Here is a 112,943-nt window from a genome sequence, read left to right as displayed (position 1 = left end):
TGATCGCCGCGGGACTCGGGATTCAGATCAGGGACTGACCAGCGGCGAGCAGCTCCTTCGTGAACGGATGCCGCGGGGCAGCGAACACATCCGCCGTCCTGCCCTGCTCGACGATGCGCCCGTCCTGCATGACGAGCACCTCGTCGGCCACGGCGCCGACCACTCCGAGATCGTGGGACACGAAGATCATGGTGAGGGCGCGCTCCCGCTGCAGGCGCAGGAGCAGCTGCAGCACGAGCTCCCGCACGGAGGGGTCCAAGGCCGAGACCGGCTCGTCGAGCACGAGAACATCCGGGTCCGCCGCGAGTGCCCTCGCGATCGCCGCGCGCTGGCGCTGCCCGCCCGACAGGGCGAGGGGCCGGCGTCCGGCGAGCGCAGGATCCAGGCCGACCTCGGCGAGGAGCGCGGCCACCCTGGCGGCACGCTGCGCCCGGGGGACGCCGCCCGCCTCCAGCGCCTCGCGCAGCGATCGCCCGACCGTCCACCGCGGATCGAATGCGCCGAGGGGATTCTGGTGCACGAGCTGCACGCGGCGGCGGCCCGACCAGCGCAGCTCCCCGCGATCGGGCCGCTCGACGCCGACGAGCATCCGTGCGAGGGTCGTCTTGCCCGACCCGGATTCCCCGACGATGCCGAGGGTGCGCCCCTCCGGCACGGTGAAGGTCGCGTCGTCGACCGCGGTCATCGAACCGAACGCCTTCGTCACACCGACGGCCTCCAGCACCGGAGCGGCGCTCTCTGCGACCACCGTCCGCGGTTCATGGATCGTGGCGGCGATGAGCTGACGGGTGTACTCGTGCTGCGGGGCGTCGAGCACCTGCGCGACCGGGCCGGACTCCACGACCACACCGCGCCGCATCACGAGAACCCGGTCGGCGATCCGCTGCACCGCCGCGAAGTCGTGACTGATGAAGACGATGCCCGTCCCGGCATCCGCGATCTCCCGGAGCAGCCCAAGGATCCGGGCCTGCACGGTCGCGTCGAGCGCCGTCGTGGGCTCGTCCGCCACGAGCACGGCGGGATCCCCCGCCAGCGCGGACGCGATCAGGGCCCGCTGGCGCAGGCCGCCGGAGAGCTCGTGCGGATGCTGCCTGGACCGCCGCTCCGGCTCCGGCATCCACACCCTCCGCAGGAGGGCCTGCACGCGCGCGGCGATCGCTCGCCGGCCGTGGGCCAGGCCGTGCAGCCGCAGCGGCTCGGCGATCTCCGCTCCGATCCGCTGGAGCGGATCCAGCGACACCAGGGCGTCCTGGGAGACGAGCGCGATGCGGGTGCCACGCAGTTCACGCCACCCCGTCTCGGCGAGGCCGGCGGCGTCCGTCCTGTCGATCACGAGCCGATCGACGTCGACCGTCGCCTCCGCCGGGGTGAGTCCCAGGAGGGCGCGGGCGGTGAGGGACTTGCCCGCGCCCGACTCCCCGACGATCGCGACGCACTCCCCCGGCGCGACCGTCAGTGACACGCCTTCGACGACGCGGGAGTCTCCGAAGGCGATCCGCAGGCCCTCGAGCTCCAGCGCGGTCACGGGCGGAGCCCGTCTGCTCGGGCGCGGAGGATCCGGCCGACGACGGTTGCCGCGACGACGGTGAGGGTGATGGCGAGGCCGGGGAAGACGGATATCCACCAGGCCTGACCGAGCACGTTGCGTCCTCCGGCGAGCATCAGTCCCCACTCCGGGGTGGGCTCGGCAGGCCCCAGACCGAGGAAGCTGAGCCCGGCGGCGGCGAGGATGCTGGAGCCGATGCCGATCGTGGCGAGCACGCTCAGCGAGCCGACCACGCCGGGGACGACGTGCCGGGCGAACGCCGTCAGCGGCGGCACCCCGAGGATGCGCGCCGCCTCGACGTGCTCGGCGACGCGCAGAGTCCGCGTCTGCACACGGGCCAGCCGCACATAGACCGGGACTGCGGCGAGTGTCACCGCGATCGCGACGTTCACCGGGCCTGGGCCGAGCACCGCGATCACGACGAGCGCGACGAGGAACTCCGGGAATGCCATCAGGACGTCGTTGACCCTCATGAGCGCGACGTCGGCGGCACGCGGTGCGACGCCCGCGAGAGCGCCGATGAGCAGGCCGGCGACGAGGGCGATGCCGGTCGCGAGCAGGCCGATCCCGAGCGACCGTGCCGCGCCGAAGACCACGCGCGAATACACGTCCCGGCCACTCTGGTCGGTGCCGAAGAAGTGCTCCGCGCTCGGCGGGAGGAGCGCGGAGCGCACGGCGGTCTGAAGCGGATCGTGCGTCGCGAACAGCGCGGGGAACAGCGCGACGGAGGCGACGAGAAGGAGGACGGCGACCGCGGACCAGAGCAGCGCCTGCTGCGCGCGCCTCATCGCCCCGTCTCCGGTCGCCGGACGCGCCGGCGCGGGTCGAGCCGGGCGCGCTGGCGCGGGTCGATCAGCGGATGCAGCAGCTCCACGACGAGGTTCACGACGACGAACACCACCGCGCTGAGCAGGATGATCCCGGTGATCACGGGCAGATCGCGGTCGCTGATGGCGGTGAGGGTGACCCGCCCCAGGCCCGGGCGGGCGAACACCGTCTCGACGAGCACCGCACCCCCGAGGACGGAGCCGGTGAGGTAAGCGGCGAGGGTCATCGCACCGGCCGCGCCGTGGCGGAGGCCGTGACGCACCGTGAACCAGGTGGCGCTCGCGCCGCGGGCGCGCACGGTCTCGGCGAACGGCATCCGCTCCGCCTGCACGAGCCCGTCGCGCAGCACCTGGCTGAGCAGCGCCGCCACGGGGAGCGCGAGCGTGATCGCCGGGAGCACCACCGTGGCGGGGTTGCGCGCACCGGAGACCGGGAACCAGCCCAGCCCGAAGGCGAACACGCTGAGCAGCACGAGCCCGATCCAGAACACGGGCGACGAGAGCACCACCAGCTCGATGCCGGCGGCGACGGCGCGGGCCGTCCGGCCGCGCACGAGCACCGACACCGCGAGGGCGAGCACGACGGCGATGAGCAGCGCGAGCAACGACAGCTGCAGCGTGGCCCCCAGCTGCCGCCCGATCACCTCGGTGACCGGCATCCGGAGCTGATACGACTCGCCGAGGTCGCCTCGGGCGAGCCGGCCGATGAAGGACGCGTACTGCTCCAGTGGCGGCCGGTCCAGGCCCAGCTCGGCGCGGATGCCGTCCTTGACCTCCTCGCTGACCTGCGCCTGCGGCCCGAGCATCACCGACACCGGGTCGCCCGGGATCACCCGGAACGCGAGGAAGACCAGAGTGGCGGCTCCCCAGAGCACGACGACGACGGATGCTGCGAGGCCGACGATCCGGAGCAGCACCGCCTTCACAACGCTCTCCTAGGGGGTCAGCCGACGCTCACATCGTAGAACAGCGGCCGGCCGTAGAGGTCGTAGTCCAGACCCTGCACGCGCTCGCCCACCGCGGTGATCGCCGACGGGCTGTACAGCGGGACGATCGCCGTGTACTCGGCGTTCCACTGCTGCAGCTGGGTGTAGAGCCCGTTCCGCTCCGCCTGGTCGCTGCTGGCGACCGCCTGCTCGAGCAGTGCATCGATCTCCGGGTCGCTCACCTGCGAGGCGTTCTGGAAGCCGTCGGTGTGCAGGTGGTTGCGCAGCAGGTCGGGGTCGACGCCCGAGAAGCCCCAGTCGGTGAGGTCGAAGGTCTTCGGGCCGTACTGCTCGTTGTAGGCGCCGGGCTCGAGCACCTCGCGCACGACCTCCAGGCCGATCTCCTTGAGGTCGGACTGGATCGCGTTCGCCAGCGCGGCACGGTCGTCCGGGACCGGGGTCCAGGCGATCCAGCGCACGGAGAGCCGCTGGCCGTCCTTCATGCGGATGCCGTCGGCGTCGCGCTCCGTCCATCCGGCCTCGTCGAGCAGGCTGTTCGCCTCGTCCTGGTCGAAGGGCCAGCTGTCCTCGAGGGAGGCGTCGTAGCCGGGGGTGGTCGAGCCGAGGATGCTCCATGCCCGCGGGAACTGGCCGAAGAAGATCTCCTCGACCGCCGCGTCGATGTCGATGCCGCGGGCGAACGCCTGACGGACCTTCTCGTCGGCGAACACGCCGTGCTTCTCGTTCAGGTACAGCGAGTACGGCAGTCCGGGGTACTCGATCGAGTCGACCGTGACGCCCTCGCCGAGGTCTCCGGCGAGGTTCGGCGGCATGTTGCTCGCCAGGTCGGCCTCACCGCTCTCGATGACGCCGGCACGGACCGATGCCTCGGGCTGGATCTCGACCCGCAGGGTCTCGAACTCCGGCGCCTTCGCCTCGCCGGGGCCCCACGCGTAGTCGTCGTTGCGGGTGTACACGATCTCCTGGTCCGGCGTGTACTCGGTGAGCACGAAGGGGCCGGTGCCGACCGTGACGTCCGGGCCGCCGGCCTTGAGCTCATCGGCGGACTCGGCGAGCACCTTCGGCGAGTAGAAGCCGAGCTGCGGCGTGCTCGCCGCCTGCAGGAACGGGGCGTACGGCTGGGTGAAGGTCACCTTGACCGTGAACTCGTCGACGACCTCGGTGCCCTCGTAGAAGTCCACGCCGAGCATGCTCGCCGCCTGCGCCGACTCGGTCGCAGGGTCCACGATGCGGTCGAAGTTCGCCTTGACCGCGGCGGCGTCGAACTTCTCGCCGTCGGTGAAGGTCACGTCGTCGCGGAGGGTGAACGTGTACTCCGTGCTGTCCGCGGAGACCTCCCACTCCGTGGCGAGCCACGGCGAGAACGTGCCGTCGTCCTCCTGGAACACCAGGGAGTCGAGCACGGCGCGCTGCACCATGCCGGAGACGTCGAGCTGGCTCACCTGAGGGTCCATGTGGCCGGCGGAGAGGTTCGCCCCCTCGATCGACCAGACGATCTCGCCGCCGTCCGACTCGGAGGCCGGCGCGGTGCAGGCGCTGAGCACCAGGGCGGATGCGGCGGCGAGCGCCGCGACGGGAAGAAGACGACGCACCGGGCGTGCAGGCATGGCTGATCCTCAGGAAGAACGGAGCGGGATGCCCCCAGTCTACGGCCGGATTGTTGGACCGGGTCGATCTGCCCGCCGACCCGGCATCCGGAGGCGATCGGTACACTGGAGGCACAACCCACACTCAGGCACGCTCACACAGTGCCGCATAAATCGCTCGAGGAGACCTTCATGGCCGCGTCCGCACCGTCCCAGATTCCCGACAAGCCCGCACTCGAAGGCCTCGAAGCGAAGTGGGACTCCGCGTGGGCGGAGCAGGGCACCTACCTGTTCGACCGCCTCCGCGCCGCACAGGCCGGCCGCGAGGGCGTCTATTCGATCGACACTCCCCCGCCGACGGCATCCGGCTCCCTCCACATCGGGCACGTGTTCTCCTATACGCACACCGACGTGAAGGCGCGCTTCGAGCGCATGCGCGGCAAGACGGTGTTCTACCCGATGGGCTGGGACGACAACGGCCTGCCCACCGAGCGCCGCGTGCAGAACTACTACGGCGTGCGCTGCGACCCGTCGCTGCCCTACGACCCCGACTTCACCCCGCCGTTCGAGGGCGGCGACAACAAGTCGTCCCGCGCCGCGGATCAGCTGCCGATCAGCCGCCGCAACTTCATCGAGCTGTGCGAGCGGCTGACGGTCGAGGACGAGAAGCAGTTCGAGGCGCTGTTCCGGCAGCTCGGTCTCAGCGTGGACTGGACGCAGACCTACCGCACCATCTCCGACGACACGATCCGGCAGAGCCAGCTCGCCTTCCTGCGCAACCTGGAGCGGGGCGAGGCCTACCAGGCGCTGGCACCGACGCTGTGGGACATCGACTTCCGCTCGGCGATCGCGCAGGCCGAGCTCGAGGATCGCGAGCAGCCGGCGGCGTTCCACACCATCGACTTCCCGTTCGCCGACGGCACCGGTGCGATCACGATCGAGACGACCCGTCCCGAGCTCCTCCCTGCCTGCGTCGCGATCGTGACGCACCCCGAGGGGCCGCACAAGCACCTCATCGGCACGAAGGTGAAGACGCCCTTCTTCGGTGCCGAGATCGAGATCCACGGCCACCACCTCGCTCAGCCGGACAAGGGCACGGGTGCGGCGATGGTCTGCACCTTCGGCGACGTGACCGACATCATCTGGTGGCGCGAGCTGCGCACGACCGACGGCCGCGACCTGCCGAACATGACGACGATCGGCCTGGACGGCCGTTTCCTCGCCGACGCCCCGTCGATCGTGGCGGATGCCGAGGCCCGCGACTGGTACGCCGCAGAGCTCGCCGGCAAGACCGTCTTCTCCGCCCGCAAGGCGATCGTGGAGAAGCTGCAGGAGAGCGGCGACATGACCGCGGTCGGCAAGCCGTTCAACCACGCCGTGAAGTTCTTCGAGAAGGGCGACCGTCCGCTCGAGATCGTGTCGACGCGTCAGTGGTACATCCGCAACGGCGCCCGCGACGCCGAGCTGCGCGACCAGCTGCTGGAGCACGGCAAGGAGCTCACCTGGCACCCCGACTTCATGCGCGTGCGGTACGAGAACTGGGTGGGCGGGCTCACCGGCGACTGGCTGGTGTCGCGCCAGCGCTTCTTCGGCGTCCCGATCCCGCTCTGGTACGCCCTCGATGAGAACGGCGAGCGCGACTACGACCGGGTGCTCACCCCCGACCTCGCGGCGCTGCCCGTCGATCCGACCACCGACGTGCCGGCCGGCTACACCGAGGAGCAGCGGGGTGTGCCCGGCGGCTTCGACGCCGAGGCTGACATCCTCGACACCTGGGCGACCTCCTCGCTCACGCCGCAGCTGGCCGGAGGCTGGCAGCGCGATGAAGAGCTCTGGGGCCTCACGGCGCCGTTCGACCTGCGCCCGCAGGGTCAGGACATCATCCGCACCTGGCTCTTCTCCACGATGCTCCGTTCGACCCTCGAGGACGGCCGGTCGCCGTGGCGCAACGCCGCCATCAGCGGCTTCATCGTCGACCCCGACCGCAAGAAGATGTCGAAGTCGAAGGGCAACGTGGTCACCCCGGCCGACATCCTCGACACGCACGGCTCGGATGCGGTGCGCTACTGGTCCGCCTCCAGCCGGCTGGGCATGGACGCGGCCTTCGACCCGCAGAACCCGACCCAGGTGAAGATCGGCCGCCGGCTCGCCATCAAGGTGCTCAACGCCGCGAAGTTCGTGCTGTCCTTCCCCGTGCCCGAGGGGGCGCAGGTGACGCACGCCCTCGACGCGTCGATGCTCACGGCCCTGGACGGCGTGATCGCGGAGGCCACGAAGGCGTTCGAGAACTACGACCAGGCCAAGGCGCTCGAGGTGACCGAGGCGTTCTTCTGGACCTTCTGCGACGACTACCTCGAGCTGGTGAAGGAGCGCGCGTACGACCAGAGCGACGTGGGCCAGGCATCCGCGGCGCTCGCGCTGCGCCTCGCCCTGTCCGCCCTTCTGCGGCTGCTCGCGCCGGTGCTCTCCTTCGCGACCGAGGAGGCGTGGTCCTGGTTCGAGGAGGGCTCCGTGCACACGGCTGCGTGGCCGACCGCGCTCGGCATCGAGGGCGACCCCGCGGTGCTCGCCGCCGCGAGCGAGGCGCTGATCGGCATCCGCCGCGCGAAGACCGAGGCGAAGGCCTCTCAGAAGACGCCGGTGTCGCGTGCCGCGATCGCCGCGCCGCCCGCCAGGCTCGACGCGCTGCGGGCCGCCGCCGACGACCTGCGCGCGGTGGGCCGCATCGCCGAACTCGAGTTCACCGAGGCCGAGGAGTTCGCGGTCACCGCGATCGAGCTCGCCCCGGTCGAGGCCGTCTGATGCAGCTCGGCACGCGCTGGGCGACCGGCTCGGAGCCGCCGGCATCCGTGCCGGCGGCGATCCGCCCCGCGATCGCCGAGGTCGAGGCCAAGGGCCTGGCCGGGCATTGGACCCTCACCTGGCTGGAGGGCCGCGCCATCGCCGAGCTCGATGCCGGCTGGGAGGTCCTCCAGACGGCCTCCGGTGAAGTCGTCGCCCGCCCGTTCGAGGACTGAGCGGATCTCCGCCGAGACCCCCTGCAATCGCCGAGACCCCCTGCTGCCGACGTCGGAAGCAGGGGGTCTCGGCGACAGGACGGGGTCTCAGCGCAGCGGCAGCCCCATGTGCGCGAGCGCGAGGTCGAGGGCGCGCGGGTCCTGCTTGCGCGCCTGCTGCTCGCGGAGCATGTCGAGGGCGAGCTCTCGGCGTTCGGCGCGCGCGGCGATGCGGCGATCGACGTGCCGCGACAGGGCGGCGGCGAGACGCTGCAGCGACCTCTCGAACGGCGTGGGGGTGGCGAGTCGAAGCGTTGCGGTGGTCATGATCACTCCTTTGGCATCGTCTGGCGGCTGTTCGCCGTCGGAAGGTCGAAGATCTCGGTGCGCAGAGTCACGCGGCGCGTGCCGGCCTGGTCCGCCTGACCTCGGTACCGCTCGATGGCGGCATCGACGAGGCTGGTGAGCTCGCTCTTGAGCTCCGCCATCTGCTCGGGGGTGAGGTCGAGCATCGTCGTCATGACGAGGCCTGCGTCCTCCCACCCTTCGGGCACCTCGGTCGCCGGGCGATTCAGGTAGTCCATGAGCGTCTGGTGGCGGAGGCGGAAGAACTCGGAGGTGACGATCTGCGCGGCCGCCCGGTTCGCCGGCGACATCTGCTCGTCGGGACCGGGAAGGTTGATGCGTCCCTTCGGGCGCTCCCACCACCGTTCCCTGGCGGTTCCCCTGTCCGCCACCTCGCGGATGAGGTCGTGGGCCGCGAGCGCGCGCAGATGGTAGCTGGTCGAGCCCGACGTCTCGCCGATCAGCGCGGCGAGACTGCTCGCCGTCTGCGGGCCGCGCTCACTGAGGATGTCGTAGATGCGCACGCGCAACGGGTGCGCGAGCGCCTTCAGCGCTCCGGAGTCGAGGGTACGGCCTTCTTCGTTCGTCATGCATGCAAAGATACTCTTGCAAAGATGTCTTTGCAAGCTTTTCTTTGCAATAGTTCTCGGGAGGTCAGGTCACCGCTGCTCGCGCAGTCACGAACGCCGCCACGCAGCGCTCGATCTGCTCCGCGGTGTGCGCGGCGCTGAGCTGCACCCTGATCCGGGCGAGGCCGCGCGGCACCACGGGGAAGCTGAACGCGGTCACGTAGATCCCCTGCGCCTGCATCTCCTTCGCAATACGGGCCGTCAGCGCGGCGTCGCCGAACATCACGGGCACGATCGGGTGCTCCCCCGGGAGCAGGTCGAAGCCCTCGGATGCCATCCGCGCCCGGAACAGGGCGGCGTTGTCGCGCAGGCGGGCACGCAGGTCGGCGGAACCCTCGACGAGGTCGAGCGCCGTCAGCGTGCCCGCGACGATGGCGGGAGCGAGCGTGTTCGAGAACAGGTACGGACGGGACCGCTGGCGCAGGAGCGCCACGATCTCCGAGTGGGAGGCGACGTAGCCGCCGGATGCTCCGCCGAGCGCCTTGCCGAAGGTGCCCGTGTAGATGTCCACGCGGTCCGCGACGCCGCACAGCTCGGGTGTCCCGCGGCCGTTTTCACCGACGAATCCGACGGCGTGCGAGTCGTCGACGAAGACGAGCGCGTCGTAGCGCTCGGCGAGGTCGCAGATGTCGGCGAGCGGCGCGATGTAGCCGTCCATGGAGAACACTCCATCGGTGACGACCACCCGGAAGCGGGCGTCCCATGACGCCTTCAGCTGCTCCTCGAGGTCGGCCATGTCGCGGTTCCGGTAGCGCAGGCGCCGAGCCTTCGACAGACGGATGCCGTCGATGATCGAGGCATGGTTGAGCTCGTCGGAGATGATCGCGTCCTCGGCGCTGAACAGCGTCTCGAAGACCCCTCCGTTCGCGTCGAAGCAGGAGGAGTACAGGATGGCGTCGTCCGTGCCGAGGAAGCCGGAGAGCCGGCGTTCGAGCTCCAGGTGCTGCTCCTGGGTGCCGCAGATGAAGCGCACGCTGGCCAGGCCGTAGCCCCACTCGTCCAGTGCGCGCTTGGCGGCGGCGAGGATGCGGGGGTCGTCGGCGAGGCCGAGGTAGTTGTTCGCGCAGAAGTTCAGCACCTCGGCGCCGTCGGCGGTGATCTCCGCGCTCTGCGGTCCGCGGATGCCGCGCTCGTGCTTGGTGAGCCCCGCCTCCTCGATGCCTGCGAGCTCCGACGCCACGTGCTTCTGGAATGTCCCGTACATGTTGAACTCCGTCCTCCTACAGCTCGGTCCAGTCGAGGATGATCTTGCCGGTGCCGGCGGATGCCGCCGCCGCGAATCCGCGCTCCCACTCCCGCGCGGGCAGGACATCCGCGATGACCCGTCCGATCGAGTCGCGCAGGGCCGCGCTGGTCTGCAGCATCGCCCCCATGGCGTTCCAGGTCTCGAACATCTCGCGGCCGTAGATGCCCTTGATGGTGAGCATGTGGGTGACGAGCTTGCCCCAGTCGATGCTGAAGTCTGCGCTCGGCAGGCCGAGCATCGCGATGCGCCCGCCGTGGTTCATGTTGTCGATCATCGCGGGCAGGGCGGACGCCGCTCCGCTCATCTCGAAGCCGACGTCGAATCCCTCGCGCATGCCGAGCGCCTTCTGCGCGTCGTGGATGTCGCGGACGGAGACGTCCACGACCTCGTCGGCGCCCATCTGCCGTGCCATCTCCAGCCTCGGGGCGCTGACGTCGGTCGCGGTGATGAAGCGCGCGCCCGCGTGACGCGCCACCGCGATGGCCATGAGGCCGATCGGACCGCAACCGGTGACGAGCACGTCCTCGCCGACGAGAGGGAAGGTCAGGGCGGTGTGCACCGCGTTGCCGAGCGGGTCGAAGATCGCGCCGAGCTCCGGGGTCACGTCCGCGTGGTGCACCCAGACGTTCGTCGCCGGCAGGGTGAGGTACTCGGCGAACGCGCCGTCGCGCTGCAGGCCGAGGCCGATGGTCCGGATGCACATCTGCCGGCGCCCGGCACGGCAGTTCCGGCAGGTGCCGCAGACGATGTGCCCCTCGCCGGAGACGCGGTCCCCGACGGCGATGTCTCGGACGAGGGGTCCGACCTCGACGACCTCGCCGTAGAACTCGTGACCGGGGATGAGCGGCGCGTCGATGGCGGAGGCCGCCCAGTCGTCCCAGTGCAGGATGTGCAGGTCGGTGCCGCAGATGCCGGTGCGGAGGACGCGGATGACGACCTCGTCGGGCGCTGCCACGGGATCGGGCCGCTCGACGAGCTCCAGTCCGGCTGCGCGTTCCGCCTTGAACAATGCCTTCATGCTTCGATCACACCGCATCCGACTTTGTAGAACAATGCCGACTCTCTGCATCGTCCATGTAGCTCCAGCTAAAGTGAGGTGATGGAGCTCCACCACCTGCAGATCCTCCGAGAGCTCGGGGCCCTGGGCAGCGTCACCGCGGTCGCCGAGGCGCTGAACGTCACCCCGTCGGCCGTGTCCCAGCACCTTGCCGCGCTGCAGCGCGGCTTCCGCACGCCGCTCACCCGCAAGGACGGCCGACGGCTCGCCCTCACCCCGGCGGGCGAGGTGCTCGCCGCGGCCGGAGCCGAGGCGATCGACGCGATGGCCGCCGCACGGAGCGCCCTGGACGAGTTCGAGGGGACGCGCTCGGGCGTCGTCACGATCAGCGGCTTCCACAGCGTGGGTCAGGCGCTGTTCGGATCGCTGATCCGCGAGCTCGGGGAGGAGCCGGACTCCCCCACTGTCCAGCTCACCGACGAGGACGTCGCGCAGAGCGAGTTCCCCGCGCTCACCGCGCGCTACGATCTCGTGCTCGCGCACCGGATGGAGCACTCGGCGCCGTGGCCCTCGCAGGGCATCCGCAGCCTCACACTGGCCCGCGAGCCGCTCGACGTGGCCGTCTCCGCGTCCCATCCGCTCGCGGGCCGGAGCACCGTGTCCCCCGCAGAGGTCGTCGGTCACCCCTGGGTGACGAGCAGGATCGGCTACTCGCCCGACGACGTCCTTCGCGCCGTGTCCGCGGTATCCGGTCAGGCCGTCGAGATCCGCCATCGGATCAACGACTACGGTGCCGTCTCGGCGGTGGTGGCGGCGGGTGAGGTGCTCGGGATGCTGCCGCGCTACACCTCCCGCAGCGTGGACGACCGCGACATCGTGCGGCTGCCGCTGCGCGGCGTGAGCACGCACCGCATGATCGACGTGCTGGCGCGGCCGGAGAACCTGCGTCGACGTTCGGTCCGCGTCGTCGTCGAGGCCCTGGAGAGGGTGATGGCTAGGCTCAGAGAATGACCTCCGTCTCGAATCCGCTGCTGCAGCCGTCCACGCTCCCGTACGGGCTTCCCGACTACGCGGCGATCAGGCCCGAGCACTACCTGCCCGCGTTCCAGGCGGCGTTCGAGGAGCATCTGCAGGAGATCCGGCGGATCACGACGGTGCGCTCGATGCCCACCTTCGAGAACACGATCGCGGCCCTCGAGCGTGCCGGCGAGCTGCTCGACCGCGTCGCGCACGCCTTCTACACCGTGAGCTCCGCCGACGCCACGCCGGAGATCCAGGCCGTCGACGAGCAGCTCGCTCCGCTCATGGCGGCGCACACCGACGCGATCCGGCTCGACGGCCCCCTCTACTGGCGCGTGCAGCAGGTGCACGCCCAGCTCGACGATCTCGGCCTGGATCCGGAGCAGCGCTACCTCGTGGAGCGACACCACCGCGAGATGACCCACGCCGGCGCGGGTCTCGACGACGAGGCGAAGGCACGCCTGACACTGCTGAACCAGCAGCTGTCGACGCTCAGCAACACGTTCGAGCGCAATCTGCTGGCCGACACGAACGATCTGGCGGTGGTCTTCGACTCCGCCGAGGAGCTCGACGGGCTCAGCACCGGCGAGCTCTCCGCCGCGGCCCGCGCGGCGAAGGAGCGCGGACTCGACGGCCGCTACCTCGTCTCGCTGCCCCTCTTCACGGGGCACCCCTACCTCGCCCGGCTGCGCGACCGGGAGTCCCGCCGCCGGATCATGGCGGCATCCCGCAGCCGCGCCTCGCGAGGCGACGCCAACGACAACCGCCCCGTTCTGGCGGAGATCGTGCGGCTGCGCGCCGAGCGCGCCGCTCTTCTCGGCCACGCCTCCCATGCCGCCTACGTCACGGCAGACGAGACCGCCGGCACACCCGAGGCGGTGGAGCGGATGCTGCGCCGCCTCGCCGCACCCGCCGCGCGCAACGCCGCCGCCGAACGCGCCGCGCTGCAGGCGATCGTCGACGAGACCGAGGATGACCCGTTCCCCGTCGAGGCGCACGACTGGGCGTTCTACACCGAGAAGGTGCGCACAGCCCGCTACGACATCGACACCGGCGCGCTGCGGCCGTGGTTCGAGGCCGAGCGCGTCCTGCGGGACGGCGTGTTCGCCGCGGCGACGAAGCTCTACGGGGTGACCTTCACCGAGCGCCCCGACCTCGTCTCGTATCACCCCGGCGCGCGGACGTTCGAGGTGCAGGATGCCGACGGCACGGCGGTCGGCCTGTACGTGCTCGACCTGTACACGCGCGACACCAAGCGCGGCGGCGCCTGGATGAACCCGATCGTCAGCCAGTCACGCCTGCGCGGCACCCTCCCGGTCGTCGTCAACAACCTCAACGTGCCGCTGCCGGGCGCCGGCGAGCCGACCCTCCTCACCCTCGACGAGGTGACCACCCTCTTCCACGAGTTCGGGCACGCATTGCACGGGCTCTTCGCCCGGGTGACGTACCCGCACTTCGCCGGCACCAACGTGTTCCGCGACTTCGTCGAGTTCCCGAGCCAGGTGAACGAGATGTGGATCCTGTGGCCCGAGGTGCTCGACGACTACGCACGCCACCATGAGACCGGAGAGCCCCTCGATCCCGCGATCGTCGAGCGGCTCCGCGCGACGGAGACGTTCGACCAGGGGCACGCGACCAGCGAGTACCTCGCCGCCGCCTGGCTGGACCAGGCCTGGCACCGGGTCGGCACGGATGCCGAGATCGACGACGTCGCGGCGTTCGAGGCCGCCGCTCTCGCCGACATCGGGCTCGATGATCCTGCAGTGCCGACGCGTTACTCGTCGACGTACTTCGCGCACGTGTTCTCCGGCGGCTACAGCGCCGGGTACTACTCGTACATCTGGAGCGAGGTGCTCGACGCGGACACCGTCGAGTGGTTCCGGGAGAACGGCGGACTCACGCGCGAGAACGGCGACCGGTTCCGGCAGCGGCTTCTCGGGGTCGGCGGCTCCAAGGACCCGCTGGCGGCGTACCGGGACTTCCGCGGCCGCGACGCGGAGATCGCGCCGCTGCTGAAGCGACGCGGACTGGAGACCTGACCGACGCGGCCGCTGAGGCGGCTCACGGATCCAGGCGGTAGAACCGCCAGAGCGGATGCTCGATCGGCAGCACCGTCGAGCTGGCGAAGCCGGCCTGCGCCGCCCAGTCGCCGACGGTGGAGGGGCGCAGGACGGTGCCGTTCGCGGTCCTCTCCCCCTCGGCCATCGTCGCCGGCAGGCAATGCAGCACGCTGAATGCGTAGTTCAGCCGATCGAGGAAGTCGCCGTCCGGTGTGAAGGCATCGGCCACCTTCTCGTCGCCGATGAGCACGGCGCCGACGGGTCGCAGCAGGTCGCGGGCCACGCGGAGCGCTGCCGCCGGCTCGTTCATGTCGTGGAGCGCCTCGAAGACGGTCACGAGGTCGAAGCCGTCGCCGGAGACACCCTCGAAATCCTCCGGGACGGTGGCGTTCGCGCGACGGACCAGCACCCGGTCGGCGAGCCCCTGCGCCTCGACGAGGGCTTCGGCTTCGGCGACGGATGCCGGATCGAGGTCGACCGTGACGACCGTGGACTGCGGGAACGCCCTCGCCAGGGCGATGCTCGACCACCCCGTGCCGGCGCCGAGGTCGAGGATCCGCCCGCCGTCGCGGAGCCGCTCGTAGACGTCGGGGAGCGCGGCGACCCAGTCCTCCAGGTCGTTCACGTAGCCGGGCCGGTTGAGCTGCTCGAGCCCGTGCCTGACCCCGGTGCCGAAGGCGCCGTAGCGGACGCCGGTGCCTGTTCTGGCCGCGTCGACCACGTCGTCGAACGCCGAGGCTGTGCCGGCGAACATCGTCCCCGCCCCGATCGCATAGGCGGGATGATCCGGGTCGAGGAACACCGGCCGGTGCGCAGCGGGAAGCCTGAAGCGACGCTCTTCCGCCGGTGCGGAGGCACCGTCGACCGTGAGGAAGCCGGCCGTCGCCTGCTGCTCCAGCCACTCCCGCGTCATGCGTGCGTCGATCCGCGCATGCGCGGCGAGCTCGCCGGCGGTCGCGTCACCCAGGTGCACGAGCCCCTCGTACAGCCCCAAGCGGCGCCCGAACTCGATGCTCAGCAGTTCGAGTCCCGGCAGGAGCGACTCGATGAGACGCTCCGCGAGGCTCTCGGCGATGGCGGCGTCCTCGCCGCCCGACGGCGTCGTCGTGCTCATAGGACCATTGAACCGCGCCCGGGAGTGGCGCGCACCTCCTTCTCATCGGCGCCCCCCGTGATCGTCGCGTCCTGAGCCGCCCTCTGCCTGCGCTTCGCTCCCGCGACGGGTCAGAGCGCGGGCGCGGTGTAGAGATCGACGCGGCAGCCGCCTTCGCCCGGCTCCAGCTGGACCCGGTCGAAGGACGCGCGGAAGACCGAACCGTCGGCTGCCCGAACCACGACGATGCAGTCCTTGGACTCCGCGACACCGACAGCAACGACGGATTCTCCGGAGTCGGTGGTCGTCGTGTCGACGGAGACCCCGGGCTCAGGGAACTCCGCCTGCACGCGCATCGCCAGCTCGGCCGGATCGACATCCTCCAGGATCGCGCGCACCCGATTCTCCGCGTCGTCCGGGAGTTCAGGACGAGCGGCCGCGACCGGAGGATCGACATCGTCCGGCAACGAGGCGCAGTCGACATCGGTCCGCACGGGGTACTCGTGGATGATGAGCCGGAACCGGTAGCAGCGCTCCGCCGACCCCTCGGTGTTCGACGCACCGAACACGGCGGTCGCGGACTGCGCCTCCACGGTGGCGAGGATGCGGACGTCGATGACGGCCTCTTCCCCCTGCCGCGTCGATCCTGACCAGGCGACCGGGGTCACCACGACGGAGTAGTGTCCGAAACGCTCGGCGGCGAGTGTCTCCGCATCCGCAGTGTCGCGTTGATAGCCGAGGTCCTCCACGATGGCGTCCGCCGTCGCAGACACGTTCCGCGCGGCGATCTCGTCGCCGTCCTTCGTCCGCGCCGCGTCGAAGAAGAGCACCACGAACGCGATCACGCCGACGACCACCACCGCGAGGCCCACGACGAACACCGTCGCGACCCACCGCATGATCTTCTCCATCAGCGGTCCAGCCACTCCATCGCCTTGTACCAGGTGAGCTGATGATAGCTCTGTGCGAGGAGTTCGCCGAGACCGTAGAGCGACAGGACGTGCACGGCGATCGATTCGCCGTCGTCCAGGGACTGCTCCGCCGTGCGCACGCAGCCGCGAGCGAGGAAGTGATGCACGCGGTTGGTGTGGCTGCCGAAGTTCGCCCAGGTCGCTCCGAGCTCGACGATCTCCGCGGCGGTGCAGCCGGTCTCCTCGCGAAGCTCCCTGGCCGCGGCATCCGCCGGCATCTCGCCGGCCTCGACGGCGCCGCCGATCGTGCCGAGCGCGACGGTCCCGGCACCGTGCCGGTACTCCTCGACGACGATCGCGCTGCCGTCCTCGTCGAGGGCGAGCAGAGAGATCCAGTCCCCGTACTCGAGCACGTAATAGGGAGAGATCGGGCGGCCGTCCGCGTCCCGGCAGTCGTCCGCGCGCACGCGGATCCACCGGTCGGCGACGACGGTCTCGCTGCCGACGACGGTCCAGGGCGCGGGCGCGGCGGTCACGCGCTCTTGCGCTTGCGCTCCATCACGATGGTGGGCGGCGCGCCCTCGTCGACGGCGGCGCGGGTGATGATCACCTTCGCGACGTCATCCGTCGACGGGATCTCGAACATGATCGGGCCGAGCACGTCCTCGAGGATGGCACGCAGGCCCCGAGCGCCGGTCTTGCGCTCGACGGCGAGGTCGGCGATCGAGCGGAGCGCCTCCTCCTCGAACTCGAGCTGCACGCCGTCGAGCTCGAACATGCGCTGGTACTGCTTGACCAGGGCGTTGCGCGGGCCGGTGAGGATGTCGATGAGGGCGTCCTGATCGAGCGGCGACACCGAGGTCACCACGGGGAGCCGGCCGATGAACTCGGGGATGAGGCCGAACTTGTGCAGGTCCTCGGGGAGCACCTCGCTGAACAGGTCGAGATCCTTGCCCTTGTCGTGCAGCGGGGCGCCGAAGCCGATGCCGTGCTTGCCGACGCGGGAGGAGACGATGTCCTCGAGACCGGCGAACGCACCGGCGACGATGAAGAGCACGTTCGAGGTGTCGATCTGCAGGAACTCCTGGTGCGGGTGCTTGCGTCCGCCCTGCGGAGGGACGGACGCGACCGTCCCCTCGATGATCTTCAGCAACGCCTGCTGCACGCCCTCGCCGGAGACGTCTCGCGTGATCGACGGGTTCTCCGCCTTGCGGGCGATCTTGTCGACCTCGTCGATGTAGATGATGCCGGTCTCGGCGCGCTTGACGTCGTAGTCGGCGGCCTGGATGAGCTTGAGGAGGATGTTCTCCACGTCCTCGCCGACGTAGCCGGCCTCGGTGAGCGCGGTGGCGTCGGCGACCGCGAACGGCACGTTGAGGCGCTTGGCCAGGGTCTGCGCGAGGTAGGTCTTGCCGCACCCGGTCGGTCCGATGAGCAGGATGTTGCTCTTCGCGATCTCGACGCTCTCGGCCTTCTGCTCGGCCGGCTGCAGGGTGCCGTGCGCGCGGATGCGCTTGTAGTGGTTGTAGACGGCGACGGCGAGGGCCTTCTTGGCGGGCTCCTGCCCGACGACGTACTCCTCGAGGAAGGAGAAGATCTCACGGGGCTTGGGCAGCTCGAAGTCGGCGCTGCCCTCGCCGGAGGACTCCGCCATCCGCTCCTCGATGATCTCGTTGCACAGCTCGACGCACTCGTCGCAGATGTACACACCGGGACCTGCGATGAGCTGCTGCACCTGCTTCTGGCTCTTTCCGCAGAACGAGCACTTGAACAGGTCAGCGCTTTCACCGATGCGGGCCATGCGCGTCCTCCTCAGGATGCCGAGATCGTCCTCCGAGCCTAACCTCTGCAGGGGACACCGGGACGCATTGGCGCGGGCCGTCTCGGAAAGCGCGAGGGCCCGCGGCGCCGATGCGCCGCGGACCCTCGGCGATCCGACTCAGACCATGCTCTTCGTGTGCCAGACCGTCTTCACCTCGGTGAACGCGCCGATCCTCTCCGGCGAGGCGGTGACCTCACCGGGGGCGAGCACCCGCTTGAGGGTCTCCGCGGCGGCGATCTGCATGTCGACCCAGTCGAGGTCGCCCGCGCCTGCGAGGTCGAGGGCGTTGACGTCCTGGTGGGACGCGAGCCACGGCGCGATCTCGGCCGGCGACCCGGTGAGGACGTTCACGACTCCCCCGGGCACGTCGCTGGTGGCCAGCACCTCCGCCAGGCTGATGGCCGAGAGCGGATGCCGCTCGCTGGCGATCACGACGACCGTGTTGCCGGCGACCAGGGCCGGAGCCACGACCGACACGAGACCGAGCAGCGCGGAGTCCTGCGGCGCGACGATCGCGACGACCCCGGTCGGCTCCGGCACGGAGATGTTGAAGTACGGTCCCGCGACCGGGTTGGCGTTGCCCGCGACCTGCGCGTACTTGTCGCACCAGCCCGCGTACCAGACCCAGAGGTCGATCGCCTCGTCGACCTGGGCACCCGCCACGGCGGCGGACACGCCCTCCTGGGCGACGATCTCGTCGATGAACTGCGCACGCCGGCCCTCGAGCACCTCGGCGACGCGGTACAGCACCTGTCCGCGGTTGTACGCGGTGGCGCCGGACCAGCCCTTCACGGCGGCACGGGCGGCGACGACGGCATCCCTGGCGTCCTTGCGCGATGCCTTGGCCGCATTCGCCAGGAACGCGCCCTTGGCCGAGACGACCTCGTAGGTGCGGCCGGACTCGCTGCGCGGGAAGGCTCCGCCGATGGCGAGCTTGTAGGTCTTCGGCACGGTCAGTCGCCTGCTCATGCTGCGGCTCCCTTCAGGTACGCGGTGAGGCCCTGACGTCCGCCCTCGCGGCCGTATCCGGACTCCTTGTAGCCGCCGAACGGGCTCGACGGGTCGAATCGGTTGAAGGTGTTCGCCCAGATCACGCCGGCGCGCAGCCGGTCGGCGACCGCGAGGATGCGCGACCCCTTGTCCGACCAGATGCCAGCGGAGAGTCCGTAGGGAGTGTTGTTCGCCTTCGCGATGGCCTCGGCGGGCGTGCGGAAGGTGAGCACCGACAGCACGGGGCCGAACACCTCGTCGCGGGCGATGCGGTGCGAGGCCTCGACGCCGGTGAAGATGGTCGGCGCGAACCAGAACCCCTTCTCGGGGATGACGCAGTCGGCCGTCCAGCGCTCGGCGCCCTCGGCCTCGCCGATGTCGCTGAGCTCGCGGATGCGGGCCAGCTGCGCGGCGGAGTTGATCGCGCCGATGTCGGTGTTCTTGTCGAGCGGGTCCCCCAGACGCAGCGTGGAGAGGCGGTTCTTCAGCCGCTCGATGACCTCGTCGTGGATCGACTCCTGCACGAGCAGGCGGCTGCCTGCGCAGCACACGTGCCCCTGGTTGAAGAAGATGCCGTTGACGATGCCCTCGACGGCCTGGTCGATCGGCGCGTCGTCGAACACGATGTTCGCGGCCTTGCCGCCGAGCTCCAGAGTGAGCTTCTTCGGGGTGCCGGCGACGGCGCGCGCGATGTCACGGCCCACCCCGGTGGAGCCGGTGAACGCGACCTTGTCGACGTCGGGGTGGCGCACGAGCGCCGCTCCTGTGGCGCCGGCACCGGTGACGATGTTCACCACACCGGCGGGGAGGTCGGCCTGCTGCAGGATCTCGGCGAAGATCAGCGCCGTGAGCGGCGTGGTCTCCGCAGGCTTCAGCACCACGGTGTTGCCTGCGGCCAGGGCCGGGGCGAGCTTCCACGCGAGCATGAGCAGCGGGAAGTTCCACGGGATGACCTGACCGGCGACGCCGAGCGCGCGCGGGTTCGCGCCGAGACCGGCGTAGTCGAGCTTGTCGGCCCATCCCGCGTAGTAGAAGAACCACGAGGCGACGAGCGGAACGTCGACGTCGCGGCTCTCCTTGATCGGCTTGCCGTTGTCGAGGCTCTCGGCGACGGCGAGCTCGCGGGCGCGCTCCTGCACGAGACGGGCGATGCGGAAGAGGTACTTCCCGCGGTCGCGTCCGCTCAGCTTCGACCACGTCTTCTCATAGGCGCGGCGTGCGGCGGCCACGGCGCGGTCGACGTCCTCATCGCTCGCCGCGGAGATCTCCGCGATGCGGCTCTCATCGGACGGCGAGATGGTGGTGAAGCTCTTGCCTGAGCCGTCGACGAACTCGCCGTCGATGAACAGGCCGTAGCTGTCGCGCAGGTTCAGAATCGCCTTCGACTCCGGCGCGGGTGCGTATTCCAGGAAAGACATATCTCGTCCTCAGTCGATCGTGACGTAGTCGGGGCCGGAGTAGTGGCCGGTGGTGAGCTTCTGACGCTGCAGCAGCACGTCGTTCAGCAGGCTGGAGGCGCCGAAGCGGAACAGGTGCGGCTGCAGCCACTCCTCGCCGACGGTCTCGGCGACGGTGACGAGATACTTCACCGCGTCCTTGGACGAGCGGATGCCGCCTGCGGGCTTCACGCCGATGCGCTCGCCGGTGCCGCGGTACCAGTCGCGCACGGTCTCGAGCATGAGCAGCGTGGTCGGAAGGGTCGCTGCCGGCTGCACCTTGCCGGTCGAGGTCTTGATGAAGTCGCCACCGGCGAGGATTCCCAGCCACGAGGCGCGCTTGATGTTGTCGTAGGTGTTCAGCTCGCCGGTCTCGAGGATGACCTTGAGGGAGGCGTAGCTTCCGTCCGGACGACGGCAGGCCTCCTTGACGGCCGCGATCTGGTCGAAGACCAGCCCGTAGCGACCGGAGAGGAAGGCGCCGCGGTCGATGACCATGTCGATCTCGTCGGCACCGGCGGCGACAGCCTCAGCGGTGTCGGCGAGCTTGATCGCCAGCGAGGAGCGCCCGCTCGGGAAGGCGGTGGCGACCGCGGCGACGGAGATGAGCCCGTCGTCGGGGTCGCCGTGCAGCCCGCCGAGCGCCTCGACGGCATCCGCGACCATGTCGCCGTACACGCAGACCGCGGCCACGCGCGGGCACGTGGGGTCGGCGGCATCCGGGTTCTTCGCCTTCGCGACGAGGGAGCGCACCTTGCCCGGGGTGTCGGCGCCCTCGAGAGTGGTGAGGTCGATCAGCTTGATGATCGTGTCGAGCGCCCAGGCCTTCGACGTGGTCTTGATCGACCGGGTGCCGAGGCCGGCCGCGCGCTGCTCGAGGCCGACGGCGTCGACGCCGGGAAGCCCGTGCAGGAAGCGGCGCAGCGTGGCGTCGTCGGGCTCACCGCCCAGGACGTCCACCGCCGTGCGGCGGCTGAGTTCTTTGGTGGTCACTGTTCCTCCAACAGGGCTCGGGCTGTGATCTCATCGGTCACCAGGACGCTGCACAGGCCGCTGGTCACGACTGTACGCGCGATGTCGTGCTTGGCGGCACCCGCGGTGACGAAGATTGCTCGGTCGGCCGCCCGCAGGCGGCTCAGCTCGACGCCGACGGTGCGGGCGTCGAGCTGGGGATCGACGATGTTGCCGTCCGCGTCGATGTAGCGGCCGAGCACATCGCCGACGGCGCCGCGCCGCGCGAGCTCCTCGACGTCGGATGCCGACAGGTAGCCGTTCTCGACATGCGCCGAGGTCGCGTCGCAGGGGCCGGCGGTGAAGAGGAAGGCCTGCGCCTGTGCAGCCTCCTCCAGGACGGCGGCGACCGTGCGATCGGCTTCGATGGCCTGCTTCGTCTCGACCCGTTCGAGGATGGCCGGGCTGGGCAGCAGGGACACCTGCCCGGAGGCTCGCTGGGCGATGGTCACGGCGAGGCCCGCGGCACCGCCGGAGCGTCGGTTGAGGCTCACTCCCCCGTTGAGCTGGACGACGGTGACGCCCGTCGCCCATCCGTCCTCGAGCGCCTCGGCGACGGCGCGGAGGGTGCGACCCCAGCTCACCCCGAGAGTCCGCGGGACGGGTCGCATGGCGGTGAGGTAGTCGGCCGCCCCCTGGGCGACCCGCTCCAGGGTGCCCTCGTCGCCCTCCGGCGCCGGGACGACGATCGCCGCCGCGAGGCCGTGGCGTTCGACGAGCTGACGCTCGAGTCCGAGCCGGCGGGCGCGTGGATGCACGATCTCGATGCGGACGATGCCGCGCTCGCGGGCCTGGGTGAGCAGCCGCCCGACCTTCCAGCGGGAGATCTTCAGGAGAGCGCCGATCTCGTCCTGCGTCTTGTCCTCGTCGTAGTAGAGCTCAGCGACGCGGACCATGACCAGTTCGTCTTCCACGGCAACCTCCTTCTGCATCCAGGGTAGGCCCTTGGGCGCGTACGCGCACCTGGTTGCTCATATGAGCATAGTTGCGGCGGGGCGTGCACATCCGCCGGACACGACGAAGGGCGCCGGTCCGAGGACCGGCGCCCTTCTGTCGGGGGTGCGTGTCAGGCGCGCTTGCGCGTCGTCAGCACCTGGTCGACGATGCCGTACTCGAGCGCCTGCGTCGCCGAGAGGATGTTGTCGCGATCGATGTCGCGGTTCACCTCTTCGACCGACTTCTTGGTGTGCGCCGCCAGGGTCTCCTCGAGCCAGGTGCGCATGCGGAGGATCTCCGCCGCCTGGATCTCGATGTCGGATGCCTGGCCGTGGCCCGCCTCGCCCATCGCGGGCTGGTGGATCAGGACGCGGGCGTTCGGCAGCGCGAGGCGCTTGCCCGGCGCGCCGGCTGCGAGGAGCACGGCGGCCGCGGAGGCCGCCTGACCGAGGACGACGGTCTGGATCTGCGGCGCGACGTACTGCATCGTGTCGTAGATCGCCGTCATCGCCGTGAACGATCCGCCGGGCGAGTTGATGTACATCGTGATGTCGCGCTCGGAGTCCTGGCTCTCCAGGACGAGGAGCTGCGCCATCACGTCATCCGCCGAGGCGTCGTCGACCTGCACGCCGAGGAAGATGACACGGTCCTCGAACAGCTTGTTGTACGGGTCCTGGCGCTTGAAGCCGTACGCCGTGCGCTCCTCGAACTGCGGGAGCACGTAGCGGCTGGACGGGAGGCTGCCGGCGGACTGGAAGGTGGGGGTGTACATGGAAGGTCCTCTCGAATCCGTCACTCGGCCGGTGCCGCGGTGCCGCCGCCGCCGGTCACGTCGCTGGCGTGCTCGCGGATGTGGTCGACGAAGCCGTACTCGAGGGCCTCCTCGGCCGTGAACCAGCGGTCCCGGTCGCCGTCGGCGTTGATCTGCTCGACCGACTTGCCGGTCTGACCGGCCGTGATCTCCGCGAGGCGCTTCTTCATCGAGAGGATGAGCTGCGCCTGGGTCTGGATGTCGCTCGCCGTGCCGCCGAAGCCGCCGTGCGGCTGGTGCAGCAGCACGCGCGCGTTCGGCGTGATGTAGCGCTTGCCCTTGGTGCCGCTGGTGAGGAGCAGCTGTCCCATCGACGCGGCCATGCCGATGCCGACGGTCACGATGTCGTTCGGGACGAACTGCATCGTGTCGTAGATCGCCATGCCCGCGGTGATCGAGCCACCGGGCGAGTTGATGTAGAGGTAGATGTCCTTCTCAGAGTCCTCTGCGGCGAGAAGAAGGATCTTCGCGCAGATCTCGTTGGCGTTCTCGTCTCGCACCTCTGAGCCCAGCCAGATGATGCGGTCCTTCAGCAGCCTGTCGAAGACGCTCGTCGCGACGAGGGGTTCTGCAGCCATGTCAGCTCCTGTTTCCGTGTTTCGGTGATTCGAATCTACCGGCGACAACGCGGGACGCAGGTCGTGTTCGCCGTCGGCATATCAGGTGTCGCGATCGGCGATCTCGTGCGCATAGGCGGTCATCGACCGGTGGTACCGAGGAAGGTGCGGGACGAGCGCGAGCAGGGCGACGGAGAGGCCCCGCGCAGGCTTCCCCGCGCTGGCGAGGATGAGCGCGTGGACGACGGCGACCGCATCCCGGTAGGGACCGTCCGCCGAGAGGTCCTCCTCCGCGCGGATGATCGCGAGAGCCTCGTCGTACTCGCCGAGGTTGCGCAGCGAGCTGGCGAGCTGGATCACGCACTGCGGCCGGTGCTCGTCGTCCAGCCCCAGCGCGAGCGCCCGCCGGTAGAGAGCGACGGCCTCCGCGGGACGTCCGGCGGAATCGCGCGCTCCGGCCCGCTCGAACTCGGCCCGCGCATCGTCGGCACCGCGTTCTGCGGCGAGGGCGTCGATGCGTGCGATGATCTCGTCGCCGACCTCCTGCCCGGACGCATCCGCCCAGACCTCGTCGACCCGTTCGTCCCAGCTCTTCATGTCGTCTCCTCGAGAGATGAGAAAGGGCGGATGCCGCAGCATCCGCCCTTCTCAGGATCGTGTCGGATCACTCAGCCTTGTCGGCGGCCTTCTTGGCCGGGGCCTTCTTGGCCGGGGCCTTCTTGGCGGCCGGCTTCTTGGCGGCGGGCTTCTCCGCGGCCTCGGCGTCGGCCTCGTCCTTCTTCGCCGGAGCCTTCTTGGCGGCCGGCTTCTTGGCCGGAGCCTTCTTGGCCGGCTTGTCCTCGGCAGGAGCCTCGGTCTCGGCCTCGTCATCGGTCACGACGAAGTCGGACAGATCCACGGCCTTGCCGTTGGTGTCGACGACCTTGACCTTGCCGAGCGCGATCGCGAGCGCCTTGTTGCGGGCGACCTCGCCGACGAGAGCGGGAAGCTGGTTCGACGACTGCAGCGCCTCGACGAACTCCTGCGGGGCCATGCCGTACTGCGCGGCGGACTGGATGAGGTACTGCGAGAGCTCCTCCTGCGAGACCTGCACGTCGGCCTGCTCGGCGATCGTGTCGAGCAGGACCTGGGTGCGGAACTGCTTCTCGCTGGCCTCGGTGACCTCGGCGCGGTGCACGTCGTCCTCGAGACGACCCTCGCCCTCGAGGTGGTTGTGCACCTCGTCCTCGATGAGCTGCGGCGGAACCGGGATGTCGATCTGCTCGAGCAGGGTCTCGACGAGCTTGTCGCGCGCAGCGGAGCCCTGCGTGAAGACGCCCTGCTGGGCGACGCGCTCGGCGAGGCTCGCACGGAGCTCGGCGATCGTGTCGAACTCGCTGGCGATCTGCGCGAAGTCGTCGTCGGCCTCGGGGAGCTCGCGCTCCTTGACGGCCTTGACGGTCACGGAGACCTCAGCCTCGGAGCCCGCGTGGTCGCCGCCGACGAGAGCCGAGCGGAACGTGGTGTCCTCGCCGGCGGTGAGCGACTCGATCGCGTCGTCGATGCCCTCGAGCAGCTCGCCGGAGCCGACCTCGTAGGACACGCCCTCGGCGCGGTCGATCTCGGCGCCGTCGATCGTGGCGACGAGGTCCAGCTCGACGAAGTCGCCCTTCGCGGCGGGACGGTCGACGGGAACCAGAGTGCCGAAGCGGGCGCGCAGGCGGTCGAGCTCCTCGTCGAGGGCCGCGTCGTCGGCCTCGACGGCGTCGACGGTCAGCGTGATGCCGTCGTAGGCGGGCAGCTCGATGTCGGGGCGGACGTCCACCTCGATGTCGACGAGCAGGTCGCCGGAGAAGTCCTTCTCGTTCGGCCACTGGGTGATCTCGGCGGACGGGCGCCCGACCACGCGGACCTTGTGCTCGACGGTCGCCTCGCGGAAGAACTGGTCCAGGCCCTCGTTGACGGCGTGCTCGATGACGGCGCCGCGGCCGATGCGCTGATCGATGATCGGCGCGGGCACCTTGCCCTTGCGGAAGCCGGGGATCTGGACGTCCTGAGCGATGTGCTCGTAGGCGTGGGCGATGCTGGGCTTGAGGTCTTCGGGGGTGACCGTGATGCTGAGCTTGACCCGGGTCGGGGTCAGCTTCTCGACGGTGCTGTTCGCCATGCTGGTGTGTCTCCTTGTGGTTTCCGCGCTGAACCGCGGCTGTGAGGCTAGAGGGTGTCGAGTCGGGGCGACAGGAGTTGAACCTGCGACCTCCCGCTCCCAAAGCGGGCGCTCTACCAAACTGAGCTACGCCCCGGGGAATCCGCACGCAGATCCAGCCTCGAAGAGTCTAACGGACCGGAGCACTCCTCACGGTCCGCTATGATCGTTGAGTCGGTGCGGCTTCGTGAAGCGGCTCGCTCCGGGGGTGTAGCTCAATGGTAGAGTCTCAGTCTTCCAAACTGATTGCGCGGGTTCGATTCCCGTCACCCCCTCGGTTCCGAAAGGCCCTCGCATCATTCTGCGGGGGCCTTCGCCGTCCCATCTGGCAGAGTCGAGGTACTCAGATCCCGACTCCGGAGGTGGCGCATCGCATGTCTGCCCGTGCTCGTCCTGCCGCGGTGAGCGTGATCGCTCTCCTCGCGCTCACCGGCTGCAGCGCTCCCGCCGCCCCGCCGGCCGCCACCGGCGAGCCTCGCTGCTTCGACCTGCTCGACGCGTTCGACAGGGCGACGGCCTTCGCCGTCGACTACGAGGAGCATCCGACCCCTTCGCAGATCGAGAAGCTCGAAGGCGTCGTCGCCGAGCTCGACGAGAAGGCGGCCGGGGCGACCGGCGAGCTCGACGCCGCATTGACGCACTACGCGGTCATCGTGGAGCGCATCAGAGACGCGGCGACCGACGACAGCATCCCGCCGGTGACCGACGACGAGTACGACGACGCGGTCTCCGGCATGCTCGAAGCCTGCGGGGCCGAAGGTGACTGAGGTCACTGGTCTCGGCGGCCACGATCTCCCGCTCCGCCTGCACGGCCCTGGCGAGGTCTTCCCCCGACGACGCCGCCGGAGGATCCCCCGCGGCGCGGCGATGGGGATCGTCGCCGCCGCGGCGGTGCTCGCCGCAGCGGGCGCCGCACAGCTGGGTGCCAATCTCACCTACGATCAGAGCGCACGCGACTACGTGGATGCCGCGCAGGCGACCAGCGCCGCTCTCGCGGAGGTGCGCCAGAGGGATGCCGTCCTGGGTGCCGGCGCGGGCTTCGCCGAATCCCTCCTCGCCGGCGACTCCGGGATCCTCGCGGATCGCTCCGCGGCGGAGACGCTCCGCGGCGCGATCGACGACGCGGCAGCCACGTCCTCCTCCGCTGACGATCTGCTCGCCGACGACATCCCGGACGCCGGCGCGAAGCCCGGCTGGTTCTGGGAGCTCTTCTCCGAGGCCGCTCGGCTGAGCGACGCTCGGCTCGATGTGGAGCGGCGCGAGGACGACCTCGACGCGGTCGCCCCCGAGATCGCTCAGGCCGCCGATGAGCTGGACGAGGCAGGCATCACGCTGCTCTCCAGCGCGGCCACGGCGGCGGCCGGATTCGAGGCCGCGCATCTCTCCGCACGGAACGACGACGTGATCGCGCTGCGGGACGCCGCCGCAGCCGTCGCGGACACGGCGACCATCGATCAGGTCGCGGTCGACGCGTTCACGACGCTCGAGGGCGCCGCAGCGCAGGTGATCGCCTCCGAGCAGGCGGAACTGGCGGAGAAGGCCGGCCCGCTGCAGGCGCCGAGGCTGGAGATCGAGGCCTTCGCCCGCTCGCTGGCGCCCGGGGTGCTGCTGGAGTTCGACTGGAACCCGATCGTCAACGGCGCCGGCGCCAACGGCAGCATGGGCGGCCTCACCACCTGGTGGTGGGACGATCCCGACCGCGCCGTGATCGAGCTCTCGAACTCCGTCGCCGAGCAGTGGCCGTCCGACCGCAGCAGGTCCCTCGTCGCCCACGAGGTGGGCCACGCCATCAGCGTGAAGTGCGAGGACCTCTACGACTCGTCGACCCAGGACAGCATCGAGAAATGGGCGACGGCGTGGGCCATCAGCATGGGCTTCACCGACGACGCCAACGGCGTGTGGGCGTACGGGTATCCGCCGCAGTCGTACATCGACGCCGCCTACGGATGCCGCTGAGGCTCGGCTTCCGGAGACGCCGGAGGCCGCCGCGACGGATCGCGGCGGCCTCTTCGGCGTTCTCAGTCCGGGGTCACTGCCCCCGGCGCTCGCGCAGCTGCGTGAGCGCGTCCTCGAGGAGCTGGACGGCTTCCTCGTCGGTGCGGCGCTCCTTCACGTAGGCGAGGTGCGTCTTGTACGGCTCGGTCTTGGCGAGCGCAGGAGGGTTCTCCTTGTCGCGCCCGGCCGGGAGGCCCGACTGCGGGTGGTCGATGATCTCCGGGATCTCCTCGTCGGGAAGACCGGCCGCGAAGTAGCGCACCGTCTCGTTGCCGAGTCCGTCCCAGTACGAGACCGCGATGCGGTCCGCGTGGTAGCCGTGGTCCTGCTCACCCATCGGGCCGGAGCCGACACGGGTGCCGCGGATCGCGTTTCCGCCGGTTGCCATCAGATCACCTCGAACTTCGTGATGAGGCCGAGCGCCACGATCGCCACGAACCACGCCAGCGCGAGCACGACGGTGAAGCGGTTGAGGTTGCGCTCAGCAAGACCGGACGAACCGACAGCCGAGGACATGCCTCCGCCGAACATGTCCGACAGGCCGCCACCGCGACCCTTGTGGAGCAGGATGAGGAGAGTCAGCAGGACGCTGGTGATACCCAGCACGACCTGCAGGACGAACTCGAGAATTTCCACGAGGAAGAGCCTTTCGCTGGGGCACGACTGCCCCCGTAACGGTCAAGTATACGGTGCAGCGGGGCCGCAGCCCCGCTGCACTCACACGCCGACGTGCTTCTCGAAGCGGATGATCGCGGCGAACTCGTCGACCACGAGGCTCGCCCCGCCGACCAGTGCGCCGTCGACATCGGGCTCGCGCATGAAGCTGGCGATGTTCGCCGCCTTGACCGAACCGCCGTACAGGATGCGGGTGCGCGCGGCGGCCTCGTCGCCGAGCTTCGCCGCGATGACGGTGCGAAGAGCGGAGCAGACTTCCTGAGCCTGCTCCGGCGAGGCGACCTGACCGGTGCCGATCGCCCAGACCGGCTCGTAGGCCACCACGATGTCGTCCGAGGCCGAGACCGCGCCGAGTGCTGTCTCGAGCTGCGCGATCGAGACAGCGGTGGGCCCGGACTCCTCGCGCTGCGTCAGCGTCTCACCCACGCAGATGACCGGTACGAGGCCGTGCTTGAGCGCAGCCTTCGTCTTGGCCGCGACGACCTCGTCGGACTCCGCGTGGTACTCGCGGCGCTCGGAGTGGCCGATGATGACGTACTTCGCATCGAGCTTCGCGAGGAACGCACCGGACACCTCGCCCGTGTACGCGCCGGAGTCGTGCATCGAGAGGTCCTGCGCGCCGAGGGCGAACGGGATCTTGTCGGCGTCGATGAGCGTCTGCACGCTGCGGATGTCGGTGAAGGGCGGGAACACCGCGACCTCGACCGAGCCGTCCTCGTGCTTCGCGTCCTTCAGCGTCCAGTGCAGCTTCTGCACGAACGCGACCGCCTGCAGGTGGTCGAGGTTCATCTTCCAGTTGCCCGCGATCAGCGGGGTACGGGACTTCATGCCCATCCGAGCACCTCCAGGCCGGGTAGCTTCTTGCCCTCGAGGAACTCGAGGCTGGCGCCGCCTCCGGTCGAGATGTGACCGAAGCGGTCGTCGGCGAATCCGAGCTGACGCACGGCCGCCGCGGAGTCGCCGCCGCCGACGACGCTGAGGCCGTCGACCTCGGTGAGCGCCTGCGCGACGGCCTTGGTGCCCGCCGCGAAAGCCGGGAACTCGAACACGCCCATCGGGCCGTTCCAGAACACCGTCTTCGACCCGCGGATGACCTCGGCGAACCGGGCGGCCGTCTCGGGGCCGATGTCCAGGCCGATGCCGGAGGCGCCGAAAGCCGTGTCCTCGATCGCGTCGGCTGCGGCCACCTCGTGCGCGGCATCCGCGGCGAAGGAGGCTGCGACGACGACGTCGGTCGGCAGCACGAGCTCGACGCCGCGCTCCGCCGCCTCGGCGATGTAGCCGCGCACGGTCTCGAGCTGGTCCTCCTCGAGGAGGCTGGAAGCGACTGCGTGGCCCTGCGCCTTGAGGAAGGTGAACAGCATGCCGCCGCCGACGAGGATGCGGTCGACGCGCGGGAGCAGGTGCGAGATGACGCCGAGCTTGTCGCTCACCTTGGAGCCGCCGAGCACCACGGCGTAGGGGCGCTCCGGGTTCTCGGTGAGCCGGTCGAGCACGTCGAGCTCCGCCGCGATCAGCAGACCGGCGGCGGAGGGAAGCAGCTGGGCGAGGTCGTAGACGCTCGCCTGCTTGCGATGCACGACGCCGAAGCCGTCGGAGACGAGGACGTCGCCGAGCTCGGCGAGCTCTGCGGCGAACGCTCCGCGCACGGCGTCGTCCTTCGACGTCTCCCCCGGGTTGAACCGGAGGTTCTCGATGACGACGACCCCGCCGTCCTCGAGGGAGGCCACGGCTTCCTTCGCCGACTCGCCGACCGTGTCGCGCGCGAAGGCGACCGGCTTGCCGAGGAGCTCGGACAGCCGCTGGGCGACGGGCGCCAGGCTGTACTGCGGATCGGGCGCCCCATCGGGGCGGCCGAGGTGCGAGCACACGACGACGCGGGCTCCCGCGTTGATGAGTGCGTTGAGGGTCGGCAGCGAGGCTCGGACACGACCATCGTCCGTTATGACCCCGTCCCGCAGGGGGACGTTGAGGTCACAACGGACGATGACGCGCTTGCCCTCGAGGGAACCCAGAGAGTCCAGGGTGCGCAGAGTCATGTGTATGAGCTTAGAGGCGCTCTGCCACGTACTCGGTCAGGTCGACGAGGCGGTTGGAGTAGCCCCACTCGTTGTCGTACCAGCTGGAGACCTTGACCAGGTTGCCGCTGACGTTGGTCAGCGTCGCGTCGAAGATCGAGGAGTGCGGGTTGTGCACGATGTCGCTGGAGACGATCTGGTCCTCGTTGTACTGGAGGTAGCCGGCGAGGCGGCCCTCGGCGGCGGCCTTCCTGTACGCCTCGTTGACCTCGTCGGCCGTGAGGTTCTCACGGTCGGTGATCAGGGTGAGGTCGACGATCGAGCCGGTGGGGACCGGCACGCGGTAGGAGGAGCCGCTGAGCTTGCCGTTGAGCTCCGGGAGGACCTCGCCGATGGCCTTGGCCGCACCGGTCGAGGCCGGGGTGATGTTGATGGCGGCGGCGCGGGCGCGGCGCAGGTCGCCGTGCGGGCCGTCCTGCAGGTTCTGGTCGGCCGTGTAGGCGTGCGCGGTCATCATGAAGCCGCGGTCGATGCCGAAGGCGTCGTTGAAGACCTGCGCGAGCGGCGCGAGGCAGTTGGTCGTGCAGGACGCGTTGGAGATGATGTGGTCGGTCTCCGGGTTGTACGTGTCCTCGTTCACGCCCATGACGAACGTGCCGTCCACGCCCGTGCCCGGTGCCGAGATGAGGACCTTCTTCGCGCCGGCCTCGATGTGCTTCTTGGCGAGCTCCGCCTTGGTGAAGAAGCCGGTCGACTCGATGACGATGTCGACGCCCAGCTCGCCCCAGGGGAGGTTGGCGGGGTCGCGCTCCGCGAACGCCTTGATCGCCTTGCCGTTGACGGTGATGCTCTCGTCGTCGTAGCTGATGTCCGCGTCCAGGACACCGCCGACGGAGTCGTACTTCAGCAGGTGGGCCAGGGTCTTGTTGTCAGTGAGGTCGTTGACCGCGACGATCTCGAGGTCGGCCCCCTGCGCGAGAGCAGCGCGGAAGTAATTTCGTCCAATACGACCGAAGCCGTTGATACCGATCTTGACAGACACGAAAGTCTCCTGGTTCTTAAGGGTGGGAGTGCGTGATTCTTACGGATTTCACGGACAACGGCGTCCTGACGGGCATTTCGCCCATCAGGACGCCCGTTGTTTACGACAGTACCAGCAGTCCGGAGGTCTTCTCACGCGCCGTTACGAAGCGCTGAGCGACGTTCTCCCAGTTCGCGATGTTCCACGCCGCCTTGACGTAGTCCGCCTTGACGTTGAGGTAGTCGAGGTAGAACGCGTGCTCCCACATGTCCAGCTGGAACAGCGGGACCGTGCCCTGCGCGGTGTTCGACTGCTGGTCGAACAGCTGCTGGATGATCAGGCGCTGGCCGATCGAGTCCCAGCTGAGCACGGACCAGCCGGAGCCCTGGATGCCCATGGCGTTCGCGGTGAAGTGCGCCTGGAACTTCTCGAAGGAGCCGAAGAACTCGTCGATGGCGGCGCGCAGCTCGCCCTCGGGCTCTCCGCCGCCGTTCGGAGACAGGTTGGTCCAGAAGATCGAGTGGTTGACGTGACCGCCGAGGTTGAACGCGAGGTCCTTCTCGAGCTTGTTCACGTTCGCCAGGTTGCCGGTCTCGCGCGCCTCGGCCAGCGCCTCGAGAGCCGCGTTCGCGCCCGCGACGTAGGCCGCGTGGTGCTTGTCATGGTGGAGTTCCATGATCTTCCCGCTGATGTGCGGCTCGAGCGCTGCGAAGTCGTACGGGAGGTCAGGGAGCGTATATGTAGCCATGTCGCTTTCTCATCCAATCCGCGCCGCGCCGCGGCGCTTGCCGATCCTCCGCGCCGCCGAAGTGCGACACGGAGCGGACGTTTTTCATCCTACTGACGACAACGCGACCCGCGACGGGAACCTTCCTGTGTGACGCTCCGGAAGAAGAGGAGAGCCGGCCCCGTGCGGGACCGGCTCTCTCCGATGATCAGGTCTGGATCTCAGGCGTCGAGCCCGACGGGCACGGCGGCCTCGGTCCCGGGGATGCCCTCCTGCTGGGCGCGCTTGTCCGCCATGGCGAGCAGACGGCGGATGCGGCCGGCGACGGCGTCCTTCGTCATCGGCGGCTCCGCGTGGTGGCCGAGCTCGTCGAGGCTGGCGTCGCGGTGCGCGAGGCGCAGTTCCCCCGCCACCTTCAGGTGCTCGGGCACGTCCTCGCCGAGGATCTCGAGCGCGCGCTCGACGCGGGCACAGGCGGCGACGGCGGCCTGCGCGGAGCGGCGCAGGTTCGCGTCGTCGAAGTTCACCAGGCGGTTGACGCCGGCGCGCACCTCGCGGCGCTGGCGCATCTCCTCCCACGCGACGGCGGTGCGCTGGGCGCCCATCTCCGCGAGGATCGTGCGGATCGCCTCGCCCTCGCGGACGACGACACGCGGCATCCCCCGGACCTCGCGCGCCTTGGCGGCGACTCCGAGTCGGTGAGCCGCGCCGACGAGGGCCATCGCAGCCTCGGACGACGGGCAGGACACCTCGAGCATGGCGGACCGGCCGGGCTCGCTGAGCGTGCCTGCGGCCAGGAACGCGCCGCGCCAGAGGCCGGAGACCTCGGCGCGGGAACCGGTGGTGAGGCGGTTCGGCAGGCCGCGCACCGGGCGGCGGCGCTGGTCGAGCAGGCCGGTCTGGCGCGCGAGAGTCTCCCCCGCCGCGATGACGCGGACCGCCCAGCGGGCACCGTCGTTCGCCGTGCTCGACTGCACCTGCGCGATCTCGGGCCGGACGCCGTAGATCTCGGCGAGATCCCTGGCCACGCGCTGCGCGAGCACCTCGGCGTCCACTTCCGCCTCGACAGCCACTCGGCCTGCGATCGAGTGCAGGCCTCCGGCGAACCGGAGGATCGCGGTGACCTCCGCGACACGCACCGTCGGGGGTGCATTGCGGATGCTGACCAGTTCAGCCTTGACGTCGGTGGTTAGTGCCACGACACTCCTCTACGCTCACGCGCCGGATCGCGACGCAAACCTCCAGCTTACTCGCCTTGCGGCGGCAGCTATTCCCTGCCCAGGTCGCGATGACGGACGTTCACGGCGACCCCGGGGACGGCGGCCAGCCGGCGGGCCAGCTCCTCCACCATCGCCACGGACCGGTGCTTGCCGCCCGTGCAGCCGATCGCCACGGTGGAGTGGCTCTTGTTCTCGCGCTGATAGCCCTCGAGTACCGGCGTGAGCGCCGCGGCGTACGCGTCGAGGAACTCCGTCGCCCCCTCGCGGGACAGCACGTACTCCCTGACCGGCTCGTCCTGCCCGGTGAGACCACGGAGATCCTCGTTCCAGAACGGGTTCGGCAGGAAGCGCATGTCTGCGACGAGGTCGACGTCCGTCGGCAGGCCGTACTTGAACCCGAAGCTCATCAGCGTGACGCGGTGCCGCGCGGCCCCCTCCTCGGAGAACAGGTCGGACACCTGGGTGGCGAGCTGGTGGATGTTCAGCGCCGACGTGTCGATCACGAGGTCGGCCGCCTCGCGCACCGGCGCGAGCTTCGACCGCTCGACGCGGATGCCGTCGAGCAGGGTGCCGTCGCCCTGGAGTGGATGCGGCCGGCGCACCGACTCGAAACGCCGGACCAGCACGTCGTCGGACGCGTCGAGGAAGAGCACGCGCACAGAGCCGCGCGAGCGCAGAGCCCTGGCCACACCGGGAAAGTCGTCGAAGAGGTTGCGTCCCCGTACGTCCACGACCGCCGCGATCTTCGGAAGCGCGTCACCGCCCATGTCGGTGAGGTCGAGAAGCGGCCGCAGGATCTGCGGCGGGAGGTTGTCCACGACATACCAGCCGAGATCCTCCAGCGCGTTCGCGACCGTCGTGCGCCCTGCGCCCGACATGCCCGTGACGATGAGGAACTCGCCCTTCTCCCCTTCAGCCATCGTTACTCCTTCTCCCCCGCGACACCAGCCTAGCGAGTGGAGAGATGCGCATGGATGCTCTGCGCGAGCACCGGGCCGATGCCCTGAACCTCCTCGATCTGGCCGGGCTCGGCGGCGCGGAGCGCGGTGACCGAGCCGAAGTGCTTCAGCAGGACCTTGATGCGGGCGGCGCCGAGACCGGGCACCTCTGCGAGGACGGTGGTGATGTCGCTGCGGCGGCGCTTGCGCTGGTGCGTGATGGCGAACCGGTGCGCCTCGTCACGGAGCCGCTGCAGCAGATACAGCGCCTCGCTCGTGCGCGGAAGGATCACCGGGAAGTCGTCGCCCGGCAGCCAGATCTCCTCGAGCCGCTTCGCGATGCCGCAGACGGCGATCTCGGTGTGCCCTGCATCCTGCAGCGCCCGCGCAGCGGCCTCCACCTGCGGCTGTCCGCCGTCGACGAGCAGCAGCTGGGGCGGGTACGCGAAGCGGGGCTTCCGCCGAGGCGCGCCCTCGAGCTCGGCATCCGTCTCCTGGGCGTCCTCCGCCTCGGGCCGGTCGAGGTGCGCGAGGCGCCGGCGGAGCACCTGATACATCGAGTCGGTGTCGTCGGTGGTCTCCGGGATGTTGAACGACCGGTACTGGTCCTTGCGCGGCAGCCCGTCCTCGAAGACCACCATCGACGCGACCACGTTGGTTCCGCCCAGGTGCGAGATGTCGAAGCACTCGATCCGCAGCGGAGCCTCCTCCAGTCCCAGCGCCTCCTGCAGGTCGGTCAGCGCCTGGGTGCGGGCGACGTAGTCGCTCGTGCGCCTGGTCTTGTGGCGGATCAGCGCCTGCTGCGCGTTGATCGTGGCGGTGCGCATGAGGTCGGCGCGCTGGCCGCGCTGGGCGACCGCGATCTCGACCTTCCTCCCCCGGCGCTCGCGCAGCCATTCCTCGAGTTCTGCGGCGTCGTCGGGGAGGGTGGGCACCAGGATGCGGCGGGGGACGTCCTGCGCATCGCCGTAGGCGTGCTGCAGCACCTGGTCGACGAGCTCGCCCGTCGTGATGTCGATCTCCTTCTCGATCGTCGTCGCGCGCACGCCGCGCACCCGTCCGCCTCGGATCACGAAGTGCTGCACGGCGGCGGCGAGCTCGTCCTCCGCGATGCCGAACAGGTCGGCGTCCTCGTCGGCCGCCAGCACCAGGGCGCTCTTGCCCAGCACCGCCTCGATCGCGGAGAGCTTGTCGCGATACCTGGCCGCCGCCTCGTAGTCCATGGCGGCAGAGGCGGCGAGCATCCGCTTCGTGAGCTCACGGGTGAAGCGCTCGTCGCCGCCTGCCATGAACGCGACGAAGTCGTCGACCATGGCCCGGTGCTCCTCGATGGTCACCGTCATCGAGCACGGGCCCCCGCACTTGCCGATCTGGCCGGGGAAGCACGGGCGCCCTGTCTGCATCGCGCGCTTGTAGCTCGAATCGCTGCACGTGCGGATCGGGAAAGCCTTGACCATCAGATCGATGGTCTCGTGGACCGCCCACACCTTCGGATAGGGGCCGAAGTAGCGGGCCCCGGGGATCCTCCGGTTGCGGGTGACGATGACGCGCGGCGCCTCGTCGCCCAGGGTCACCGCCATGAACGGGTACGACTTGTCGTCCTTGTAGCGGACGTTGAAGGGCGGATCGAACTCCTTGATCCACATGTACTCCAGCTGGAGGGAGTCGACGTCCGTCGGCACGACCGTCCATTCGACGGATGCCGCCGTCGTCACCATCCGCCGGGTGCGCTCGTGCAGGGTGCGCAGCGGCGCGAAGTAGTTCGAGAGCCGCTGACGGAGGTTCTTCGCCTTGCCGACGTAGAGCACCCGGCCCTCGGCGTCGCGGAACCGGTAGACGCCGGGGTCGGTAGGGATCTCCCCCGTCCGCGGCCGGTACGGCAGCACGTCGGCCATCAGCTGGCCTTCCGCGCGGCGCGCCCCTCACCCAGGATCTCGGCGAGGAACCGACCGGTGTGGCTCTCGTCGACTCGCGCGATCTGCTCCGGGGTTCCGGTGGCGAGGATCTCGCCTCCGCCCGATCCGCCCTCGGGGCCGAGGTCGATGACCCAGTCCGCGGACTTGATCACGTCGAGGTTGTGCTCGATCACGATGACGGTGTTGCCCTTGTCGACGAGGCCGTTCAGCACCTCGAGGAGCTTGCGGACGTCCTCGAAGTGCAGACCGGTGGTCGGCTCGTCGAGCACGTAGATGCTGCGCCCGTTGCTGCGGCGCTGGAGCTCGGTGGCGAGCTTGACGCGCTGCGCCTCACCACCGGAGAGCGTGGTCGCCGACTGGCCGAGGCGGACGTAGCCGAGGCCGACGTCGACCAGCGTCTTCATGTAGCGGTGGATCGCCTGGATCGGCTCGAAGAACTCGGCCGCCTCCGCGATCGGCATCTCGAGCACCTCGGCGATGTTCTTGCCCTTGTAGTGCACGGCCAGGGTGTCGCGGTTGTAGCGCTTGCCGTGGCACACCTCGCAGTCGACGTACACGTCGGGGAGGAAGTTCATCTCGATCTTGATCGTGCCGTCACCGGAGCAGGCGTCGCAGCGTCCGCCCTTGACGTTGAAGCTGAACCGCCCTGGCTGGTAGCCGCGCACCTTGGCCTCTGGGGTCTCGCTGAAGAGGGTGCGGATCCGGTCGAAGACGCCCGTGTACGTCGCCGGGTTGGACCGCGGCGTGCGGCCGATCGGCGCCTGGTCGACGTGCACGACCTTGTCGAGGTTGTCGAGACCGGAGACCCGCGTGTGCTTGCCCGGTACGGTGCGCGCACCGTTCAGCCGGGAGGCGAGCACCTGGAACAGGATGTCGTTCACGAGGGAGGACTTGCCGGAGCCGCTGACGCCCGTGACCGCGGTCAGCACGCCGAGAGGGAAGTCCGCATTGACGTTCTTCAGGTTGTTCTCACGCGCTCCGACGACGCTGAGCATCCGCTTCCGATCGATCTTGCGGCGCTTCTTCGGGGTCGGGATCTCCAGCCGGCCGGACAGATACTGGCCCGTCATGGACGCGTCGTCGCCGAGCAGCGCCGAGTACGGGCCGGAGTGCACCACGGCGCCGCCGTTCACGCCTGCGCCGGGGCCGATGTCGACCACCCAGTCGGCCGCCTCGATGGTCTCCTCGTCGTGCTCCACGACGATGAGCGTGTTGCCCAGGTCGCGCAGCTTGAGGAGCGTCTCGATGAGGCGCCGGTTGTCGCGCTGATGCAGGCCGATCGAGGGCTCGTCGAGCACGTACAGCACTCCGGTGAGCCCCGAGCCGATCTGCGTGGCGAGGCGGATGCGCTGCGCCTCGCCACCGGAGAGCGAACCAGCGGAGCGGCTGAGGTTCAGGTAGGAGAGACCGACCTGGAGCAGGAAGTCGAGCCGGAGCCGGATCTCCCGCAGCACCTGCGCGGCGATCTTCGCCTCGCGGTCGGTGAGCGTCAGCGTCTCCATGAAGTCGCGCGCCTCGGCGAGGCTGAGGTGCGACACCTCGGCGATGGAATGACCGTGCACCTGCACCGCCAGCACCTCGGGCTTGAGGCGGTTGCCGTCGCAGACAGGACAGGGAACCTCGCGGAGGTACTCCCCCCAGCGGGCGCGCTGGGTGTCGGACTCGGCCTGGGCGTACTGCCGTTCGATGTACGGCACGACTCCCTCGAAGCCCGATGCGTAGCGCATCTCGCGCCCGTAGCGGTTCTTCCACTTGACCGTGACCTTGTAGTTGTCGCCACGGAGGATCGCGTCCTGGACGTCGACCCGGAGGTCCTGCCACGGGGTGTCCAGGGAGAAGTTCAGGTCGGCGGCGAGCCCCTCGAGGAGCCGCTCGTAGTACTGGAAGAGCCCCTTGCCCTGGGTGGTCCACGGGATGATGGCGCCCTCGCGGATCGAGAGCTCCTCATCGCCGAGCATGAGGTCGACGTCCACGGACATCTTCGTGCCGAGGCCGGAGCACGCCGGGCAGGCGCCGAACGGCGCGTTGAACGAGAACGTGCGCGGCTCGATCTCGGTGAGCGTGAGCGCGTGCCCGTTCGGGCACGCGAGCTTCTCGGAGAAGGACTGCCACGCGGCGTCGCCCTCCTCGTCGACGAAGTTCACCTGCACCACGCCGCCGGCGAGGCCGAGCGCCGTCTCCACCGAGTCCGTCACCCGGCCCAGGATGTCGTCCGAGGCGACGAGACGGTCGACGACCACCGCGATGTCGTGCTTGTAGCTCTTCTTCAGCGTCGGCGGCTCGGCCAGCTGGATCAGCTCGCCGTCGACGATCGCGCGCGAGTAGCCCTTGGCCCCGAGTTCGCGGAACAGGTCGACGAACTCGCCCTTCTTCTGCGAGACGATCGGCGCGACGATCTGATAGCGGGTGCGCTCGGGGAGCTCCATCAGCTGATCCGCGATCTGCTGCACCGTCTGGCGCTGGATCCTCTCACCGCACTCCGGGCAGTGCGGCACGCCGATGCGCGCCCAGAGCAGTCGCATGTAGTCGTAGATCTCGGTGATCGTCCCGACCGTGGACCGCGGGTTGCGGTTCGTCGACTTCTGGTCGATCGAGACGGCGGGGCTCAGACCCTCGATGAAGTCCACGTCCGGACGGTCGACCTGGCCGAGGAACTGACGCGCGTACGCGCTCAGCGACTCGACGTAGCGGCGCTGCCCCTCCGCGAAGATCGTGTCGAAGGCGAGGCTCGACTTCCCCGACCCGGACAGCCCGGTGAACACGACGAGGGAGTCGCGCGGGATGTCGATGTCGACGTTCTTCAGATTGTGCACGCGGGCACCGCGAACACTGAGTTTTCCTGGGGTTGCAACCGGGACGATAGGCACCGATCAAGTCTACGAGGGGCCACGGACACTGGCTCCGTCACCGCCCTTCCGAGAACCTCACGCGGAGGATTCGCCGCGGTGAGAGCGGTGTTACACCGCCGATATGGAGCAGCGACTGCGCGGAAACAATGCCCGCCTACCTTCAGAGTCACGCAGCTCCATCCCCGTATCGGAGGCACCATGACCGCGATCGATTCCGCACCCGCCCCGGGCACAGCGCCCACCGCCGTCGTCGGCGCCCTCACCGTCAGAGCAGGCCGCTGGATCGACGGCTGGGACGCCGAGGACCACATGCAGTGGGAGTCGGAGGGCCGCCGCATCGCCACGCGCAACCTGCGCTGGTCGATCTTCGCGGAGTTCCTCGGCTTCGTCGTCTGGCAGCTGTGGTCGATCGTGGTGATCTCGCTCCCGGCGGCCGGCTTCACCTTCGACGTCTCGCAGACGTTCTGGCTCATCTCGATGCCGAGCCTCGTCGGCGCGACGCTCCGCTTCCCCTACACCTTCATGGTGGCCCGCTTCGGCGGGCGCAACTGGACGATCGTCTCCGCGGCGCTCCTGCTGCTCCCGGTGATCGGGCTCGCGCTCTGCGTCGGCGACCCGGAGACACCCTTCCCCGTGATGCTCGGCGTCGCCGCCCTCGCCGGAGTGGGCGGCGGGAACTTCGCCTCATCGATGGCGAACATCACCTACTTCTACCCGCAGCGGGAGAAGGGCTGGGCGCTCGGCGTCAATGCCGCCGGCGGGAACCTCGGCGCGGCCGTCGCCCAGTTCGTCGTCCCGATCGTCATCACGATCGGCGCGGCCGGCACCCTCAGCCTTCCCGCGGCGGGCTGGATCTGGGTGCCGCTCATCGTGATCGCGATCGTGGGCGCCGCGCTGCGCATGGACAACCTCTCCAGCGCCAAGGCCGACCTCGCGGCATCCGTCGCGGCCTTCAAGGAGCCGCACCTGTGGATCCTCGCCTTCCTCTACCTCGGCACCTTCGGCTCCTTCATCGGCTTCGCCGGCGTCTTCCCGAAGCTCCTCGCCGACCAGTTCCCGGACTTCTCCGCCCTCCACATCGCCTCGGCGACGATCCCGCTCGCCTTCCTCGGCGCCCTGTGCGGCTCCCTCGCCCGCCCCTACGGCGGCAGGCTCGCCGACCGCTTCGGCGGCGCGACGATCACCGTGGCGGCGTTCAGCGCGATGGCGCTGCTCACCACCGCCGTCATCCTGACCCTCCCGTTCATCGGGTTCTGGGGATTCCTGGGACTCTTCCTCCTGCTCTTCACCGCGAGCGGCATGGGCAACGGCGCGACCTATCGGATGATCCCCACCGTGTTCGCATGGCGGGCCGGCGCCGAGGACGCGCATCGCACGGCCGGCGACATCGGGTCGCAGCGCAAGGCCTCCGCCGCCCTGGGGATCATCTCGGCACTCGGCGCCTACGGCGGCTTCCTCATCCCGCAGGTGCTCGGCCTGTCGAAGGCCACGACCGGCGGCTACACGTCCGGGCTGAGCTGGTTCCTCGGCGCCTACGTGGTGATGATCGCCGTGACCGCGCTGGTGTACCTGCGGGCGAGCCTTCGATCGGGCACCCGGCTGTGACGTCGACCCACTGCCCGTACTGCGCCCTGCAGTGCGCGATGACCGTGACCCCGGCAGGCGCCGGGGCCGCGGTCGCCCCGCGCGAGTTCCCGACGAACCGCGGCGGGCTCTGCAAGAAGGGCTGGACCTCGGCCGAGCTGCTCCGGCACGGTGACCGGGTCACGGTCCCGCTGCGCCGCACCGATGGCGGCTTCGAGCAGGTGTCCTGGGAGGATGCTCTCGACGACATCGCCGCGCGGCTGCGCGAGCTGCGTGCCGAGCGAGGAGCCGATTCCGTCGGCGTCTTCGGCGGAGGCGGCCTGACGAACGAGAAGGCGTACCAGCTCGGCAAGTTCGCCCGCATCGCCCTCGGGACCAGCCGGATCGACTACAACGGCCGGTTCTGCATGTCGAGCGCCGCGGCGGCGGGCAACAGGGCCTTCGGCGTCGACCGCGGCCTCCCGTTCCCCGTGACCGATCTCGACGACGCCGACACGATCCTGCTCCTCGGCTCGAACGTCGCCGCGACCATGCCTCCGCTGCTCAGCCACCTCGCCGGGGCCCGCGCGGGCGGCGGACTCATCGTCGTCGACCCGCGCCGCTCCGAGACCGCGCGGCTCACCGAGGACGGCGCCGGCATCCACATGCAGCCCGCCCCCGGCACCGACCTCATCGTCCTCCTCGGCCTCACGCACATCGTGCTGGCGGAGGGGCTCGCCGACCTCGACTACCTCGAACGGCGGACGACCGGACTCGACGAGCTGCGCCGGAGCGTCGCGTCCTGGTGGCCGGAGCGCGTGCAGTCCGCGACCGGGGTGCCCGCCGCGCAGCTGCGCGAGGTCGCACGGCGTCTCGCCGGCGCACCGCACACGTTCATCATCACCGGACGCGGCGTCGAGCAGCACGTCGACGGCACGGACACCGCGACCGCCGCGATCAACCTCTCGCTGGTGCTGGGACTGCCCGGCCGTCCCGGCGCCGGCTACGGCACCCTCACCGGTCAGGGCAACGGCCAGGGCGGCCGCGAGCACGGTCAGAAGTGCGATCAGCTTCCCGGCTACCGCAAGATCTCCGATCCCGAGGCCCGCGCCCATGTCGCGGCGGTCTGGGGTGTGGACCCCGCCGTCCTCCCCGGCCCCGGCGTCCCGGCGATGGAGCTGCTGGGGATGCTCGGCGCGGAGGTGTCCGCCCTGCTGGTCCACGGCTCGAACGTCGTGGTGTCGGCCCCGGATGCCGGCGAGGTGACCCGGCGCCTGGGGGCGCTCGACCTCCTCGTGGTGTGCGACTTCTTCGTCTCCGAGACGGCCCGGCTCGCGCACTACGTGCTCCCGGTCACCCAGTGGGCCGAGGAGGAGGGCACCATGACCTCGCTCGAGGGGCGGGTGATCCGCCGCCGCCGGGCGATCGACGCGCCCGGCGAGGCGCGCAGCGAGCTGTGGATCATGCAGGAGCTGGCCCGCCGGCTCGACGCCCCCGGCGTCTGGTCCACGGATGCCGCGGAGGTGTTCGACGAGCTCGCCCGCGCCTCGGCCGGCGGGATCGCCGACTACTCCGGCCTCAGCCACGCGCTGCTCGACACCGGCATCGCCGCGCACTGGCCGTTCGCGTCAGGCTCGACGGGAACCCCGCACCTGTTCCGCGACGACTTCGCCCACCCGGACGGCCGGGCCCGCATCGTCGCCGTCACCGCGCGGTCCCGGGAGGCCGAGCAGGGCGGCGCGACGACCCTGATCACGGGCCGCCTGCTCGAGCACTACCAGTCGGGCGCCCAGACGCGACGCGTCGCCGAGCTCATGACCGCCCGCCCGGAAGCGACCGTGCAGCTGCATCCCGCGACCGCGTCAGGTCTCGGCATCGTGAAGGACGACCTCGTGCAGATCGCGAACGAGCGCGGCGCCGTCCGGGCGCGCGCGGAGGTGACCTCCGGGATCCGCCACGACACCGTCTTCCTGCCGTTCCACTTCCCCGGCGACGGCCGCGCGAACCTGCTGACCGATCCGTCGGTCGATCCGGTCTCGGCGATGCCCGAGTTCAAGCGGACGCGGGTCACCGTGTCGAAGATCGAGGAGGTCGCATGAGGCGCATCGTCGTCATCGGCTTCGGTCCCGTCGGGGGCCGCTTCGTCGAGGGAATGCTGCCGGCGGTCCGCGCCGGCTCGGTGGAGCTGACCGTGATCGGCGCCGAGCAGGATGACGTGTACAACCGGGTGATGATCGCCGAGCACGCCGTGGGTCGGGCCGCGCGCGAGGTGCTGGACCTCCCCGGAGCGGCCGCCGCGATCGACGCCGGCGCGCGCATCCGCCTCGGGGAGGCCGCCGTCGCGATCGACAGGCGCCTCCAGGTCGTCCGCACGAGCACCGGCGACCGGATCGGCTATGACCACCTCGTCTTCGCCACCGGCGCCCGGGCCAACATCCCGACCCTGTACGGGATGGAGAAGGCCCGTCGGCACCGCCTGACCAGGGCGCTGTCCCCCGAGACCCTCGACCGCGGCGAGCACGCGCTCCCGCGCGGGGTGACCGCGCTGCGCGACCTGGTCGACGCCGCCCGGGTGGCATCCGCCGTGCGGGCAGGACGCAGGATCGTGGTCCTCGGAGCCGGCGTTCTCGGGCTCGAGGTCGCCCTCGCCGCCCGCGAGCAGGGGGCCGAGGTGGTCGTCGTCTACACCGGCGGCATCCCCATGGGCCGGAACCTCGACGACGACGGCGGACGGATGCTCGCTCGCGCCGCACGAGCCGCAGGGGTGGAGATGCTCCCGCACTCCATCGCGGAGAGCATCGTGACGCGCACCGGCGCGGACGGCTCCGCCCGGTTCGACGCTCTCGTGTGCGCCGACGGCAAGCTCGTGCACGGCGATCTCCTGCTGCTCTCGGTCGGCGCATCGCCGCGGGTGGAGCTGGCCGCGGCGGCCGATCTCGCGGTGTCCACCGGCATCCTCGTCGACGACCGGCTGCAGAGCTGGTCCGACCCGGCGGTCTTCGCGATCGGCGACTGCGCCCACGTCGCGGCGCCGGGCACCGCCCGTCCGGACGGCTATGTCGGAGGCGGCCCGTCCGGCCTCATCGGACCGGGCTGGCGGCAGGCCGACGCTCTTTCCGCGCGACTCTCGGATGCGACGCTCGATGCGGTGCCGTTCGCCGACCGGCCGGCCGTGGTCGCGCTGAAGGCCGACGAGGTCGACCTCGTCGCCGGCGGGGTCGTCGACGCGTCCCCCTGGGACGAGGAGCCGCACGCCGCTTCCTGCGCGGACCAGCGCCAGGTCACGCAATGGCTCGATCCCGCCCGCGGCGCATACGTGAAGATGGTGACCCGCGGCGGGGTGCTCGAGGGATTCGTCTCCGTCGGGATGCCGCGCGCCGGCGCCGAGCTGACGCTGCTGTTCGAGCGGGGCGGCGAGCTCCCCGCGGACCGCTCCGTGCTCCTCCGTCTCGACGCCGACGACGCCGGCGCGACGCTGAGCGGCGATCCGTTCGCCCCGGACGCGACGCTCTGCTGGTGCAACGGCGTGACGGTGGAGCGGATCGGGGAGGCCGTGGCCGCCGGCGCGGACACCGTCGAGTGCGTCGGCAGGACCACGAGGGCCGGTACCGGCTGCGGCGGCTGCAAGGGCCGGATCACCGAGCTCATCGCCCGCAGCGGGGTGCTGACCGCCGGCGCGTGAGCCGGCTGGCGTTCTCGGTCAGCGCGGCGGGGGCGACGGCGTGCGTCGACCGGCGAACGCCGAGAGCCCGTCGCGCAGCGCGGCGATCTCCTCGACGTCCATCTGCACGGCGCGCATAACCTGCCGCGGCACATCGAGCGCGCGCTCGCGCAGTGCGCGCCCGGTATCCGTGAGCATGATCTCCAGTCGCCGCTCGTCCTCGCTGCTGCGCTGTCGTGCCACCAGCCCGTCGGCTTCGAGCCGCTTCACGAGCGGAGACGCGGTGGCCGGCTCCAGCGCGAGATCGGCTGCGAGATCGTTGAGCGTGCGCGGAGCGCGCTCCCACAGCGCGAGCATCACGAGGTACTGGGGATGCGTGAGCCCGAGCGGCTCGAGGATCGGCCGGTAGATCGCCACGACGTTGCGCGCCGCGGTGACCAGTGCGAAGCAGAGCTGGTTCTCGAGCTTGAGCAGGTCGTCGGATGCCGTCACCCCTTCACTGTACAACCACCCTAATGATTAGTACACTAATCAACATGACCGAGCGTCGAACGAGTGAGCACAGCGGACGCGCGCCCCTCCGCACCCGGATCCGGGAGGCCGGCGGCCTCTACGCATGGGTCAACACGAACCTGATCCGCTTCGCGGGACCGGCCTCGGTCGGACCGTACGAGAAGACGCCGCCGCCCAGCGCCGCCGAGCGTGCCGAGCGCGGCTGCCCACTGTGCGGCGCACCGATGACGCAGCACGAGATCGATCGCTCGGGGCCGAAGCCGCTGATGCACTGCCCGTGACGGCGGCGCCCACGGCTCAGCCTGTCGCCGCCGCGTCCTCCCGCGCTGCGTCGAGCCAGAACATCAGCTCATCGTCGTCCTGAAGGGTGGTCGGTGAGACGTCGAGCCAGCTCGGCCCCATCGTCCTCGCGCCCATGACGGCGACCGCCGCACCAGGGCGCACGAGCAGCGACGCCCCGTGCTCCTCGGTGACGCGCACCAGCAGCACCCCGCCCTTGCGTGCGCCGACGAGGATCTTCCCGTCCAGCAGGAACGCCCTCGTCCCGAACATCCGGCGCTCCTCGAGTCCGGAGTCGTCACTCAGGAGCGCACGGACGCGATCCGCCAGCTCCTCCCCTGCCGCATCCATGCTCTGCTCCCGCTCACGCGTGCCCGGCGCGCTCCATGGCGCGGAGCTCCTTCTTGAGGTCCTGCACCTCGTCGCGCAGTCGAGCGGCGAGCTCGAACTTGAGCTCCGCCGCGGCTGCGAGCATCTGGTCGGACAGGTCCTGGATGGTCGCCTCGAGCTGGTTCGCACCCTCGGCTGCGATGCCGGTGCGGCGCAGGTTCGGCGTGGGCGACTTTCCCTTTCCGCCGGCGCGGCCCCGCCCGGCCATCATGTCGGCCGTGTCGGCGCCCTCGCGCGCGAGCACCTCTGTGATGTCGGCGATCCTCTTCCGCAGCGGCTGGGGATCGATCCCGTGCTCCTTGTTGTAGGCGATCTGCTTGTCGCGTCGCCGATCGGTCTCCTCGATGGCCTTCGCCATCGAGTCGGTCATGTTGTCGGCGTACATGTGGACCTCGCCGGACACGTTTCGCGCGGCACGGCCGATCGTCTGGATCAGCGAGGTGCCCGAGCGCAGGAACCCCTCCTTGTCGGCGTCGAGGATCGCGACCAGCGACACCTCGGGGAGGTCGAGACCCTCGCGGAGCAGGTTGATGCCGACCAGCACGTCGTACACGCCCGCGCGGAGCTCGCTGAGCAGCTCCACCCGCCGCAGCGTGTCCACGTCGGAGTGGAGGTAGCGCACGCGGACGCCGTGCTCGCCGAGGAAGTCGGTGAGCTCCTCCGCCATCTTCTTCGTGAGCGTCGTGACGAGCACGCGCTCGTCCTTCTCGACGCGGATCCGGATCTCCTCGAGGAGGTCGTCGATCTGCCCCTTCGACGGCTTCACGATGATGTGCGGGTCGACGAGGCCGGTCGGGCGGATGATCTGCTCGACGATGCCGTCGGCGATGCCCATCTCGTACTTGCCCGGGGTGGCCGAGAGGTACACGGTCTGCCCGATCCTGTTCTTGAACTCGTCCCACCGCAGCGGCCGGTTGTCCATCGCGCTCGGCAGCCGGAAGCCGTGATCGACGAGCGTCCGCTTCCGGGAGGCGTCGCCCTCGTACATGGCGCCGATCTGGGGCACCGTGACGTGGGACTCGTCGATCACGAGCAGGAAGTCGTCGGGGAAGAAGTCGAGGAGCGTGTGCGGCGGCTCCCCTGGAGCACGCCCGTCCATGTGGCGCGAGTAGTTCTCGATGCCGGAGCAGAAGCCGAGCTGCTGGAGCATCTCGAGGTCGAACGTGGTGCGCATCCGCAGTCGCTGCGCCTCGAGGAGCTTGCCCTGCCGTTCGAACTCGGCCAGGCGCTCCTCCAGCTCGGCCTCGATCGTCCCGATCGAGCGCTGGATCACGTCGGTGCCGGCCACGTAGTGCGAAGCGGGGAAGATCGGCACCGCGTCGAGCTTCTCGATCACCTCGCCGGTGAGCGGATGCAGCGAGTACAGCGCCTCGATCTCATCGCCGAACAGCTCGATGCGGATCGCATGCTCCTCGTAGACCGGGATGATCTCGATCGTGTCGCCGCGGACGCGGAAGTTGCCGCGCGAGAAGTCGACGTCGTTGCGGTTGTACTGCATCGCGATGAACTGGCGGATCAGCGCGTCGCGGTCGTAGCGCTCCCCCACCTGCAGGGCGACCATCGCGCGCAGGTACTCCTCGGGCGCGCCGAGGCCGTAGATGCAGGACACCGTCGAGACGACGACGACGTCGCGCCTGCTCAGGAGCGAATTCGTCGTGGAGTGGCGCAGGCGCTCGACCTCCGCGTTGATCGAGGAGTCCTTCTCGATGAACGTGTCCGTCTGCGGGACGTAGGCCTCCGGCTGGTAGTAGTCGTAATAGGAGACGAAGTACTCGACCGCGTTGTTCGGCATGAGCTCGCGGAACTCGTTCGCCAGCTGCGCCGCGAGGGTCTTGTTGTGCGCGAGGACGAGCGTGGGGCGCTGCACCTGCTCCACCAGCCAGGCCGTGGTCGCGGACTTGCCTGTGCCCGTCGCGCCGAGCAGCACGACGTCGGTCTCCCCGGCGTTGATGCGCGCCGCGAGCTCGGCGATCGCCTGCGGCTGGTCACCGGCCGCCGCGTACTCGCTGACGACCTCGAAGGGGCGGACACTGCGCGTGGGTTGCATACCCTCCAGCGTAGGCCGCCCCTCCGACATCGGGGCCGCGTCCGGCAGCCCCTAGGCTGAGTGCGTGATCGAGTTCCTGATCGGCACAAGCCTCGCGGCATCCGCCGGGCTCAACGCCTGGATGCCGCTGTTCCTGCTCGGCCTCGCCGACCGGATCCTCCCGGCTGTCGAGCTCCCGGCCGCCTGGTCCTGGCTGTCCGCGGACCTGTCCCTGTGGATCATCGGGGCGCTGCTGCTGCTCGAGATCGTGGCAGACAAGATCCCCGCGCTCGACTCGGTGAACGACGTGATCCAGAGCATCCTCCGTCCCGCAGCCGGCGGCATCGCGTTCGGCGCGGGCGCCGGATCACAGACGCTCGCCGTGGACGATCCGACGTCGTTCTTCACCGACAACGGATGGGTGCCGGTCGTGGCCGGCATCGCGATCGCCCTCGTCGTGCACGCGGTCAAGGCCACCACCCGGATCGCCGCCAACGCGACCACGGGCGGCCTCGCCGCTCCCGTGCTCAGCACCGCGGAGGACGGGGCGTCCTTCGCCCTGGCCGCAGCCGCCCTGCTGGTGCCGGTGCTCGCGGCGCTCCTCCTCCTCGCGCTGATCGTCGGCGGGATCGCGCTGCTACGACGGCGCACCCGCCGCCGTGAGCGGGGCGATCATCCGCCGGCGGGCGTCCAGACGTAAGGGGTCGTCGTCGACACCTTGACGAGGCCGGAGCGCTCCAGGATGGGTCGCGAGAACTCGGTCGAGTCGGACTGCAGGTAGCGCCTGCCCTGTGCGAGGGCCGACCGCGCACGCTCTGCCGTGAGCGCGCGGTAGATGCCCCGGCCGCGCCACTCCGGCAGCGTCGCGCCTCCCCAGAGTCCCGCGAACTCGGTCCCTGCGACCGGCTCCAGGCGCCCGGCGCTGACCACGAGGCCGTCCGCCACAGCCATCCACAGCTCGATCGTCTCGTCCTCGGCCAGCCGGCGGATCAGGTCCTCCGCCCGCGGGCGCCACTGAGGGTCGTCGAACACGATCCCCTGCATCCGTCCGGCGGCCATCACCTCGTCGTCGGTGCGCGCCCGCCGGATCTCGACGCCCGCCGGGATGGCGACGTCCTGGGCAAGGAGCTCCGCCTCCCCGATCATGATCGATTCCGGCTCCTCCGGTACGAAGCCGTTCGCGATCAGCGCGTCGTGGAGCCCCGGAGCATGATCGTGCCCGCGCGTCTTCCACTCGACCGAGCTGATCCGGGGAGGCTCGCCGAAATGCGCCACCACCGCCTCGACGAGGGCCGCGACTCCCATGGCATCCGCTCCGCCCAGGTCCGCGTAGGTCACGAAACCGCGACCGCCGGGGAACTCGGCGATGCGGAGCGGGCCGTGGGTGATCGCGCTGACCGCGTGCACCACCTCCGGTTCCGTGCGGAGCTGGCGGTCATAGGCCTCGAGATAGGTCTGGGACATCGCTCTCCTGCTGTCGGCGCGGAGGCTCACCGCTGCCTGATCCGCTCCCAGAGGGCGTCCGTCTGGGCATGCGTGTCCTCGATGGACCCCGCGGTGTCGATCACGACATCGGCGATCGCCAGCCGGCGCTCGTCCGGGACCTGCGCGTCGATGCGCTCCTGCGCCGCCCTCTCATCCATCCCCCGGATCGCGACGAGCCGGCGACGGCGCTCTGCGGCAGGCGCGTGCGCCACCACGATGAGATCCCAGGGATCGTCCACCCTCGCCTCGACGAGCAGCGGCACGTCGTACACCACCACGGCGTCCGGGTCGGCGGCGAACGCCTCCTCGAACCGCCGCTGCGACTCCGCGCGCACCGCGGGATGCACGATGCCGTTCAGCTGCGCGAGCAGCTCGGGGTCGCCGAACACCCGCGCACCCAGCGCGGCCCTGTCGAGCGCGCCGTCGGGCTGGATGACGTCGGCGCCGAACACCGCGGAGATGCGGCCGAGCACCGGGGAGCCCGGCGCCTGCACGTCGCGGACGATCTGATCGGCATCGACGACCACGGCCCCGCGCTCGGCGAGACGGCGGGCGATGGTCGACTTCCCGGAGGCGATGCCGCCGGTGAGTGCGATGAGGGGCATGGCCTCAATCCTCGCACGCCCGCGCCACGGCATCCGCCGGAGACGCGGAACGGGCCGCCACCCCGAGGGGTGACGGCCCGTTCTGAGCGTGATGCTTACGCGTTGCCGCCCGAGAGCTTCTCGCGCAGAGCCGCGAGAGCCTCGTCGTCCGCGAGCGTGCCCGCACCGGCGGACTCGCTCGAGAAGGACTGGCCGGAGAAGTCGTCGCCGGCCGCAGCCTCGGCCTCGGCCGCCTTGGCGACCTGAGCCTTGTGCGCCTCCCAGCGAGCCTGGGCCGCAGCGTACTCCTGCTCCCATGCCTCGCGCTGGGCGTCGAAGCCTTCCTTCCAGGCACCGGTCTCGGCGTCGAAGCCCTCCGGGTACTTGTACTCGCCGTTCTCGTCGTACTCCGCGACCATGCCGTAGAGGGCCGGGTCGAACTCGGTGCCGTACGGGTCGACCGACTCGTTGGCCTGCTTGAGCGACAGCGAGATGCGGCGACGCTCCAGGTCGATGTCGATGACCTTGACGAAGACCTCTTCGCCGACGGAGACGACCTGCTCGGCCAGCTCGACGTGCTTGCTGGAGAGCTCGGAGATGTGGACGAGGCCCTCGATGCCGTCTGCGACGCGCACGAATGCACCGAACGGGACGAGCTTGGTGACCTTGCCCGGCGTGACCTGACCGATCGCGTGGGTGCGGGCGAAGACCTGCCACGGGTCCTCCTGCGTCGCCTTGAGCGACAGGGAGACGCGCTCGCGGTCGAGGTCGACCTCGAGGATCTCGACGGTGACCTCCTGGCCCACCTCGACGACCTCGGAGGCGTGCTCGATGTGCTTCCAGGACAGCTCGGAGACGTGCACGAGGCCGTCCACGCCACCCAGGTCGACGAACGCGCCGAAGTTGACGATCGACGAGACGACGCCCTTGCGGACCTGACCCTTGTGCAGGTTGTTCAGGAACGTGGTGCGCGACTCCGACTGCGTCTGCTCGAGCAGCGCGCGGCGGCTGAGGACGACATTGTTGCGGTTCTTGTCGAGCTCGAGGATCTTCGCCTCGATCTCCTGGCCGAGGTACGGCGTGAGGTCGCGGACGCGGCGCAGCTCGATGAGCGAGGCCGGGAGGAAGCCGCGGAGGCCGATGTCGACGATGAGGCCACCCTTGACGACCTCGATGACGGTGCCGGTGACGACTCCGTCGTTCTCCTTGATCTTCTCGACGTCACCCCAGGCGCGCTCGTACTGCGCACGCTTCTTGGAGAGGATCAGGCGGCCTTCCTTGTCCTCCTTCTGGAGAACGAGAGCCTCGACCTCGTCGCCGACCTTGACGACCTCGTTGGGGTCGACGTCGTGCTTGATGGAGAGCTCGCGCGAGGGGATGACGCCCTCGGTCTTGTAGCCGACGTCGAGCAGAACCTCGTCGCGGTCGATCTTGACGATCGTGCCCTCGATGATGTCGCCGTCGTTGAAGAACTTCAGGGTCTTCTCGACCGCGGCCAGGAAGTCCTCAGCAGATCCGATGTCGTTGATGGCGACCTGCTTGGTGGCCGGGGCGGTCGTTGCGGTAGTCATGTAGTGGGTTGTCCTTGTGAATGGAGACTCGGGCTGGGAGGCAACGGACGCGCACGTCCGAGAGCATGCTTCGCAGCAGTTGGATTTTGGATTGCTCGTCACGAGGGCATGCACAGGCCTGCCACGAGTGACACTCCAGGCTACCAGACATCGGCCGCACCGTGAGAACGGATGCTGCGGCGCGCGGCGCGGGCGTCGGGGCGACGTGCCAGGATGAACGCGTGACCGACCGTCTGATGCTCCTCGACACCGCCAGCCTCTACTTCCGCGCGTTCTACGGAGTGCCGGACAAGGTCACGGCCCCCGACGGCTCCCCCATCAACGCCGCGCGCGGGCTGCTGGACATCATCACGAAGCTGATCACCCTGTATCAGCCCACGCACGTCGTCGCCTGCTGGGACGACGACTGGCGCCCGCAGTGGCGCGTCGACCTCATCCCCAGCTACAAGACGCACCGTGTCGTCGAGGTCGTCGCCGGCGGACCCGACGTCGAGGAGGTGCCCGACCCGCTCGAGGCGCAGATCCCGCTGATCAGGCAGACGCTCGGCCTGCTCGGCATCCCGATCATCGGCGTCGCGGCGCACGAGGCGGACGACGTCATCGGCACGCTCGCCACGAAGTCGGCGATCCCCGTCGACATCGTCACCGGAGACCGCGATCTCTTCCAGCTCGTCGACGACGCCCGCGGCGTGCGCGTCGTCTACACCGCCCGCGGCATGAGCAACCTCGAGATCGTCACCGACGAGGTGGTCGTCGCGAAGTACGGCGTCCTCCCCTCCCAGTACGCCGACTTCGCCACGATGCGCGGAGACGCCTCCGACGGGCTTCCCGGAGTCGCCGGCGTCGGCGAGAAGACGGCGGCGACGCTGCTGCAGGCGCACGGCGACCTCGCCGGCATCCGCGCCGCGGCCGAGGCCGGCGACGGGATGAGCGCCGGCGTGCGCGCGAAGATCCTGGCGGCCTCCGCCTATCTCGACGTCGCACCGACCGTGGTCGCCGTGGCGACCTCTCTCGACATCACGGCGCCCGCGGAGCCGCTCCGCGCCCTCGACCCGGCCGAGGCGGACGCGGCCGAGGCGCTCGCGGCGACCTGGAACCTCGGCTCTTCCATGACCCGGGCGATCGCGGCGGTGGCGAGCACAGCCGGCTGACTCATCCGGCCCAGGCGAGCAGCCGATCCAGGCCCCACGTGGTCACGATGCGGGATGCAGGCACCCCGGCGCGCTCGGCGCGCTCCGCCCCGTGATCGAGCAGTGAGAGCTGGCCCGGGGCGTGCGCATCGGAGTCGATGGAGAAGAGGCACCCCGCCTCGAGCGCGATCGCGATCAGCTCGTCCGGCGGGTCCTGACGCTCCGGACGCGAGTTGATCTCGACGGCGACGCCGTTCTCGGCGCACGCCGCGAAGACCGCGGCGGCGTCGAACTGCGACTGCGGGCGCGTGCCGCGGCTTCCCTCGACGAGACGCCCCGTGCAGTGACCGAGCACGTTCACCCGCGGGTTCGACACCGCCGCGATCATGCGGGCGGTCATCGGGCCGGCATCCATGCGGAGCAGGGAATGGACGGATGCCACGACGATGTCGAGCTCCTCGAGCAGCGCGTCCTCCTGATCCAGCCCGCCGTCTTCGAGGATGTCGACCTCGATCCCCGCGAGCAGGGTGAAGCCGTCCGCCGACTCCGCGCGCACCAGCGGGATCTGCTCGCGCAGGCGCTCCGCGGAGAGTCCGCGCGCCACGCGCAGTCTGGGCGAATGATCGGTGACGGCCTGATACTCGTGTCCGAGCGCCTTCGCCGCCGCCGCCATCACGGAGATCGGCGTGGTCCCGTCGGACCAGTCGGTGTGAGCGTGCAGGTCTCCCCGCAGCTTCGCCCTCAGCGCGGAGGTCCGCACCGGTTCGACCTCGCCTCGGAGTTCGACGAGGTACTCCGGGACCTCCCCGGCCTGCGCCTGGCGGATCACGCCGAACGTCGACTCTCCGATCCCCTTGGCGGCACGCAGCCGCGTGGGATCTGCGCGGACGTCTTCCGGAAGGTCCTGGTACGTCGCCGCCGCCTGCCGGAACGCCTTCGCCCGGTAGCGCGACGCCCGCTCGCGCTCCAGCAGCGAGGCGATCTCGAGCAGGGCGGCGACCGGGTCCATGTCCGCTCCTAGGCCGACGCCAGCTCTCGGCTCACGCCGATCCACTCGTCGAGCTTCGCGACGGCACGCCCGTCGTCGATCGCGGCCGAGGCCCGCTCGTAGCCCTCGCGCAGACGGTCCAGGATCGGACGCTGCACCTGGCCGGCGTCCTGGGACAGCTCGAAGGCGACGATCCCGGCGGCTGCGTTGAGCAGGACGATGTCGCGGACCGCGCCGGCCTCCCCCTCCAGCGTGCGGCGGAGGATCTGCGCGTTGTGCTCAGGCGAGCCGCCGATGAGGTCGCCGAGTTCGGCGAGCGGGATGCCGAGATCGCGGGGGTCCAGGTCGTGCTCGTGGATGTCGCCGCGCGTGACCTCCCAGATCCGGCTGTGGCCGGTGGTGGTGAGCTCGTCCAGCCCGTCGTCACCGCGGAACACGAGGGCGGTTGCGCCGCGGGTGCGGAACACGCCTGTGATGAGGGGCACCCGCTCGAGCTGGGCGACGCCGACGGCGTTCGCCTCCGCCCTGGCCGGGTTGCAGAGCGGACCGAGCATGTTGAACACGGTGGGAACGCCGAGCTCGGCGCGCACCGGGCCGGCGTGCTTGAAACCGGGGTGGAAGGCGCCGGCCCACGCGAAGGTGATGCCTGTGCGGTCGAGGATCGAGGCGACGGATGCCGGGTCGAGGGAGAGCTCGAGTCCGAGGGCGCCGAGCACGTCGGAGGAGCCGGAGGCGGAGCTCGCGGCCCGGTTGCCGTGCTTGACCACCGGGATCCCGGTCGCGCCGATGACGATGGCCGCGGTCGTGGAGACGTTCACCGTTCCCACCCGGTCTCCCCCTGTGCCGACGATGTCGAGCACGTTCGGCGAGACGGGAAGGGGCACGGCCGCCTCGAGGATCGCATCGCGGAACCCGACGATCTCGTCGATCGTCTCCCCCTTGGCGCGCAGGGCGATGAGGAAGGCGGCCAGCTGGGCGGCCGTGACCTCGCCGCGCATGATCTGACGCATCGCCCACGTGGACTCCCAGACGCTGAGGTCGCGCCGCCCCAGGAGCGTGGTGAGGACGTCGGGCCAGGTCAGGGTTTCAGCCATGTGTGCGATCCTATCGGCGCGGGAAAACGTGCAGGTGGTTCCGTGACGTCCCCCGTCGCGACGGCATCCGCCCGTTTCCGCGGATTCACCGGCGATTCGCAGGGATTTCTTAGGGTCGCCTAAGTGAATGAGGGGCGAAACGGCGGCGGCCGGTGCAAGAATCACGCCCGCGGATCGGCCATAATGGGTACCGTGACGACCTCAGCGACGTATGCCCAGGCGGCGAGAACGATCAAGCGGCCCAACCCGGTAGCTGTCGGGACCATTGTTTGGCTCGGCAGCGAGGTGATGTTCTTCGCGGGGCTCTTCGCGATCTACTTCACCCTCCGCAGCACCTCCCCTGAGCTGTGGGCCGCGCGGACCGAGCTGCTGAACGTCCCGTTCGCGTTCGTGAACACGGCGATCCTCGTGCTCTCCTCCTTCACGTGCCAGATGGGCGTGTTCGCCGCAGAGGAGCTTCAGCCCTACCGCATCGCCAAGGGGCAGAAGAACAGCCACGGCCGCCGTCGCCTGTTCGGCTGGGGCATGGTCGAGTGGTTCTTCCTCACCTTCGCCCTGGGCGCGATCTTCGTCTCCGGTCAGGTCTGGGAGTATGCCCAGCTCGTCACCGAGGGCATGCCGATCAGCGCCGACTCCTACGCCTCGGCGTTCTACCTGACGACCGGCTTCCACGCCCTCCACGTCACCGGCGGACTCATCGCGTTCCTGCTCGTCATCGGACGCGCCTACGCCGTCAAGAACTTCCGGCACAAGGAGGCGACCTCCTCGATCGTGGTGTCCTACTACTGGCACTTCGTCGACGTCGTCTGGATCGTGCTGTTCGTCGTTATCTACTTCCTGAAATAAGAGCGGAGCTGATCCCCGAGATGGCACGAGAGAAGAAGCGCCGTTCCAACGGTCGCCGCAGCCCCCTGGCGGCGGCCGCCCTCATCGGAGCAGGCCTGATGATCACCGGCGCCGTGTACGCCGGCGCATCCGCAGCCTTCGCCGCGACGGACACGCAGACCGCCGCGTCCACCACCCTCACGGTGGAGGACGGCGAGAAGCTGTTCCAGGCCAACTGCGCCACCTGCCACGGCCTCGACCTGCAGGGCACCGCCAACGGCCCGAGCCTCTACGGCGTCGGCGAGCTCGCGACCGAGTTCCAGCTGTCGACCGGACGCATGCCGCTGCAGATGCAGGGTCCCCAGGCTCCGCAGAAGACGCCGCAGTTCACCGAGGAGCAGATCCTCGCGATCGCGTCGTACGTGCAGTCCGAGGCCCCCGGACCGACCTTCCCGGACGAGCACATCCTGGACGGTGAGGGAGACGTCGCCAAGGGCGCCGAGCTCTTCCGCGTCAACTGCGCGATGTGCCACAACGTCGCCGCGGCAGGAGGCGCGCTCACCGAGGGCAAGTATGCCCCGGCTCTCACCGAGACCAGCGCGCTGCACATCTACGCCGCGATGGTCACCGGCCCGCAGAACATGCCGGTCTTCAGCGACATGAACCTGACCGACGAGGACAAGCGCGACCTCATCTCCGCCCTGCTGTACCAGCAGCAGTCGGTGCAGGTGGGCGGCTTCTCGCTCGGCTCGCTCGGCCCGGTCTCCGAGGGCCTTTTCGTCTGGATCTTCGGCATCGGCGCTCTCGTCGCCGCGACCGTGTGGATCACGGCGAAGTCCAACTGACGAATATTCATCGAAGAGGAACGTACGAGGAGCACCATGGCACACGACGACGACTCGCAGGCTCTTGACAGGGCCTACCAGCCCTCTCCGGGGCTGGGTGTCGCAGTCAGCGATCCCGTGCAGAACCCGGGGCTGCCGCCGCACCGCGAGCGGATGACCGACAAGGACCCGCGCGCTGAGAAGGCCGCCGCCCGCACGGTCTACACCCTGTTCTACCTCTCGCTCGCGGCGAGCATCTGGGCGGTCGCCGCCTACATGCTGTTCCCGATCGAGAGCGGCGCTCTCATCGACATCAGGAACAACAACCTCTTCATCGGTCTCGGCATCGGCTTCGCCCTGCTGGCCCTCGGCCTCGGAGCGATCCACTGGTCGAAGGCGCTGATGTCCGACAAGGAGTTCGTCGAGCACCGCCACCCCACCCGTGGCCGCGACTCCACGCGAGAGGCCGCGATCAAGGCGTTCGCCGACGCCAACGAGGAGTCCGGATTCGGCCGCCGCACGATGATCCGCAACTCGCTGATCGCCGCGATCGTCGCCTCGATCGTCCCCGGCGTGGCGCTGTTCCGCGGTCTCGCGCCGCACGCCACCCCCGAGGACCCGGAGGCCGGCGACCCCGTCGTGCTGCTGAAGCAGACCATGTGGGACAAGGGCCAGCGTCTGGTCCGGGACCCCGACGGCACCCCCATCCGTGCTGCGGATGTGACCCTCGGCTCCGCGTTCCACGTCATCCCGGAGGATCTCGCCGAGCTCAGCCACCACGACGGCTACCTCGAGGAGAAGGCCAAGGCCATCGTGCTCATGATGCGCCTGCGTCCCGAGCAGCTCATCGAGTCGGAGGAGCGCAAGGACTGGTCGTACGACGGCATCGTCGCCTACTCGAAGGTGTGCACGCACGTCGGCTGCCCTGTGGCCCTGTACGAGCAGCAGACGCACCACCTCCTCTGCCCCTGCCACCAGTCGCAGTTCGACGTCACGGACCACGCCAAGGTCATCTTCGGCCCGGCCGCCCGTCCGCTGCCGCAGCTGCCCATCACCGTCGACGACGAGGGCTACCTCGTCGCACGCAGTGACTTCACCGAGCCCGTCGGCCCGAGCTTCTGGGAGCGCCATTGAGCACCGCAACGCTGTCCAACCAGGACAAGGACACCAAGGCGCCTCTCGGCGGCCGCTTCGTCGGCGCCGCGTCGAACTACATCGATGAGCGCACCAGCCTCTCCGGCTTCGTCAAGGAGCTGGGTCGCAAGATCTTCCCCGACCACTGGTCGTTCATGCTCGGCGAGATCGCGCTGTGGAGCTTCGTCGTGGTGTTCCTCTCCGGAACCTTCCTGACGTTCTTCTTCCAGGCGTCCATGGTCGAGACCCACTACACGGGCGCCTACGCCCCGATGCGCGGCATCGAGATGTCGGCGGCCCTCGAGTCGACCCTGCACATCTCGTTCGACCTGCGCGGTGGGCTCCTGGTCCGCCAGATCCACCACTGGGCCGCGCTCGTGTTCGTCGCCGGCATCGGCGTGCACATGCTCCGCGTGTTCTTCACCGGCGCGTTCCGCAAGCCGCGCGAGCTCAACTGGGTGATCGGCTTCGTGCTGTTCATCCTCGCGATGGCCGAAGGCTTCACCGGCTACTCGCTCCCCGACGACCTGCTCTCGGGCAACGGCCTCCGCATCATCGACGGCATGATCAAGGGCTTCCCGCTCGTCGGCACCTGGACCTCGTTCCTGCTGTTCGGCGGCGAGTTCCCGGGCACCGACATCGTCGGCCGTCTGTACACGCTGCACATCCTGCTGCTGCCGCTGCTGGTGATCGCGTTCATCGTGGTCCACCTCATGCTGATGGTCATCAACAAGCACACGCAGTTCGCCGGCCCCGGTCGCACGAACGACAACGTCGTCGGCTACCCGATGATGCCGGTCTACATGTCGAAGATGGGCGGCTACCTGTTCATCGTCTTCGGCACCATCGTGCTGATCGCGACGTTCTTCCAGATCAACCCGATCTGGAACTACGGCCCCTACGACCCGTCCCCCGTGTCCGCAGGCACCCAGCCCGACTGGTACATCGGCTTCGCCGACGGCGCGCTGCGCCTGGCTCCGTCGAACCTGGACATCGTCTTCCTCGGCCACACCTGGTCGTTCGGCATCCTGATCCCCGTGATCGTGCTGGGCCTGTTCATCGTGCTCGTCGCCCTCTACCCGTTCATCGAGGCGTGGATCACGGGCGACAAGCGCGAGCACCACATCGCCCAGCGTCCGCGCAACGCCGCCACCCGCACCGCGATCGGCGCGGCCGGTGTCACGTTCTACGCGGTCCTGTGGGCCGCCGCCGGATCCGACCTCATCGCGACGCATTTCATGGTCACGATGGAGGGCGTCATCCGCACCCTGCAGGTGGGTCTGTTCCTCGGCCCTGTGCTCGCCTACTTCGTCACGAAGCGCATCGCGATCGCGCTGCAGAAGAAGGACCGCGAGATCGTCCTGCACGGGTACGAGTCGGGACGCATCGTCCGCCTCCCCGGCGGCGAGTTCATCGAGGTGCACCAGCCGGTCGACAAGTACGACCGCTGGAAGCTCATCGACGTCGACGCCTATGAGCCGCTCGTCGTGCGCCCCAACGACAAGGGACGTATCCCGTGGACGGAGAACCTCCGTTCGTCGATCTCCCGCTGGTTCTTCGAGGACCGCCTCGCTCCGCTCACGCAGGCCGAGATCGAGGCTGCGGATGCTCACCAGCACCACGTCGAGGCGCACAACGAGGAGATCGAGCGAGCAGAGATCCAGGGCGCTCATGAGCGCGCCGGCTTCCCCGACGCCCCGCTGGTGGCCACCGAGGACCACATCGACGAGACGCCGAACACCCCCAGCACGGTGATCGCCACCGAGCCGGTGAAGAAGCCTCGCAAGAAGAAGTCGGAGGACGGCGAGTAATCCCGCCCTCCCTGAACAGAAAGGCCCTGTCCGAATGGACAGGGCCTTTCTGTTCTCGGCGTGGAAGGATCGATACATGGCTTCCGCGAGTCTCGTCATCCGTCCTGCCACCCCCGACGACGCCGTGGCCATCCACGCGATCGAGACCGAGGCGGATGCGCTCCTCGTCGATGCCCTGGGCGCCGTGGACTGGCCGCCGGCGGGCGAGGCGATCGAACGTCTCACGCAGCCCGGGTTCGTCCTGCTGCTCGAGGAGGGCGGGCCCACGGATCGCTCCCCCGTGGGCTTCGTCCACGTGCTCGACGCCGACGGCCACGCACACCTGGAGCAGCTGTCCGTCGTTCCCGCTGCCGGACGCCGCGGTCACGGGCGCCGTCTCGTCGAAGCGGCACTCGAGGAGGCACGAGGCCGCGGCTACACCAGGATGACGCTGCGCACCTACGCCGCCATCTCCTGGAACGCCCCGTTCTACGCCACGTGCGGCTTTCTGGAGAGCATCCCGGAGACGCCGTTCCAGCGTCAGCTGGTCCACACGGAGGCCGCCCTCGGCCTGGATCGCTACGGACGGCGCGTGCAGATGACCGTCGAACTCTGAGTCCGGCGGATTGGCCGGATCAGTACGGCGGGCGACAGGAACAGAACGGCGCCGGGACCCGGGTCCCTTCTAGGCTGGGAGCATGATCGACCGCGCCGACTACTACGCAGCCAAACTCGCCTACGAGACCGATGCCAGCGACGTCCACGCGGCCCGCAAGGCCGGTGAGCGGATCTTCGTGGTCGACGTCCGCTCCGACGAGGCCTGGGCGCAGGGACGGGTCGCAGGAGCCGTCCACATGCACTACAGCGAGATCGCGACGAGGGCGCCGCAGGAGATTCCCGCGGATGCGGCCGTCGTCGTGTACTGCTGGAGCCCCGGCTGCAACGCGGGCGCCAAGGGTGCGCTCGAGTTCGCGAGGCTCGGCTACGACGTCCGCGAGATGATCGGCGGATTCGAGTACTGGGTGCGCGAAGGCTACCCGGTCGAGGATGCCGACGGCGTGCACCATCGCCCTGTCGACCCGCTCACCGGCGTCGCGCGCATCCGCACCCGCGCCTGACCGGAGCTGGCTCGCCGGTCGAACCTGATCCGGCAGACGCGCCCCGCGACATGCAGAAGGCCCCAGGATCTCTCCTGGGGCCTTCTGCATGAGTCGTGCTCAGCGGGCGAAGTGTCCGCGGTAGTACTCGTAGACCCAGCCGACGATCGCCACGACGAAGATGGCCAGGCCGATCGGCAGCAGGAAGTGTCCGACGGCGAGGCCGATGACGAACACGGCGGCCGAGCCGGCGAGGATGATCGGCCACCACGACCACGGGCTGAACTCTCCGAGCTCCGGGTCGCCGTCGTCGATGTCAGCGGTGAGGATGTCCTCAGGCAGCTCGCCATGCTGAGCGGCGTGCGTCCGGTCGAGGTAGAACGCGATCATCGCGCCCATGAAGGCGGTGAAGAACAGGGCGACGGTGCCGACCCATTCGATCTGCTTGACGAGTTCCACACCCGGGTGAGCGAGGATGTTCCAGCCCGTGTAGATGACTCCCACGAGGGCGAAGAACGCCGTGAGGATCCACCAGAGGATGACGTTGTCGCGCATGGGTCAGTGGCCCTCTCGCTCGCCGGGGGCGGTGGTCGCGAACTCGGCCGCCTCCGGGTGGTTCAGGTCGAATGCCGGACGCTCGCTGCGGATGCGCGGGATCGACGTGAAGTTGTGACGCGGCGGCGGGCAGGAGGTCGCCCACTCGAGCGACGCGCCGTAGCCCCACGGGTCGTTGACCGTGACCTTCGGCGCCTTGCGCGCCGTGATCCACACGTTCAGGAAGAACGGCAGCATCGATGCGCCGAGGATGATCGCGCCGATCGTCGAGACCTGGTTCTGCCAGGCCCAGCCGTCGGCCGCGGAGTAGTCCGCGTAGCGGCGCACCATGCCGTCGACGCCCAGCCAGTGCTGGATGAGGAAGGTCATGTGGAACCCGATGAACAGCATCCAGAAGTGGATGTAGCCGAGGCGCTCGTTGAGCATCCGCCCCGTCCACTTCGGCCACCAGAAGTAGAATCCGGCGAACATCGCGAAAACGACGGTTCCGAAGACGACGTAGTGGAAGTGCGCGACGACGAAGTACGAGTCGGACAGCGCGAAGTCCAGCGGCGGGGCCGCGAGGATGACGCCGGTCAGACCGCCGAAGACGAACGACACGAGGAAGCCGAGGGCGAAGACCATCGGGGTCTCGAAGGTGACGGATCCGCGCCAGAGGGTGCCGATCCAGTTGAAGATCTTCACACCGGTCGGGACGGCGATGAGCATCGTCATCAGTGCGAAGAACGGCAGCAGCACCGATCCGGTGACGTACATGTGGTGAGCCCACACGGCGACCGAGAGAGCCGCGATCGCGATGGTCGCATAGACGAGGGTCTTGTATCCGAAGATCGGCTTGCGGCTGAACACCGGGAAGATCTCCGAGACGATGCCGAAGAACGGCAGGGCGATGATGTACACCTCGGGGTGACCGAAGAACCAGAACAGGTGCTGCCAGAGCAGGACCCCGCCGTTGGCCGGGTCGTAGATGTGGGCGCCGAGCACGCGGTCCGCACCGGCGGCGAAGATCGCCGCGGCGAGCACCGGGAACGCCATCAGGATGAGGAGGCTCGTGATGAGCGTGTTCCACGAGAAGATCGGCATCCGCCACATCGTCATGCCCGGAGCGCGCATCGTGATGACGGTCGTGATGAAGTTCACGGCGCCGAGGATCGTTCCGAAGCCGGAGATCCCCAGACCCATCATCCAGAGGTTTCCGCCGGCGCCCGGCGAGAACGAGGCGCTGGCCAGCGGCTGATACGCGAACCATCCGAACGAAGCCGCACCCTGCGGGGTGAGGAAGCCGGCCACGGCGATCGTCGAGCCGAAGAGGAACAGCCAGAAGGCGAACGCGTTCAGACGCGGGAACGCCACGTCGGGTGCGCCGATCTGCAGCGGGAGGATGGCGTTCGCGAAGCCGGCGAAGAGCGGCGTCGCGAACATGAGCAGCATGATCGTGCCGTGCATCGTGAACAGCTGGTTGTACTGCTCCTTGGTGGGGATGATCTGCATCCCCGGAGCGAACAGCTCCGCACGGATGACGAGCGCCATCACGCCGCCGAGGAGGAAGAACAGCACGGACGCGATCAGGTACATGTACCCGATGGTCTTGTGGTCGGTGGAGGTGATCCACTTGACGACGATGTTGCCCTTCTGCTCGACGCGCGAGGAGCTCATCAGAGCGGCCTGGCGTGCGGGCAGGGTGGTCGGGCGGGAGCGGTGTGCCTCGTCGGTGCGGGGTGCCTCAGTGGTCGACATGGCTTACTCCTCTCCTTCCTCGGAGTCGGTCTTCTCGGTGGTGCCGGGGAAGTTCGCCAGACGGTCGTAGGCGTCGGTGATGTCGCCGGTGTTGCCCTGCTCCTCGAGCGAGGCGAGGTAGGCGTCGTACTCGGCCTGGGAGACGACCTTCACGTTGAAGAGCATCATCGAGTGGTACTCGCCGCAGAGCTCGGCGCACTTGCCGGCGTACTCGCCCTCGCGGGTCGGGATGAACGACCAGGAGTTGTCCTTCCCGATGTACATGTCCTTCTTGTAGAGGAAGTCGATGATCCAGAAGGAGTGGATGACGTCACGCGACTGCAGTTCGATCGTGACCTTCTTGTCGACAGGGAGCACCAGCGTCGGCAGCTGCGCCTGATCGATGTTGCCGTCCTTGTCGGGCTGGGCCTGGATGCCCATGGACCAGACGGCGTCGGAGTTGTCCTCCTGGTCGCCGTCGTACTGGAAGTCCCACGCCCACTGCTTGGCGATCGCGGTGATCTCGACGTCGGGGTCGTCCCACTTCGCCTCGATCTCAGTCTGATCCCGGGCCGTGAAGAAGAACATGCCCAGCACGAGGATGAGCGGCACGACCGTGTAGAAGATCTCGATCGGCATGTTGTAGCGCATCTGCACGGGCAGACCGCTCTGGCCCTTGCGGCGGCGGTACGCGATCGCGGCCCAGGCCATCAGACCCCACGTGATCACGCCGACCGCGAGCAGGACGATCCAGGAGTTCACCCAGAGCGCGGAGACCCGCTCGGTCTGGTTCGTGGCTGCCGGTCCGTCCTCCACGAAGCCCGGGAGGAAGCCGTTCAGCTCGGTGGGAGTACATCCCGCCAGAGCCACGGCTGCCACAACTCCCACAGGGAGTGCGGCCCAACGAAGGCGGCGTTTCGAGGGCACGATGCACCTTTCAGATCGCGGACAGGGCGTACCCAAGTCTAGGGCAACCTCACACCTGATTCATGCCAACCACGCAGGTTGGCGAGGGTATGCGGGTCAGTGGAAGCTGTCTCCGCAGGCGCAGCTGCCGGCCGCGTTGGGGTTGTCGATCGTGAAGCCCTGCTCGGAGATCGTGTCCTTGAAGTCGATCGATGCACCGTCCAGATACGGGACGCTCATGTTGTCGACGATCACCTCGACGCCGTCGAACTCGACGGTCTCGTCGCCCTCGAGGAAGCGCTCGTCGAAGTAGAGCTGGTAGATCAGGCCGGAGCATCCTCCCGGCTGCACGGCGACGCGCAGGCGCAGGTCGTCGCGGCCCTCCTGCTCGAGGAGGTTCTTGACCTTCGTCGCCGCGGCGTCGGTCAGGGTCACGCCGTGGGCGCGGGTGGTGGTCTCTGCGGACAGGGTGGTGTCGCTCATGTCGCTCCTTGTGACGGGCCGCTGTCGCACGGCTGGTGCTTCGATTTTACCTTCTGGCGTGTCGAGGAGGCTCAGCGCACGACATCGTTCATGCGGGCGAGCAGCAGCGCCTCGGTCGCGACGGCGTGACGGAAGGTGTCCAGGTGCAGCGATTCGTTGGGGCTGTGCGCCCGAGAGTGGGGATCCTCGACGCCGGTGACCAGGATCTGCGCCTCCGGGAACTCGCGGACGAGATCGGCGATGAACGGGATCGATCCGCCGACCCCGAGGTCGACGGGAGCCGCGCCGTAGCCGTCGCGCATGGCGTCGCGGGTGAGCGCGACCGCCCATCCGCTGGTGTCGACGAGGAAGCCGTCGCCGAGGTCGACGTCGCTGAACGTGAGCTCGGCGCCGTGGGGCGCGTGCGCGCGCAGGTGCGCCTCCAGCGCCTGGTACGCCTCCTGCCCCGTCTGGCCCGGTGCGACGCGGGCGCTGATCACCACGGTGACCTCCGGGAGCAGGGTGTTGGACGCCGCCTCCACGCTCGTCGCGTCGATGCCGATGACGGTGACCGCGGGCTTGTTCCAGATGCGGCTGAGGATGGTGCCGCCGCCGATCGGCGTTGTGCCCGGCAGGAGACCGGCCTCATCCCGAAGGGTCTCCTCGGTGTACTCCGGCGTCGGCGCGTCGCGCTCGGCCAGCCCGTCCACCGCCACGGAGCCGTCGGCGTTCCACAGGGTCGCCAGCATCTGCACCGTCGCCATCATCGCGTCGGGCACGGCACCGCCGAACATCCCCGAATGGGAGGCGTGGTCGAGGGTGCGGACGCGCACGGTGAACCGGGCGTTGCCGCGCAGCGACACGGTCAGGCCGGGTGTGACCGAGTCCCAGTTGCCCGAGTCGGCGACGACGATCGCGTCGGCGCGCAGCGCCTCCTTGTTGTCGGAGAGGAACTGCGCGAAGGAACGGGAGCCGTACTCCTCCTCCCCCTCGATGAACATCGCGATCCCGAGCTCGAGGTCGTCGCCGAGCACCTCGGACACGGCCCGGATGGAGGCGATGTGCGCCATGATGCCGGCCTTGTCATCGGCGGCTCCGCGTCCGTACAGGCGCCCGTCGCGGACGGTCGGCTCGAAGGGCGGGGTCTCCCAGAGCGCGTCGTCCCCCGGAGGCTGGACGTCGTGGTGGGCATAGAGCAGGATGGTCGGCTTGCCGTTCTTCGCGGCGCGGCGCGCCAGGATCGCGGGCTGTCCGAGCTCGTCGGTGCCGGGTATCGCGGCGCGCAGCACCCGGACCTCGTCGAAGACGCCGGTTCCGGTGGCGAGCGCAGCCACCGCATCGGCGCTGCGCTCCAGCTGCGTCTGGTCGAAGGCCGGCCAGGCCATGCCGGGGATGCGGACGAGATGCCCGAGGTCGCTCAGCGCCGAGGGGATGCCGGATGCGGCGGCCTCCAGGACGGCGGCGTCGCGGTCGCCGGAGGGGTTCGAGGCGCTGGGCAGAGCAGGAGAGGTCATGCGAGTAATCTTAAGGTGAACGACCATCACCGAACCGAGGACCTCGTGGCCACTACCCCTCCCTCCCCTTCGACGAACGACGACGCCCCTGAGACGCCTGCCGTCGGCAAGGGGCGTGCGACGCCGACACGCGCCGAGCAGGAGGCGGCTCGCCGCCGCCCGCTCGTCGCCAACACGAAGGAGGCCAAGGCGGCTGCGCGCGCGGAGCTCAATGAGCGGCGCGCGCGTGCGCAGGCCGGCATGGCCGCCGGCGAGGAGAAGTACCTCCCCCCGCGCGACAAGGGTCCTCAGCGCCGCTGGGTGCGCGACTACGTCGACGCCGGATGGCACCCCGCCGAGTTCGTCATGGGAGTCATGGTGCTCGTGATCCTCGTCTCGCTGCTTCCGCCGGACCTCGCGATCGCGAACTTCGCCGTCGCCTCCTGGGCGTACGTGGTGATGATGGGCTATCTCGTCGTCGCGATCGGCGGCATGATCCTGCTCGGTCTCCGCGTCAAGCGCAAGGCCGCGGCCAGGTTCGGCAAGGACCGCCTCGAGCGCGGGCTCGGCTGGTATGCGGCGATGCGCTCCCTTCAGATGCGGTTCATGCGCCTGCCGAAGCCTCAGGTCAAGCGCGGTCAGTACCCGGCCTGATCTCCTCCGGACGAACAGAACGCCTCATGCTCGACGAGCATGAGGCGTTCTTCGTCTGCCTGTCAGCGACCGATGAGACCCCGGTTGATCTCGCGGCCCCAGAACGGGCCGCGGTAGAGGAACGCCGTGTAGCCCTGGACGAGTGTGGCCCCGGCCGAGAGCCGCTCCTGCACGTCGGCGGCGGTCTCCACTCCCCCGACGGCGATGACGCAGAAGTCCTCGGGCACCGCGGCGCGGACGACGCGGAGCACCTCCAGCGACCGTTCCTTGAGCGGGGCGCCGGAGAGGCCGCCGGCACCTGCGGCTTCGACGGTCGCGGCATCGGTGAGCAGGCCCTCGCGGGCGATGGTGGTGTTGTGCGCGATGATCCCGGCGAGGCCCTCTGCGACGGCCAGCTGCGCGATCGCGGAGATCTCCTCGTCCGGGAGGTCCGGAGCGATCTTGACGAGCAGCGGGGTCTCCCCTGACGCCTCGCGCACGGCGCGCAGCAGCGGGGCGAGCGTCTCGACCGCCTGCAGACCGCGCAGGCCGGGAGTGTTCGGCGAGGACACGTTGACGGCGAGGTAGTCCGCGAGCGGGGCGAGGCGCGTGGCGGAGGCGACGTAGTCGGCCGTGGCGTTCTCCACCTCGACGACGCGGCTCTTGCCGATGTTGACGCCGATCACCGCGTCCGGGGCGCCGCGGCGCAGCTTCGCGAGGCGCCGTGCGGCGGCATCCGCGCCCTCGTTGTTGAAGCCCATGCGGTTGATCACGGCTCGATCGGCGATGAGACGGAAGAGCCGTGGCTTAGGGTTCCCCTCCTGCGGGATCGCGGTGACCGTGCCGACCTCGACGTGCCCGAAGCCGAGGGCCGCGAGCCCCCGCACACCGACGGCGTTCTTGTCGAAGCCCGCAGCGATGCCGAACGGCGACGGGAAGGTCAGCCCGAGCGCCTCCACCTGGAGCGAGGGGTCCGGCTTGGTGAGCGCACGGGTCGCCCAGGAGAACGGCGGCACGCCGAGGACGCGGATCACCGCCATCCCGGCGTGGTGGGCGAACTCGGGATCGAAGCGCGAGAGGACAGCGCGGAAGAGCAGCGGATACATCCCTGCCAGGTTACCGCTCGGACGACTCCGACTTCTCCCGTGCGACGGCGTGATCGGCACGGAGGTCGGTGATGGCGCTCTCGAAGTCCTCGAGCGAGTCGAACGCCTGGTAGACGCTCGCGAACCGCAGGTACGCGACCTCGTCGAGGTCACGGAGCGGCCCCAGGATGGCGAGCCCGATCTCGTTGGTGTCGAGCTGTGACACACCGGTCTGGCGCACGGCCTCCTCCACGCGCTGGGCGAGGATCGCGAGGTCCGCCTCCGTCACGGGGCGCCCCTGGCACGCCTTGCGGACGCCGGCGATCACCTTCTCCCGGCTGAACGGCTCCATCACGCCGCTCCTCTTGATCACGTTGAGGCTCGCGGTCTCGGTCGTGGTGAAGCGACCCCCGCATTCCGGGCACTGCCGGCGCCGGCGGATGGACAGCCCGTCGTCGCTGGTGCGCGAGTCGATGACCCGGGAGTCCGGATGACGGCAGAAGGGGCAGTGCATCTGACCGATCCTACGCGGTGAACCGCGCCTCGATCGCCTCGCCGTGCGCCGGGAGCACCTCGGCGTTCGCGAGAGCGACCACGCCGTCGCGCACAGCCGCGAGGGCCGCGCGATCGTAGGAGATGACCTGCTGAGGCCGGAGGAACGTGTAGGCGCCGAGGCCGGGTGCGTAGCGCGCCTGCCCCCCGGTGGGGAGGACGTGGTTGCTGCCCGCCATGTAGTCCCCGAGGCTCACGGGGGTCTGATCGCCGACGAAGACGGCGCCGGCGCTGGTGAAGGCGGATGCCGCGTCCTCGGCATCCTCGAGGTGGAGCTCCAGGTGCTCGGGAGCGTAGGCGTTGCTGAACGCCGTCGCCATCGCACGGTCGTCGACGAGCACGATCGCGGACTGGGGGCCATCGAGCGCCACGGCGACCCTGGCCGCGTGCCGGGTGGCGGCGGCCTGCGCCGCGACCTCCGCCGCGACGCGGTCCGCGAGCTCCGGGGCGTCGGTGACGAGCACCGCCGACGCCTGCTCGTCGTGCTCGGCCTGGCTGATCAGGTCGGCGGCGACGAGGCGCGGGTCGGCGGCGGCATCCGCCACGATGAGGATCTCGGTGGCGCCGGCCTCGGAGTCGGTGCCGACGACGCCGGCCACCGCGCGCTTCGCCGAGGCGACGTAGTTGTTGCCCGGTCCGGAGACGACGTCGACCGGATCGAGGCCGATGGAGGGCACGCCGTGCGCGAAGGCGCCGATCGCGCCCGCGCCGCCCATCGCGTAGACCTCGGTGACTCCGAGGAGGCCCGCGGCGGCGAGGATCGTCGGGTGGATGCGTCCGTCCTGGTCGTCCTGCGGCGGGGAGGCGAGGGCGATCTGCTCGACGCCGGCGACCTGGGCCGGCACGACGTTCATGATCACGCTCGACGGGTAGACGGCCTTGCCGCCGGGGATGTAGACGCCGACGCGGTGCACCGGCTGCCAGCGCTGGACGATGCGCGCGCCGGCGCCGATCTCGGTGACCTGGGGCGCCGGCACCTGCGCGGCCGAGGCGGAGCGCACCCGGCGGATCGCCTCCTCGAGCGCCGATCGCACCTCGGGAGCCAGCACGTCGAGGGCCTCTGCGATGTGCTCGGCGGGGACGCGGATCGCGTGGCCGGTGACGCGGTCGAAGCGCTCGGCCTGCTCGCGCAGCGCCTCCTCCCCCCGCTCGCGCACGTCCTCGACGATGCGCGCAGCGGTGTCCAGCGCCTCGGCACGTGCCTGGGCGGCGCGCGGCACGGCGGCGAGCATGTCAGCCGGCGAGAGCTCGCGCCCTCGCAGATCGATCGTGCGCACGGTCAGCCTTTCGTGATGTCGGAGATGTCGTGGAGATAGCCGATCCGGCCGTCGTCATGGCGCACGACATAGGCGCCGCCGCGATCCTCGATGACCAGGGCCCAGGCGGTGGGGCCGATCGTGAACAGGACGTCGCCGCGCTCGTCGTGCACCTCGCGCTCGGTGGCCGCGAGGATCCAGAACGGCTGCGGATCCGGGCTCGTCCTGCGCGGGTTCGTCGCGTCGAGGTCGACGTCGGCTTCGCGGTCCGAATCGGGCGCCGCATCGTCATCCGGCGCGTCGCTCTTCTCGAGCACCTCGGTCTCCGCCGTCGAGGCGCTCTCCTCAGCGGTGGCGCTTTCGTCCGGCGTGACGAGCGCGATGATGCTGTCGGTGTCGGACACGATCTCCTCGCCGCGCGAACGGCGGGCGTAGGACGGGGTGTAGGACTCGTCGGCGGTGGTGTCGCTCGTGCCCGTTCCGCCGCCGGAGGCGTGGGCGATGAGCGGCACCCGGCCCGCGACGTCGATCCTGGCGATCTCGTCGGTGGTCTGCTGGCCGGAGAGCTCCTGGTCCACAGCGGGTGCCGTCGGCTGCTCGGGCGCTGCGGGAGCGGTCTCGGGCCGAGGCCGCGGGATGACGGGGCGGACCGGGTTCGCGTTGCGGTGCGCGAGCGTGACCAGACGTCCCTGGAAGTCCTCGCGCAGCCCGGGGATGATCGGGGCGAACACGGTGAGGACCACCAGCGCCAGCGAGGCGATCAGCTGCACGATGCCGCTCCAGCCCAGCAGCCAGGCGCCGAGGTCGACGGCGTTCTGCACGGCGTTCCAGAGCAGGGTGACCCAGCTCAGCGCGGAGAAGGAGAACGCGACGGAGGCGAACTGGTCGATGCCGAGCGAGCCCACCCGGCGGATGCCCTCGGGAGAGAACCGGCGGAGGACGATCAGGAACACGGCGGCGGTCGGCAGGCCGATCGGAACGACCCACTGCAGCCCGGATGCCCAGACCGACGCCTCGCCGATCACCGGGAAGAAGGAGACGATGAAGGCGACCGCCCAGACGCCGACGATCAGCAGCTCACGCAGGGTGAAGCCGAGGATGCCGTACTCCGGCGTCACCTCGTCGTCGTAGAGGACTCCGTCCTCGATGAACTCGGTCTCTGCGTCGGGATTCTCGGTGTCGGGGGTCTCGGGCAGGTCGGTGCTCATCATGATCCTTTCGTCACGGAACGCGGCGGGGCCTCCGCGCTCCTAACGCGTCCCGATACTACCCGGTCACCCGAGACAGGACGGTCCGAGCAGTGACTTGAGGTCACCGAACAGGTCGGCGGACACCTTCACCGGCATCGGGACGTCGAACACCTTGGCGGTGCCTCCGCGGTACACGCGGAGCACGACCTCGGTGTCTCCGTTGTGCCGGCGGAGGATGTCGGCGAGATCGTTCATCACCCGCTCCGTCGCCCTCTGCTCCGCGAGCACGAGGGCGAGGGGCCCTGCGGCGTCGAACGAGCCGACGTCGGGGGCGAACGCCGACTGGGCATGCAGGTTGAGCCCGTCGTCACGACGGGAGACGCGGCCCCGGACGGCGAGGATCGAGTCCTGCTGCAGCACGTGCTGGAACTCGGTGTAGGTCTTGCCCATGAACATGACCGTCACCTCGCCGTTGAAGTCCTCGACCGTGATCATGCCGTACGGGTTGCCGCTGGCCTTCGCCACGCGGTGCTGGACGCTCGTGACGAGCCCGGCGACGGTCACCTGGTCGCCGTCCTGCATGTCCTCGGAGTTGTTGAGATCGTGGATCGAGATCGACGCGTGCTTGGCCAGCGGCACCTCGAGGCCCGCGAGCGGATGATCGGACACGTACAGGCCGAGCATCTCGCGCTCGAAGGCGAGCTTGTCCTTCTTCACCCACTCCGGGCGATCGGGCACCTTCGCCGGCGGCGCCTCCTCCATCTCGTCGTAGAGGCTGTCGAAGTCGAAGCCGATGGCGCCCTGGGCCTCGTTCCGCTTGCGGTCGACGGCGGCTTCGACGGCATCCTCGTGGATCTCCATGAGGGCGCGGCGGGTGTCGCCCATCGAGTCGAAGGCGCCGGCCTTGATCAGCGACTCGACGGTGCGCTTGTTGGCGACGTGCAGCGGCACCTTGTCGAGGAAGTGGTGGAAGGAGGTGAACCGTTCCTCCTTGCGCGCCTGGATGATGCCGTCGACGACATTGCTGCCGACGTTGCGGACCGCGCCGAGGCCGAACCGGATGTCGTCGCCGACGGCCGCGAAGAAGTTGATCGACTCGGAGACGTCCGGCGGAAGCACCCTGATGCCCATGCGCCGGCACTCGTTGAGGTACAGCGCCATCTTGTCCTTGGAGTCGCCGACGCTCGTGAGGAGCGCTGCCATGTACTCGGCGGGATAGTGCGCCTTGAGGTAGGCGGTCCAGTAGGAGACCAGGCCGTAGGCGGCCGAGTGCGCTTTGTTGAAGGCGTAGTCCGAGAACGGGAGCAGGATGTCCCAGAGCGCCTTGATGGCGCCCTCGCCGAAGCCGCGCTCCTTCATGCCGCCCGCGAAGCCCTCGTACTGCTTGTCCAGCTCGGACTTCTTCTTCTTGCCCATCGCGCGGCGGAGGATGTCCGCCTGGCCGAGCGAGAAGCCTGCCACCCGCTGAGCGATCGCCATGACCTGCTCCTGGTAGATGATCAGGCCGTAGGTCGTGTCGAGGATGTCCTTCAGCGGCTCCTCGAGCTCGGGATGGATCGGAGTGATCGGCTGCTGCCCGTTCTTGCGCAGCGCGTAGTTGGTGTGCGAGTTCGCGCCCATCGGCCCGGGGCGGTACAGCGCGATGACGGCCGAGATGTCCTCGAAGTTGTCGGGCTTCATGAGGCGGAGCAGCGACCGCATCGGCCCGCCGTCGAGCTGGAACACGCCGAGCGTGTCGCCGCGGGCGAGCAGTTCGTACGCGCCGCGATCCTCGAGCGCGAGATGCTCGAGGTCGAGGTCCTCGCCCCTGTTCGAGCGGATGTTGTCGAGGGCGTCGGAGATGATCGTGAGGTTGCGGAGCCCCAGGAAGTCCATCTTGATCAGGCCGAGCGTCTCGCAGGACGGATAGTCGAACTGCGTGACGATCTGCCCGTCCTGCTCACGGCGCATGATGGGGATGATGTCGAGCAGCGGCTCCGACGACATGATCACGCCGGCGGCGTGCACGCCCCACTGCCGCTTCAGTCCCTCCAGACCGAGGGCGCGGTCGAAGACCGTCTTCGCCTCGGGGTCGGTCTCGATGAGCGCGCGGAACTCGCTGGCCTCCTTGTACCGCGGATGCGCGGAGTCGAACATGCCGTCCAGCGGCATGTCCTTGCCCATCACGGGCGGCGGCATCGCCTTGGTCAGCCGCTCCCCCATGCTGAACGGGAAGCCGAGCACGCGGCCGGCGTCCTTGAGCGCCTGCTTGGACTTGATCGTGCCGTAGGTGACGATCTGGGCGACACGCTCGGAGCCGTACTTCGCCGTGACGTAGTCGATGACCTCGCCACGACGACGGTCGTCGAAGTCGACGTCGAAGTCGGGCATCGAGACGCGGTCGGGGTTGAGGAACCGCTCGAAGATGAGGCCGTGCTCGAGCGGGTCGAGGTCGGTGATCTTCATCGCGTACGCGACCATGGACCCGGCGCCGGAGCCGCGGCCGGGGCCGACCCGGATGCCGTTGTCCTTCGCCCAGTTGATGAAGTCGGCGACGACGAGGAAGTAGCCCGGGAAACCCATCTGCAGGATGATGTCGGTCTCGTACTCGGCCTGCTTGCGCACCTTGTCCGGGATGCCGGCCGGGTAGCGGTAGTGCAGGCCCTTCTCGACCTCCTTGATGAGCCAGCTGTCCTCGGTCTCCCCGTCCGGGACCGGGAAGCGCGGCATGTAGTTCGCGGAGGTGTTGAACTCGACCTCGCAGCGCTCCGCGATCAGGAGTGTGTTGTCGCACGCTTCGGGGTGATCGCGGAACATCTGCCGCATCTCGGCGGCGGTCTTGATGTAGTAGCCGTCGCCGTCGAACTTGAAGCGGTTCGGGTCGTCGAGTGTGGAGCCGGACTGCACGCAGAGCAGGGCGGCGTGAGCATCCGCCTCGTGCTGGTGCGTGTAATGGGAGTCGTTGGTGGCGACGAGCGGGATGCCGAGATCCTTCGCGAGGCGCAGCAGGTCGGTCATCACCCGGCGCTCGATGGAGAGGCCGTGATCCATGATCTCGGCGAAGTAGTTCTCCTTGCCGAAGATGTCCTGGAACTCCGCCGCCGCCGCGCGCGCCGCGTCGTACTGGCCGAGCCGCAGGCGCGTCTGCACCTCGCCAGAGGGGCATCCGGTCGTCGCGATGAGGCCCTTGCCGTAGGTCTGCAGCAGCTCGCGGTCCATGCGCGGCTTGAAGTAGTAGCCCTCCATGCTCGACAGGGAGCTGAGCCGGAACAGGTTGTGCATGCCCTGCGTGCTCTGGCTCCACATCGTCATGTGGGTGTAGGCGCCGGAGCCCGAGACGTCGTCGCTCTTCTGGTCGGGAGAGCCCCACTGCACCCGCGACTTGTCGCTGCGGTGGGTGCCGGGCGTGACGTAGGCCTCGAGACCGACGATCGGCTTGACGCCGGCGGCCTGTGCCGCGCGGTAGAACTCGAAGGCCGCGAAGGTGTTCCCGTGGTCGGTCACGGCGATGGCCGGCATCCCGTACTCGGCCGCCGCCTGGGTCATCGCGCCGATCTTCGCCGCACCGTCCAGCATCGAGTACTCGCTGTGGACATGGAGGTGCACGAAGGAGTCGGATGCCATGGTTCGAGTCTACTTTCGGCATCCGACACCGAGCGCCGACGACGGGGTCCTGTGAGAACAGGCGAACACGCGGGAACAGGCGAACCGACCCGCGCTTCGCCTGCTTCCGAGTGTTCGCCTGCGCTGCCGTTGGCGGATGCCGGTGCTACGGTGCCGAGTCCACGATCCGGATGTCATAGGCCGTCCTGCTCTCCCATGCGGGGAGCCCCTCCACCGGGGAGGCCTCGCCCGTGATCGCGCCGGAGGAAGTCGTCCCCACGATGAGTCCGCGCGCTGTGTCGATCTCGATCGAACGCCATGCCGACCACCATTCGGTCGTCCACGTGAAGCGGATCGTCGTGACGTCGCCGTCGACCGCCGTCACGCTCGACCCGTCGAGCAGGGCGAGGGTGCGCAAGGCAGCGGCACGCACGTCGGCCGGAGCGAGAGCGAAGGACGGATCGTCGATCAGCGTCTCGACGATCGAACTGTCGGACGCCGCGCTGTCGGCCGGCTCGCCGACGCGAACGCGGAGCCAGGCGAGAAGCTTCTCAGGTTCCGTGGGCATCTCAGCCCAGAGCTTCCGGGAGTCGAGGAATGCGGTGACCGTGCCGACGCCGTCGACTCCGTCCGCGATCGCGTACTCGCCGCCGGCCGCGCGCACAGTGGAATCCGCTTCGGCGGGCGCCAGGGACGGGTCCTTCGCCGCGTCCGCCCTCGCTTCGTCGGCGCGGTCCCCGTAGGATGCCTCGACTCGCCGCGGACCATCCACCCGGACCCACTCGGCGGTCCTGTCGGCGGGCACATACAGCGTCGATGTCCCTCGAGAGAGCAGCGCGGCTTCGGCATCCGCCCGGTTCCCGTTGTTGAACCGCTCCCAGCCTTCTCCGCTGCCCGAAGGCATGTCGGCATCCCAGAAGCGCAGTCCCTCGTTCGTGGTGGTCACCCGTAGGTACGAGCCAGCCGGAATCGTGATCTCCCCGACGTCGACGACGACGTCCGCAGTCGCGTTCAGCACGTCCGCGGCCGAAGCCGGCGGCGCGTCGACAGGCGCGACCACGGAGCCGATGACGATCGCCGTCACGGCAGCGCCGGCGACGAGCCCGCCGAGCCCGATCCCGGTCCAGGTGCGTCGACGACGTCGCACTGCGTCCGGCCGTCCCGTTCGCGCGACCTCCTGCAGCAGCGCCTGCCGCGCGACTTGCACGGTGTCCTCCGCGAGGTCCGACTGGTCGGCCCCGATCTCACGAACTCGTTCCGAAAGCAGCATCGTTCTCCTCCTTCGCCATCCAGGTCAGCCGGGTCGCACCATGCGATCCTGGCGGTGCGAGCTTGCGCCGGACCCTGTTCAGCCGGGACCTCACAGTGCCCACCGGCACGCCCATGGCACCGGCGATCTGCTCGTATGTGAGATCGGCCCAGGCATGCAGGAGCAGCGTGTCGCGATCCTTCGCCGACAGCGCCGCGATCCGCGGTGCCAGAGCCCGCAGCGCCGCATCCGCGTCCAGGCGGGCGTCGGATGCCGTCTGCGGGGCGTCCGCTTCGGTGGTTCGCGCGGAGGAAGACGCCTCGAACGCGCGCCACTGCCGCGCCTCCGCGGCCCGATGGCTGCGGATCAGCCGCGTCGCGATGCCGAGGAGCCAGGGACGAGCCGACTCCCAGCGGACATCGAACGCGTTCCTCCTCCTGAACGCGACCAGGAAGGTCTCGCTCAGGACGTCGTCGACGGCATCCGCGCCGACGCGCCGTCGGATGTAGCCGCCGACGGGCCGCACATGCCGCTCGAAGATCTCGGAGAATGCCCCGGGTTCTTCGAGCGAACGCTGAATGATCTCGCTGTCTGTGCTCACACTGTGTATTGCCTGTACGCGGGGAAACGGTTCGAAATTCGTCAGGGAGCCGAATCGACGACACTGATCGTGTTCGTAAGCCGGAAGTTCGGCACGTCGTCGAGAACGATCGGGCTGCCCTCCCCGAACGTGCGCGTGCTCGCGATGAGCAGCCCGGTCGCACGATCGATCGTCACAGTCTCCCTCCAGTCGAGAGGGCTCACCGGCCGGAAGCCGAGCGTTACGACGCTCCCCTGGGCTGAGAGGAGCTCCAGCCCCGGCATCAGGTCGAGCGCCTGGTAGAGGGCCGCCCGGAGGTCAGGCGGTGCCGCGTTCAGCTCGAGGGTCTCCACGATGCTCCAGACGATCGCGGAGTCCATGTTCTCCGGCTCGGTTCCTGTCAGCGTGCCCCGGAACCACTCGATCAGCTCAACCGGGTCACGCGGCATGGACGCGCAGTACGAGGCGTTCACGCTGGGGGCGTGCCTGTCAAAGAGCTCGGCGAAGGCCGCCGGCTGCGTCAGAGATCTCTGGATGATCTCGCTGTCTGTGCTCACGCTGTGTATTGTCTGAGCGCCGGCGACGGGTTCACGGTTTCTCCGGCATCCGCTCGGTCACCGCAGGTCGAGCCGCATGAGCACGCGCGGGAAGCCGTCGAGCACCGATCCGGTGTCCGCCGCCTTGGTGAACCCGGCCTCCTCGAACAGGGCCCTCGTCCCCACGTACGCCATGGTGAGATTCACCTTCTCGCCCCGGTTGTCCAGCGGGTAGCCCTCGATCGCGGGGGCGCCCCGCTCACGGGCGTAGGCCACCGCACCCTCGATCAGCGCGTGCGAGACACCCTGCTTGCGATGCCCGGGGCGGACCCGGAAGCACCACAGCGACCACACGTCGAGATCGTCGACATGCGGGATCAGCCGGTTCCGCGCGAAGCTCGTGTCTCGCCGCGGGTGCAGGGCCGCCCAGCCGACCGGCTCGCCGTCCAGGTACGCGATCACCCCCGGCGGCGGGTCCTGGTGGCACAGCTCGCGGACCCGATCGGCTCGTGCCTGCCCTCGGAGGGACACGTTCTCCTTGTTGCCGATGCGGTAGCTCAGGCAGAAGCAGACGTTGGACGTCGGCTTCTTCGGACCGACAAGGGCAGCGACGTCGTCGAACTCGGTCGCAGGACGCACCTCTATGCTCATGCGCCCAGTCTCGCCCACGCCACCGACGAAACAGCTCCTCCCACCCGCATTAGGCTTCATCCATGACGTCAGAGCCGCGTTCCCGCCTGAGCCCTGAGGAGCGCCGGGCGCAGCTCGTCGCCATCGGTGTGCGCTTCCTCGCCGAGCATCCGCTCGACGAGCTCACCATCGAGGAGCTGGCGCGGCAGGCCGGCGTGTCGAAGGCCCTGATCTTCCACTACTTCGAGAGCCGTCAGGGAGTCGAGCGCGCCATCGTGACGACCGCCAGGGACAGCCTGCTGCTCGCAACCGAGCCGCGCATGGATCTCGCGCCGCGCGAGCGCATCCGCGACACCCTGCTGCGCATCGCCGGCTTCGTGCGCGACCACAGCGGCACATTCTCCTCGCTCGTCCGCGGCGTCGCCAGCGGCGACCCCGCCGTGCGGGAGATCGTCGACGAGTCGCGCGAACTCAACGCCCTCCGTCTGCGCGAGGCGTTCGAGGAGCTGGGCGTCCCCGACGAGCCGGCTCTCCGAGTGGCGCTGCGGGCCTGGGTCTCGTTCGCCGAGGAGACCATGCTGGAGCTCATCATCGATCGCGGCACCGATGAGGACGCCGTCGTGGACTTCCTCGAGGCCACGCTGGACGGCGTCGTCGCCGCCGCGCGGACCGCGCGCTTCTGAGGGCTCTCAGTCTCCGCGCAGCACGTCGAGCGCGTGCTGGAAATCTGCGGGATACGAGGACTCGAACTGCACCCATTCGCCCGTCGTCGGGTGGGAGAACGCCAACTGGTGCGCGTGCAGCCACTGCCGCGTGAGGCCGAGCCGCGCGGAGAGCGTGGGGTCGGCTCCATAGAGCGGGTCCCCCACGCACGGATGCCGGTGCGCCGCCATGTGCACGCGGATCTGGTGGGTGCGGCCCGTCTCCAGGTGGATTTCCAGCAGGGAGGCGCCGGGGAACGCCTCGAGCGTCTCGTAGTGGGTGACCGAGGGCTTGCCGTCCGGCACCACCGCGAACTTCCAGGAGTGGTTCGGATGCCGGCCGATCGGCGCGTCGATCGTGCCCGCCAGCGGGTCCGGATGCCCCTGCACCACCGCGTGATAGACCTTCTCGACCGTGCGCTCCTTGAAGGCGCGCTTGAGCGCCGTGTACGCCGCTTCGGTCTTGGCGACGACCATGAGGCCGCTGGTGCCGACGTCGAGCCGGTGCACGACGCCCTGGCGCTCGGGGGCACCGCTGGTCGCGACGCGGAAGCCGGCCGCGGCGAGAGCGCCGACCACCGTCGGCCCTTCCCAGCCGAGAGAGGGATGCGCTGCGACGCCTGTCGGCTTGTCCACGACGACGATGTCGTCGTCGTCGTATGCGATGCCGAGCTCGGGCACCGCGATCGGGATGATCCGCGGCGCCTCCTTCGGCTGCCACTCGACCTCGAGCCAGCCGCCGCCGCGCAGGCGATCCGACTTGTCCAGCCGGACGCCGTCCAGCGTGACGCCTCCGGCGGAGGCGACGTCCGCGGCGAACGTGCGGGAGAATCCGAGCATCTTCGCCAGGGCCGCATCCACGCGCACGCCGTCCAGGCCGTCAGGGACGGGAAGGGAACGCGACTCCACGGTCAGCGCTCCCCCGCGGCGGGAGCACCGTCGGCGTCCGCGCGGCGTGCGTCATCGGCGGCGGAGTCGGGCTCTGCCGCCTGTTCCGGCTCGGCCGCCCGTCCATGCTCGGCCGCGGATTCGGCGATCGCCGCCGCTTCGGCCTCCTCGTCCGTCTCCACGGCGACATGGTCGCGCTCGCGGGTCCCGTCGAAGCGCAGGCCGACGACGACGAGGAGCGCCACCGAGATCATGCCGGTGACGATGAAGATGTCGGCGACGTTGAAGATGGCGGGCATCATCCACGGCATCGAGATCATGTCGACCACGTGGCCCATCGGGAACCCGGGCTCGCGGAAGAGGCGGTCACCGAGGTTGCCGAGGACGCCGCCGAGAAGGCCGCCGAGCACGACGGCCCACAGCCGGGAGCGCAGCCCGAACGCCTTCCAGACGATCACGCCCGCGACGACGGCGAGGGCGATCGTGAAGATCCACGTGACATCCGAGCCCAGCGAGAAGGCCGCGCCGGGGTTGCGCACGTAGTAGAGCTGAAGGAACTCTCCGAGAACGGGAACCGGCTCCTGCAGGGGCAGGTTCTCGATGGTGAGATGCTTCACAAACTGATCGGCGGCCAGCACGAGCGCTGCGATGATCGCAACGATCGCACCGGCCGCCGACCGACGAAGGGGACGACGTCCTGGCAAGAGGGCGCCTTACAGACCGATCGCCGAGACGGGGGTGGAGTCCGTCGAAGCCGACTTCTCGTCGAGTTCGCGCAGCTGGCCCTCGATGTAGCCGCGCAGCTGCGAGCGGTAGTCGCGCTCGAAGTTGCGGAGCTCGGTGATGCGAGCCTCGAGCGTGTTGCGCTCGCGCTCCAGGCGGGCGGACTCCTCGCGCTGCTTGGCCTCGGCCTCGGAGCGGATGCGGGCGACCTCGCCCTCGGCCTCGGCGATGAGCTGGTTGCGCTTCGCCTCACCCTCGGCGACGTGCTCGTCGTGCAGGCGCTGCGCGAGCTCGATGATGCCGGCGGTCGCGGTCGCGGAACCGGTGGGAGCCTCGGATGCAGGAGCGGCGGGCGCCTCGGCAGCGGCAGCAGGGACCTCGGCCACCGGAGCCGGTGCGGAGCCGGACTCGTACGCGGCCAGCTTGGCCTTCAGCTCGGCGTTCTCCTCCAGGGCCTTGCGCCACTCGATGACGATCTCGTCGAGGAAGTCGTCGACCTCGTCCGGGTCGAAGCCGTCCTTGAAGCGGACGTGCTGGAACTGCTTGGTGACGACGTCATCCGGGGTAAGTGCCATGGTGGCTCCTTCGATGAGTTCGGTTGCCAGTTTCGAGAATGGCGCGGTCGAGATTCGGCGCGAACCCGGGGCGCGCACCTGGGAGCCAAGCATAGTCCCCGCACCTGTCAGCCGCGACGCCGCGACACCCAGCCTGCGCGAACTCGCGGCTCAGAAGAAGATCCGGACGATGTTCATCGCGACGAGCACGACGAGCACCGTGATGGAGAACCCGAAGTCGAGCGACAGCGAGCCGATGCGCAGCGGAGGGATGAGCCGCCGGAAGAACCGGACCGGCGGATCGGTGATCGTGTAGACGATCTCGGCGGCGACGAGACCCGCTCCCTTCGGACGCCATTCCCGGTTGAACATCGGGATGTACTCGAGGATGAGACGCGCGAAGAGCACCAGCAGGTAGAGCAGGAGCAGCGAATGGACGATGCTCGCGAAGACGGAGACCAGCTCCACGATCTACTGCTGGTCGAAGCCCGCAGACTCGGCGTCTGCGTGCGCGATTCCCCCGTGACCGGACACCGCGATGTTCTCCGGCGAGAGCAGGAACACCTTGGAGGTGACGCGCTCGATGCGGCCGTAGAGGCCGAGCGAGAGTCCGCTCGCGAAGTCGATGAGGCGTCGCGCGTCGGCGTCGCTCATCTGGGAGAGGTTGATGATGACCGGGACGCCCTCACGGAAGCTCTCTGCGATCAGCTGCGCGTCGCGGTACTGCTTGGGGTGCACGGTGAGGATCTCGTTCACGGCCCCTCCTGCGGGCTGTCGGACGGCGACCGGCCGGCGAAGCGGCGTGACCGGGGCGGGAGCTGCTTCTTCACGATCGCGATCGCGCTCGCGGTGGGCCCGAGCCGGAGCCGGAGCCTCCTCTTCGTAGACCTCTTCCTCGTCGGCGAGGCCGAGATACACCATGGTCTTCTTCAGCGGGTTACCCATTGTGTCCTCCGGTTCGAACGATTCGGGCTGGTCTTTTGACAGGTTAACCCCGGTCAGGCCGGGGTCCGGTGATTGCGGAGCCGATCCGCAGGTGTGTCGCACCCGCTGCGATCGCGATCTCGAAGTCGCCGGTCATGCCGGCGGAGATCCACGTCGCGGCGGGATCCAGCGCGCGGACGCGGTCGGCGACCTCGCGCAGTCTCCCGAAGGCGGATGCCGGGTCCTCGTCCAGCGGCGCGACGGCCATCACGCCGCGCAGGCGCAGCGTGTCGAGGGCGAGGACGTGCTCGGCGAGCGCTTCTGCCGCAGCCGGTGCGACACCTCCCCGCCCGGGGTCCTCCGTGAGGTTGACCTGGACGAGGACGTCGAGGACGCGGTCATCCGCGGCTGCGCGATGCAGCGAGTCGGCCAGCCGGCCGCGATCGACCGAGTGCACGACATCGGCGCTCCGGCGGATGGCCGCCGCCTTGTTCGTCTGCGCCTGCCCGATGAAATGCCACCGCAGATCGAGCTCGGCGAGCTCCTCCCGCTTCGCGGACAGCTCCTGCTGACGGTTCTCACCGACCTCGTGCACGCCCAGTGCGTGCAGGTCGCGGACCAGTGAGGCCGGGTGGAACTTGGTCACCACGATCCGGGTGATCTCCCCCGGGTCGCGCCCCGCAAGACGCGCGGCGTCGGCGATCCTCTCATCGATCGCCGACAGCCGCGCGGCCAGCTCCGTCACTTCAGGAATTCGGGGATGTCGATGTCGTCGTCCGCGAACGCCGGCTCGATGCTCGTCGCGGGGACGCGCTGCGGCTGCTCGACCTCGACGGCCTCCTGGGCCGGCTTCGCGGTCTCGGCCTCTCCGGAGAGCGCCACCTCCGGCAGGGTCGACGCTGCGGCGGGGCGGGTGACCACCATCGGGTCGAGGCGCAGCGAGGGCTCGCCGCCGTCGAAGCCCGCGGCGATCACGGTGACGCGCACCTCGTCGCCGAGAGTGTCGTCGATGACGGTTCCGAAGATGATGTTCGCCTCGGGGTGCGCGGCCTCCTTGACGAGGTCGGCGGCGTCGTGGATCTCGAAGATGCCGAGGTTCGAGCCGCCCTGGATGGACAGCAGCACGCCGTGGGCGCCCTCGATCGAGGCTTCGAGCAGCGGCGACTCGACCGCCAGCTCCGCTGCCTTGATCGCGCGGTCGGCGCCGCGCGCCGAGCCGATGCCCATGAGCGCGGAGCCCGCGCCCTGCATGACCGACTTGACGTCCGCGAAGTCGAGGTTGATGAGACCGGGGGTCGTGATGAGGTCGGTGATGCCCTGCACACCGGCGAGGAGCACCTGGTCGGCCGTCGCGAAGGCCTCGATCATGGAGATGCCGCGATCGCTGATCTCGAGGAGGCGGTCGTTCGGCACCACGATGAGGGTGTCGACCTCTTCCTTGAGCTTCGCGACGCCGGCCTCCGCCTGGCTCTGGCGACGACGACCCTCGAAGGAGAACGGCTTGGTCACGACGCCGATGGTCAGCGCGCCGATCGACTTCGCGATACGCGCGACGACCGGTGCGCCACCGGTGCCGGTGCCGCCGCCCTCGCCCGCGGTGACGAAGACCATGTCGGCGCCCGTCAGCGCCTGCTCGATCTCCTCCGCGTGGTCCTCGGCGGCGCGACGTCCCACTTCGGGGTCGGCGCCCGCGCCGAGGCCGCGGGTGAGCTCGCGCCCGACGTCGAGCTTGACGTCGGCGTCGCTCATCAGCAGCGCCTGCGCATCCGTGTTGACGGCGATGAACTCGACTCCGCGGAGCCCGAGCTCGATCATGCGGTTCACGGCGTTGACGCCGCCACCGCCGACGCCGACGACCTTGATCACGGCGAGGTAGTTCTGGTTCTGGCTCATGGCCGGCCTCCGAAATGTCGAGCCTGTCGTTTTTCGAGAGAATCCGAAGGATGAACCTTAAACCTCAACTAGAGGTGTAAAGTATTTCCCGGTATTGGTTTCTCTTGTTCGAAGGTAAGCGTCGCGCCGTCGCGTGCTCGCAGCGACACGGGCGTGTCGTGCGTTTGCCTGCCGGATGCTCAGCCGATGACGACGGCGGCCGGCGAGGTGACGTCGATCGTCGTCGCATCGGGGCGTGCGATCAGGGACTTCGCGACGACCTCGGCCTTCTCCGGCGATCGCTCCGCGCTCCCCCACACGATGGTGAGACCCGTGCTCAGCGTGAGGGTGACGTCATCGGCCGTGGAGGCGGAGACTCCGGTGAGGGCGGCGCGCACGTCGGCCGGAAGAGAGCGCACGACCAGGCCCGCGCTCTCGAACGCGACGGAGTCGACACCGCCGTCGATGTCCAGGAGCGGCTGTCCGGCCGGCTGGTCCGACGTCGTCGCCAGAGCGACGCCCGCGGCGTCCAGGAGCGTGTAGCCGGCCTGCGACCGGATCACGCCGATCGGCGTGCGCTCGACGATCCGCACCGTGAGGTCGTGCGGAGGGTGCGCCTCGAGCGCGTAGGTCTCGATGAGCGGGAACGCGAGCAGAGCCGCCTTCACCTCACTCGTGTCGACCAGCGCGAGGGGTGTGCCCACCTGCTCGCTCAGCGCGCCCTCGATCGCCGCGGCGTCGAGAGTGGTCGCGCCGACCACCGTGATCCGCTCCACGGCGAACAGCGGGCTGTACGCCGCGAGCACGCTGCCGCCGACCAGCAGCACCAGCGAGCCGATCGCACTGAGCCACACGATGCGCCGGCGCCGGGAGCGCTGGGTGAAGCGCCGGATCTCGGCGCGGAGGGCCTTGCGCCGCGCGCGCGCGGCGCGCCACACGTCCCTCGCGGAGGTCAGCGGCGCCTCATCCGGCCCGCCGGCGTCCGAGACGGCCGGTGCGTCGACGACGGCGTCTGCGCGAGCATCCGTCGCCGTCGCCTCATCCGTCGGGGTCGGCCGGCGCGCGCGTGATCGCTCAGCGGGCCGCGGCGCCTTCTCCTCCTCCGAGACGTCCCGGCCTGCCGGGATCGGGGCGGGCCGGCGCATCGGCTACGCCTCGGACGATCCGCGCAGCGAGTCGAGCACCTGCGGGATGATCTGGTACACGTTGCCGCAGCCGAGCGTGATCACGTAGTCGCCGTCGCGAGCGACCGAGGCGGTGTAGTCGGCGGCCTCCTGCCAGTCGGCGACGTAGTGCACGCGCGAAGGGTCTTCGAAGGCGCCGCTGACGAGTTCGCCGGTGACACCGGGCACCGGGTCCTCCCGCGCCCCGTACACGTCGAGCATGACCGTGTGATCGGCATGATGCTCGAGCACCTCGGCGAACTCGCGGTACATGTGCTGCGTCCGCGAGTAGGTGTGCGGCTGCTGGATCGCGATGATCCGTCCCGCGCCCGCGATGCCGCGCATCGCCTCGAGCGCCGCCCTGACCTCCGTCGGGTGATGCGAGTAGTCGTCGTAGACGGTCACTCCGCGCTCGACGCCGTGCTGCTCCAGGCGGCGCACGGTGCCGGCAAAGCCTTCGACGGCGCGGGCCGATTCCTCGAGCCCGAAGCCGAGCGCCCCGAGCACGGCGATCGCGCCGGTCGCGTTCACCGCGTTGTGCAGGCCGGGAACGGCCAGCTGCAGGCGCACGCTCTCCCCGCCGCGGGTGATCGTCGCCGACACGCCGGCGCCGGCCTCGACGTCGGCGATGCGGAAGTCCGCATCCTCGGCGAGACCGAAGGTGATCACGTTCGGGTGCGACAGTCCCGCGCCCACGCGCAGGGCCCCGGCGTCGTCGCTGGAGATCACGACCGCCTCGGCGGCTGCGTCGGCGAAGCGCACGAAGGCGTCATGGAACGCCTCGTCGGATCCGTAGTGATCCAGGTGGTCGGGGTCGACGTTCGTGATCAGGGCCACCGCGGTGTCGTACAGCAGGAAGGTGCCGTCGGACTCGTCCGCCTCGATCACGAACAGCTCTCCGGTGCCGGTGGAGCTGGAGACGCCGAGCTGCTCGATGACACCGCCGTTGACGAAGTTCGGGTCGGCACCCAGTGCCTGCAGCGCGGTGACGATCATGCCGGTCGACGTGGTCTTGCCGTGCGCGCCGGCCACGGAGACGAGGCGTCGCGAGCCGATCAGCCAGTGCAGCGCCTGCGAGCGGTGGATGACGTGCAGGCCCCGCTCCTTGGCGGTCACGTACTCCGGGTTCTCCGGCCAGATCGCCCCGGTGTGCACGACGGTGTCGGCGTCGCCGAGGTGCGCGGCATCGTGACCGACGTGGACGTCCGCGCCGGCGGCGGCCAGGGCGCGGAGATTGTCGCTGTCGGCGCGGTCGCTGCCGGACACGCGGATGCCGGCATCCAGGAACATGCGGGCGAGCCCGCTCATGCCGGAGCCGCCGATGCCGATGAAGTGCGCGGACGAGATCGTCTCGGGGATCGGGAGGGAGAGGTCGGGTCTGATCATGTCTGTCTCAGTCTACTTTTCGTCAGGGCGTCGCTCGCCGGGAGGACGCTCAGCGCGCCGCGCCCAGGGCCCGGTCGATGAGGGCGATCACGTTCTCGGTGCCGCTGCGGGTGCCGACGCGCTCGGCGGCCGCCGCCATCGCCGCGAGCCGAGCCGCGTCCCCGAGGAGCGGCACGACGTCACGCCTCACGGCGTCGCCGTCGAAGGTCGGGTCGTCGAGCAGCTGCGCCGCGCCGGCGGCCACGGCCGAGCCGGCGTTGAGCCGCTGCTCGCCGTTGCCCACCGAGTACGGCACGTACAGCGCGGGGATGCCGAGCGCGCTGACCTCGCTGACGGTGGCGGCGCCGGAACGCGACACGATGAGGTCGGCCAGGGCGAAGGCGAGGTCCATCCGGTCGACATAGCGGCGCAGCGCGTAGCCGGGCACCTCAGGGTCGGCGAGGTCGCTCCGCTCCCCCGTCACGTGCAGCAGCTGCCAGCCCGCGGCGAGGACATCGGCCCAGGCCCCGGCGAAGGCCTCGTTCAGTCGCTGGGCGCCGAGCGATCCGCCGAAGACGAGGAGAACAGGACGCTCCGCGTCGAGACCGAAGTACGCGGCGGCCTCGGCGCGGGTGGCCGCACGGTCGAGCTCGATGACCTCGCGGCGCAGCGGCATCCCGACGACCTCGCTGCCGCGCAGGGGCGTGCCCGCGAAGGCGACGCCGGTCGCGGCGGCGCTCCGTGCGCCCAGGACGTTGGCGAGACCGGGCCTGGCGTTCGCCTCGTGCACGACGAAGGGCACTCCCTCACGGCGCGCGGCGACGTACGCCGGCGCCGAGGCGTAGCCGCCGAATCCGACGACGACGTCGACGTGATGCCGGCGGATGTGCGCGCGCACCTGGGCGATCGCCCTGCGGAAGCGCATCGGGAAGGCGAGCGCCTGGCCGTTCGGCCGGCGCGGGAACGGCACCTTGTCGACGATCAGCAGCTCGTAGCCGCGTGCGGGCACGAGCCGCGACTCGAGCCCCTCCGCCGTGCCCAGGACCAGGATCGAGGCCTCCGGGTCGCGGGCGCGCAGGCCGTCGGCGACGGCGAGCAGGGGGTTGACATGGCCGGCGGTTCCTCCGCCGGCGAGCAGGTACGTGGTCACCGTGTGACCTTACCCCGTCCTGCCCTGCCTCCCCGCACGGCGGGCTCGCCCGCGGGCGAAGGGAGTGTGCGGGCGAACGCGAGGAGCACACCCGAGGCGATGAGCACGGCGAGGAGGGCCGTGCCACCCTGAGACATGAACGGCAGCGGCACGCCCATCACGGGGAGGATGCCGATGACCACGCCGATGTTGAGCACGGCCTGCCCGGTGATCCACACCGTGATCCCGCCGGCCGCGACACGGATGAACGGGTCCGGGGTCTTGCGGATGACGTGGAACGCGCCGACCGTGAAGAAGGTGAACAGGGCGAGCACGACGAGGCATCCGATGAGCCCGAGCTCCTCGCCCACGATCGCGAAGATGAAGTCGTTGCCGGCGGCGGGGAGCCAGCCGTACTTCTCCTGGGAGTTGCCGAGGCCGAGTCCGAAGATGCCTCCGGAGGCCATCCCCCAGATGCCGTGGATCGACTGATAGCAGTCGCCGTAGTAGAGGGTCATGTCGTCGCACGTCGCCGTGATCCGGCGCATCCGGTCCTCGCTGGACAGCGCGTAGGCGAGCACCGCGACGATGCCGAGCACGACGGGGATGATGAACAGCCGCAGCTTCACCCCGGAGAAGAACAGGCAGCCGAGCAGGATCAGCACGAGCACCATCGAGGTGCCGAGGTCGTTGCCGGCGATCACGGTGCCGATCGCGAGCAGGCTCACCGGGATCACCGGGATGAACACGTGATGCCAGGTGCCGAGCATCGCCTGCTTGCGCAGCAGCACGAACGCGATCCAGAGCGCGAGGGCGAGCTTGAGGAACTCGGACGGCTGCAGCGTGAAGCCGCCGATCAGGATCCAGTTGCGGTTTCCGCCGTCGGCCTTGCCGAGCGGCGTGAAGACGAGCAGCTGCAGGGCGACCGCAGCGAACAGCGCGGGCCACGCGATGCGCTTGAGGAAGGCGATCGGGAACCGTGAGATGAGGAACATGAGCGGCACGCCGAGCAGCGCGAAGACTCCCTGCCGGAGTGCGCCGTCCACCGGGTTCTGCCCCTCGGCGACCGCGGTCGCGCTGGTCGCCGAGAGCACCATCACGAGACCGAAGATCGTGAGCAGGAGCGCGGTCGACGCGATCAGCATGAACTCGGTCGACACCGGGGTGAACCGGCGTCCAAGCGAGACCCGGGCGGCGAGGCCACCCGATGAGGAGCGCTCTCCGTCAGTCCGCGGGGTGCGAGCCACCTGCGTCATCGGCGCTCCCCCGATCGATCCAGTCCCGCACCGCTTCGGCGAAGCGGTGGCCGCGATCCGCGTAGCCGGAGAACTGGTCGAAGGATGCCGCCGCCGGGGCCAGCAGGACCGTGCCCTCGTCGTCGACGATCCCCGCCGCGATCTCCACGACGCGGTTCATGACCTGTCCAGTGTCACCAGCATCCACCTCGAACACCGGGACCGCCGGCGCGTGTCGCCGGAATGCCGCGACCACGGCGCCGCGCTCGACGCCGATGATCACCGCAGCCTTCGCCGTGCCGCCGACTTCGGCGACGAGGTCCGCGATGTCGACGCCCTTGAGGTCGCCGCCGACGACCCAGACCGCACCGGGGTACGCGCGCAGCGACGAGGCTGCTGCATGCGGATTCGTGGCCTTGGAGTCGTCGATCCAGGTGACGCCGTCGTGCCGTGCGATCACCTGGATGCGGTGCGCGTCCAGCCGGAAGCTCCGCAGCGCCGCGTGGATGGCCTCCGGCTCCACGCCGAGGGAGCGCGCGAGGGCGCTGGCGGCCAGGATGTTCTGAACGATGTGCGGCGCGGCGAGCCCGGCGCGATCGAGGTCGGCGACCGTGGTGAGCTCCAGGGCGCTGCGCGCACGGTCATCGAGGAAGGCACGGTCGACGAGGAGTCCCTCGACGACGCCGAGGTCGCTCGGGCCGGGGGTGCCGAGGTCGAACCCGATCGCCCTGGCCCCCTCGACGACGTCGGCGTCCTCCACCATCCGTCGCGTCGCGGCGTCGGCCTTGTTGTACACGCAGGCGACCCGCGTGTTCCGGTAGACGATCGCCTTCGCCTCCCGATAGGCGTCGGCGCTGCCGTGCCACACCAGGTGGTCGTCTGCGAGGTTGAGGCAGACCGAGGAGTACGGGAACAGCTCCCCCTCCGGGCTCGACAGCCCGAGGTACCAGAGCTGGTGGCTGGAGAGCTCCACGACGAGGACGTCGAAGCCGGCGGGATCGCGCACGGCGTCCAGCACCGGCACGCCTATGTTGCCGCACGGCGCGGCGCGCAGACCGCCCTCCACGAGCAGGGAGGCCGTCAGCTGGGTCGTGGTCGTCTTGCCGTTGGTGCCGGTGATGAGCACCCAGTCGGCGGGGGTCCCGTCGGCGCGGACGACCTTGTCGCGCACGCGCCAGGCGAGCTCGACATCGCCCCACAGAGCGATCCCGGATTCCTGCGTCCATCGGATCACCGGGTGCGAGGGCGGGAAGCCGGGCGAGGCGATGACCACCTCGGGCGCGAACTCCGTGAGCGCCGCGGGCACGTCGGCGAGGGAGCCGAGTTCCAGGCGCGCGCCGATGACCGGCAGCAGTCGCGCGTACTCCTCCTCGGCGGACTCGCTGAGGACGAGCACCTCCGCGCCGAGCTCCGTGAGCGTGTCCGCGACGGAGAAGCCGGTCATGGACAGGCCGAGGACGGCGACCCTCAGTCCCGACCAGTCGGCGTTCCAGCTCGTGAGTGCGCTCAGCCGCTCAGTCGACACGCGTCAGCCATTCCACGTAGAAGAGCCCGACGGCGGACACCGCCAGGAGGCCGGCGATGATCCACATCCGGACCACGATGGTGACCTCGGACCAGCCGCGCATCTCGAGGTGGTGATGGAAGGGGCTCATCAGGAAGAGCCGCTTGCCGCGGGTGACCTTGAAGTAGGCCCGCTGCAGGATCACCGAGCCGGATGCGAGGACGAACACGCCCGCGATCACGAAGAGCAGCAGCTCCGTGCGGGTGAGGATCGCCATCGCGGTGACGACGCCGCCGATCGCCATCGATCCCACATCGCCCATGAAGACCTTCGCCTTGGGAGCGTTCCACCACAGGAAGCCGATGAGTCCCGCGGCGAAGGACGCGGCGATGATCGCGAGGTCGAACGGATCGCGCACCTCGTAGCATCCGCCGATCGCGGCCTTCTCGATCGCCTCGCCGACGCAGGACTGCTGGTACTGACGGAAGGCGATCAGGCTGTACGCGCCGACCACGATGACCCCCGCACCGGCGGCGAGGCCGTCGAGGCCGTCGGTGAGGTTCACGCTGTTGGAGGTCGCGACGCCGATCACGGAGATCCAGGCCAGGTACAGGATCCAGCCGAGCACCACGCCGAACGCGAAGAGGTTCAGCCAGGGGATGTCCCGGAACAGCGAGATCGCGCCGGTCGCCGGCGTCTGGTCGTACTTGTTCGGGAAGTTCAGCGCCACGATGCCGAACGGGATGATCACCAGGAGCTGCCCGATGATCTTGCGCCAGCCGGAGAGACCGAGGCTGCGCTGGCTGTGCACCTTCATGTAGTCGTCGATGAATCCGACCGCGCCGAAGCCGATCATCAGCCAGATCACGAGCAGCGCGGAGATGCCGGGTGCCCGCCCGCCGACGAAGACGCCGGTGAAGTAGCCGACCATCGTGCCGACGATGAAGATCACGCCGCCCATCGTCGGGGTGCCGCGCTTGGCCTCGTGGCTGGGGTTCTCGATCGCCTCAGGGGTGCGGATGACCTGCCCCCAGCCCCACTTCCGGAAGAGCCGGAGGAAGACGGGAGTCAGGAAGAGCGTGAAGGCGAGGGAGATCGCCGCCGCCATGATGAGAGACCTCACGAGAACAATTCTCCCAGACGATCGCCGAGATGCCTGAGGCCCACGGAGTTGGACGACTTGACGAGCACGCGATCGCCGTCGCGGAGCTCGGTGCGCAGGTACTCGAACGCGGAGTCCTGGTCGGGGAAGTGCACGGCCTCGCTGTCCCAGGATCCCTCGCCGATGGCGGAGATGTAGAGGCGTCGCGCCTCCGGGCCGACCACGACGATGCGCTGGATGTTCAGCCGCACGGCGAGCAGGCCGATCCGGTCGTGCTCCTCCCCCGCGGTCTCTCCGAGCTCGCTCATCGCGCCGAGCACGGCGACGGTGCGCTCGCCAGGACCGGTGATCTGTGCGAGCGTGCGGAGGGCTGCGGCCATCGAGTCGGGGCTGGCGTTGTAGGCGTCGTTGATGATGCGCACGCGGTCGCTGCCCATCGGCTGCATCCGCCACCGCTCGGCGATCTCCACGGTCTCCAGTCGCTTGATCGCGTCCGCGGCGGGCACGCCGAGCGCACCGGCGGCAGCGATCGCGGCCAGTGCGTTGTTCACGTGGTGGGCGCCGAGCACGCGCAGGCGGAGCGGCATCCGCTCGCCTCCGGCCTCGATCACGCAGGACGTCCCGGATGCCGAGACGACGAGGTCGTGCGCGCGGACGTCCGCCGCCGCGCTCTGACCGAAGCCGATGACGCGCATGCCGCGGGAGTCGGCGAGCTCGCGCATCGCCGCGACCCGGGGGTCGTCGACGTTCAGGACGGCCGTGCCGGAGGCCACAGCCGCGGCGACCAGCTCCGACTTCGCCTTCGCCGTCTCCTCGATGCCCCCGAAGCCGCCGGCGTGGGCCATGCCGACCATGAGCACGACCGCGACGTCCGGCTCGACGAGCCCGGCGAGTCGGGCGATGCTGCCGGGCGCCGCCGCACCGAACTCGCTGACCAGGTAGCGGGTGTCAGGGGTCACGCGGAGCATGGTGACCGGCGCCCCGACCTCGTTGTTGAATGACTTGATCGGAGCGACGGTCTCGCCCTCGTCCTGGAGGATCCGGGCGAGGAAGTTCTTCGTCGTCGTCTTGCCGTTCGAGCCGGTGATGCCGATGATCTTCAGGTCTCCGCCCGCGCGCACGCGCGCGACGACCTCGCGGGCGAGATCCGCGAGGGCCTCGACGACGTCGGCCACGACGATCTGCGTCACCTGCTCCTCGACCGCGTGCTCGACGATCGCGAGAACGGCGCCCGCCGCCACGGCGGAGCCGACGAACCGGTGTCCGTCCGTCTCCGCGCCGGGCTTGGCCACGAAGATCGACCCGGGCGCCATAGTGCGCGAGTCGGTGTCGACGACGCCGTCGACGACGGTGTCCGCCGTATCCGTTCCGGCGAGGCGCAGTTCACCGCCGGTGATGGCGGCGATCTCAGCGAGCGACAGGGCGATCATGACATCTCCAGGCGCGGCGGGTGCCGGCTATTCGTACTTCGGAAGCAGGGCGTCCATCGGGATGCTGGACGGCATCACGCGGTAGGTCTTCATGACCTGCGTCATCGCCTTCTGGAAGGCCGACGCGGTCGCCGCGGACGATGTAACTCTAGTCGGCTGATCGAGAGTGACCATCACGACGTACTGCGGGTCGTCGACGGGCGCGAACCCGATCATGCTGGTGTAGTACACCCCGGACTTGTAGTTGCCGTTGCCGTCCGAGATCTGCGCCGTACCGGTCTTGCTGGTCACCCGGTAGCCCGGCACCTGGATGCGCTCGGCGTTGCCGCCCTGCACGGCGACGTTCTCCAGCATCCGGGTGAGATCGGCCGCGGTCTGCGGTTCGATGATCTGCTCGTGCTCCGGGGCTGCCGTCTCGGTCACGGTGCCGTCGGCCTTCGTGCAGGACTCGATGAGCGAGAGGTCGATCTTCTCCCCGCCGTTCGCGATCGCCTGGTAGGCGCCGGCGACCTGTGGCACGGTGACGGTGAAGTACTGACCGAACGTGGTGGTGTAGAGCGACTGGTTGTCCCATTCGCTGGTGGGGTGCACCGAGCCGTCGTACTCCTCGGGGAAGCCGACCGTCACGTCGCCGACCCCGAAGCGCTGCAGATAGTCGTAGCGCACGTCCGGGCTCACCATCGTGCCGAACTTCGACAGCGCGACGTTCGACGAGTCGATCAGCGCCCCGGCGAGCGTGTAGTTGAAGGCGGGGTGCACGAATGCGTCGTTGATCACGGCGCCGTTCGGGAACTTCTCATGCGACGAGGCGGAGACGGTGGGACTCAGCGGCGTGACGCCGGCGCCCTCCATGACGGCGGCGGCGGTGACCGCCTTGAATGTGGATCCGGGCTCGAACTCGTAGCTGAAGATCTTGTTCTTACGAGTCTCCGGGGTCGACGAGTCGAGGTCGTTCGGGTCCATGTAGGGCCATTCGGCTGCTGCGCGGATCTTCCCGGTCTTCACCTCGACCACGAAGGCGGTGCCGCCCTGCGCCCCCTGCGCCTGCGCTTCCTCGCTGATCATCTGCGTGAGGTACCACTGCAGATCGCTGTTGATCGTCAGCTCCACGGTGCCGCCGTCCACGGCATCGACCGTGCGCTCGCTGCCCGGGATGACGACCCCGTCCTTGCCGATCCGGTAGCTCTCCTGGCCGTCGACCGGCGCGAGGCACTGCGACTCCATCTGCTCGATGCCCGCCTGCGCGGTACCGGTCCCGTCGAGGAAGCCGAGCAGGTTGCCGGCCACGGCGCCGTTCGGGTACACGCGGGTCTCGCGGGACTCGAAGTGCAGGTACCGCAGTCTGAGGTCGCGCAGGGCGATGAACTGCTCGGTGTTGAGCCCCTTGGCGAGCGGGAAGTACTGCGTGTCCGGGTCATCCGCGAGCACCGCCGCGATGTCAGCGCGCAGCTTCTCGGCATCCAGGCCGATGACCTCGGCGATCCGTTCGGACGCCTCCGCCCAGGGAACCTTCGGCGGGTTGTCCTCGTCTTCCTCGAGGAGCCTGATGACCTGCGGGCTGAGCTGCGCGTCGTAGACGAGTTTGCTCTCCGCGAGGATCGTGCCGTTGGCGTCGACGATCGAACCGCGCTGCCCGGGAATGGTCGTCCCCGCGCCGAGGTGGACGAGCGACTCGCTGACGTGCGCGTCCGCGCGGACGACCTGGATGTCCACGAGACGCACGATGAAAGCGGCGAGGATCGCGAGGATGACCGCCAGCGCGACGACGGTGCGTCGCCGCGGGCCGCGGGTGGCTCTGGTCGTCATGGTCCGTCTCCGTCGGGCTCGTGTCGTTCGTCGTGTGTCTTCTGCTATCGGGTGGTGGGGCTCGGGAGTCCGTCGGCGATCGCCGGCGGGAGCGGATCCGTGCCCTGCTCGGTCGCCGTGCCGGCGTCCTCGGCGGCGGTCTCCTTCTCGACCGGCTGCAGCAGGGCGTTGCCCACCGCTCCGGCTCCGGTGGGATCGATGGTCGAGGTGCCTGCGGCACCGCTGCCCGCCCCGAACACGGCGCCGTCGCTGAGGCGGAGGTAGGAGGGGGATCCCGCCACGACCATGCCGAGGCCTGCAGCGCTCGCGGCGAGGGCCTGCGGGGAGCTGAGCCCTGTGAGCTCCTCCTGGAGCGCCTGGGTCTGCAGGTTCAGCTCGTTCTGCTGCGAGGACAGCGAGGCGAGCGTGAACGAGTCCTGGGTGATCGCGAGGGAGAGCCCGATCTGCGCCGCGCCGATGGCCATCGCGCCGCCGAGCGCGACGAGCGCGTAGGCGAGCTTGGGCCGGCGACGGACGGTCGGGGTGACGACCGGCTCCAGCCGTCGGCGGGGGGTGCGGGCGGGGGGCGCCGGCACCGCCTGCGGCTTGCGGGCGACGTTGAGGCTCATGCGCTCTCCCTCACCTTCTCCGCGGCACGGAGCCGCACCGGGATCGCCCGCGGGTTGCGTGCGCGCTCCTCGTCGTCCGCGAGTTCGGCGCCGCGCGTCACGATGCGGAACCGGGGCGCGTGCTCGGGGAGCTCGACAGGGAGGCCCTTCGGGGCCGTCGAGGCCGCACCGGCGGCGAACGCCTGCTTGACCAGACGATCCTCGAGCGACTGGTACGACATCACGACGATGCGCCCGCCGACGGCGAGGGCGTCCATGGCGGCGGGGATCGCGTCGGCCAGCACGTTGAGCTCGGCGTTGACCTCGATGCGCAGCGCCTGGAACACTCGCTTGGCCGGGTGGCCTGCGCGCTGCGCGGCGGCCGGAGTCGCCGCGACGAGGATCTCCACGAGCTCACCGGAGCGCGTGATCGGCTTCTTCTGCCGCGCCTCGATGATGAAGCGCGCATAGCGGCCGGCGAGCTTCTCCTCGCCGTAGCGCTCGAAGATCCGCCGGAGGTTGCCCTCGCTGTAGGTGGCGATGACCTCAGCGGCCGTGACGCCCTTGGTCTGGTCCATCCGCATGTCCAGCGGTGCGTCCTTGGAGTAGGCGAAGCCGCGCTCCGCCTCGTCCAGCTGCAGGGAGGAGACACCCAGGTCGAAGAGGATGCCGGCTGCGCCCTGCGCGTGCAGCCCGATCTCGTCGTACACCGTGTGCACCAGCGTGACGCGGTCCTTGAAGCGGGCGAGACGCTCCCCCGCGATGCGGAGGGCGTCGGTGTCGCGGTCGAGGCCGATGAGGCGGATGTTCGGGAAGCGCTCCAGCAGAGCCTCGGAGTGCCCGCCCATGCCGAGGGTGGCGTCGACGAGCACCGCTCCGTCCGCCTGAAGGGCGGGAGCGAGGAGCTCGATGCAGCGCTCGAGCAGGACGGGGGTGTGGATGTCTCGGAGGTTCATGATCTTTCTCGGGTGACCTTCGGCTCTGATCCCCCTCCGCTTCGCGACCCGGCACCGGGGAAGTGTGTCGGGGCGGGAGCGGCGGGGCATCACAGCCGTGGTCAGAACAGGCCCGGAATCACCTCCTGCTCCAGCTCGGAATAGGCCTCCTCGCCGGCGGCGAGGTAGTCGTTCCAGCTCTCCGCGTCCCAGATCTCGGCGTGCGCGCCGACTCCGGTGACGATGAGCTCCTTCTGCAGCCCCGCGTACTGGCGGAGGTGCGCGGGGATGGTGATGCGGTTCTGGCTGTCTGGCATCTCCGCACTGGCACCGGAGAGGAACATGCGCATGAAGTCACGCGCCTGCTTGTTGGCGAGCGGAGCCTGGCGGATCCGCTCGTGCATGGACTCGAACTCGGCCGTGCTGAAGACGTAGAGGCAGCGCTCCTGGCCTCGGGTGACGACCACGCCGCCGCCGAGATCCTCGCGGAACTTCGCGGGGAGGATGACCCGCCCCTTGTCGTCCAGCTTCGGTGAGTGCGTCCCCAGCAGCATCGGCCTTCACCCCCTCTCCGTCCGGCCAACTCGAGGTGCGCCCCACTTTACTCCACTTCCCTCCACTTTCCTACGACAAATGCGCAGATCCTCGGCATGAGCGCCCCCTCACTCCCGCCACTTCCGCGGAATTCCGCGGTGGAACGGAGTGGAGAGCCGGTGGAGGGCGAGTGGAGGACACGCGGCGATCCGCCCGGCGCCCCCCCATACGACGAAGGCCCGGATGCTCAGAGCATCCGGGCCTTCGAGAAGAAGTGGTGGGAGGTCAGCGACCGTCCTGGCGGCGATCCCAGCGGTCGTTCATGCGATCCATGAAAGAGGCGGACCCCTGCGGCTTCGGCGCGCGTTCGCGCGGGGCAGCGGCGGACGCCGGACGACGGACCGGGGTGACGGCGAACATCACGCCGCCGAGCATCGCGGCGAAGCCGACGACCCCGACGACGACGCCCCAGACATCGCCGAGCACGACGCCGACGATCAATCCGCCGACACCGGCGAGGAGGAGGAGGGCACCGTACACGAGGTTCCGGTAGCTCAGCGCACGGTCTCCCGTAGGCGCGCTCACGACATCGGCGTCATTGTGAAGGAGATGGCGTTCCATCTCGTCGAGCAGACGCTGCTCCTGTTCGGAGAGTGGCATTTCGTCCCCCTCGGGTATTCGTCCACCTATTCTACGCGCGCCAGGGGGTGCGGGCTAGCCGTTCAGGGCCCGATCACCTTTACGTATGCTGGGAGTCGTGCCGTCCCCCACCCCCGTCTCCGAGGCCGTCGCCGGGCGCCTGGATCTCTTCCTCGCCCGGATGCGCGCCGAGTCCGTCGAGTACGGCCCGGATGCCGCCGCGCTGCTGGCCGCGGCCGCCGACACGCTCGTCGGCGGGAAGCGGCTGCGGGCGAGATTCTGCCACGCCGGATGGCAGACGGTCGCCCGCTTCCGCGACCAGAGCGTCACCGAGCCGACCGCGCTCTGGGACGTCTGTGCGGCCCTGGAGATCTTCCAGTCGGCGGCGCTGGTGCACGACGACCTCATCGACAACTCGGACACCCGCCGCGGGCGGCCGGCCGCGCACCGGTCGCTCGAGGCCTCCCATGCCGAGGCGCGCTGGGCGGGTGACGCGGCGGCGTTCGGACGCTCGGCGGCGATCCTCCTCGGTGATCTGCTCGTCGCCTGGAGCGACGACCTCCTGGAGGACGCCCTCGCCGATCTCACCACCGCTTCGTCCGTGCGGCGCGAGTACGGCCGGATGCGCCGTGACGTGACGACGGGGCAGTTCCTCGACATCGCGGAGGAGTCCGCGTGGAGCGTGAACGCGTCCGACTCCCACGTCGAGAGGGCGCTCCGGGTCGTCTCCCTGAAGTCCGCCCGATACAGCATCGAGCAGCCGCTGGTGCTCGGCGCCGCACTCGCCGGCGCCGACGACGACCAGCTCGGTGCGCTGAGACGGTTCGGCCACCCGCTGGGGATGGCCTTCCAGCTCCGCGACGACGTGCTCGGCGTCTTCGGCGACGCCGCAGTCACCGGCAAGCCCGCCGGAGACGACCTGCGCGAGGGCAAGCGCACGGTCCTCGTCGCGCTCGCCCGCCAGGGCCTCGATCCGTCCGCGAGGAACCTCCTCGACGAGATGCTGGGCGACACTGGGCTCTCCGACCAGCAGGTCGCCTTCCTGCAGGCCACGATCACGGGCTCCGGAGCTCTGGACCGCGTCGAGGCGATGATCGACGAGTACGCGACCGAGGCCGACCGCGCCCTGTCCGGTGCCCGCCTCGACGATGCGGCGGTCAGCGCCCTGCGCGACCTGGCCCGCGCGGCGACGGTGCGCGCGGCCTGAGCCGGCGCAGCGAGAGCCCGCTTCCGAACTCAGGCGAGAGTGCGTGCGAGTCGGCGCACTTCGCTCTTTTGTCCGGCCAGGAGCGCTGAGATCGGTGCGCGGCCGAGGGTATCGTCCTCGGCGAGAAGCCAGTCGATCGCCTCGTCGTCGGTGAAGCCGGCGTCCTGCAGCGCGATGACTGTTCCGCGCAGCGAGGGCAGCGGATGGCCGTCGACGATGAAGACCTCGGGGACGGCGAAGACGCCGCTGCGGCGGGAGCCGATGAGGTAGTGCTCGTCGACGAGGCGGTGCACCCGACCCAGCGATTCGCCGAGGGCCTCGACGAGGTCGGGCATCGTGAGCCAGGCGGTGGGGACTGTTGCAGGGGCGTTCTCAGACACGTTGCCACTATCTCACCTCCGCGCACGCGCCGCACGCAGGGGTGCCCGGCCTGACGCACCACAGGTCACTCTGATCTCGTCTTTCACTTACGTCACATCTGTTGACAGGCGTTTACTTCCGTGACAACGTGGGCAGACGTCGAACAAGGAGGGGACCTTGAGACCGAACGTCGCCGCATACCGTGCCCGCAGCCTGCAGATCGGGGTTCCGGCCGCAGTGCTGGGCACCCTCGCCGCCACTCTGACCGCCGCTCCGGCGACGGCGGACGTCGCCTCCTCCTCCGTGCAGCGGCAGCACGCGCCCTCCGGTCGCGTGGCGCCCATGGAGGCGCCGCCGGCCAGCTACACCGTGCAGCCCGGAGACACCGTCTCCGCGATCGCGAAGCGCTACGGGCTGCGCACGGTCGACGTGCTGACCTGGAACGGGCTGTCGTGGCGCTCTGTCATCTACCCAGGGCAGAAGCTGACGCTCAGCGGCGCAGCCCCGGCATCCGCTCCCGTCGCACCGGCGGCACCGGCGGCGACGACGTCCCATGTCGTCGTCTCCGGAGACACCGTGTTCGGGATCGCGCAGAAGTACGGCACCACGGTCGACGCGGTGCTCGCGGCGAACGGTCTCACCCGCGCCTCCGTCATCTACCCGGGCCAGACGCTCGCGGTCGCCGGCGGGGCGGCCCCCGCCGCCGCCGCGACGCAGGCTCCGGCGCCGGTCGCCGCGACCGGAGGTCAGACCCACGTCGTCGCCGCCGGCGACACGCTGTTCGGGATCGCGCAGAAGTACGCGACGACGACCGCGAACCTGTTCGCCTGGAACGGGCTCGGCTCCTCGTCGATCATCTACCCGGGGCAGAGCATCGTCGTCACCGCTCCCCCGGCGGCAGCCGCCCCCGCGCAGCTGTTCGCGAACCTCGACGCGGAGCAGGCCGCGAACGCTGCACTCATCATCTCCGTGGGCCGCCAGCTCGGCGTCTCCGACCGCGGCATCGCCATCGCCCTCGCGACGGCGATGGTCGAGTCCGGCATCCGCAACCTCGGCTGGGGCGACCGCGACTCTCTGGGCCTGTTCCAGCAGCGACCGAGCACCGGCTGGGGGCTTCCCGAGCAGATCCTCGACGCCGATCGGAGCACCCGGGTGTTCTTCGGCGGCCAGGGCGATCCGAACGGGCACGTCACGCGCGGTCTCCTCGACATCCCCGGCTGGGAGGGGATGGCGTTCACGGATGCGGCGCAGGCGGTGCAGATCTCCGCCTTCCCCGACCGCTACGGGCAGTGGGAGACCCAGGCGCACCAGTGGCTCGCCCTCCACGGCTGAGCTTCACGGCGAACGCGCAGGCCGCAGGGGCGAGCCGCTCCCGGGGCTTTCAGGCAGTTCTCCATAGAATCTTGACGTGACGACCAATCAGCAGGCCGACCCCCTCATCGGGCGGCTTGTCGACGGCCGATACCGTGTGCGCGCCCGGATCGCCCGTGGCGGGATGGCGACGGTGTACGTCGCCACCGACCTGCGGCTCGAGCGCCGGATCGCACTCAAGGTGATGCACGCGCATCTCAGCGACGACTCGGCGTTCCAGAGCCGCTTCATCCAGGAGGCACGCGCAGCCGCGAGACTGGCCGACCCGCACGTCGTCAACGTTTTCGACCAGGGGCAGGACGGCGAACTCGCCTACCTGGTCATGGAGTACCTGCCGGGCATCACCCTGCGCGAGCTGCTCCGCGAGCAGCGTCGACTCACGGTGGCGCAGACCATCACGATCATGGATGCCGTGCTCGCCGGCCTCTCGGCGGCGCATCGCGCGGGGATCGTGCACCGGGATGTGAAGCCCGAGAACGTGCTGCTCGCCGAGGACGGCCGCATCAAGATCGGCGACTTCGGCCTGGCGCGAGCCACTACCGCGAACACCGCCACCGGGCAGCAGCTGCTCGGCACGATCGCCTACCTGGCACCGGAGCTGGTGACCCGCGGCACGGCCGACGCCCGCAGCGACATCTATGCGCTGGGCATCATGCTCTACGAGATGCTCGTCGGCGAGCAGCCGTACAAGGGCGAGCAGCCGATGCAGATCGCGTTCCAGCACGCGACGGAGTCCGTGCCGCGGCCGAGCATCCGCAACCCCGGCGTTCCGGAGCAGCTCGACGAGCTCGTGCTCTGGGCCACCGAGAAGTCGCCGGACGAGCGCCCGGACGATGCGCAGCAGATGCTGGACCGTCTCCGTGAGATCGAGAGGGATCTCGGCATCGCGCCGGCCGTGGCCGCGGCGACGACGCCCCAGCGCTCGCAGGCCGACTCGGCGGATCTCACCAAGGTGATGCCGGGCACGATGGTGATCGCGGATCCGACCGCGCCGATCCCCCAGGCCGCGGACAACGCCACGCTCCTGCGCCGGCGCTCCTCGAAGCGCCGGGCGCGCGGCGCCTGGCTGCTCGCGCTGGTGCTGGTGCTCGCGACGATCGCCGGAGGCGCGGGCTGGTGGTTCGGCTCCGGCCCCGGCTCGCTGATCGCGGTGCCGAGCGTGGACGGGCTCACCTACGAGGACGCCGCGAACGCGCTCACGGCCGAGGGATTCGTGCCGGAGCGCGTCGACGAGAACTCCATCGACGTGGATGCCGGCATCACCATCCGCACCGAGCCGGGCGAGGGCGAGCGGCTGGAGCAGGGCGTCACGGTCAAGGTGGTGGTCTCCGCCGGTCCCCGGCAGCACTCGCTCGAGGCTCTGAACGGACAGGTCGCCGAAGATCTGCGCACCCGCCTCGCCGACGAGGTGCAGCTGAACCTCCAGGACGACGTGCTCCTGTTCTCGGATGCGGCCCCCGGCATCGTGATCAACGCCTTCGTCACGCCGCGCAGCGGCGGGGAGGTCTACGGCTGCGGCGAGGGCTGCGAGGTCTTCGAGGACGACACGATCCAGCTCTTCGTCTCCCTCGGCCCCGTGCCGGATGTCTCGGGCATGAGCGTCGACCAGGCGACGAAGGCGCTCACCGAAAAGCAGCTGGTCGTGAGCGACGAGCGCATCGAGCAGTACAGCGACTCGGTCGACGAGGGCCGGGTGATCGGCTACGCGGAACGCGCCGAAGAGGGCAACTGGCGCCCCGGAGACGTCATCACGCTCATCGTCTCGCTCGGCCCCGAACCCATCGAGGTCCCTGATGTCGAGGGCCAGAGCATCCGTGAGGCGGTCCGGATCCTCGAGGAGGCCGGCTTCCAGGCGACGACGAACGTCCCCGAGATCGTCTGGGACCTGTTCACGGCGACGAGCACGAACCCGAAGGCCGGCAGCACGCATCCGCGCGGTACCGAGGTGCAGATCCGCGCCGAGGGCTGACCTGCTCGGCGGCGACTCCCGGCACTCGGCCGGCTCCAGCTCCTGCGCATGAGCGCGCATGAGAGGAGGGCCCCGGAAACCGAACGGTTCCGGGGCCCTCCTGCGTCGTCGCGGTCAGCGCTTCTCGAGCTCCTCCGCGACGAGGAAGGCCAGCTCCAGCGACTGCATGTGGTTCAGGCGCGGGTCGCACAGGCTCTCGTACCGGGTCGCGAGTGCGGCCTCGTCGATCTGCTCGGAGCCGCCGAGGCACTCGGTGACGTCGTCACCGGTGAGCTCGACGTGGATGCCGCCGGGGAAGGTGCCGACCGCGCGGTGCGCCTCGAAGAAGCCGCGCACCTCGTCGACCACGTCGTCGAAGCGGCGGGTCTTGTAGCCGGTGGGCGTGGTGATGCCGTTGCCGTGCATCGGATCCGTGACCCACAGCGGCTGCGCACCGGCGTCGCGGACGGCCTCGAGCAGCGGCGGCAGAGCATCGCGGATCTTCCCTGCGCCCATGCGCGTGATGAAGGTGAGGCGGCCCGGCTCGCGGTTCGGGTCGAGCTTGTCGATCAGCGCGAGGGCGGTCTCCGGCGTCGTAGTGGGACCGAGCTTCACGCCGATCGGGTTGCGGATCTTCGAGAAGTAGTCGACGTGCGCGCCGTCGAGCTCGCGCGTGCGCTCCCCGATCCAGAGGAAGTGGGCGGACGTGTTGTACGGCGTGTCCGTGCGCGAGTCGATGCGGGTCATCGGACGCTCGTAGTCCATCAGCAGACCCTCGTGCCCCGTGAAGAACTCGACGCGCTTGAGCTCGTCGAAGTCGGCGCCGGCCGCCTCCATGAACTTGATGGCGCGGTCGATCTCCGCCGCCATGCGCTCGTAGCGCTGGTTGGCGGGGTTCTGGGCGAAGCCCTTGTTCCAGGAGTGCACCTCGCGGAGATCCGCGAAGCCGCCCTGGGTGAAGGCGCGGATGAGGTTCAGGGTCGAGGCCGCCGTGTGGTAGCCCTGCAGCAGGCGACCGGGATCGGCCTGCCGCGAGCCCTCGGTGAAGTCGTAGCCGTTGACGATGTCGCCGCGGTAGGCAGGCAGCGTCACCTCGCCACGGGTCTCGGTGTCGCTGGAACGCGGCTTGGCGAACTGCCCCGCCATGCGCCCCATCTTCACGACCGGCATCGAGGCGCCGTAGGTGAGCACCACGGCCATCTGCAGCACCGTCTTGATGCGGTTGCGGATCTGGTCCGCGGTGGCGCCGGCGAAAGTCTCGGCGCAGTCGCCGCCCTGCAGCAGGAAGGCCTTGCCGGAGGCCGCACGGGCGAGGCGGTCGCGGAGATTGTCGACCTCACCCGCGAACACCAGCGGCGGGAGCCCCGCGATCTGGGCGGAGACCTCGGCGACGCGCTCGGCGTCCGGCCACTGGGGCTGCTGCTTGATCGGGAGCGAGCGCCACGCGTCAAGGGCGTCGATGTGGTGCGGGAGCATGCCCTCCAGCCTAGCGGGCGCCGACCTGCCCGAGACGCTCAGGAGCGCCGTGTGACGCGCGCGGGAAGACGGTCCTTCACCGTCGACGCGTAGACGTCGTCGTACTCCTGTTCGCCCAGGCGATGCAGGGCCACCATGATCTCGTCGGTGACGGACCGGAGGATGTACCGGTCGTTCTCCATGCCGGCGTAGCGGGAGAAGTCGAGCGGCTCCCCGATGACGATCCCCACGCGCATCACGTTGGGGATGCGCTGCCCGATCGGCATCGCCGTGTCGGTGTCGACCATGATGACCGGGATCACCGGGACCTTCGCCTCGAGCGCCATCCGCGCGATGCCGGTGCGGCCGCGGTACAGCTTGCCGTCGGGGCTGCGAGTGCCCTCCGGATAGATGCCGAGCAGGTCTCCGCGGCCGAGCACCTGGAGTCCGGTGTTCAGCGAGGCCTCGGAGGCCTTGCCGCCGGATCGGTCGATCGGGATCTGCCCCGTCGCGCTCATGAAGAAGCGCGTGGCCCAGCCCTTGAGGCCGCGGCCGGTGAAGTAGTCGCTCTTCGCGAGGAACGACATCGGCCTGTCGATCATCAGGGGCAGGAAGATCGAGTCGGCGAACGACAGATGGTTGCTGGCGAGGATCGCCGCGCCGTGCGCGGGCACGTTCCCGCGCCCCACGATCCAGGGGCGGAAGACCGCCTTCACCACGGGGCCGATCACGACGTACTTCATCAGCCAGTAGAACATCGAGTGGAAGTCTAGCGCCGCGGCCGCCGTCTTCTCTCGGCCCTCTTCGACAGAGAACGAGATAGCGACTCAGTGCCAGCATGTGTGCGACTCGGTTCCATGCTCTAGACTCGGACCAACCCCGTGCCCGAGGTACCGAAGGAGCTGCCGTGGTCCAGTTCGAAGTCCCCGCCGTCGTCCCCGCCGACCCCGACGCAAACGTCACCGACCTGCTCGTGAAGCGCGTGGAGGCGACTCCGGACCGCGCGCTGTTCTCCGTGCCGGAGGGTGACGGCTGGCGTGACATCTCCGCAGCCGACTTCCAGACCGCCGTCATCGCGCTGGCCAAGGGCTTCGCGGCCGCCGGCATCCAGCCCGGGGAGAAGGTCGGCTTCCTCGCGCGCACCACCTACGAGTGGACGCTCGTGGACTTCGCGCTCTTCTACGCAGGCGCCGTGATGGTCCCGATCTACGAGACGAGCTCCCCCTCGCAGATCCAGTGGATCATGGAGGACTCCGGCGCGATCGCCCTCATGGTCGAGTCGCCCGAGCATCACGCCCGCGTCGACGAGGTGCGCGGCGACCTCCCCCTCGTCCGCGAGGTGTGGCAGATGCATCTCGGCGCTCTCGATGCGCTCGTCGCCCAGGGCGCCTCGGTGACGGACGCCGAGATCGAGCGGCGCCGCAACCTCGCCATCGGCTCGGACATCGCCACCCTGATCTACACGTCCGGATCGACCGGGCGCCCGAAGGGCTGCGTGCTCACGCACAGCAACTTCGTCGAACTGTGCCGGAACTCGGCCAAGGCGCTCGACGACGTGCTGTCGATGCCGGGGGCGTCCACCCTGCTGTTCATCACGACCGCGCACGTGTTCGCACGGTTCATCTCGATCCTCGACATCCACGCCGGCGTGCGCACGGGGCACCAGCCCGACACCCGCCAGCTGCTGCCCGCTCTCGGCTCGTTCAAGCCGACCTTCCTCCTCGCGGTGCCGCGCGTCTTCGAGAAGGTGTACAACTCCGCGGAGCAGAAGGCGGAGGCCGGCGGCAAGGGCAAGATCTTCCGCGCAGCGGCCGATGTCGCGATCGAGCACTCGAAGCTCCTCCAGGAGGGCAAGTCGATCCCGCTCGGGCTCAAGCTGAAGTTCGCCCTGTTCAACAAGCTCGTCTACAGCAAGCTCCGCGCGGCCATGGGCGGCAACGTGGCGTACGCGGTCTCCGGGTCCGCTCCGCTGGGCGCACGCCTGGGCCACTTCTTCCACAGCCTCGGCGTCGTGATCCTCGAAGGCTACGGTCTCACCGAGACGACCGCCCCGGCGACCGTCAACCTCGCGGACAAGTCGAAGATCGGCACCGTCGGACCCGCGCTGCCGGGCGTCGGCGTGCGCCTCGCCGACGACGGCGAGATCGAGGTGCGCGGCATCAACGTCTTCAAGGAGTACTGGAACAACCCGGAGGCGACCGCCGAGGCGTTCAGCGAGGGCGGCTGGTTCCGCACCGGCGACATTGGCAGCTTCGACTCCGAGGGCTTCCTGACGATCACGGGGCGCAAGAAGGAGATCATCGTCACGGCCGGCGGCAAGAACGTCGCCCCTGCGGCACTGGAGGACCCGATCCGCGCCAATCCGATCGTCGGCCAGGTCGTCGTCGTCGGCGACCAGCGTCCGTTCATCGCGGCGCTCGTCACGCTCGACCCGGAGATGCTGCCGACCTGGCTGGGCAACAACGGGCTGCCGGCTGACATGTCCCTCGCGGATGCGGCGAAGAACGACGCCGTGCGCGCAGAGGTGCAACGGGCCGTGGATGCCGCGAACACCCGGGTGTCCCGCGCGGAGTCGATCCGCAAGTTCACGATCCTCGACTCCGAATGGACGGAGGCCTCCGGCCACCTCACGCCGAAGATGTCGATCAAGCGCAACGTCATCATGAAGGACTTCGCCGACGAGATCGCCGCGATCTACGACGAGCCCGTCGCCACGACGAACGTCGCCATCGGCGGCTGACGCCACCCCACGTGAAGAAGGGCCCCGCCGAGGCGGGGCCCTTCTTCACGTCTTCGGAGAGGCCTCAGAACCAGGAGCTCTCGCGCACCTCGCGCATCGCACGCTTGCGGGTCTCCGGGTCGAGCCTCGACAGGTAGAGCTTGCCGTCCAGGTGGTCCGTCTCGTGCTGCAGCGCCTGGGCGAGGAGCCCCTCGCCCTCGAGGACGACCGGGTTGCCGTCGAGGTCGATGCCCTCGACACGGGCCCACGGGTGACGCAGGGCGTCGTGCCAGAGTCCGGGCACGGAGAGGCACCCCTCCCCCGTCGGCACCGGCTCGCCGCGGACCTCTGTCAGCACAGGGTTGAGCACGTAGCCGATGTCGCCGTCGATGTTGTAGCTGAACGCCCGCACCGCGACGCCGATCTGATTCGCCGCCACACCGGCGCGGCCGGGCAGCTCCACGGTGTCGACCAGGTCGGTCACGAGTGCGCGCACGCCGTCGTCGATCTCCTCGACGGGCGCGCAGACGGTGCGCAGCACGGGGTCGCCGAAGACGCGGATCTCGCGGACGGCCATCAGGCGGCCTTCGCCCGGAGGCCCTCGACCAGCAGCGCCGCCAGCTCGCGTGCGGCAGTGCGGGTCTCCGGCTGCAGGTTCGCGAAGACGATGGTGCCGCCGCCCGCGATCTGCGCGTCATAGGGCATCCGCACGACGCGCTTGGCTCTGGTGCCGAAGTGCGCCTCGAGCTCGTTCAACCGCACCAGCGGCGTTCCCGGCGTCGACTGGTTCAGCACGACGATCGCGTCGCGCGCCTGCGCCGCGTAGCCGTTCGTCTCGAGCCAGGTGAGGGTCTCCGAGGCCAGGCGGGCCTCATCGACGCTGAGCCCGGACACGATCACGATCTGATCGGCGAGGTCGAGGGTCGCGGACATGACCGAATGCACGATGCCGGTCCCGGTGTCGGTGAGGACGAGCGAGTAGTAGTGGGCGGCGACCTCCGCGACATCGCGGTAATCGCTGTCGCTGAACGCCTCCGCGATGCGCGGGTCGGCGTCGGAGGCGAGCACGTCGAGCCGTGTGGCGTCGCGCGCGACGATGGCGGAGAGGTCGTGATAGCCCTTGACGTCATCGTGGATGCGCACGAGGTCGCGAACCGACTTGCTGTGGTGCGGACGCACGACGCGGTCGGCCAGCGTGCCGCGGTCGGGGTTCGCATCGACCGCGATCACCCTGTCCTCGCGGGCGTCGGCCAGCGCCATGCCGAGCAGCGCGGTGATCGTCGTCTTGCCGACACCGCCCTTGCGCGACAGAACGGGCACGAAGCGTGCTCCCCCGGTCAGCGGCGCGGCGATCCGCGCGCTCAGCGCCTTCCGCTCTCGGGCACGACGGCCGTCGCCGATGTTGATGCGCCGGCCGGAGACGGTGTACAGGAAGTGGCTCCATGCCCCCTCAGGCTCCGGCTTGGTCTGCTGGTGAGGGTCGAGCAGGCGATCCGCGGTGAGAAGGTCGGCGCTCTCCCGCGCCGCCTCGCCGAGGTCGTCGAGCCGCTTCGAGGTGAGCGCGACCTCGGCCCGCGCGGCTTTCGCCGGCGGCGTCGTGATCGGCTTGTCCGGGGCTGCATCCACAGCGGGGGTCTCCTTCTCAGGGGTCCTCGGCGGGGCCGGCTGCGGGCGGGCGGGCGCGATATGCGCGGTCGCCTTCGCCTCGAGGTCGGCCTTGGCACGGGCGATGAACGCCGCCGCGGCGGCGGCCTCCGCCGCGATGTCGAGAGGTGCGGACGCGCTCTCCGGCTCCGGCGCCGTCACGGATTCCGGTGCGGGCTCAGGCTCGGCATCCGGTCCCGCTCCGGCATCCGGTCCCGCCCCGGCATCCGGTCCCGCCCCGGCATCCGCTTCCACCACGGCATCCGGCTCGGGTTCGGCAGCCGGCTCGGGTTCGCCGGCCGGTTCGGTCGGCTCAGGCGTCTCCTCCGCGGCGGCGTCCTCCGCTGCGATGGTCCGCTCCTCTTCGGCGACCGGCCCCGCGGGCGCGCTCTCCTCGATCTCCGGCACCTCGATGACGATGGACTCCTGGAGGGGCGGACGCGCGTCGCCCCCGGCGGCCGCGGCCGGCTCGCCGGCAGACGGCTCGTCGATGATGAGATCCGCCACGACCTCGCCGTCGACGATCCCGTCGTCGGCGAGATCGTCGTCCTCCTCCACGGGGAGGGCGACGCTCACCTGGGCGGTGCCTGCCAGGATGCCGATGCCGGCCGTGTCCAGGGATGCGGCGTCGTCGAGCACGCCCCTGGATTCCTCGTCCTGCGGTTCTGCCACGTTCTTCGGGGTCACGATGTCACTCCAAGCTTGTGCGGGCCTCGGGTGCGCACGCGGTGCGCGGCCCTCGCCCGCACAAGATTAGTGCGCGGGACGGATGACGACCAAAAGGTCGCCGGCGTCCACCTGCTGGGTCTCCCCGATCGCGAGTCGCTCCACGACGCCGTCGACGGGCGCCGTGATCGCCGCCTCCATCTTCATCGCCTCGATGGTGGCGACGGGTTCGCCGGCACGCACCGTGGCGCCGACCTCGGCCTTCAGGGTGACCACACCGGAGAACGGCGCCGCCACCTGACCGGGCACCGCCGTGTCGGCCTTCTCGACCTCGTGCACGTCGACGACGATCGAGCGGTCGCGAACGGACACTGGTCGCAGCTGCCCGTTGAGGGTCGTCATGACGGTGCGCATGCCCTTGTCGTCGGCGTCGCCGATCGCCTCCAGCCCGACGTAGAGCTGCACGCCGCGGTCGATCTCGATCAGGTGCTCCTGTCCCTGCACCAGGCCGTAGAGGTAGTCGCCGGTGTCGAGCACGGAGAGGTCGCCGAACAGCTCGCGCGTCTGTGCGAACTCGCGCGTCGGCGCGGGGAACAGCAGCGTGTTCAGCCGCGCTCGGCGGGAGGCGCTGTCCCCGGCGAGAGCCGCCTCGTCGTCGGCGCTGATCTCGGTGAGCCCGGTGCGCACGGTGCGTCCGGCGAGCACCTTGGAGCGGAACGGCTCGGGCCAGCCACCGGGGAGGTCGCCGAGCTCGCCGGCCATGAACCCGACGACGGAGTCCGGCACGTCGTACTTCTCCGGGTGCGCCTCGAAGTCCGCAGGGTCGGCCTTGACGGCCGCCAGGTGCAGCGCGAGATCGCCGACCACCTTGGAGGAGGGCGTCACCTTGGGCACGCGGCCGAGGATGCGGTCGGCGGCGGCGTACATGTCCTCGATGAGCTCGAAGTCGTCGGCCAGGCCGAGCGCCTTCGCCTGCTGACGAAGGTTCGACAGCTGTCCGCCGGGGATCTCGTGGTGGTAGACGCGCCCCGTGGGTCCGGGCAGCCCGGACTCGAACGGCGCGTACTGGCGGCGCACGGCCTCCCAGTACGGCTCGAGGTCGGAGACGCCTGCGAGGTCGATGCCGCTGTCGCGCTCGGTGTGCGCGAGGGCCGCGACCAGCGAGGACAGGGACGGCTGGCTGGTGGTGCCCGACAGCGGAGCGGAGGCGGCATCCACCGCGTCCACGCCGGCGGCACTGGCCGCGAGCAGGGTGGCCAGCTGGCCCCCCGGGGTGTCGTGCGTGTGCAGGTGCACCGGCAGGTCGAACCGCTCGCGCAGGGCGGAGACGAGCTTCGCGGCGGCCGCCGGCCGAAGGAGACCCGCCATGTCCTTGATCGCGAGGATGTGCGCGCCCGCCCCGACGATCTGCTCAGCGAGTCGCAGGTAGTAGTCGAGCGTGTACAGGTTCTCGGCCGGGTTCAGCAGGTCGCCGGTGTAGCAGAGCGCGACCTCGGCCACCGCGGTGCCCGTGCTCCGGACCGCCTCGATCGCCGGACGCATCTGCTCCACGTCGTTCAGCGCGTCGAAGATCCGGAAGATGTCGATGCCGCTCGCCGCGGCCTCCGCGACGAACGCCTCGGTCACCGCCGTCGGGTAGGGCGTGTAGCCGACCGTGTTGCGTCCGCGCAGCAGCATCTGGATCGCCACGTTCGGCAGCGCCTCGCGCAGCTTGTCGAGTCGCTCCCAGGGGTCCTCGCCGAGGAAGCGCAGCGCCACGTCGTAGGTCGCACCGCCCCAGGCCTCGACGGACAGCAACCCGGGCGTGAGCCGTGCGAGGTACGGAGCGGCGGCCACGAGGTCCTTGGTGCGCACGCGCGTCGCGAGCAGCGACTGGTGCGCGTCGCGGAACGTCGTGTCGGTGATCGCCAGGGCGGTCTGTGCGCGCAGGCTCGCGGCGAAGCCCTCGGGGCCGAGCTCGAGCAGGCGCTGACGCGAGCCGGGGGCCGGCGCGGCCGTGAGGTCGATCGACGGCAGCTTGGCGACGGGGTCGGCGGCCCCAGGGTTGACGCCGTGCGGCTTGTTCACGGTGACGTCGACGAGCCAGTTCAGGATCTTCGTGCCGCGGTCCTTCGACACGCGCCCGCGGAGGAGCTCCGGCCGCTCGTCGATGAAGGAGGTGCTCACATCGCCGGCGACGAACGCCTCGTCCTCGAGCAGCGCCTGCAGGAACGGGATGTTCGTGGAGACGCCGCGGATGCGGAACTCGGCGAGTGCGCGGCGGGCGCGGGCGACCGCCGCGGGGAAGTCGCGACCGCGGCAGGTGAGCTTCGAGAGCATCGAGTCGAAGTGCGGGCTGATCTGCGCCCCCTGGTGCACCGTGCCGCCGTCGAGGCGGATGCCGGCGCCGCCGGGCGAGCGGTACGTGGTGATCTTTCCGGTGTCGGGGCGGAAGCCCTGCGTGGGGTCCTCGGTCGTGATGCGGCACTGCAGGGCCGCGCCGCGCAGTCGGATGTCCGCCTGCTGCAGGCCGAGGTCGGCGAGCGTCTGCCCGGCCGCGATGCGCATCTGGCTCTGCACGAGATCGACGTCGGTCACCTCCTCGGTGACCGTGTGCTCGACCTGGATGCGCGGGTTCATCTCGATGAACACGACCTCGCCGGCTCGCTCCCCCGCCGTCTCCAGCAGGAACTCGACGGTGCCGGCGTTCTCGTAGCCGATCGAGCGCGCGAACGCGACCGCGTAGCCGTGCAGCGCCGAGCGGATGCCGTCGTCCAGGTTCGGGGCGGGCGCGATCTCCACCACCTTCTGATGGCGGCGCTGCACGGAGCAGTCCCGCTCGAAGAGGTGCACGGTCTCTCCGGTCTTGTCCGCGAGGATCTGCACCTCGATGTGGCGAGGGCGGACGACGGCCTGCTCCAGGAACATCCGCGGGTCGCCGAAGGCGCTGGCGGCCTCTCGCATGGCCTCGGCGAGGGCCGGCGCCAGCTCGCCCTTCGTCTCCACGCGGCGCATCCCTCGACCGCCGCCGCCGGCGACGGCCTTGGCGAACAGGGGGAAGCCGATCCCGTCGGCCTGCGCGACGAGCGCGTCGACGTCGTCGGACGCCTCCGTCGAGCGCAGCACCGGGACGCCGGCCTCGATGGCGTGACGCTTCGCCTCGACCTTGTTGCCCGCCATCTCCAGCACCTTCGCCGGCGGCCCGATGAAGACGATGCCGTTCGCCGCGGCCTTCTCCGCGAGCTCGGGGTTCTCGGAGAGGAATCCGTACCCGGGGTAGATGGCGTCCGCCCCGGCCTCCTTCGCCACGCGGATGATCTCGTCGACATCGAGGTACGCGCGCACCGGATGCCCGCGCTCCCCGATCTGATAGGCCTCGTCGGCCTTCAGCCGATGCACGGAGCCGCGGTCTTCGTACGGGAACACCGCGACGGTCCTGGCCCCCACTTCGAAAGCCGCGCGGAATGCCCGGATCGCGATCTCGCCGCGGTTGGCCACAAGGATCTTCTGGAACATGCACACCTCTGAGAGCTCGTGCGCGGCGTTTTCGCCGCGCTGCGGGCGGGGCTGAGTGTTCCCTCAGCCTAGGGGAAGGTAACGTGGGGTTCGTGCACGTACTCAGCGTCAGCTCTCTCAAGGGAGGCGTCGGCAAGACGACCGTGACACTCGGACTGGCCTCAGCGGCCTTCGCCCGCGGTGTCCGGACGCTTGTCGTCGACCTCGACCCGCAGTCCGACGTCTCCACCGGGATGGACATCCAGGTGGCCGGCCGGCTCAACATCGCCGATGTCCTGGCGAACCCGAAGGAGAAGGTCGTCCGGCAGGCGATCACCTCCAGCGGCTGGGCGAAGGTGCACCCCGGCACGATCGACGTGCTCATCGGCAGCCCCTCGGCCATCAACTTCGACGGCCCGCACCCGAGCGTCCGCGACGTGTGGAAGCTCGAGGAGGCGCTCGCCGCCGTCGAGGCGGACTACGACCTCGTCCTCATCGACTGCGCGCCCTCGCTGAACGCGCTCACCCGCACCGCCTGGGCAGCCAGCGACCGCGTCATGGTGGTCACCGAGCCCGGTCTGTTCTCCGTGGCCGCCGCCGACCGCGCCCTCCGCGCGATCGAGGAGATCCGCCGGGGGCTCTCCCCGCGCCTTCAGCCGCTCGGCATCGTCGTCAACCGGGTGCGCCCGCAGTCGATCGAGCATCAGTTCCGCATCAAGGAGCTGCGCGACATGTTCGGCCCGCTCGTGCTCTCCCCCCAGCTGCCGGAGCGCACGTCGCTGCAGCAGGCGCAGGGCGCGGCGAAGCCGCTGCACATCTGGCCCGGCGACTCCGCCCAGGAGCTCGCAGCCGACTTCGACTCCCTGCTGGACAGGATCATCCGCACCGGACGCATCCAGGTTCCGGAATCGGGCCCCCAGGCCTGAGAGCCCCGCACAGCGAGAAGCCCGCTCATCGAGCGGGCTTCTTCTTTCATCCGGCTGCGCTGCGGGCGCGGCGGAGAGACTATGCGGTGCGCTTGGCGCGGCGGGCGCTGAGCTCGTCGACGGGATCGGGTGCGGTCGGATCGAACTCGACCAGCGTGGACTCGACCTCGCGGAGCACCTTGCCCACGGCGATGCCGAACACGCCCTGGCCACGGCTGACGAGGTCGATCACCTCGTCGTTCGAGGTGCACAGGTAGACGGAGGCGCCGTCGCTCATCAGCGTGGTGCCTGCGAGGTCGCGGATGCCGGCGCGGCGCAGCTCCTCGACGGCGGTGCGGATCTGCTGCAGCGAGATGCCGGTGTCGAGGAGGCTCTTCACGAGCTTGAGGACGAGGATGTCGCGGAAGCCGTAGAGGCGCTGCGACCCGGAGCCGCTGGCCCCGCGCACGGTGGGCTCGACGAGCTCGGTGCGGGCCCAGTAGTCCAGCTGCCGGTAGGTGATGCCAGCGGCGCGAGCGGCGACCGCACCGCGGTAGCCGACCTCGTCGTCCATCGCCGGCAGGCCGTCGGTGAAGAGGAGCTCGGTCACGAACCGCGGGTCGCCGGTGCGCTCGTCCGCATTCATCTGAAGTCCTCCCTGGAGCCGTTACCTCCACGCTAGAGCAGCGTCAGGGCACCGGCAATGACATCCGTGCGACGACGAAGGTGTGTCGCAATCAGTTCGTTACGAAAGCAGGCGCGCGAGCGCTTCCTTCACGAACAGGGCGCGCACCTCGTCGATCTTCGAGGCCAGATTCGGCGCCATCTCGTTCGCCTTCGCCCGCGACGCGGCATCCGTGCGGCGCAGCAGCGCGGACATGGCCGACTCGATGAGCGCGACCTCTCGCTCTGCACCCTGCCGGAGGGCGCGCAGGTGCCGCGGCTCGATGCCGTGGCGATCGAGGGCCACCAGCCCGCGGAGAAGAGTGACGGTGGCCTCGGGGTAGCTCTCCTGGGCGGCGATCACGCCGGTGCTGATCGCGTCGTTGAGGAGCTGGGGTCCGGCGCCGGCGGCGGTGAGCAGCTCGTCGCGCCGGTACCGGCGCGGGGCCGGCGCGATCGAGGGCGGCGGCACGAGCCCGCCTGCGGACTCGCCGCCCGCCTCGATGTCGTCCAGCTGCTCCCGGATGACGCTCAGGGGCAGATAGTGGTCGCGCTGCAGGGTGAGCCCCAGGCGCAGCCGGTCGATGTCCGCCTGCGAGAACTTGCGGTATCCGGAATCGGTCCGCGACGGCGAGACGATCCCCTGCACCTCGAGGAAGCGCAGCTTGCTGCTGGTGAGCTCGGGGAACTCCGGTGTGAGCCTCGCGAGCACCTGGCCGATGCTCAGCAGGCCCGCGGACGCAGAGCGTTC

105 protein-coding genes and 2 tRNA genes (2 of these 107 cut by a window edge) are annotated in these 112,943 nt (G+C 69.7%); 27 read left to right on the top strand and 80 right to left on the bottom strand.

Annotated elements, in window-relative coordinates; genetic code table 11:
• Positions 1-38, top strand: partial view of a pentapeptide repeat-containing protein gene (locus G6G98_RS00835; protein WP_164233869.1) — the 3' end only. Its footprint begins 613 nt before the window's first position; only the last 38 of its 651 coding nucleotides appear in the window; its start codon lies off the left edge, out of view; it ends in the stop codon at positions 36-38.
• Here G6G98_RS00835 and G6G98_RS00830 read toward each other — a convergent pair.
• Genes G6G98_RS00830 through G6G98_RS00815 form a run of 4 tightly spaced genes read right to left on the bottom strand, consistent with a single transcriptional unit; the run spans position 23 to position 4,927 of the window.
• Positions 23-1,525 (bottom strand): ATP-binding cassette domain-containing protein, encoded by a 1,503-nt coding sequence (locus G6G98_RS00830; protein WP_164233870.1) that lies wholly within the window; start codon positions 1,523-1,525, stop codon positions 23-25. The genes G6G98_RS00835 and G6G98_RS00830 overlap by 16 nt on opposite strands.
• Entirely contained in the window at positions 1,522-2,334 is an 813-nt protein-coding gene (locus G6G98_RS00825) for an ABC transporter permease (RefSeq protein WP_164233871.1), read from the bottom strand. The genes G6G98_RS00830 and G6G98_RS00825 overlap by 4 nt, the downstream gene beginning before the upstream one ends.
• Positions 2,331-3,299: an ABC transporter permease gene (locus G6G98_RS00820; protein ID WP_067352742.1), complete on the bottom strand. Its 969-nt coding sequence runs from the start codon at positions 3,297-3,299 to the stop codon at positions 2,331-2,333. The genes G6G98_RS00825 and G6G98_RS00820 overlap by 4 nt, the downstream gene beginning before the upstream one ends.
• Before the next feature lie 17 nt (positions 3,300-3,316).
• Positions 3,317-4,927 (bottom strand): ABC transporter substrate-binding protein, encoded by a 1,611-nt coding sequence (locus tag G6G98_RS00815; RefSeq protein WP_164233872.1) that lies wholly within the window; start codon positions 4,925-4,927, stop codon positions 3,317-3,319.
• Positions 4,928-5,098: 171 nt separating this feature from the next.
• On the opposite strand from G6G98_RS00815, the gene valS reads away from it, so the two are divergent.
• A complete protein-coding gene (gene valS, locus G6G98_RS00810) occupies positions 5,099-7,708 on the top strand; it encodes a valine--tRNA ligase (protein ID WP_164233873.1) in 2,610 nt (869 codons plus the stop codon).
• Entirely contained in the window at positions 7,708-7,923 is a 216-nt protein-coding gene (locus G6G98_RS00805; RefSeq protein ID WP_164233874.1) for a hypothetical protein, read from the top strand. Before valS ends, G6G98_RS00805 begins: the two co-directional genes overlap by 1 nt.
• A gap of 87 nt (positions 7,924-8,010) precedes the next feature.
• On the opposite strand, the gene G6G98_RS00800 is transcribed toward G6G98_RS00805, so the two are convergent.
• The 4 genes from G6G98_RS00800 to tdh form a co-directional block, all read right to left on the bottom strand.
• Positions 8,011-8,229: a hypothetical protein gene (locus G6G98_RS00800; protein WP_164233875.1), complete on the bottom strand. Its 219-nt coding sequence runs from the start codon at positions 8,227-8,229 to the stop codon at positions 8,011-8,013.
• Positions 8,230-8,231: 2 nt separating this feature from the next.
• Positions 8,232-8,837, bottom strand: coding sequence for an ArsR/SmtB family transcription factor (locus tag G6G98_RS00795; RefSeq protein WP_067352757.1), 606 nt, complete (start codon positions 8,835-8,837; stop codon positions 8,232-8,234).
• Between the two features lie 64 nt (positions 8,838-8,901).
• On the bottom strand, positions 8,902-10,080 hold the full coding sequence (locus G6G98_RS00790) for a glycine C-acetyltransferase (RefSeq protein ID WP_164233876.1): 1,179 nt from the start codon (positions 10,078-10,080) through the stop codon (positions 8,902-8,904).
• Between the two features lie 16 nt (positions 10,081-10,096).
• Positions 10,097-11,140, bottom strand: a complete 1,044-nt coding sequence (gene tdh / locus G6G98_RS00785) for an L-threonine 3-dehydrogenase (RefSeq protein WP_164233877.1) — start codon at positions 11,138-11,140, stop codon at positions 10,097-10,099.
• Between the two features lie 81 nt (positions 11,141-11,221).
• On the opposite strand from tdh, the gene G6G98_RS00780 reads away from it, so the two are divergent.
• Positions 11,222-12,130 carry a LysR family transcriptional regulator gene (locus tag G6G98_RS00780; RefSeq protein ID WP_067352768.1) on the top strand — a complete coding sequence of 303 codons (909 nt, stop codon included), beginning with the start codon at positions 11,222-11,224 and terminating at the stop codon, positions 12,128-12,130.
• Complete coding sequence (locus tag G6G98_RS00775) at positions 12,127-14,178, top strand: M3 family metallopeptidase (RefSeq protein WP_164233878.1); 2,052 nt, start codon at positions 12,127-12,129, stop codon at positions 14,176-14,178. The genes G6G98_RS00780 and G6G98_RS00775 overlap by 4 nt, the downstream gene beginning before the upstream one ends.
• A gap of 22 nt (positions 14,179-14,200) precedes the next feature.
• Here the strand turns inward: G6G98_RS00775 and G6G98_RS00770 are convergent, their stop codons facing one another.
• The 13 genes from G6G98_RS00770 to G6G98_RS00710 form a co-directional block, all read right to left on the bottom strand.
• A complete protein-coding gene (locus G6G98_RS00770) occupies positions 14,201-15,313 on the bottom strand; it encodes a class I SAM-dependent methyltransferase (RefSeq protein ID WP_067352774.1) in 1,113 nt (370 codons plus the stop codon).
• Between the two features lie 110 nt (positions 15,314-15,423).
• Positions 15,424-16,218 carry a hypothetical protein gene (locus G6G98_RS00765; protein ID WP_164233879.1) on the bottom strand — a complete coding sequence of 265 codons (795 nt, stop codon included), beginning with the start codon at positions 16,216-16,218 and terminating at the stop codon, positions 15,424-15,426.
• On the bottom strand, positions 16,203-16,739 hold the full coding sequence (locus G6G98_RS00760; RefSeq protein WP_067352779.1) for an NUDIX hydrolase: 537 nt from the start codon (positions 16,737-16,739) through the stop codon (positions 16,203-16,205). The genes G6G98_RS00765 and G6G98_RS00760 overlap by 16 nt, the downstream gene beginning before the upstream one ends.
• Positions 16,736-18,004: an ATP-dependent Clp protease ATP-binding subunit ClpX gene (gene clpX, locus G6G98_RS00755; protein ID WP_067352781.1), complete on the bottom strand. Its 1,269-nt coding sequence runs from the start codon at positions 18,002-18,004 to the stop codon at positions 16,736-16,738. Before clpX ends, G6G98_RS00760 begins: the two co-directional genes overlap by 4 nt.
• A gap of 138 nt (positions 18,005-18,142) precedes the next feature.
• Complete coding sequence (locus G6G98_RS00750) at positions 18,143-18,994, bottom strand: aldehyde dehydrogenase family protein (protein WP_067352792.1); 852 nt, start codon at positions 18,992-18,994, stop codon at positions 18,143-18,145.
• On the bottom strand, positions 18,991-20,433 hold the full coding sequence (locus G6G98_RS00745) for an aldehyde dehydrogenase family protein (protein ID WP_067352794.1): 1,443 nt from the start codon (positions 20,431-20,433) through the stop codon (positions 18,991-18,993). Before G6G98_RS00745 ends, G6G98_RS00750 begins: the two co-directional genes overlap by 4 nt.
• Before the next feature lie 9 nt (positions 20,434-20,442).
• Positions 20,443-21,411, bottom strand: a complete 969-nt coding sequence (deoC, locus tag G6G98_RS00740) for a deoxyribose-phosphate aldolase (RefSeq protein ID WP_432207066.1) — start codon at positions 21,409-21,411, stop codon at positions 20,443-20,445.
• Between the two features lie 29 nt (positions 21,412-21,440).
• Positions 21,441-22,376 carry a sugar-binding transcriptional regulator gene (locus G6G98_RS00735; protein ID WP_243841964.1) on the bottom strand — a complete coding sequence of 312 codons (936 nt, stop codon included), beginning with the start codon at positions 22,374-22,376 and terminating at the stop codon, positions 21,441-21,443.
• Positions 22,377-22,528: 152 nt separating this feature from the next.
• Complete coding sequence (locus G6G98_RS00730) at positions 22,529-23,170, bottom strand: ATP-dependent Clp protease proteolytic subunit (RefSeq protein ID WP_067352806.1); 642 nt, start codon at positions 23,168-23,170, stop codon at positions 22,529-22,531.
• A 20-nt stretch (positions 23,171-23,190) separates the two neighbouring features.
• Positions 23,191-23,787 carry an ATP-dependent Clp protease proteolytic subunit gene (locus tag G6G98_RS00725; RefSeq protein WP_067352809.1) on the bottom strand — a complete coding sequence of 199 codons (597 nt, stop codon included), beginning with the start codon at positions 23,785-23,787 and terminating at the stop codon, positions 23,191-23,193.
• A gap of 81 nt (positions 23,788-23,868) precedes the next feature.
• Positions 23,869-24,363: a tetratricopeptide repeat protein gene (locus tag G6G98_RS00720; protein WP_067352812.1), complete on the bottom strand. Its 495-nt coding sequence runs from the start codon at positions 24,361-24,363 to the stop codon at positions 23,869-23,871.
• Between the two features lie 67 nt (positions 24,364-24,430).
• Entirely contained in the window at positions 24,431-25,912 is a 1,482-nt protein-coding gene (gene tig, locus G6G98_RS00715; protein WP_067352815.1) for a trigger factor, read from the bottom strand.
• A gap of 62 nt (positions 25,913-25,974) precedes the next feature.
• A tRNA-Pro gene (locus G6G98_RS00710) sits at positions 25,975-26,048 on the bottom strand.
• 107 nt (positions 26,049-26,155) lie between these two features.
• Between G6G98_RS00710 and G6G98_RS00705 the strand changes: the two genes are divergently transcribed.
• The 3 genes from G6G98_RS00705 (at position 26,156) to G6G98_RS00695 (ending at position 27,907) form a co-directional block, all read left to right on the top strand.
• A tRNA-Gly gene (locus G6G98_RS00705) sits at positions 26,156-26,226 on the top strand.
• A gap of 99 nt (positions 26,227-26,325) precedes the next feature.
• Positions 26,326-26,718 (top strand): hypothetical protein, encoded by a 393-nt coding sequence (locus G6G98_RS00700; protein WP_067352817.1) that lies wholly within the window; start codon positions 26,326-26,328, stop codon positions 26,716-26,718.
• Positions 26,711-27,907, top strand: a complete 1,197-nt coding sequence (locus G6G98_RS00695) for a hypothetical protein (protein WP_164233880.1) — start codon at positions 26,711-26,713, stop codon at positions 27,905-27,907. Before G6G98_RS00700 ends, G6G98_RS00695 begins: the two co-directional genes overlap by 8 nt.
• A gap of 73 nt (positions 27,908-27,980) precedes the next feature.
• Here the strand turns inward: G6G98_RS00695 and G6G98_RS00690 are convergent, their stop codons facing one another.
• From G6G98_RS00690 to uvrA, 10 genes are all read right to left on the bottom strand, one after another.
• Positions 27,981-28,334 carry an RNA polymerase-binding protein RbpA gene (locus tag G6G98_RS00690; protein WP_045258293.1) on the bottom strand — a complete coding sequence of 118 codons (354 nt, stop codon included), beginning with the start codon at positions 28,332-28,334 and terminating at the stop codon, positions 27,981-27,983.
• Positions 28,334-28,582 carry a preprotein translocase subunit SecG gene (gene secG / locus G6G98_RS00685; RefSeq protein WP_067352826.1) on the bottom strand — a complete coding sequence of 83 codons (249 nt, stop codon included), beginning with the start codon at positions 28,580-28,582 and terminating at the stop codon, positions 28,334-28,336. Before secG ends, G6G98_RS00690 begins: the two co-directional genes overlap by 1 nt.
• Positions 28,583-28,663: 81 nt before the next feature.
• Complete coding sequence (tpiA, locus tag G6G98_RS00680) at positions 28,664-29,455, bottom strand: triose-phosphate isomerase (RefSeq protein WP_067352841.1); 792 nt, start codon at positions 29,453-29,455, stop codon at positions 28,664-28,666.
• The gene (locus G6G98_RS00675) at positions 29,446-30,660 is read right to left on the bottom strand and encodes a phosphoglycerate kinase (RefSeq protein WP_067352844.1); all 1,215 of its coding nucleotides are present in this window, start codon (positions 30,658-30,660) and stop codon (positions 29,446-29,448) included. The genes tpiA and G6G98_RS00675 overlap by 10 nt, the downstream gene beginning before the upstream one ends.
• 10 nt (positions 30,661-30,670) lie before the next feature.
• Positions 30,671-31,681: a type I glyceraldehyde-3-phosphate dehydrogenase gene (gap, locus tag G6G98_RS00670; protein WP_067352847.1), complete on the bottom strand. Its 1,011-nt coding sequence runs from the start codon at positions 31,679-31,681 to the stop codon at positions 30,671-30,673.
• Positions 31,682-31,781: 100 nt separating this feature from the next.
• Positions 31,782-32,408 (bottom strand): superoxide dismutase, encoded by a 627-nt coding sequence (locus G6G98_RS00665; RefSeq protein WP_067352850.1) that lies wholly within the window; start codon positions 32,406-32,408, stop codon positions 31,782-31,784.
• Between the two features lie 200 nt (positions 32,409-32,608).
• Positions 32,609-33,586, bottom strand: a complete 978-nt coding sequence (whiA, locus tag G6G98_RS00660; protein ID WP_067352853.1) for a DNA-binding protein WhiA — start codon at positions 33,584-33,586, stop codon at positions 32,609-32,611.
• A gap of 68 nt (positions 33,587-33,654) precedes the next feature.
• The gene (gene rapZ, locus G6G98_RS00655) at positions 33,655-34,527 is read right to left on the bottom strand and encodes an RNase adapter RapZ (RefSeq protein WP_067352856.1); all 873 of its coding nucleotides are present in this window, start codon (positions 34,525-34,527) and stop codon (positions 33,655-33,657) included.
• Between the two features lie 29 nt (positions 34,528-34,556).
• Positions 34,557-36,440 (bottom strand): excinuclease ABC subunit UvrC, encoded by a 1,884-nt coding sequence (uvrC, locus tag G6G98_RS00650; protein ID WP_067352859.1) that lies wholly within the window; start codon positions 36,438-36,440, stop codon positions 34,557-34,559.
• The gene (gene uvrA / locus G6G98_RS00645) at positions 36,440-39,328 is read right to left on the bottom strand and encodes an excinuclease ABC subunit UvrA (RefSeq protein ID WP_067352862.1); all 2,889 of its coding nucleotides are present in this window, start codon (positions 39,326-39,328) and stop codon (positions 36,440-36,442) included. The genes uvrC and uvrA overlap by 1 nt, the downstream gene beginning before the upstream one ends.
• A 180-nt stretch (positions 39,329-39,508) precedes the next feature.
• On the opposite strand from uvrA, the gene G6G98_RS00640 reads away from it, so the two are divergent.
• Genes G6G98_RS00640 through G6G98_RS00630 form a run of 3 tightly spaced genes read left to right on the top strand, consistent with a single transcriptional unit; the run spans position 39,509 to position 44,555 of the window.
• Positions 39,509-40,915, top strand: coding sequence for an MFS transporter (locus G6G98_RS00640; RefSeq protein WP_067352865.1), 1,407 nt, complete (start codon positions 39,509-39,511; stop codon positions 40,913-40,915).
• A 38-nt stretch (positions 40,916-40,953) separates the two neighbouring features.
• Positions 40,954-42,972, top strand: coding sequence for a molybdopterin oxidoreductase family protein (locus G6G98_RS00635; RefSeq protein ID WP_067352867.1), 2,019 nt, complete (start codon positions 40,954-40,956; stop codon positions 42,970-42,972).
• A complete protein-coding gene (locus G6G98_RS00630; protein WP_067352870.1) occupies positions 42,969-44,555 on the top strand; it encodes an FAD-dependent oxidoreductase in 1,587 nt (528 codons plus the stop codon). Before G6G98_RS00635 ends, G6G98_RS00630 begins: the two co-directional genes overlap by 4 nt.
• A gap of 18 nt (positions 44,556-44,573) precedes the next feature.
• On the opposite strand, the gene G6G98_RS00625 is transcribed toward G6G98_RS00630, so the two are convergent.
• Complete coding sequence (locus G6G98_RS00625; protein ID WP_067352873.1) at positions 44,574-45,026, bottom strand: MarR family winged helix-turn-helix transcriptional regulator; 453 nt, start codon at positions 45,024-45,026, stop codon at positions 44,574-44,576.
• Positions 45,027-45,070: 44 nt separating this feature from the next.
• On the opposite strand from G6G98_RS00625, the gene G6G98_RS00620 reads away from it, so the two are divergent.
• The gene (locus G6G98_RS00620) at positions 45,071-45,328 is read left to right on the top strand and encodes a hypothetical protein (protein WP_067352876.1); all 258 of its coding nucleotides are present in this window, start codon (positions 45,071-45,073) and stop codon (positions 45,326-45,328) included.
• A gap of 16 nt (positions 45,329-45,344) precedes the next feature.
• Here the strand turns inward: G6G98_RS00620 and G6G98_RS00615 are convergent, their stop codons facing one another.
• On the bottom strand, positions 45,345-45,677 hold the full coding sequence (locus G6G98_RS00615; protein ID WP_067352881.1) for a TfoX/Sxy family protein: 333 nt from the start codon (positions 45,675-45,677) through the stop codon (positions 45,345-45,347).
• Between the two features lie 13 nt (positions 45,678-45,690).
• Positions 45,691-47,763, bottom strand: a complete 2,073-nt coding sequence (gene uvrB / locus G6G98_RS00610) for an excinuclease ABC subunit UvrB (RefSeq protein WP_164233881.1) — start codon at positions 47,761-47,763, stop codon at positions 45,691-45,693.
• 64 nt (positions 47,764-47,827) lie between these two features.
• Between uvrB and G6G98_RS00605 the strand changes: the two genes are divergently transcribed.
• Positions 47,828-48,442 carry a DUF4126 domain-containing protein gene (locus G6G98_RS00605; protein ID WP_164233882.1) on the top strand — a complete coding sequence of 205 codons (615 nt, stop codon included), beginning with the start codon at positions 47,828-47,830 and terminating at the stop codon, positions 48,440-48,442.
• Here the strand turns inward: G6G98_RS00605 and G6G98_RS00600 are convergent.
• From G6G98_RS00600 to rpsA, 3 genes are all read right to left on the bottom strand, one after another.
• Positions 48,415-49,206, bottom strand: coding sequence for a GNAT family N-acetyltransferase (locus G6G98_RS00600; protein WP_164233883.1), 792 nt, complete (start codon positions 49,204-49,206; stop codon positions 48,415-48,417). The genes G6G98_RS00605 and G6G98_RS00600 overlap by 28 nt on opposite strands.
• 26 nt (positions 49,207-49,232) lie before the next feature.
• Positions 49,233-49,832: a dephospho-CoA kinase gene (coaE, locus tag G6G98_RS00595; protein WP_164233884.1), complete on the bottom strand. Its 600-nt coding sequence runs from the start codon at positions 49,830-49,832 to the stop codon at positions 49,233-49,235.
• Positions 49,833-49,927: 95 nt separating this feature from the next.
• On the bottom strand, positions 49,928-51,382 hold the full coding sequence (rpsA, locus tag G6G98_RS00590) for a 30S ribosomal protein S1 (protein ID WP_067352895.1): 1,455 nt from the start codon (positions 51,380-51,382) through the stop codon (positions 49,928-49,930).
• A gap of 221 nt (positions 51,383-51,603) precedes the next feature.
• On the opposite strand from rpsA, the gene G6G98_RS00585 reads away from it, so the two are divergent.
• Positions 51,604-52,533 (top strand): 5'-3' exonuclease, encoded by a 930-nt coding sequence (locus tag G6G98_RS00585; protein ID WP_067352896.1) that lies wholly within the window; start codon positions 51,604-51,606, stop codon positions 52,531-52,533.
• Position 52,534: 1 nt separating this feature from the next.
• On the opposite strand, the gene G6G98_RS00580 is transcribed toward G6G98_RS00585, so the two are convergent.
• Complete coding sequence (locus G6G98_RS00580; protein WP_067352898.1) at positions 52,535-53,521, bottom strand: PHP domain-containing protein; 987 nt, start codon at positions 53,519-53,521, stop codon at positions 52,535-52,537.
• Positions 53,522-53,529: 8 nt separating this feature from the next.
• Positions 53,530-54,594, bottom strand: coding sequence for an anthranilate phosphoribosyltransferase (gene trpD, locus G6G98_RS00575; protein ID WP_067352901.1), 1,065 nt, complete (start codon positions 54,592-54,594; stop codon positions 53,530-53,532).
• 183 nt (positions 54,595-54,777) lie between these two features.
• Here trpD and ctaE point away from each other — a divergent pair, with 183 nt between their 5' ends.
• The 6 genes from ctaE to G6G98_RS00545 all read left to right on the top strand — a co-directional run bounded on the left by ctaE (position 54,778) and on the right by G6G98_RS00545 (position 60,285).
• A complete protein-coding gene (ctaE, locus tag G6G98_RS00570) occupies positions 54,778-55,440 on the top strand; it encodes an aa3-type cytochrome oxidase subunit III (protein WP_067352904.1) in 663 nt (220 codons plus the stop codon).
• 20 nt (positions 55,441-55,460) lie between these two features.
• Positions 55,461-56,264 carry a cytochrome bc1 complex diheme cytochrome c subunit gene (qcrC, locus tag G6G98_RS00565; protein ID WP_067352906.1) on the top strand — a complete coding sequence of 268 codons (804 nt, stop codon included), beginning with the start codon at positions 55,461-55,463 and terminating at the stop codon, positions 56,262-56,264.
• A 36-nt stretch (positions 56,265-56,300) separates the two neighbouring features.
• Positions 56,301-57,377 (top strand): cytochrome bc1 complex Rieske iron-sulfur subunit, encoded by a 1,077-nt coding sequence (gene qcrA, locus G6G98_RS00560; protein ID WP_067352908.1) that lies wholly within the window; start codon positions 56,301-56,303, stop codon positions 57,375-57,377.
• Positions 57,374-59,188 carry a cytochrome bc1 complex cytochrome b subunit gene (gene qcrB / locus G6G98_RS00555; protein ID WP_067352910.1) on the top strand — a complete coding sequence of 605 codons (1,815 nt, stop codon included), beginning with the start codon at positions 57,374-57,376 and terminating at the stop codon, positions 59,186-59,188. The genes qcrA and qcrB overlap by 4 nt, the downstream gene beginning before the upstream one ends.
• Positions 59,189-59,264: 76 nt before the next feature.
• Complete coding sequence (locus G6G98_RS00550) at positions 59,265-59,783, top strand: GNAT family N-acetyltransferase (protein WP_067352912.1); 519 nt, start codon at positions 59,265-59,267, stop codon at positions 59,781-59,783.
• Positions 59,784-59,865: 82 nt separating this feature from the next.
• The gene (locus G6G98_RS00545) at positions 59,866-60,285 is read left to right on the top strand and encodes a rhodanese-like domain-containing protein (RefSeq protein ID WP_164233885.1); all 420 of its coding nucleotides are present in this window, start codon (positions 59,866-59,868) and stop codon (positions 60,283-60,285) included.
• Between the two features lie 99 nt (positions 60,286-60,384).
• Here the strand turns inward: G6G98_RS00545 and G6G98_RS00540 are convergent, their stop codons facing one another.
• The 5 genes from G6G98_RS00540 to G6G98_RS00520 all read right to left on the bottom strand — a co-directional run bounded on the left by G6G98_RS00540 (position 60,385) and on the right by G6G98_RS00520 (position 65,417).
• A complete protein-coding gene (locus G6G98_RS00540; protein WP_067352918.1) occupies positions 60,385-60,819 on the bottom strand; it encodes a cytochrome c oxidase subunit 4 in 435 nt (144 codons plus the stop codon).
• 3 nt (positions 60,820-60,822) lie between these two features.
• Positions 60,823-62,556: an aa3-type cytochrome oxidase subunit I gene (gene ctaD / locus G6G98_RS00535; protein ID WP_208321403.1), complete on the bottom strand. Its 1,734-nt coding sequence runs from the start codon at positions 62,554-62,556 to the stop codon at positions 60,823-60,825.
• A 3-nt stretch (positions 62,557-62,559) separates the two neighbouring features.
• Entirely contained in the window at positions 62,560-63,462 is a 903-nt protein-coding gene (ctaC, locus tag G6G98_RS00530; protein ID WP_067352919.1) for an aa3-type cytochrome oxidase subunit II, read from the bottom strand.
• Positions 63,463-63,558: 96 nt separating this feature from the next.
• On the bottom strand, positions 63,559-63,924 hold the full coding sequence (erpA, locus tag G6G98_RS00525; RefSeq protein WP_067352922.1) for an iron-sulfur cluster insertion protein ErpA: 366 nt from the start codon (positions 63,922-63,924) through the stop codon (positions 63,559-63,561).
• Positions 63,925-63,995: 71 nt separating this feature from the next.
• Positions 63,996-65,417: a dipeptidase gene (locus G6G98_RS00520; RefSeq protein ID WP_067352930.1), complete on the bottom strand. Its 1,422-nt coding sequence runs from the start codon at positions 65,415-65,417 to the stop codon at positions 63,996-63,998.
• Between the two features lie 45 nt (positions 65,418-65,462).
• On the opposite strand from G6G98_RS00520, the gene G6G98_RS00515 reads away from it, so the two are divergent.
• Positions 65,463-66,050 (top strand): DUF3043 domain-containing protein, encoded by a 588-nt coding sequence (locus G6G98_RS00515; protein ID WP_067353800.1) that lies wholly within the window; start codon positions 65,463-65,465, stop codon positions 66,048-66,050.
• A gap of 62 nt (positions 66,051-66,112) precedes the next feature.
• On the opposite strand, the gene G6G98_RS00510 is transcribed toward G6G98_RS00515, so the two are convergent.
• The 9 genes from G6G98_RS00510 to G6G98_RS00470 all read right to left on the bottom strand — a co-directional run bounded on the left by G6G98_RS00510 (position 66,113) and on the right by G6G98_RS00470 (position 76,710).
• Positions 66,113-67,135, bottom strand: a complete 1,023-nt coding sequence (locus G6G98_RS00510) for a quinone-dependent dihydroorotate dehydrogenase (RefSeq protein WP_067352933.1) — start codon at positions 67,133-67,135, stop codon at positions 66,113-66,115.
• A 10-nt stretch (positions 67,136-67,145) separates the two neighbouring features.
• A complete protein-coding gene (gene nrdR / locus G6G98_RS00505) occupies positions 67,146-67,628 on the bottom strand; it encodes a transcriptional regulator NrdR (RefSeq protein ID WP_067352936.1) in 483 nt (160 codons plus the stop codon).
• Between the two features lie 10 nt (positions 67,629-67,638).
• Positions 67,639-68,943 (bottom strand): histidinol dehydrogenase, encoded by a 1,305-nt coding sequence (gene hisD, locus G6G98_RS00500; protein WP_067352938.1) that lies wholly within the window; start codon positions 68,941-68,943, stop codon positions 67,639-67,641.
• A gap of 2 nt (positions 68,944-68,945) precedes the next feature.
• Positions 68,946-70,130 (bottom strand): hypothetical protein, encoded by a 1,185-nt coding sequence (locus tag G6G98_RS00495; RefSeq protein WP_067352940.1) that lies wholly within the window; start codon positions 70,128-70,130, stop codon positions 68,946-68,948.
• Positions 70,131-70,196: 66 nt separating this feature from the next.
• A complete protein-coding gene (gene dnaE, locus G6G98_RS00490; protein WP_067352943.1) occupies positions 70,197-73,715 on the bottom strand; it encodes a DNA polymerase III subunit alpha in 3,519 nt (1,172 codons plus the stop codon).
• Positions 73,716-73,860: 145 nt separating this feature from the next.
• A complete protein-coding gene (locus G6G98_RS00485; protein ID WP_067352945.1) occupies positions 73,861-74,964 on the bottom strand; it encodes a hypothetical protein in 1,104 nt (367 codons plus the stop codon).
• Entirely contained in the window at positions 74,939-75,544 is a 606-nt protein-coding gene (locus tag G6G98_RS00480) for an RNA polymerase sigma factor (protein WP_067352948.1), read from the bottom strand. The genes G6G98_RS00485 and G6G98_RS00480 overlap by 26 nt, the downstream gene beginning before the upstream one ends.
• A 41-nt stretch (positions 75,545-75,585) precedes the next feature.
• Positions 75,586-76,080 carry a hypothetical protein gene (locus G6G98_RS17095; protein ID WP_067352954.1) on the bottom strand — a complete coding sequence of 165 codons (495 nt, stop codon included), beginning with the start codon at positions 76,078-76,080 and terminating at the stop codon, positions 75,586-75,588.
• A 57-nt stretch (positions 76,081-76,137) separates the two neighbouring features.
• Positions 76,138-76,710: a GNAT family N-acetyltransferase gene (locus G6G98_RS00470; RefSeq protein ID WP_067352957.1), complete on the bottom strand. Its 573-nt coding sequence runs from the start codon at positions 76,708-76,710 to the stop codon at positions 76,138-76,140.
• Between the two features lie 62 nt (positions 76,711-76,772).
• Here G6G98_RS00470 and G6G98_RS00465 point away from each other — a divergent pair, with 62 nt between their 5' ends.
• Complete coding sequence (locus tag G6G98_RS00465; RefSeq protein WP_067352960.1) at positions 76,773-77,372, top strand: TetR/AcrR family transcriptional regulator; 600 nt, start codon at positions 76,773-76,775, stop codon at positions 77,370-77,372.
• A gap of 6 nt (positions 77,373-77,378) precedes the next feature.
• Here the strand turns inward: G6G98_RS00465 and G6G98_RS00460 are convergent, their stop codons facing one another.
• The 19 genes from G6G98_RS00460 to G6G98_RS00370 all read right to left on the bottom strand — a co-directional run bounded on the left by G6G98_RS00460 (position 77,379) and on the right by G6G98_RS00370 (position 95,801).
• On the bottom strand, positions 77,379-78,299 hold the full coding sequence (locus G6G98_RS00460) for an RluA family pseudouridine synthase (protein WP_067352962.1): 921 nt from the start codon (positions 78,297-78,299) through the stop codon (positions 77,379-77,381).
• A gap of 2 nt (positions 78,300-78,301) precedes the next feature.
• The gene (gene lspA / locus G6G98_RS00455) at positions 78,302-78,982 is read right to left on the bottom strand and encodes a signal peptidase II (RefSeq protein WP_432207056.1); all 681 of its coding nucleotides are present in this window, start codon (positions 78,980-78,982) and stop codon (positions 78,302-78,304) included.
• Between the two features lie 9 nt (positions 78,983-78,991).
• A complete protein-coding gene (locus tag G6G98_RS00450; protein WP_067352966.1) occupies positions 78,992-79,576 on the bottom strand; it encodes a DivIVA domain-containing protein in 585 nt (194 codons plus the stop codon).
• Between the two features lie 150 nt (positions 79,577-79,726).
• On the bottom strand, positions 79,727-80,023 hold the full coding sequence (locus G6G98_RS00445) for a YggT family protein (RefSeq protein ID WP_067352968.1): 297 nt from the start codon (positions 80,021-80,023) through the stop codon (positions 79,727-79,729).
• Positions 80,024-80,026: 3 nt separating this feature from the next.
• Positions 80,027-80,500 (bottom strand): cell division protein SepF, encoded by a 474-nt coding sequence (locus G6G98_RS00440; protein WP_067352974.1) that lies wholly within the window; start codon positions 80,498-80,500, stop codon positions 80,027-80,029.
• Between the two features lie 43 nt (positions 80,501-80,543).
• Positions 80,544-81,224: a YggS family pyridoxal phosphate-dependent enzyme gene (locus tag G6G98_RS00435; RefSeq protein WP_067352976.1), complete on the bottom strand. Its 681-nt coding sequence runs from the start codon at positions 81,222-81,224 to the stop codon at positions 80,544-80,546.
• Positions 81,221-82,372: a cell division protein FtsZ gene (ftsZ, locus tag G6G98_RS00430; protein WP_067352978.1), complete on the bottom strand. Its 1,152-nt coding sequence runs from the start codon at positions 82,370-82,372 to the stop codon at positions 81,221-81,223. The genes G6G98_RS00435 and ftsZ overlap by 4 nt, the downstream gene beginning before the upstream one ends.
• 179 nt (positions 82,373-82,551) lie before the next feature.
• Positions 82,552-83,496, bottom strand: coding sequence for an FtsQ-type POTRA domain-containing protein (locus tag G6G98_RS00425; protein ID WP_243841963.1), 945 nt, complete (start codon positions 83,494-83,496; stop codon positions 82,552-82,554).
• 3 nt (positions 83,497-83,499) lie between these two features.
• Complete coding sequence (murC, locus tag G6G98_RS00420) at positions 83,500-84,900, bottom strand: UDP-N-acetylmuramate--L-alanine ligase (RefSeq protein WP_067352980.1); 1,401 nt, start codon at positions 84,898-84,900, stop codon at positions 83,500-83,502.
• Between the two features lie 49 nt (positions 84,901-84,949).
• Complete coding sequence (locus G6G98_RS00415) at positions 84,950-86,029, bottom strand: UDP-N-acetylglucosamine--N-acetylmuramyl-(pentapeptide) pyrophosphoryl-undecaprenol N-acetylglucosamine transferase (RefSeq protein WP_067352983.1); 1,080 nt, start codon at positions 86,027-86,029, stop codon at positions 84,950-84,952.
• The gene (gene ftsW / locus G6G98_RS00410; RefSeq protein WP_067352985.1) at positions 86,026-87,264 is read right to left on the bottom strand and encodes a putative lipid II flippase FtsW; all 1,239 of its coding nucleotides are present in this window, start codon (positions 87,262-87,264) and stop codon (positions 86,026-86,028) included. Before ftsW ends, G6G98_RS00415 begins: the two co-directional genes overlap by 4 nt.
• Positions 87,233-88,768: a UDP-N-acetylmuramoyl-L-alanine--D-glutamate ligase gene (gene murD, locus G6G98_RS00405; RefSeq protein ID WP_067352987.1), complete on the bottom strand. Its 1,536-nt coding sequence runs from the start codon at positions 88,766-88,768 to the stop codon at positions 87,233-87,235. The genes ftsW and murD overlap by 32 nt, the downstream gene beginning before the upstream one ends.
• On the bottom strand, positions 88,758-89,870 hold the full coding sequence (gene mraY, locus G6G98_RS00400) for a phospho-N-acetylmuramoyl-pentapeptide-transferase (protein ID WP_067352989.1): 1,113 nt from the start codon (positions 89,868-89,870) through the stop codon (positions 88,758-88,760). The genes murD and mraY overlap by 11 nt, the downstream gene beginning before the upstream one ends.
• Positions 89,867-91,279: a UDP-N-acetylmuramoyl-tripeptide--D-alanyl-D-alanine ligase gene (locus G6G98_RS00395; RefSeq protein WP_067352992.1), complete on the bottom strand. Its 1,413-nt coding sequence runs from the start codon at positions 91,277-91,279 to the stop codon at positions 89,867-89,869. Before G6G98_RS00395 ends, mraY begins: the two co-directional genes overlap by 4 nt.
• Positions 91,280-91,306: 27 nt before the next feature.
• Positions 91,307-93,085, bottom strand: coding sequence for a peptidoglycan D,D-transpeptidase FtsI family protein (locus G6G98_RS00390; RefSeq protein WP_067352994.1), 1,779 nt, complete (start codon positions 93,083-93,085; stop codon positions 91,307-91,309).
• 44 nt (positions 93,086-93,129) lie between these two features.
• Entirely contained in the window at positions 93,130-93,693 is a 564-nt protein-coding gene (locus tag G6G98_RS00385) for a hypothetical protein (protein WP_067352997.1), read from the bottom strand.
• Complete coding sequence (gene rsmH / locus G6G98_RS00380) at positions 93,690-94,628, bottom strand: 16S rRNA (cytosine(1402)-N(4))-methyltransferase RsmH (RefSeq protein ID WP_067352998.1); 939 nt, start codon at positions 94,626-94,628, stop codon at positions 93,690-93,692. The genes G6G98_RS00385 and rsmH overlap by 4 nt, the downstream gene beginning before the upstream one ends.
• Positions 94,629-94,729: 101 nt before the next feature.
• Positions 94,730-95,161 (bottom strand): division/cell wall cluster transcriptional repressor MraZ, encoded by a 432-nt coding sequence (gene mraZ, locus G6G98_RS00375; protein ID WP_067353001.1) that lies wholly within the window; start codon positions 95,159-95,161, stop codon positions 94,730-94,732.
• 265 nt (positions 95,162-95,426) lie between these two features.
• Positions 95,427-95,801, bottom strand: coding sequence for a DUF3040 domain-containing protein (locus G6G98_RS00370; protein WP_067353005.1), 375 nt, complete (start codon positions 95,799-95,801; stop codon positions 95,427-95,429).
• 85 nt (positions 95,802-95,886) lie between these two features.
• Between G6G98_RS00370 and G6G98_RS00365 the strand changes: the two genes are divergently transcribed.
• Positions 95,887-96,987 (top strand): polyprenyl synthetase family protein, encoded by a 1,101-nt coding sequence (locus G6G98_RS00365; RefSeq protein WP_084788300.1) that lies wholly within the window; start codon positions 95,887-95,889, stop codon positions 96,985-96,987.
• 29 nt (positions 96,988-97,016) lie between these two features.
• On the opposite strand, the gene G6G98_RS00360 is transcribed toward G6G98_RS00365, so the two are convergent.
• Complete coding sequence (locus G6G98_RS00360; protein ID WP_164233965.1) at positions 97,017-97,322, bottom strand: Rv2175c family DNA-binding protein; 306 nt, start codon at positions 97,320-97,322, stop codon at positions 97,017-97,019.
• Between the two features lie 262 nt (positions 97,323-97,584).
• On the opposite strand from G6G98_RS00360, the gene G6G98_RS00355 reads away from it, so the two are divergent.
• Together G6G98_RS00355 and pknB are read left to right on the top strand one after the other, a co-directional pair.
• On the top strand, positions 97,585-98,679 hold the full coding sequence (locus G6G98_RS00355) for a LysM peptidoglycan-binding domain-containing protein (protein ID WP_432207065.1): 1,095 nt from the start codon (positions 97,585-97,587) through the stop codon (positions 98,677-98,679).
• Positions 98,680-98,755: 76 nt separating this feature from the next.
• On the top strand, positions 98,756-100,687 hold the full coding sequence (pknB, locus tag G6G98_RS00350) for a Stk1 family PASTA domain-containing Ser/Thr kinase (protein WP_067353013.1): 1,932 nt from the start codon (positions 98,756-98,758) through the stop codon (positions 100,685-100,687).
• Between the two features lie 114 nt (positions 100,688-100,801).
• On the opposite strand, the gene G6G98_RS00345 is transcribed toward pknB, so the two are convergent.
• Both G6G98_RS00345 and G6G98_RS00340 read right to left on the bottom strand, forming a co-directional pair.
• Positions 100,802-102,142 (bottom strand): class II 3-deoxy-7-phosphoheptulonate synthase, encoded by a 1,341-nt coding sequence (locus tag G6G98_RS00345; protein WP_067353016.1) that lies wholly within the window; start codon positions 102,140-102,142, stop codon positions 100,802-100,804.
• A gap of 38 nt (positions 102,143-102,180) precedes the next feature.
• Positions 102,181-102,879 (bottom strand): lysophospholipid acyltransferase family protein, encoded by a 699-nt coding sequence (locus G6G98_RS00340; protein ID WP_067353018.1) that lies wholly within the window; start codon positions 102,877-102,879, stop codon positions 102,181-102,183.
• Positions 102,880-103,028: 149 nt separating this feature from the next.
• Between G6G98_RS00340 and G6G98_RS00335 the strand changes: the two genes are divergently transcribed.
• Positions 103,029-104,861, top strand: coding sequence for an AMP-dependent synthetase/ligase (locus G6G98_RS00335; RefSeq protein ID WP_067353022.1), 1,833 nt, complete (start codon positions 103,029-103,031; stop codon positions 104,859-104,861).
• A gap of 64 nt (positions 104,862-104,925) precedes the next feature.
• Here the strand turns inward: G6G98_RS00335 and def are convergent, their stop codons facing one another.
• From def to G6G98_RS00320, 3 genes are all read right to left on the bottom strand, one after another.
• Positions 104,926-105,417 (bottom strand): peptide deformylase, encoded by a 492-nt coding sequence (gene def, locus G6G98_RS00330; RefSeq protein WP_067353025.1) that lies wholly within the window; start codon positions 105,415-105,417, stop codon positions 104,926-104,928.
• Complete coding sequence (locus tag G6G98_RS00325; protein WP_164233886.1) at positions 105,417-107,171, bottom strand: MinD/ParA family ATP-binding protein; 1,755 nt, start codon at positions 107,169-107,171, stop codon at positions 105,417-105,419. The genes def and G6G98_RS00325 overlap by 1 nt, the downstream gene beginning before the upstream one ends.
• Before the next feature lie 66 nt (positions 107,172-107,237).
• Entirely contained in the window at positions 107,238-110,645 is a 3,408-nt protein-coding gene (locus G6G98_RS00320) for a pyruvate carboxylase (protein ID WP_067353031.1), read from the bottom strand.
• Between the two features lie 92 nt (positions 110,646-110,737).
• Here G6G98_RS00320 and G6G98_RS00315 point away from each other — a divergent pair, with 92 nt between their 5' ends.
• Positions 110,738-111,550 (top strand): ParA family protein, encoded by an 813-nt coding sequence (locus tag G6G98_RS00315; protein WP_067353808.1) that lies wholly within the window; start codon positions 110,738-110,740, stop codon positions 111,548-111,550.
• Positions 111,551-111,629: 79 nt separating this feature from the next.
• Here G6G98_RS00315 and G6G98_RS00310 read toward each other — a convergent pair whose 3' ends face one another.
• Together G6G98_RS00310 and ftsR are read right to left on the bottom strand one after the other, a co-directional pair.
• Entirely contained in the window at positions 111,630-112,175 is a 546-nt protein-coding gene (locus tag G6G98_RS00310; protein ID WP_067353033.1) for a MerR family transcriptional regulator, read from the bottom strand.
• Positions 112,176-112,274: 99 nt separating this feature from the next.
• Positions 112,275-112,943: the 3' portion of a transcriptional regulator FtsR gene (gene ftsR, locus G6G98_RS00305; protein ID WP_067353039.1), read on the bottom strand. The gene runs 21 nt beyond the window's last position; only the last 669 of its 690 coding nucleotides appear in the window; the start codon falls outside the window, past its right edge; the stop codon is at positions 112,275-112,277.

This window comes from Microbacterium hydrocarbonoxydans (genome assembly GCF_011752045.1).
Taxonomy (GTDB): domain Bacteria; phylum Actinomycetota; class Actinomycetes; order Actinomycetales; family Microbacteriaceae; genus Microbacterium.
Note: the sequence above shows the minus strand (reverse complement) of the source record. Positions and strands in the feature narration are given on the sequence as shown.

What these genes read in the sequence shown, in the direction of transcription:
- G6G98_RS00520 (WP_067352930.1), bottom strand. Translation starts at nt 65,417, where the DNA reads ATGACCTCTCCTGCTCTGCCCAGCGCCTCGAACCCCTCCGGCGACCGC.
- coaE (WP_164233884.1), bottom strand. Translation starts at nt 49,832, where the DNA reads ATGCCCCTCATCGCACTCACCGGCGGCATCGCCTCCGGGAAGTCGACC.
- G6G98_RS00730 (WP_067352806.1), bottom strand. Translation starts at nt 23,170, where the DNA reads ATGTACACCCCCACCTTCCAGTCCGCCGGCAGCCTCCCGTCCAGCCGC.
- G6G98_RS00690 (WP_045258293.1), bottom strand. Translation starts at nt 28,334, where the DNA reads ATGGCAACCGGCGGAAACGCGATCCGCGGCACCCGTGTCGGCTCCGGC.
- G6G98_RS00495 (WP_067352940.1), bottom strand. Translation starts at nt 70,130, where the DNA reads ATGAGCACCGACCTGCCCGAGACCCCCGACACCGAGAATCCCGACGCA.
- G6G98_RS00545 (WP_164233885.1), top strand. Translation starts at nt 59,866, where the DNA reads ATGATCGACCGCGCCGACTACTACGCAGCCAAACTCGCCTACGAGACC.
- rsmH (WP_067352998.1), bottom strand. Translation starts at nt 94,628, where the DNA reads ATGAACCTCCGAGACATCCACACCCCCGTCCTGCTCGAGCGCTGCATC.
- G6G98_RS00675 (WP_067352844.1), bottom strand. Translation starts at nt 30,660, where the DNA reads ATGACTCTGCGCACCCTGGACTCTCTGGGTTCCCTCGAGGGCAAGCGC.
- G6G98_RS00450 (WP_067352966.1), bottom strand. Translation starts at nt 79,576, where the DNA reads ATGGCACTTACCCCGGATGACGTCGTCACCAAGCAGTTCCAGCACGTC.
- rapZ (WP_067352856.1), bottom strand. Translation starts at nt 34,527, where the DNA reads ATGGCTGAAGGGGAGAAGGGCGAGTTCCTCATCGTCACGGGCATGTCG.
- uvrC (WP_067352859.1), bottom strand. Translation starts at nt 36,440, where the DNA reads ATGGCCGACGTGCTGCCGTACCGGCCGCGGACGGGGGAGATCCCTACC.
- G6G98_RS00370 (WP_067353005.1), bottom strand. Translation starts at nt 95,801, where the DNA reads ATGCCACTCTCCGAACAGGAGCAGCGTCTGCTCGACGAGATGGAACGC.
- G6G98_RS00815 (WP_164233872.1), bottom strand. Translation starts at nt 4,927, where the DNA reads ATGCCTGCACGCCCGGTGCGTCGTCTTCTTCCCGTCGCGGCGCTCGCC.
- G6G98_RS00800 (WP_164233875.1), bottom strand. Translation starts at nt 8,229, where the DNA reads ATGACCACCGCAACGCTTCGACTCGCCACCCCCACGCCGTTCGAGAGG.
- G6G98_RS00640 (WP_067352865.1), top strand. Translation starts at nt 39,509, where the DNA reads ATGACCGCGATCGATTCCGCACCCGCCCCGGGCACAGCGCCCACCGCC.
- G6G98_RS00440 (WP_067352974.1), bottom strand. Translation starts at nt 80,500, where the DNA reads ATGGGTAACCCGCTGAAGAAGACCATGGTGTATCTCGGCCTCGCCGAC.
- G6G98_RS00580 (WP_067352898.1), bottom strand. Translation starts at nt 53,521, where the DNA reads ATGGACCCGGTCGCCGCCCTGCTCGAGATCGCCTCGCTGCTGGAGCGC.
- G6G98_RS00510 (WP_067352933.1), bottom strand. Translation starts at nt 67,135, where the DNA reads ATGTATCCGCTGCTCTTCCGCGCTGTCCTCTCGCGCTTCGATCCCGAG.
- ftsZ (WP_067352978.1), bottom strand. Translation starts at nt 82,372, where the DNA reads ATGAGCCAGAACCAGAACTACCTCGCCGTGATCAAGGTCGTCGGCGTC.
- qcrA (WP_067352908.1), top strand. Translation starts at nt 56,301, where the DNA reads ATGGCACACGACGACGACTCGCAGGCTCTTGACAGGGCCTACCAGCCC.
- G6G98_RS00425 (WP_243841963.1), bottom strand. Translation starts at nt 83,496, where the DNA reads ATGCGCCGGCCCGCCCCGATCCCGGCAGGCCGGGACGTCTCGGAGGAG.
- G6G98_RS00320 (WP_067353031.1), bottom strand. Translation starts at nt 110,645, where the DNA reads ATGTTCCAGAAGATCCTTGTGGCCAACCGCGGCGAGATCGCGATCCGG.
- dnaE (WP_067352943.1), bottom strand. Translation starts at nt 73,715, where the DNA reads ATGGCATCCGACTCCTTCGTGCACCTCCATGTCCACAGCGAGTACTCG.
- valS (WP_164233873.1), top strand. Translation starts at nt 5,099, where the DNA reads ATGGCCGCGTCCGCACCGTCCCAGATTCCCGACAAGCCCGCACTCGAA.
- trpD (WP_067352901.1), bottom strand. Translation starts at nt 54,594, where the DNA reads ATGGCTGAAACCCTGACCTGGCCCGACGTCCTCACCACGCTCCTGGGG.
- G6G98_RS00795 (WP_067352757.1), bottom strand. Translation starts at nt 8,837, where the DNA reads ATGACGAACGAAGAAGGCCGTACCCTCGACTCCGGAGCGCTGAAGGCG.
- G6G98_RS00720 (WP_067352812.1), bottom strand. Translation starts at nt 24,363, where the DNA reads ATGAAGAGCTGGGACGAACGGGTCGACGAGGTCTGGGCGGATGCGTCC.
- G6G98_RS00385 (WP_067352997.1), bottom strand. Translation starts at nt 93,693, where the DNA reads ATGAGCCTCAACGTCGCCCGCAAGCCGCAGGCGGTGCCGGCGCCCCCC.
- G6G98_RS00750 (WP_067352792.1), bottom strand. Translation starts at nt 18,994, where the DNA reads ATGAGCAGGCGACTGACCGTGCCGAAGACCTACAAGCTCGCCATCGGC.
- def (WP_067353025.1), bottom strand. Translation starts at nt 105,417, where the DNA reads ATGGCCGTCCGCGAGATCCGCGTCTTCGGCGACCCCGTGCTGCGCACC.
- G6G98_RS00310 (WP_067353033.1), bottom strand. Translation starts at nt 112,175, where the DNA reads ATGAATGCGGACGAGCGCACCGGCGACCCGCGGTTCGTGACCGAGCTC.
- G6G98_RS00365 (WP_084788300.1), top strand. Translation starts at nt 95,887, where the DNA reads ATGCTGGGAGTCGTGCCGTCCCCCACCCCCGTCTCCGAGGCCGTCGCC.
- G6G98_RS00345 (WP_067353016.1), bottom strand. Translation starts at nt 102,142, where the DNA reads ATGCTCCCGCACCACATCGACGCCCTTGACGCGTGGCGCTCGCTCCCG.
- ctaE (WP_067352904.1), top strand. Translation starts at nt 54,778, where the DNA reads ATGGGTACCGTGACGACCTCAGCGACGTATGCCCAGGCGGCGAGAACG.
- G6G98_RS00635 (WP_067352867.1), top strand. Translation starts at nt 40,954, where the DNA reads ATGACCGTGACCCCGGCAGGCGCCGGGGCCGCGGTCGCCCCGCGCGAG.
- mraZ (WP_067353001.1), bottom strand. Translation starts at nt 95,161, where the DNA reads ATGCTGCTGGGGACGCACTCACCGAAGCTGGACGACAAGGGGCGGGTC.
- G6G98_RS00540 (WP_067352918.1), bottom strand. Translation starts at nt 60,819, where the DNA reads ATGCGCGACAACGTCATCCTCTGGTGGATCCTCACGGCGTTCTTCGCC.
- erpA (WP_067352922.1), bottom strand. Translation starts at nt 63,924, where the DNA reads ATGAGCGACACCACCCTGTCCGCAGAGACCACCACCCGCGCCCACGGC.
- uvrB (WP_164233881.1), bottom strand. Translation starts at nt 47,763, where the DNA reads ATGCAACCCACGCGCAGTGTCCGCCCCTTCGAGGTCGTCAGCGAGTAC.
- G6G98_RS00465 (WP_067352960.1), top strand. Translation starts at nt 76,773, where the DNA reads ATGACGTCAGAGCCGCGTTCCCGCCTGAGCCCTGAGGAGCGCCGGGCG.
- G6G98_RS00615 (WP_067352881.1), bottom strand. Translation starts at nt 45,677, where the DNA reads ATGGATGCGGCAGGGGAGGAGCTGGCGGATCGCGTCCGTGCGCTCCTG.
- tdh (WP_164233877.1), bottom strand. Translation starts at nt 11,140, where the DNA reads ATGAAGGCATTGTTCAAGGCGGAACGCGCAGCCGGACTGGAGCTCGTC.
- nrdR (WP_067352936.1), bottom strand. Translation starts at nt 67,628, where the DNA reads ATGCACTGCCCCTTCTGCCGTCATCCGGACTCCCGGGTCATCGACTCG.
- G6G98_RS00725 (WP_067352809.1), bottom strand. Translation starts at nt 23,787, where the DNA reads ATGGCTGCAGAACCCCTCGTCGCGACGAGCGTCTTCGACAGGCTGCTG.
- G6G98_RS00360 (WP_164233965.1), bottom strand. Translation starts at nt 97,322, where the DNA reads ATGCCCGACCTCGTCGAGGCCCTCGGCGAATCGCTGGGTCGGGTGCAC.
- tig (WP_067352815.1), bottom strand. Translation starts at nt 25,912, where the DNA reads ATGGCGAACAGCACCGTCGAGAAGCTGACCCCGACCCGGGTCAAGCTC.
- ftsW (WP_067352985.1), bottom strand. Translation starts at nt 87,264, where the DNA reads ATGACGCAGGTGGCTCGCACCCCGCGGACTGACGGAGAGCGCTCCTCA.
- G6G98_RS00780 (WP_067352768.1), top strand. Translation starts at nt 11,222, where the DNA reads ATGGAGCTCCACCACCTGCAGATCCTCCGAGAGCTCGGGGCCCTGGGC.
- G6G98_RS00745 (WP_067352794.1), bottom strand. Translation starts at nt 20,433, where the DNA reads ATGTCTTTCCTGGAATACGCACCCGCGCCGGAGTCGAAGGCGATTCTG.
- G6G98_RS00630 (WP_067352870.1), top strand. Translation starts at nt 42,969, where the DNA reads ATGAGGCGCATCGTCGTCATCGGCTTCGGTCCCGTCGGGGGCCGCTTC.
- G6G98_RS00770 (WP_067352774.1), bottom strand. Translation starts at nt 15,313, where the DNA reads ATGAGCACGACGACGCCGTCGGGCGGCGAGGACGCCGCCATCGCCGAG.
- G6G98_RS00390 (WP_067352994.1), bottom strand. Translation starts at nt 93,085, where the DNA reads ATGACGACCAGAGCCACCCGCGGCCCGCGGCGACGCACCGTCGTCGCG.
- G6G98_RS00790 (WP_164233876.1), bottom strand. Translation starts at nt 10,080, where the DNA reads ATGTACGGGACATTCCAGAAGCACGTGGCGTCGGAGCTCGCAGGCATC.
- G6G98_RS00775 (WP_164233878.1), top strand. Translation starts at nt 12,127, where the DNA reads ATGACCTCCGTCTCGAATCCGCTGCTGCAGCCGTCCACGCTCCCGTAC.
- murC (WP_067352980.1), bottom strand. Translation starts at nt 84,900, where the DNA reads ATGATCAGACCCGACCTCTCCCTCCCGATCCCCGAGACGATCTCGTCC.
- G6G98_RS00340 (WP_067353018.1), bottom strand. Translation starts at nt 102,879, where the DNA reads ATGTTCTACTGGCTGATGAAGTACGTCGTGATCGGCCCCGTGGTGAAG.
- G6G98_RS00395 (WP_067352992.1), bottom strand. Translation starts at nt 91,279, where the DNA reads ATGATCGCCCTGTCGCTCGCTGAGATCGCCGCCATCACCGGCGGTGAA.
- G6G98_RS00470 (WP_067352957.1), bottom strand. Translation starts at nt 76,710, where the DNA reads ATGAGCATAGAGGTGCGTCCTGCGACCGAGTTCGACGACGTCGCTGCC.
- ctaD (WP_208321403.1), bottom strand. Translation starts at nt 62,556, where the DNA reads ATGTCGACCACTGAGGCACCCCGCACCGACGAGGCACACCGCTCCCGC.
- G6G98_RS00805 (WP_164233874.1), top strand. Translation starts at nt 7,708, where the DNA reads ATGCAGCTCGGCACGCGCTGGGCGACCGGCTCGGAGCCGCCGGCATCC.
- G6G98_RS00550 (WP_067352912.1), top strand. Translation starts at nt 59,265, where the DNA reads ATGGCTTCCGCGAGTCTCGTCATCCGTCCTGCCACCCCCGACGACGCC.
- G6G98_RS00825 (WP_164233871.1), bottom strand. Translation starts at nt 2,334, where the DNA reads ATGAGGCGCGCGCAGCAGGCGCTGCTCTGGTCCGCGGTCGCCGTCCTC.
- G6G98_RS00600 (WP_164233883.1), bottom strand. Translation starts at nt 49,206, where the DNA reads ATGTCCCAGACCTATCTCGAGGCCTATGACCGCCAGCTCCGCACGGAA.
- G6G98_RS00620 (WP_067352876.1), top strand. Translation starts at nt 45,071, where the DNA reads ATGACCGAGCGTCGAACGAGTGAGCACAGCGGACGCGCGCCCCTCCGC.
- qcrC (WP_067352906.1), top strand. Translation starts at nt 55,461, where the DNA reads ATGGCACGAGAGAAGAAGCGCCGTTCCAACGGTCGCCGCAGCCCCCTG.
- G6G98_RS00665 (WP_067352850.1), bottom strand. Translation starts at nt 32,408, where the DNA reads ATGGCTACATATACGCTCCCTGACCTCCCGTACGACTTCGCAGCGCTC.
- clpX (WP_067352781.1), bottom strand. Translation starts at nt 18,004, where the DNA reads ATGGCCCGCATCGGTGAAAGCGCTGACCTGTTCAAGTGCTCGTTCTGC.
- G6G98_RS00700 (WP_067352817.1), top strand. Translation starts at nt 26,326, where the DNA reads ATGTCTGCCCGTGCTCGTCCTGCCGCGGTGAGCGTGATCGCTCTCCTC.
- tpiA (WP_067352841.1), bottom strand. Translation starts at nt 29,455, where the DNA reads ATGGGCATGAAGTCCCGTACCCCGCTGATCGCGGGCAACTGGAAGATG.
- G6G98_RS00485 (WP_067352945.1), bottom strand. Translation starts at nt 74,964, where the DNA reads ATGCTGCTTTCGGAACGAGTTCGTGAGATCGGGGCCGACCAGTCGGAC.
- rpsA (WP_067352895.1), bottom strand. Translation starts at nt 51,382, where the DNA reads ATGACTACCGCAACGACCGCCCCGGCCACCAAGCAGGTCGCCATCAAC.